We start from the raw sequence: 115,343 nt of genomic DNA, 5'->3' as shown, positions 1-115,343 counted from the left end.
TGACTCATATTATTTTCCCTTTAATTTTTTAAGATATGAAATTTAGTAAGTATTTATTGATAGGCATATTATTTGGAGTAGTGATGACAAAGTCCGAAGCGATTTCTTGGTATAGAATTCAAGAGATGTTTCGTTTTCAATCTTTTCATATGTATGGTATTATTGGAACAGCTGTTTCTATTGGTATTGTAATGATGGCTTGGATGAAACGCATTGACTTTAAATCGATTACAGGTGCATCTATAAAACAAAAAATAGCAGAACCTGGAGTGTTAAGGTATTTGTTGGGTGGAACAGTTTTCGGACTTGGTTGGGCTCTTTCAGGGGCATGCCCGGGTCCTTTATATGTATTGTTAGGAGCTAATTTTCCTGTTTTTATAATTGTGATTATAGGGGCTGTACTCGGTACTTTTACCTATGGTGTATTTAAAGATAAATTACCACATTAAAAAAAAGGATTTCCTAGAGAAATCCTTTTTTTAATTTAATTAAGAAATTAGGCTATCGACCTTATGTTTTTTCCAGTATTGCATAACAATAAAAGTGCATATTACTGAAGACGCTAAGCCTTCGATTAATATGGCAAATATCATTCTTTCCAACGTAAGATGATTTCCCCAAATTCTTGAATTTTCCATGATGTGTAATAAATCATAGTTGAGAAATGTTATATAAAATATCAATGAGAAAGCAACTGCAACAACAGCAAAAACAGCGGTAGAGAATCCAATGGATAAATTGCTTAAGTACAAATTGTTTTTGTTGAATTCAATATTTTGTTTGATGGCTGTATTGACACCCCATATTACTATCAGGAAGTTGAATAGTCGTAATTCTGTGATATTTTCTAATCCTAATAATTTCATGGCGAAAAAATAAATTACAATTCCCATGAAAATTCTAGATGCATTATTGATGATGATTTTTGTAGTATCCATTGACAATAAGTTTTAGTTAAAGAAAAAGTTGTCTTTTAAAGATACTGATTTTTATTGTCAATCAAAAATGCTTTGCGTTATAGTTGCTTGATGTAGAGTTGAATAAGTTTATTATATTCTGTGAATTTGGTCAAAGGTAAGGTTTCGTATTTGTCGTAGATATCGTGGTATGCCGAAATCCCACCTAAGGTGTAACTGTAAAAACAAGGAATGCCTTTCTCGTAGAAAAAACAATGATCGCTATTACAGGCTGTACCTCTTGGAGCTATTTTTTTTAATAACGAATTTTCTCGATTTATTTTTTGCAGTAGTTCGAATTCTTTAGTAAAAACGGTAGCGTTTACTACTTTTATTCCCTCATCTCCAGTTCCGGCTAAGTCGAAATTTAATAAAAACTTTATTTTTTCTAATGGAAGCAAGGGGTTGTCTATGTAATATTTCGATCCTAACAAGCCAATTTCTTCTGCACCGAATGCTATGAATAATAGATTGTAGTCGGGTCTGTTGCTTGGTTCAGAGAAATAAGCAGCCAAATTTAATAGTAGAGCAATACCGCTAGCATTGTCGTTCGCTCCAGGGAATAAAGTTTTAGTTCCCATTCTCCCTAAATGGTCGTAATGTGCACTGATAACAATGGTAGAGTCGCTCTTGGATTTACCTTCTAGAAAACCAATTACATTTTGTGTCTGGTAGTTTTCATGATATTCACTATCGCAATCAACTGATATTTTATTGATTTCATCAATATTGATTTTTTTCTGAATTGTAAAAGATGCTTTCGAGCTTTCAAAGAATCCAGCAGTCCATGTTAGTTTGTCGTCTGTAAAAATAACACAGCCTTTATGTTTGGGATTAGGGTTGTAGCACAAATAGTTTATAATGTTTGTGATTTTATTTTTTTCTGATTTTGACAATGTGTTAAAACCATATCTATCGATAAGAATAAATTTGTTTTCTGAATGTTTTAGTTTTTTTTGAAATATTGAATCTACTAAAAGTTCATTTTGTGTGATGCATATTGTGGAAAATATTCCTTTTACTGAAGGAGAATTAGGGTTGATTAAAAACTCTTTTCCAGGGATTAGTTGTAGTGTGTCGTTTAAGTTTAGTTTGATGTTTTTGGGTTGTGTGTTTACTGAGATTTCAAATTTTTGATAATAAGAGTTGTTAAATTTATTTAAGTCATGTTTTTTGAATTCCTTGGCAATGTATTTTGCTGCTTTTTTTTCACCGTTTTTCACGTAACCTCTACCATGCATTTTTGGTGAACTTAGTTTTTTTATAATTTTTCGAGCGTATTCTTCTTGACCTTGTGTTGAAAAAGTGATGCATACTGCGAAAAGTAGAAACAGTTGTTTTGTCATGATTACAATTTTCATCAAAAATACAATTTATAGATTGTCTATAGTTTCCGTATTTTTGAATTTTATATATTACTGTATGTTTCTAAAAAAAATAATAGATCAACAAAAAGGAAAAGACCAAACGAAAGCCAAGCCAATTAATCTAGAAGCAATGGTAAATTCGGGACGTGTTCGAATTTCTAAATCAAAAATAAGCAGGGTAGAAGATCAGTCAAAGAAAAGAAAAACCAAATAATTATTTGTTGTAGATAACAAGGTTTGTTAGGTTTTCTTTGTTTGAATTTTCAGCATATGCTTGGATGTAGTTTTCAAGGTAAAGAATACACCTTTTTTGAGGGTAAAACAAAACCTTGTTAATGTCACCTGCCCATTCATTCGCGTAAACAACAGTTTTACCGTCAACCAATCTGTAATATTTTTGAATGTTTTTTGGCAAGTTATTTTTAAGTTCTTCGTCGTTAATTTCTATATAGTAATAGTCTAGTTTAGAAGTGAAAAAGCTAAAGGATAATAGATGATCCCAATAGCCAAATAAATTACTGAAAGGTAGAAGTATGGTGAACAGTACTACAATGCTTTTTTTGTAATTGAAATTTTTAAAAAATACATCTATTGCATTTTTTGTTGGGTAGGTCCAAAAGAGTATCAAAACACTTAAGATATTTTGAATGTTCCATGGTACTACATTGTATCCGTATCCTAGGTAGAATAGCATAACGACTATGATACTGTGCATACTAATAATCCCGAAAATAGCGATTTTTCTAGTTTTATCGATAAAAAGAGCTATGCCTAAAAGTGCTTCAATAAAAGGTACGGCATAAGTAAATGATTGTAATAATATTCTTGGGACAAAAGAAAAGTGTTTTAATAAAGCACCCATCCATTGCACGTAAAATATTTCATTAATTTTCTGAACGCCACTCCAGAAATAAGTAGCAAAGAATAGCAGTGATACTGCAAAAATAATGGTTCTTTCTCTTCCTTGTTTCGGGAAAATATTGATGAATAATATGGTTAAGATACTTTGATAAAAATACGGCTGCAATCTGTTTTGATCGATACTGCATAGGTATAGATAAATGACAGAAATTAAAATTCCTATTTTTTTATTTTGCAGAAATAACTGAGATATTAATAGTCCAAAAAACACAACACAAATAATAATATCTGTTGGGCTTTCGGGTATTGGTATAGATTCAAAAAGTGGAATCACTGGAAAATCTTTCGTATTCAGCCAAACTTCAGGTGCGTAAACCCCCATAACGAGTAAACCTAAAATCGCTAGGTTTTGAATCCATTTTATTTTTTGTGAATCTGTCAGGTTTAATATGTTCATTTCTTATGGTTTGTGGCTTCTTTAAAGATAGGGATTCTTTTATGGTAACTTAGATAATTCTAAAAGTGATAAAGCTTGGCAAATTCTACTTTCTAAATTATCATTACCGTAAAAATCAGATTTGATATAGTAGTAAGTGTTGCTTGTGTTTGGGATGTAGATTTCAATAGAATTGATCGGAAGAAAGTCGTCGTTTTTTTTACTAAATAATACATGTCCGGTTTTGCCTTGGAATACGATTTTTTCAGAAACTTCAAGACGAACATCTGTGTTGTTTTTGTATTCTAATATTTTTTTCTCAATAAATGGTTGATTCAATTCTGTTGGAGTTGCAGAATAAAATCCAAAATCCATGATGTATGCATCGCTTAGTTGTTTAGTGGTGTCAGCGAAATATAAACGGGATTCGAACTCATTGACGAAAAACTCTTTTTTAAAGTGGTTTGGTATTGGAACTTCAAAATACCCTCTCGGTTCTTTTGAGGTGTTAAGATTTTCAAAGGCTTGTTCTGAGCAGTTCAGATCTAAAACTGATTGAATATTTGGTTCTGAGCAATTTATGAGTAGAACACAGGTTGTTAATGCGACAGCCAAATGGATTTTGTTCAAGAACTTTTTCATTAAATTATTGGACTTGTTTGATGTTTCAAATCAAAAATTAATTACATTTATCAAAACTACAAAAATCAAATTAAATTCTATGAAAGCATTAGTGATATCAGGTGGTGGGAGTAAAGGTGCTTTTGCTGGTGGTGTAGCTGAGTATTTGATTAAAAAACAAATGAAATCTTATGATTTGTTTATTGGTACTTCTACAGGTAGTTTGTTGATTTCTCATTTGGCATTAGGTAAAACTGCTGAATTAAAAGAATTGTATACGAGTGTCAATAACAGAAGTATATTTGATAACAATCCTTTTTATATCAAACGCGTTCATGGAGAAAAAGTAATTACCATCAATCATATGCACGTGTTGTGGAATTTAATAAGACGTAAAAAAACTTTTGGTGAGAGTAATAATTTAAGAAAATTGATTCGTAAAAATTTTACAGAATCATATTACAATGAGTTACGTGAATACAATAAAGAAGTAGTTGTTACGGTTTCAAACCTTACAGAGAGTAGTATCGAGTACAAGTCTATTTACGATTATCCTTACGAAGATTTCTGCGATTGGATCTGGGCTTCTTGCAATTATGTACCTTTTATGAGTTTGTTTGAAAAAAACAATTGTCAATATGCAGATGGGGGGTTTGGTAGTCTGGTGCCTATACGTGAAGCAATCAATAAAGGAGCCAAAGAAATTGATGTGATTATTCTCGATACAGAAGTGAAGTATTATATGAATCTTCCTATTAAAAATCCATTTTCATTGATTTCCTCATTGTTCGAATTTATGTTGACCAATGTCGAGAAACATAATGTTACCATCGGTAAATTGGCAGCTCGTCATAACGATGTAAAACTTAATTTGTATTACACGCCGACTGTTTTAACGGTAAATTCTTTGATTTTTGATAAAAAGAAAATGGCTTCTTGGTGGAAAGAAGGTTATGATTATGCAGAAACTGTATATAATAATCAAATGAATCATATAAAATACGACAAGTAGCAGTTGTTGAAATGTTTGGCTTTTAACAGATTATTATAGGTGTCGTAAAGAACTATCATTATTTTTGCTTCAAAGATTATTTTGATGAAGTTAAATCACCTCGTTTTTTCTGTACTTTTTTTAAGTTTTTTTCTTTCGTATGGTCAAACACCTGATAAAAAAGTAAGTTTTATTAATGCAAGTCAATATGAAAAAGATTTCGAGTTGGTGCATACCAAGTTGGAAGTGAGTTTTGATATACCAAATGAATTGTTGTTTGGTAAGGAATGGCTTCAGTTGCATCCTTATTATTACGACACCGACAATTTAGTGTTAGATGCAAAAGGGATGACGCTGAAAACCGTAACCTTAGAGGGGAGACCCTTGGATTTTCAGTACGATGGAGAGAAGATAGATATTTCATTAGGGAAAAATTTCTCCAAAGCAGATACGTTGAATATTTTTATTGAATATACGGCAGATCCATCAAAAGTAAAACAAACAGGTAGTAAAGCAATTACAAGTGCTCGAGGATTGTATTTTATTGATCCTAAAGGGTTGAATGATGCTATGCCGACACAGATATGGACACAAGGCGAAACCGAATCTAGTAGTTGTTGGTTTCCTACCATCGATAGTCCAGGTCAAAAAACAACCCAAGAATTAGCGATTCGAGTTCCAGAAAAATATTTGACACTTTCAAATGGTGAGCTTCAAAAACAAACAAGTCATGAAAATGGTGATCGTACCGATTATTGGGTTATGAATCAGAAACATGCGCCTTATTTGTTTTTTATGGGGATAGGTGAATTTGCTTTGGTAAAAGATGAATGGAGAGGCAAAGAAGTGAATTACTATGTCGAAAAAGAATATGAAGATATAGCGAAAACTGTTTTTGGAAAAACACCAAAAATGATGGACTTCTTTTCAGAGATAACTGGGATTGATTTTGTGTGGGATAAATACAGTCAAATGGTGTTGCGTCAGTTTGTGAGTGGTGCTATGGAGAATACAACAGCCGTATCTCATGCAGATATGGCGTATCAAGACAAAGGAGATTTAATTGATGGAAACAAATGGGAGCCCGTTATCGCACATGAATTGTTTCATCATTGGTTTGGGGATTTAGTTACTACAGAAAATTGGAGTAATATCAGTTTAAACGAGTCTTTTGCGAATTACAGTGAGTATTTGTGGTTGCTGCACGAGTATGGGTATGAAAGAGCTGAAGAGCATAGAATTCAATCCGTTGAAGCATACATGCAAGGTGGCAATGAAATGAAAAAATTAGTGCGTTTTGATTATGAAAATAAAGAAGATGTATTTGATTTAGTGAGTTACAATAAAGGTGGTGCCGTACTGCATATGCTGAAAAATTATCTTGGAGAGAAAGCTTTTTATGATGGTATTCATTTGTATTTGACGGAAAATATGTACGGAACTGCAGAAGTTCCTCAGCTTAGAATGGCTTTCGAACGTGTTTCCGGAAAAGATTTAAACTGGTTTTTCGATCAGTGGTATTATGGAGGCGGACATCCTGTGATTTATGTAAACAATGATTACAACGTACTAGAAAAAACAGTAACAGTAACACTGAGACAAAGGTCTTCTAATTTTTATTTTCCTGTGGTGATTGATATTTATGAAAAAGGAAAGAAAAAGAGGCTTGAGTTTTTTGTAGATGACTCAGAAAAGTCATTTACGTTTACCTATGAGAAACAGCCAGATTGGATTCATGTGGATGCAAATCATGTTTTGTTGGCAGATATCACTGTAAATTACACGTTAAGAGATTATAAGTTTCAATTAGAAAACGCCCCTCATTTTGCTGATCGATTGAAGGCTTTAGAGGAGTTGTCAAAACATCAATCTGATAAAAAGATTTTTGAAATGATTGTGGATGCGTTTTATGATAAAAATTATCAAGTGAGCGCTATGGCGCTTGATAAGATTGATTTGAGTGGGAAATACGCAAAAAGCAAGGTGATTAAAAAAATAGAAAGCATTGCAAAGAATGCAGAAAATAACACAGTGAAAGCTAAGGCTATTAAAACGCTTGGTAAGCTAGTGTATTTCGATTATCAACGTTTGTTTGAGCAATCTTTTAACAGTCCTTCAAATCAAGTAAAAGGTGCGGCTTTAGAGGCGTTGTATTATTTAGATGAGCAAGCTGCTATTTCTAGAGCAAAGAAATTACCAAATAGTGTTAAGAAGACTATAGCATATCCTTTGGCAAAAATGTATGTAAAAGCAAAGGATGAAGATGAAATTGAGTTTGTTTCTAGTTATATCGTACAGGGTATGTACTTAGCAAAGGAGCAAGAAACAAAAGATTTGTTTAAAGGTGGTTTTCAGTGGGTTTCAAGCTCAAATAACATCAAAGCAATCAAGAATATAACTGATGATATAGTTGCAAAAGGGAAACAATACAAGCAGTATAATTTTGATAAGGAGGCAATAAAATTATTAAGAAGTATGGTTTCTGCACAAGATGCAAAACGCAATTCAAATAAAAGAGAGATTGTTTATATTATAAATGAAGCGCTAGAAGAGTTGATTCAGTAATTACTGATAGAAAATTCATTATCTAGTTCTCTGTCTTTTCTTTTTTTGTTGTGTTCTTTTTGTAGGTGGTTGAATAGAATTAAGCTCGTTTGATTAGTTCGATAGGTTGCTGTATTCGTTGTACGACCCATCTTTGTAAAATATTACAATTCTTTCAATTTCTTTTTTTTCAATATTCCCGTGATTGACAGATTTCTCTATTCTATCCGTTGGTTGGGTTTCGTTAGTTTTTATTTGCGGATTGAAATCGAGTTTAAGATTTTCTTTTTCGTTTTTCTCGGATGCAATTGGTTTTGTGTGTAGGGGAGTGTTAGATTTTGGAAAAGTACCAATACCTTTTAATAACCAATAGAGGTCTACTTCAGAATATGTTTCAGTAGTTTTTAATACAAAATCTAAGCTTGGTTTGTTTCTTCCAGATAAGATATGCGAGATGCTAGATCGAGGTACATCTATAGTTTCTGCGAAGGAAGAGGCAGAAATATTGTAATAATCCATTACTTTTTTTAGTCTATTGGAGAAACTTGAAATGTTTAGCATTGTAAATTTATTGTTGTTTACAAATGTATAAAACCACCATGACTTCTCCAATCTTTCAGTGGTATATTTAGTTTTTAATATCAACCACTACTTTAATTGATAGCTGTATGTTGCTGATTCACAAAGCAATGAAAGTTCTAAAGTCACACGTTTGTTTTTGGGTTATAGCAAATGCTGAGAAGTGCTAATATCTGAAATTACTCAAGATGCAATCTGTATACAGTTGTAAACAAAAACGAAATTTCAATTTGTTACAAATGTAAACAGGTGTTTATTTACATTTGTAACATGAAAATAATTGACATAGATAAAATTGAAAGTTGGTATGCTGCCAATTTTGAAAATAGATTGAAAGGCAGGAGAATTGTATTTGAAGATATAGAGCCTTTGTTAAAATCAATTCCTGCAAATTTTGAAAAAGAGATCGCAGGTGTATCAGAAGAGGGAATTTCAATATATAAACTAAAAATAGGAAACGGAGCCAAAAAAGTGATGATTTGGTCTCAAATGCACGGGAACGAAAGCACCGGAACAAAAGCAGTTTTTGATTTATTTAAATTTTTGATAGAATCAGAGGGATTAGATGATGTAAAAAATTCAATCTTAAACAACTGTACTTTATTATTTGTACCGATGTTGAATCCAGATGGTTCACATAGGTTTACCAGAGTAAATAGCAATGAGGTAGATTTAAATCGAGATGCTGTCGATCGTACAGCCAAAGAAAGTATCTTGTTACGTTCTTTATTAGATGATTTCAATCCTCATTTTTGTTTTAATTTACATGATCAAAGAACCATATTTAATGTTGAAGGCACGAAAAACCCAGCGACAATTTCTTTTTTAGCACCTTCTGAAGATGTAGAGCGAAATTTGACAAAAGGTAGAATTGAAACCATGAGCGCTATTGTGGCGATGAATTCTCTTGTGTCTCAGATAATCCCTGATCATATTGGTAGGTATACAGATGAGTTTTATCCTACAGCTACAGGAGATAATTTCCAAAAGTTGGGGCACAATACTATTTTGATAGAAGCAGGGCATTATTACGATGATTACGAGCGTGATACTGTACGAAAATTCAATTTTTATGCGCTTTTACAAGGTTTGTTGTATATCGCAACCGAAGATGATTATTCAAAAGATTACAAGCCTTATTTTGATATTCCTAATAATGACAAAAAGTGTTATGATATTATTTACAGAAATGTAAAGAGTAAAGGGGGAGTTGCAGATGTAGCATTTCAATATGACTATGTAGTGAAAGACAATTCTCTTGTTTTTGTAGAGGAAGAAGCTGCTCGAGGAGATTTAAAAGCGTATTATGGTCATAAAGAATACGACATGCAAAATAAAGAACTGAAAAAATAGCAATCGATTAGTGATTTCGTAACGAGATTGTGTTTTTAATAAAAATATTTTATTATTTTTGCCGAATAGCCATTTATTACAAAATTTAAGTCATGAAGAAATATAATTTAGACGAAGTAGATCACCAGATTCTTGATATGTTAATTGAAAATGCAAGAACACCTTTTACAGATATCGCTAAAAAGTTATTGGTTTCTGCAGGTACAATTCACGTACGTGTGAAAAAGATGGAAGAAGAAGGGATTATTAAAGGATCTACTCTTACTTTGAATTATGAAAAAATGGGGTATGCATTCATAGCTCATATTGGGATTTACCTGGAAAGAACTTCAATGACCAAAGAAGTGATAGAAGATTTGAGAAAAATTTCAAATGTTACAGTGGCTTATGTTACTGCGGGTAAATTTAATATCTTCTGTAAAATAAGAGCAAGAGATACTGAAGATGCTAAAAATATCATTTTCCAAATAGATGATATTCCAGGTGTAAATAGAACAGAAACAATGATTTCTTTAGAAGAAAGTATCAATGATAAAAAACGTATGATGCATGCTATTTTTAGAGATTATTAAAAAATAGATTTTCAAAAATTTACAAGCGATTATCTGTGAATAGATAGGCGCTTTTTTTGTGTCTTATAATTGCTTAAAACTATAAGTAATTACTTTTCTAATGCACAAAATAGTTTATATCTTTACCGCTTTAAGATCTATTCATAAAAGATGAGTTTATATAAGAATAACGCGCTTAGGATTTACAATTCACTAAGCAAAGAAAAAGAAGTTTTTAACCCGATAAATGAAGGTGCTGTTGGTATGTATGTTTGTGGACCTACGGTCTATAGTAATGTACATTTGGGGAACGTAAGAACATTTATGTCTTTTGATTTAGTTTTTCGCTATTTAAAACATTTAGGTTACAAAGTTCGTTATGTTAGAAATATTACCGATGCAGGGCATTTAGAAAATGATGCTGATGTAGGTGAAGATCGAATTGCTAAGAAAGCTAGAATCGAGCAGATTGAACCCATGGAGGTAGTGCAGCGATATACGGTAGATTTTCATAATATTTTGCAACAATTCAATAATTTACCTCCAAGTATTGAACCGACAGCAACTGGACATATTGTTGAACAAATAGAAATTATCAAACAGATTATTGCTAAAGGAATTGCGTACGAAGTAAAGGGATCTGTTTATTTTGACGTTCTAAAATACAATGAAACCGAAAAATATGGTATTCTTTCAGGTAGAAATATTGAAGACTCTATTCATAATACAAGAACTTTAGACGGACAATCCGAGAAAAAGAATCCTCAAGATTTTGCTTTGTGGAAAAAAGCGAGTCCAGAACATATCATGCGTTGGCCTTCTCCTTGGAGTGATGGTTTTCCTGGATGGCATCTTGAATGTACAGCGATGAGTACAAAATATTTAGGAGAAACTTTTGATATTCATGGAGGAGGAATGGATTTAAAATTCCCACATCATGAATGCGAAATAGCACAGGCTAAATGTTCAAATAATCAAGCTCCAGTGAATTATTGGATGCATGCGAATATGTTGACACTAAACGGTCAGAAAATGGCTAAGTCTACTGGAAATAACATTTTGCCTGGAGAAATTTTTTCAGGAGACAATACGATACTGAGCAAGCCTTTTAGTCCAAGTGTAACACGTTTTTTTATGTTGCAAGCACATTATAGAAGTATTTTAGATTTTTCTAGTGCAGCGATTGAAGCTTCAGAAAAAGGGTATAATAAGTTAATGCAGGGTATTGGTGCTCTTGATAGTATCAAATCTAGTGCAACTACAAGTTTCGAACTAAATACATGGATTGACGCTTGTTATGCGGCTATGAATGATGATTTTAATAGCCCTATTTTGATAGCAAATCTATTTGAAGGTGTAAAGTATGTACATTTACTAAATGATGGTAAAGAGACGATTTCTAGTGATGATTTAATAAAATTGTCAGACACCTTAAAAGCTTTTGTTTTTGATGTATTAGGTTTGATTGATGAGGCTTCAGAGGATAATTCTGAAAAATTAAACGGAACAATTGAATTGCTTATTCAGTTAAGAAAAGAAGCACGTGATAATAAAAATTGGGCGTTGTCAGATCAAATAAGAGATGAATTATTGGCGTTAGGAATCCAATTGAAAGATGGAAAAGAAGGAACCACTTTTAGCGTAGTTTGATTTCTTTAAAAAAAATAGTACGATTTCCCTTCATAGCTTTGGTAAGAATTTATCAAGTGATGATTTCTCCCTATACACCAGCCACTTGTAGGTATTCACCAACTTGTTCTCATTACGCAATTGAAGCATTAGAGAAACATGGCGTGGTTTCAGGCGGATGGATGGCATTGAAGAGAATATTTAGCTGTCATCCATGGGGTGGAAGTGGGTATGATCCAGTACCAGAAAAAACAGAAACTAAAACTAAAACAAAAATTTAATGAATTTTACAGCAATTACTTGGGATCCTTCTTTAGGAATCGAATTAGGATTTTTTACGATTCGATATTACAGCTTGATGTTCGTATTGGCATTTGGTGTAGGGTTGGCTTTGATGAAAAGAATTTATATCAAAGATGGTATTGAATTAGATAAGTTAGATAAGCTGTTCATGTATACAATTATAGCTACGATTTTAGGAGCTAGATTGGGGCATGTGTTTTTCTACGACTGGCCATATTTTAAAGATCATTTAGGAGAAATTTTGTTACCGGTAAAATTCAATCCGTTTCGATTTACAGGTTTTGCTGGTTTGGCCAGTCATGGTGCGGCAATCGGAATTATCACTGCGTTGTATTTTTACAGTAAAAACATTCTTAAAAAACCATTGTTGTTTGTTTTAGATAGAGTTGGGATTGTGGTAGCCTTGGCAGGTTTTTTTATTCGAATAGGAAACTTGATGAATTCTGAAATTATTGGAAAACCAACGGGTTCTGATTATGGTATTGTTTTTGCAAAATTAGGAGAAGACTTTCCTAGGCATCCAACACAATTATACGAAGCTTTCGGTTACTTAATTATATTTGTTTGCCTGTGGTTTTTGTATTGGAAAACCAACAAAAAAGAACAATTGGGGTATTTATTTGGTTTTTTCTTTGCAACCTTATGGTCAGTTAGATTTATCATAGAATTCTGGAAAGAAGCACAGATTGAAACTAGAGGAGATTGGGACTTAAATACCGGACAACTTCTAAGTATTCCATTGATTGCTATTGGTTGCTATTTTATGTTTCGAAAGAAAAATTAACGTTGTTATTTTTTAGTGGCTCTTAGCAAACGATCGTTGATTGATTTTCCCAATCCATAATCTGGGAATTTCTCAGCAATAATAATGTCTAAATCTAAAGTGTCTAGCTTGTGTAAAGTAGCATAAAGTTTAGCTGTAGCTTCTTTTAAATTTCCACTGATGGAAAGTGTTTCTATGTGCTTTATATTGTTAGCTTCAATATTTTGATTGAATAATAATACACCCACTTTTTTATTAGGAAATTGTGACGCAAAGGATGCTACATCGTTAACTAAATATGTTGTAGTGTCTGGTGCATAATGGCGAGAGAGCATTCCTGGTGCATCTGGAGCTGCCTCCTTGTTGTTTTTGATTGCTATGTCACCAACAACAGCTTCGATTTCTTCTACTGAAATAGAGCCCAAACGATAGAGTACCGGAGTTTCGTTTTCAAAACCGATAATCGTAGATTCAATACCGTTTTGACAGGCACCACCTTCGAGTACCATCTGAAGTCCTTCTTTGAAGTAATTTGCAACATGCGTCGAAGTAGTTGGACTGATAGAACCAAATGGGTTAGCACTAGGTGCGGCTAAAGGAAAATCAAGATTTCTCAAAAGCTCAAGCGTGACGGTGTGATTCGGGATTCTGACACCTACAGTATCTTTACCTGCGGTAACTAAATCTGGAACGTCACTCTTTTTAGGAAGTACCATTGTCAAAGAGCCCGGCCAAAATTTCTCTGCTAATAATTTTGCTTTATTTGGTATATAGCTTACAAATTTATCAAGTTCTTCTATCGAATGTGTATGCACGATAAGAGGATTGAAAAGTGGTCTTTGTTTGAGTGCAAATATTTTTTTGATTCCTGATTCGCTAAAGATATTAGCAGCCAATCCATAAACGGTTTCTGTAGGAATTGCTACAAGTTCGTTGTTGGCTAAAATTTCTGCAGCTTTTTGAATGTCGTTAGATACCAGAGTCATTGCGTTTGTAAAAATATCGTGCAAATTTACGTTTTTATTGTAAAAGGTACATCCTCTAACTATAAAACATAAAAAAAGCCTAAACATATTGGTTTAGGCTTTCGTTTTATTCTGTGCTAATTATGCAAATTGACATAAGATACCACCCATGATGGCTAGTGAAACGATCCAATAACCGCCATTGATCATTACATATTTGAAAGATCTTTTTTCAAACATTGCATTGGTTCCAAAAATAGGGAGTACCAATAACAAACCAATCATTGTTCCGTGCAGAGTTCCATGTTTAAAAGTTCTAAAATTATTACCATACTTTTCCATAAAATCAGCAGCATACAAATTCAATTCAGATCCTTCAACGGTAAGTGTTGGTTCGTTCATCAAAATAGAAAAGAAACCAAATTGATGTATCACAAAAGTACCAAGAATAAAAGCCAACAAAAAACTCAATAAATAACACCACAAGAAAACAATAGGGTTAGGTTTGTCCATTGTTTCTAGCGTAAAGTTGCATTCTTTCATCCAGGCAGCACCAAATATTTTAGGATTGTACCAAATAAATCCCATAATCAACGGTACAATAGCAGTTATAGCAATAATTGAAAAATTAAATTCCATAATAATTATTTTTAGGTTAGGTTGTTTAAAGATATCAATAATTAAATAAACGGTGTAGTTGCTACAAAAAAAGAGGAAGTACCTAAAGTACTTCCTCTTACATGTTCCGTATTATAAATTTTATTTGTTTCTAAATACAAATTGACCATCAAATGCATCTAAGAGAATTTTTTGTTCAGGTTGTACTTTTCCAGCCAATAGTTCTTTTGACAATGCGTTCAGTACTTCTTTCTGAATTACTCTTTTCACGGGTCTTGCTCCAAATTGCGGGTCGTAACCTTTTTCTGCCAAAGCACCGATAGCATCTTCAGTTGTCGTTAATTCGATTTGTTTCTCACGAAGCATTTTTGAAAGCTTTTTGAGGTGAATTTTCACAATGTCCTTTATTTCGTTTTTGTTAAGTGGTGTGAACATTATGATTTCGTCAATTCGATTTAAAAATTCTGGACGAACACTCTGTTTTAGTACGCTCATTACATCTAGTTTAGCCTTTTCTGCGATCATAATTCTATCGGTGTCTTTTGCATTTTCAAAATGCTCTTGAATACTGTCGGCACCCATATTTGAGGTCATGATAATAATGGTGTTTTTAAAATCTGCTATTCTCCCTTTGTTATCCGTCAATCTACCTTCGTCTAATACTTGTAACAGTATGTTAAAAGTATCTGGGTGGGCTTTTTCTATTTCGTCTAGCAATACTACTGAATAGGGTCTTCGTCTTACAGCTTCTGTTAAATGACCTCCTTCATCATATCCTACATAGCCCGGTGGGGCTCCAACCAATCTACTTACCGAATGCCTTTCTTGGTATTCGCTCATATCAATACGAGTCATGGCATTCTCATCATTAAACAGGTAAGAAGCTAGTGCTTTGGCCAATTCGGTTTTACCAACTCCAGTAGTTCCGAGGAATAGAAATGAGCCTAAGGGCTTTTTCTCATCTTGTAAACCAGCTCTAGAACGCCTAACCGCGTCTGAAACTGCTTCAATAGCTTCTTCTTGACCAACTACTTGATTGTGTAAAACTGTTTCTAGTTGCAACAGTTTTTCACGTTCACTCTGTAGCATTTTTTGCACAGGAATACCTGTCCATTTTGCTACAACTTCAGCAATATCATCAGCTGTAACTTCTTCTTTGATCAACGAATTTTCTTGATTGTTAACTTCTAATTGCAAACGATCCAATGCTTCTTGCGCGTCTTTTATTTTTCCATAACGCAATTCGGCTACAAGTCCATAATTTCCATCTCGCTCAGCTTTGTCGGCCTCTTGCTTGAAAGATTCAACGTCTTCTTTTATTTTTTGAACTTTGTCAACCAAATCTTTTTCGCTTTTCCATTTACTAAAAATGTCATCACGACTGTCTTTGACGTTGGCCAATTCTTTTTTTAAGACTGTTAATTTAGCTTTGTCGTTTTCTCGCTTGATAGCTTCTAATTCTATCTCTAACTGCATGATTTTCCTGTCTAAAACATCTAGCTCTTCAGGTTTAGAATTGATTTCCATTCTCATTTTTGATGCTGATTCATCCATTAAATCGATGGCTTTATCTGGTAAAAATCTATTTGTAATGTAACGTTGAGACAATTCTACTGCTGCGATCACGGCTTCGTCCTTGATTCTCACCTTGTGATGAACTTCGTATTTTTCTTTGATACCTCTTAATATTGAAATAGCACTTTCTGTATCTGGTTCATCAACAATCACTTTTTGGAAACGACGTTCTAAGGCCTTGTCTTTTTCGAAATACTTTTGATATTCATCAAGGGTAGTAGCTCCAATTGCTCGAAGCTCACCTCTTGCTAATGCTGGTTTTAGAATGTTTGCGGCATCCATAGCACCTTCACCACCTCCAGCACCAACCAAAGTATGTATTTCGTCAATAAACAATACAATGTTGCCATCAGAATTGATGACTTCCTTTACAACAGATTTCAAACGTTCTTCAAACTCTCCTTTGTATTTAGCTCCAGCAATAAGGGCACCCATATCTAAAGAGAAAATTTGTTTGTCTTTCAAGTTTTCTGGTACATCACCTTGAATAATACGATGCGCCAAACCTTCTGCAATAGCAGTTTTACCAACACCTGGCTCTCCAACAAGCATAGGGTTGTTTTTCGTTCTACGCGATAAAATTTGTAAAATTCTTCTAATCTCTTCATCTCGTCCAATTACCGGATCTAACTTTCCGTCATTGGCAAGTTGATTCAGGTTTTTTGCATATTTATTCAACGAGTTATAAGTGTCTTCAGCGCTTTGAGAGGTAACATTTTCTCCTTGTCTTATTTCATCGATAGCGGACTGTAGGCCTTTTTCAGTTACCCCTTGATCTTTTAATTGCTGTGCAATGGTGTCTTTACTTTTAAAAATACCTAACAGCAAATGTTCGATTGATACATACTCATCATTCATTTTTTTTGCAATATTACTTGCATCAATAAATAATGTGTTTGAATTTTTTGAAAGACTTAACGACGCACCTGAAACCTTAGGATAACTTTTGATTGTGTTTTCTATAACTTGTGTAAAAACTGGAATGTTTATCTCTAGTTTCTTTAAAATAAAAGGTGTAACATTTTTATCAACTTCTAAAATAGCTTTCATGACATGAGCAATTTCAATTTGTTGTTGCCCAAGTTCTTGAGTAAGTTGTTGTGCTTTTTGCACAACTTCTTGTGATTTTATTGTGTAATTATTAAAATTCATAACTCCAATTTTTAAAATTCATGTGTGTTAGGTCAAAAAACATTCCCAAATATATTTCTAATAAAATCAGGCCAAAATGTCGTGAAACCTTGTGTTTATTGAGACAAATTGTCTTGAAGTTCTTCAATAATCCGTCAATTTTTCAGTAAAAAATAAAAATGGTAGTGTTGAAAGGATGTCTTATTTTTGACGTCTATCAAGAAAAAACACAAACATGGGAATATTAAGCGGGGTTTTCGGTTCAAAATCTGAAAACAAAGAAATACCAAAAATAAATTGGATTCAATTAACTAATGAAGGTCAATTAGAGGATTTAAAGAAAACAAGTGTGTTGTTCAAACATAGTACACGTTGTGGCATTAGTAGTTCGGTTATCAAACGATTCGAAAAGCAGCACGGATCAGCAGAAACGAATGTTGATTTTTATTATTTAGATTTATTGAATTTTAGAAATATTTCTCAAGCGATTGCGGAAAAGTTTCAAGTAATTCATGAGTCCCCTCAAGCTGTTGTAATTAAGAATAATGAATTGGTTGCACACGCATCACATTATGATATTTTGGAATTAAATTTAGTTGCTTTAGATTAGTTTCTCTCATTGCAATAAAATTCTTTTTTTTACGTTACTTATATCGACTTGTTTTAACAAACAAGTCGATATTTTTTTGTAAGTATTGTTTTTATGTTACGACATAGATGATAATTGCATTCTTTTTAATAATTAGTAACTTTAAAATCCCTAAGTAATGAAGCTAAAAAATGACACTTCAAGTATGCAAATTGTTAAAACAGTGATTTTTGTAAATACATTATTAGCTGTATTAATTTATTTGACTGCGATTGTTTGATTCATGTAAATTCAAATGAGTGAGAAAAAGACATCACGGGTAGGTTTTCAATTTTCTTCTTTTAAAGAGGAGAAGAAGAGTATTTTTGATCGTTTGTTTGATATTTTCAAAGAATTAATTACGCACACTTCGGGTGATTTTGATGAGGCTATAGATTGGTTAAGAACGTTAGATATTGAATACAAGCTTACGGATGAAACATACACCATTGACGACTTCATCGATGAATTGAAAGAGAAAGGTTATATAAAAGATGAAATAGATCCAAACGGCAAGGGTGGAACTAAAATTACTGCAAAAACAGAACGAGCCATTCGAAAAGGAGCATTACTTCAGATATTCGGAAAATTAAAAAAGAATGGTTTAGGAAATCATAAAATTAGCACGGTAGGTATTGGTGATGAGCAAACTGGAGATTATAGGGACTTTCAGTTTGGAGACTCGATAGATAGATTGTCTATCACAGAAAGTTTAAAAAATGCGCAAGTAAATCATGGACTTGGTAATTTTAAACTTACCGAAAAAGATTTGGTAGTTAAAGATACACATCACAAGTCTCAAATGAGTACAGTACTAATGATCGATATTAGTCATAGTATGATTTTATATGGAGAAGACAGGATTACACCTGCAAAAAAAGTAGCGATGGCTTTATCTGAATTGATAACCACTCGTTACCCAAAAGATACTTTAGATATTCTTGTTTTTGGAAATGATGCCTGGACAATCAAAGTCAAAGATTTACCTTATTTACAAGTAGGACCATACCATACAAACACAGTTGCAGGGCTAGAGTTAGCCATGGATATATTAAGAAGAAAGAAAAATACTAACAAGCATATTTTTATGATTACTGATGGGAAGCCTAGTTGTTTGAAATTACCTGATGGCAGGTATTACAAAAACAGCAATGGTTTGGATCCTCATATTACAGAGAAATGTTACAATATGGCTGCTTATGCACGAAAATTGCATATTCCAATTACAACTTTTATGATTGCACGCGATCCGTATTTACAGAATTTTGTAGATAAATTTACAGAATCGAATAAAGGGAAGGCATTCTATACTGGTTTAAAGGGACTAGGGGAGATGATATTTCACGATTATGAAAACAACAGAAAAAAACGCATGAGATAATGATAGATACATCAATAAAAACTTTAGGTGAGTTAAAAAAGATAGGGTATACATCAAAAAGTATAAAAACAGAACTAAGGAACAATTTAATACAGAATATAAAAAACAACAAGTCGTCTTTTGAAGGAGTTTATGGGTATGAAAACTCGGTAATTCCTCAATTAGAACGTGCTATTTTATCTCAGCATAACATCAATTTATTAGGTTTGCGAGGGCAAGCAAAGACAAGATTAGCTCGTTTGATGGTGCAACTTTTAGATGAGTACATACCTGTTATCAAAGGTTCTGAAATCAATGATGACCCATTGAACCCTATCAGTGTATTTGGTAAAGAAACACTGAAAAATCATGGAGATGAAACTCCAATTGAATGGCTACATAGAGATGCTAGGTTTTTTGAGAAGTTAGCAACGCCAGATGTAACGATTTCTGATTTGATTGGTGATATTGATCCGATAAAAGCTGCCACGATGAAGTTGAGTTATTCTGATGAACGTGTGTTGCATTTTGGAATGATTCCAAGAGCCAATAGGTGTATTTTTGTTATCAATGAATTGCCAGATTTACAGGCTAGAATTCAAGTAGCACTCTTTAATATATTAGAAGAAGGAGATATACAAATTCGAGGCTTTCAATTGAGGATGCCTATCGACTTGCAATTTATTTTTACTGCAAATCCTGAAGACTATACCAACAGAGGTAGCATAGTTACACCTTTGAAAGATCGTATAGGTTCACAGATATTGACACATTACCCAACTGATTTAAGAATAGCGAAAGCGATTACTGCTCAAGAGGCGAAATTACAAGAGGATAGAATTTGTGAAGTTCATATTCCAGAATTAGCAAAAGACCTGGTGGAACAAATAGGATTCGAAGCAAGAAACAGTGAATATGTAGATGCAAAAAGCGGAGTGAGTGCGAGAATGAGTATTACGGCTTTTGAAAATCTAATCAGTTCAGCTGAATATAGAGCAATAGGTTCAAATGATAAAGCAACTGCTATTCGGTTTTCTGACGTGTTAAGTATGATTCCGTCGATTATTGGTAAAATAGAATTGGTATACGAGGGAGAGCAAGAAGGTGCTGCATTCGTCGCAGAAAAACTAATTGGTGCAGCTGTTAAAACTTTATTCCTGGAAAAATTCCCTAAAATATCGAAACTGAAAAAAGAAAATCAGAAAGATGATTATGATGCATTGTTGGATTGGTTTTTTAAAGAGACTACTTTTGAGATTTACGACAATTGTTCTGAGGTTGAATATACATCTGCACTTGAAGATATAGCACCATTAAATAGTTTAATTGATACATATGCCAAAGAAACTCCGAGTAAAGATCGATATTTTTTGAAAGAATTGGTCTTATGGGCTCTTGTCGAGTTTGAAAAACTCAATAAATCTAGAGTGGAAGAAGGCTATTCTTTTAGAGATCAATACGGTTCTTTGTTTTCTGATTTCTAATGCGAGAATTACTTGCTGAAATAAAGAAATGTAAAGCATGTGAGTCAAAATTATCTCATGGATGTAACCCTGTATTGAAAGCTGATATAAATTCTAAGATTGTAATCATTGGTCAAGCTCCAGGGATTATCGTCCATAAAACTGGTATTCCTTGGAACGATAAAAGTGGTGATACTTTGAGAAAATGGATGGGTATCGATACAACTGTTTTTTATGATGAAAAACTAATTTCGATTATTCCAATGGGGTTTTGTTACCCGGGTAAAGGTAAAACAGGTGATTTACCTCCGAGAAAAGAATGCGCGCCATTGTGGCATTCAAAGTTATTGACATCGCTAAATAATGTAGAATTGATTTTACTTGTGGGTGCTTATGCTCAAGCTCATTATTTACAAAACGATTCGCTTAAAAATGTAACAAATAGAGTTATGAACTTTGAATCGTATTTGCCAAAGTATTTTGTGTTACCACATCCTTCGCCAAGAAATAATATTTGGATGAAAAAAAATCCTTGGTTTCACAGAGAAGTAGTACCACAATTAAGGTTTCAGGTGAGAAGTATTTTAAAACTATTAAAATAACAATGCTAAAGTTTGTCTTGAAAAGATTTTAAAATGCGTGTTCCTTTTTTTATTTTGATAAAATTGTAAATTGCCAATCTAAAAAAAGAAAACTACATGTTAGAGAAAAACAATAAGAGGTTAGTTAATGCTTGGGCATCTTTTGACTGGGCGAATTCAGTTTACAATTTAATTATTACCACTGCTATATTTCCTGTTTATTATTTAGGCACCACTGAAGAATACTTTGGAGGAGAAGTAGTTCGTTTTTTTAATTTCGAAATTTCGAATTCAGTCTTGTATTCATATGCTATTTCGTTTTCCTTTTTAGTGATCGTTTTTTTATCACCTGTATTATCTGGTATTGCTGATTATTCAGGAAGAAAAAAGAGGTTCATGCAGATTTTTACTTATTTGGGGTCTTTCGCTTGTATGGGGTTGTATTTCTTTACAGGTGAAAATATTGAATACGGAATTATTTGTGCTGTTTTAGGGAGTATAGGTTTTGCAGGCTCTTTGGTTTTTTATAATAGTTTTCTTCCCGAAGTAGCAACAAAAGATCAAATGGATAAAGTAAGTGCAAGAGGTTTTGCGATGGGCTATATTGGTTCTGTTATTTTGTTGATTGTGAATTTGGTGTTGTTTCAGAAATATGAAGTTTTTGGTTTTGAAAATGGTGTTGCAGCAACGCGATTTGGATTTGTTTTGGTTGGAGTATGGTGGTTGAGCTTTGCTCAAATAGCATTTTATTATTTGAAGGATCAAAGTTCTAAAAGTGATATTTCAAATGAAGTTTTAAGTAAAGGACTAGATCAAATAAAAAAAGTTTTCGAAAAGGTAAAGTCTTCTGAAGGTTTGAATTATTATTTATTGTCTTTTTTTATTTTTAGTATGGGGGTGCAGACCGTAATGTTATTAGCTCCATTGTTTGCTAATAAAGAGATAGGTATGGCGTCAGATGAAATGATTTTGGTGGTTTTAATTATTCAAATCATTGCTATTTTAGGAAGTTTCTTTTTTGCGTGGTTGTCTAAAAGAAAAGGCAACGGAACAGCGATTACTGTAGCATTAATTATTTGGGCTTTGATTTGTGTTGGTGGTTATTTTTTACAACATAAAATAACATTTTACATTATGGCTATGTTTTTGGGTTTTGTGATGGGAGGAATACAATCTATCTCACGATCGACTTATTCGAAATTAATACCGAAAAGTACAGAAAACAATGCGTCTTTTTTTAGTTTTTACGACATTACAGAAAAATTAGGAATTGTTATTGGTACCTTTGTATATGGCTTTATTGATCAGCTTACTGGTAACATGCGAATGAGTATGTTGTTTATGGGAGTGTTTTTTGTAGTCGGTATTATCGTGCTGAATAAAGCAAAATTAAATAAGATACTTCAAGAATAATATTTTAAAAAATGAATTTTTCAAGATTACATCCGTTTCGTTTCGAGATATTTTTTTTTAGTCAATTTTTGATTCTATTTGGGTCGATCTTTGTTACAGAAGGTTTGTTTGAATCCATATTGTTGCCGTTGGCTTTTATCATTAATATTTCTGCTGGGTTGATTTTGATGTCTAAGCAAAGGGTGAAGTTTATTGGTTTTCTCGGAGTTATACTAATCAGTGTTCTCTTGTTCTTGTACAAGATTTTTTCAGGGAAATATGATGATGAAATTACCTTCATTAGAATGGTAATTAATTTTGTTTTTTATGTGTTTGTTACTTACGAAATCGTAAAACAAGTTTGGGATTCTGAACGAATTAGCGCAAATATCATATTTGGACTGGTAAGTGGATATGTTTCTATTGGTTTGATAGGATATTTTTTATGCATGACTATTGAATTGGTATCACCTGGTTCTTTTCAATCATCACAATCTGATTTTTTCATACGTGAAAATTTCAACGACACCTTTATGTATTTTAGTTATATAACGTTATTGTCTATTGGGTATGGAGATATTAGTCCAGTCACAGCATTAGCACAAAAAGTAGTTGTGTTGGTTGGTCTAATAGGTCAAATGTATAATGTTATTATAACGGCAATTATCGTAGGTAAATATTTGAATCAAATATCAAACAAAAAAAAGTAGACCGTTTGTTTAAATAAATCACAAATTATAGTTGAGTATTGGGCTTGTATTTACATTTTGAGTATATTGCTCTTGATTAAAAAAGTAAACTAAATAAATCTAAATAATTCATATGAGAAAAATAGGTAAAGTAATGACAGTGTTGGTACTTCTTGTGTCATTTGCAAGTTGTTCAACGGTAAAAGTTACCGATGCATGGAAAGACGCTAGGGTACAAGATATAGATGGAGGAAAGGTAATTGTGGTTTTTAAATCTAAAGACGAAGTTGCAAGACAACGTTTTGAAAAAGATATTGCAACTCAGATAAAATCAAGAGGACCAGAATTTGAGGTTTTACCTAGTTATGTGAATTTTCCGGATGCAGATCCTGATGAGAAACACACTCCAGAAGAGGTAGAAGCGATTAGAACGAAATTAAAAGAATTGAACGTAACGATTGCTGTAATTACAACGGTGAAATCGGTTAAAGAATCAGTAGTGACAAATGTTACTGAAGATCCAGGTGCTTACCCATATTACGGATATGGAGGATATGGTGGTTATGGGTATTATTCAGGACGTTATAGAACTGGATACTATCATAGTATGAACATGGCTTATGTTTCTCCTAGAAATTCAACAGCGATTACTTCTACAGAAAAAGAGTTTGTGGTAGAAACTTTGTTGTATGATTTAACTTTACCAGAGTCAGAACAATTATTATCAGTTGTTACTTCTTTAGTTGACAATCCTAAGAGTATTGTTACAACTTCAGATGATTTTGCAAAAGCAGTTGTAAAACAATTGTTTAAAAAATAAAACATATTCTAAAAACATAAAAAAGTCTGCTTAAATTTTAAGCAGACTTTTTTGTATTTCTATAGTATAATATTAGATGTTTTCAATACTTTAGTATGAACATAACGAACACAATTTTATGAAAAAACTAGTCTATCTTTTTTTGTTTCTATCAATATCTATTTCTGCACAAAGTTTGTCAAAATTATATGACAAAGTAAGTAGTTCAGTAGTATATATCAATATAGAAAGCTATGATTATTCGCAAGTATTATTTAGCAACCAAGTAAACAAAGAAGAGTCTTTGGGCTCGGGAGTGTTGATTGGAGAAGATGGTTTGATATGGACCGCAGCCCATGTAATTCAAGCTGCAGAAGAAATAACTGTTGAGTTTACCGATGGAGATGTTTATAAGGCAGAAGTTATATCTTCAGATACAAATGCGGATGTAGCTTTGATAAAAGTCTCTGAAAATTTTCAGTTGAAGCAAAAACAAATTGCCAAAATAGGTGATTCAGATAAGACGAATATCGGAGATGATATATTTATCATAGGTGCACCTCATGGTTTTAAACAATCGTTATCAAGAGGTATTGTAAGCGGAAGATTTGTGCCTGAAAATTTAAGTCATCGATTCGAAAAAGTAGAATTTATTCAAACTGATGCCAGTATCAATCCAGGAAATTCTGGTGGACCAATGTTCAATATGAAAGGAGAAATTGTAGGTATTGCCAGTAGAATTTATACTACGTCGGGAGGTTTTGATGGGATCGGTTTTGCTGTAGCTTCTAATGTGGCAAAAAAAGTACTAAACTCGAAAGCCAATTGGTCTGGAATTGAGTCTTTGGTACTTTCACCTGAATTGTGTGCCTTATTAAACGTTCCACAATCAGGAGCGATATTAATTACCAAAGTTTCAACAAAAGGAAGAGCTGGTAAACTAGGCCTTATAGGAGGGTTTATACCTGTGAATATTGCAGGACAAGATTTGTTGTTAGGAGGAGATATTATTTTAGAAATCGGTAGTGTAAAAATAATCGATGAGAGTTCTTTGGATTTAATTCAAGAGAAATTGCAAAATATACCAACCGGCACAAAAGTTAGTATTGTTGTTTTGAGACATGGAGAAGTGATTTCTACAACATATGATAAATAGTTCAAGTAATAAATTGATTAGTACACACTTTAATTTATACGTTTCGGTGTAAATATATTCAACTCGAGAAAATATGGGGGTATTTTTGAGTTACAACACAAAACATACAATATGAAACCCTCAGAAACTGTAAGCAAAAAAGAAGTCTTAAAAACATTAATTATCGTTAATGCATCGTTATTATCATTATTTGCACTAGCAATTTTGATGTAAGAACTATGACTTATTTTGTAGCTTTGGTAAATAAAATACTTTTAAAGCCTGTAAAATTGAGTTATAGTAAAGTCAAACAATCTGAAATCTTTTTGATATCATTATTGATAAGCTTGTTGCAAAATTCAACAAGAATATTGGAGTATGCTGGGTTGATTTCTTTTAGAATTGCACCCGATGCCCAGGCATCTTCGTTTGTCGATGTAAGTTTTAGAACTTCCTTTTTGTTTTTATTCTCATGGTTGGTTTTACAATTCAATACTAATTTTGATGGGTATTTTAAGAAATATGGGAAACTTGTATTCATTGCGGTTTCTGTATTTGTCAATGGATTTATTCTATTGGTATTTACACGTTTCTATTATGATCTCTATGATAATATCACCGGACAAGATCTTTACGTAAGAGATCAAAGATTATTGCTGTTTATCTTGGTCATATTAATGTTCGGATTGATTGTACTTGCAAAAAACCTACGATATAAGATAAGACGTCAAGCAGATCTTGAAGAAAAGGAACGTCTTGTGAAGCAAAATTTACAAAATGAATTATCTGCATTAAAAAATCAAATCAATCCTCATTTTTTATTCAATTCCTTAAACTCTTTGAATTCTTTAATTAGGGATAATAAAGAAGCTACAAACTTTGTGAATCAGTTGTCTTTTATGTATCGCTATATCTTACAAAGTGGTCAACGAGATTTGGTGTCTGTGCAAGAAGAATTAAAATTTATAGAAAGTTATATTTTCTTGATTAAAACTAGGTACAGAGATAAGTTTTCAATAGAAATAAATGTTGCACCAGAGTATTTGTCTCTTCAAATGCCGGTTCTAGCCTTGCAGTTATTGGTAGAAAATGCTGTGAAACACAATGAAATTTCGAATAGAAACCCATTGAATGTAAAAATATACACCACAAATGGTAATTTAGTTGTTGAAAATAAAATAAAACCAAGGTCAACATTTGTAGACAGTACAGGTCAAGGCTTGGCTAACATCAACAAAAGATACCAATTACTGAAAGAAAAAAGTATTCAAATATCAAATGAAAACAATATCTTTAGGGTGAAATTGCCAATAAAATAACCAGTATGAAAGTTGTAATTGTAGAAGATGAAATCGCGGCAAGCGATAACTTAAGTCATATATTAAAGTCTATTAGACCTGAAATAGAAATTTTAACTGTAATTGATTCTGTAGCTGACGCAGTAGATTATTTCTCAGAAAAGAATGAAGCATCCTTAGTTTTTATGGATATTCATTTAGCAGATGGTATTTCTTTTGAAATATTTGAAAAAACAACAATTGAAGTTCCTATAATATTTACTACAGCGTATGATCAATATGCGATTCAAGCTTTTAAAGTAAATAGTTTAGATTATATTCTCAAACCTGTTTCTGAAGAGGACATTGAATTGGCTTTGACAAAATTCGAAAAAACGTCTTTTAAAAATGATTCTATTGAAGATCAACTCAAGGGGGTGTTGTCAATTATTCAAAACTCAAATACTCAATATAAATTGAGTTATTTGATTCAAAAAAGAGATGAGTTAATTCCAATAAAGGTTTCTGATATTGCTTATTTCTTTATAGATACAGGTGTTGTGAAAGCTGTTACATTTGAAAAGCAATCTTATACTTTAAATAAAAAGTTAGAGACGATAGAGCTTGAATTAGACCCATCAAACTTTTCGAGAGTAAACAGGCAATATATTTTAAACAAACAAGCGATCGATAAATTAAAATTCCATTTTAATGGAAAGTTGATTGTCGATGTGCATCCACCTGCTGAAGAAAGAATTATTGTGAGTAAATTAAAAGCCAGCGAAATCAAAGCTTGGTTAAATTCATAATTTTTTTGGTATCTTAAGGTCTCATTGTGTAGAATATTATCATGGGTAGGGGAGATAGAAGATCATTTATTAAGAAATCGATTTTAGGAGCAAGTGGAGTTTTTCTAGCTCCAAATATTATCAGTTGTGATACTGATGTATTGCAAGAGTTGCCTACAACTAATTTTTTAGAAGAAAATTCAACAAACTTCAATTTAGGCATTGCTAGTTTCGACCCAACCGATACACAAGTAATTATTTGGACACGGTACCTGGGAACTATCGCAACAGTACATTTAGAATGGCAAATTGCGACGGATTTATCATTTGGAAATATAGTTAGATACGGTCGTGTGTCGACTGACGCTTCTCGAGATTATACAATGTCAATTGAAGTACAAGACTTACAAGAAAATCAAAATTATTTCTATAGGTTTATTGAATTAGTCAGTAGAGAAGTTTCAGAGATAGGAGAGACAAAGACATTCTCTAAAACTACAATAAGTGAGTTGAAAATAGGAGTTACTTCTTGTTCTAATTACGAAATAGGCTATTTTAACGTGTATAAAAGCATGGCTGAATCTGATATAGATTTGGTACTACATTTAGGTGATTATCTTTACGAGCAAAGCGCTTCTAGTTTTGGAGCTACTGAAGAAACCATTGCCTTAGGGAGAACGCATTTGCCTTCAAATGAGTTATTGATAGTTGAAGATTATAGAACTAGGTATAGGCAATATCGGTCTGATGAAGATCTAAAAAAATTACACCAACTCAAACCATTTATTTGTGTTTGGGATGATCATGAAATTGCCAATGACGCATACAAAGAGGGTGCAAGTTCACATCAAGAAAACGAAGGTGATTTCTTATCGAGAAAACAACAAGCACTGCAGGCATATAGTGAATACCTGCCTTTTAAATCGACTGATGAAAGCGTGATTTATAGAAGTTTTGTCTTTGGCGATTTGTTACAATTAACATTGCTAGATACTCGATTGGGAGGTAGAGACAAACAGCTATCTTATGGAAATTATTCAACAAATGGTGTTATCAATCAACAAGCTTTTCAATCGGATTGGCTAGATACATCAAGAACGATTTTGGGTACAACTCAAAAAAACTGGTTTCTTAATGAAGTAGCGAATTCAAATACAGAATGGCTGTTAGTAGGGCAACAAGTATTGATGGGGAAAATGTATTATCCTGTTGAGCTAGTTCAGAAATTAACAGAGTTAAGTGTCGAATATTCAGGTAATGGTCAAGTTTCTGAAGCATCACAAGTAAGTTTACAAAATCAGTTGATTGAATTAGTAACTATAAAGGAGAGAATGGAATTGAATGACCCTACGTTGTCAGAAGAGGATAAACTGAGAGTATCCAATGTATTACCATTTAATTTGGATTCTTGGGACGGTTACCCGATAGAGAGAGAAGTTGTTTTACAAGCGCTTGAAAGTAAAAAATCTATTGTAGTAGCTGGTGATTCACATAATGCTTGGTTTAATGAAATAATCAAAGAAAACGGAACGATTAAGGTACCGGAGTTTGCAACAGCTTCTGTTACCTCTCCAGGTTTTGAAAATTTGGTATCAAGTGTTGAACAAAGAGTTGGTTTTCAAACCGCCATCGTAAAGTTAGTAGATCAACTTTCTTATTTCAATAGTTCACAAAGGGGCTATGTTCAACTAACTATTCAGAAAGGTCAAGCTGTATCAGAATGGATACAATTAGATACTGTTTTGGATAAAACCTTTGTGACTTCTGTTGATCACACAGTTGCTGTGTAAACAAATATTTTGATTCGTTTTACTTAATAAATAACCAGGCTGTTAAATAATTTTGCTTTCGTTTTCAGGTAGTTATTGATCAATTGCACGTATTTTAATTCTGCCTCGATTTGTTTTGATTCTCGTATGTTTACGTAAAAAATAGAGCTCTCTCCCAAATTAAATTTACGCTGTTCAGCTTTTGATAAATTCCCATAATCTCTAACTAAAATCTTTGATAAATCTATTTGAGTTTCATAGGAGTCTAACTCTTGAAGCAATCCATTTATTTTATTAGAGATTGAGATTTCTTGTGTAGATCTCTCGTAATTTATCGCTTCAATCTTAAGTTTTGATAGTTTTAGGTCTGATCTTTCTTTTCGAATGAAGATAGGTACACTAACCTTAAACCCAGCTTTGTAATTATCCAATCCAAAAACATTTTCATTCCCTAAAGAACCTGATAAAAAATTGTATTCACCTTCTATTGTAGGTAAGAGTTTGTTGAAGTTTAATTTTCGATCTATTTCAAGAATTTCACTTTTATAGGTCAATGCTTTTAGTTTCGGGTGTTCATTTATATCAAACTCTTCCGTTTCAATTTTTGTAGTATTCAAAGCACTATCTACACTTTCAATAGTGAGTGTGTCAGGTGTGATATTTGTATTCAATTCAACCGGGACATTGTTTTCTAACCATAAAAAATTTGCCAAATCTAGTGAAGATTTAATGTACTTTATATTAGCTTTTTCAAGATTTAGCTTGCGGTTTCCAATGGCAATATTTGCTTCTAAAGTATCCACAGCAGCCATTTCTCCTGAATAAAAACTTTTTTTGATAGCTACAAATCTTCTTTCTGCATTGTTTAGAAATGATTCATGAATTCTTTTTTCATTGAAATAACGTAGCCATTCGAAATAGGTGTTGGCAGCATCGTATAATATTTTGTTTACCAATATCTTTCGTTCCTCTAGCGCTTGTTTTTGGTAATTTTTTGCCTGTTTTACTGCAGCCATTCGTTCGTTCATCAACATATTACCACCAATAGAAGCGGTAACTCCTAATCCATAAAGGCCATCGGTTGGAGTAGTACTCTCAGGATTTAAATAGACACCATCATTATTTTCGTAATTTGCTTTTACACCAATTCCATACCATACAGGTACCTTGAATGTGGCATTCAGTTTATCGTAGTAATCCGTGCTTTTAAATTGTTTTGTAGCATAATCTACTTCTAATTTTGGATCAAATGCACCTCTTGATTTGAGTCGTTTGATATCACTTTCAGAAACTATTAAATTCGCTTGTTTTACGATAGGATGGAAGGTTTTAACATAGCTTAAAAACTCAGATAAAGTCATAAACCCATCCTCTAGACTTGAAAGTTTTAGTTTCGCTACCGAATCCAATTCTGTTGTATTTGGTGCAATAGAAACAATACTATCTCCTTTTATAGGATTCTCAGAAATAGAGTCGTTTTCAACTTGTGATTGAAGTGATAATGTACTGAATAAAAGAAATACAAAGAAATATCTCATTTGTTATTTTTTAGATTTTTCATTTCCTTTTAGTGTGTTTTCCGGTTGATAGTAATTAGGTGGGAAGCTATTTATTTGTCTCCACAATTCATACCAAATCGGAACATCTTCTAACAACGCAAATGTTCTTGCACCAGAGCCTATTCTAATAGCATCTGGCCAAGGGTGATCCTTGTCATCAGGAGCCAATAGTACTCTGTATTTTCCATTAGGACTAATGAAGTTTTGTATCGCTACAATTTTTCCACCATAAGTTCCGTAAGATTGATTTGGCCATCCACTAAAAACAATTGCAGGCCACCCTTCAAATTGAACTCTCACTTTTTCACCTACATGCAATAGCGGTAAATCATTTGGTTTTACAAAGGTTTCCACTGCTAATTCGTAATGAGATGGCATGATGCCTAATAGTTCTTGACCTTCTTTAAAAGTTTCTCCAATACCTCCAATAATAGCTTTGTTTATGTAACCATTTTGAGGACTCGTGATGTATAATAGATCATTTCGCTTTTGATAATTGGTGAAACTATTTTCCAGCTTCGAAACTTGCACTTGTGTATCGTAATGGCTCGATTTAGCAGTGTATAAATCACTCTGAGCTTTCGATATTTTATCTACATAAGAAGTTTCAATTTGTGATATATCAACTTGTGCATTGATAATATTATTCAAACTAGTTAATAATTTGTTTTCTTGCGCTATCAACTTTGCATTAGACTCTTGTAGTTTTAAATTCTTTTCTTCTACATCTTTAATTGCTTTCAAACCATCTTCTGCTAAAACTACAGTTCTATCGTATTGACGTTTCGCAATTTCTGCATTTATTTTTGCAGCTTCAAAATCGATACTGTCGCTTTTTGCTTTTAAATAGGCTTGAAGCAATTTGTTTTTTGTTTGCTTTAACTTTAGCTTTTGTTCTTGTTTTAATGCTACAATCTGTCTGTTTAATGCATCAATCTTTGATTGGTATGCATCTACAGAGGAAGATTTTGCATTTATCTGATCTCCAGTTCTTTCAATTAGTCTGTCGTCAAAATAATCAATTTTTATTTCAGAAATCCTTAAGATTGTATCTCCTTTTTCTACATAATCCCCTTCTTGTACGAACCACTCTTCAACACGACCTGGAATCTGCGATTGTATGGTTTGTGGGCGCTGATTTGGACGTAGTGTAGTTACAATACCATTACTCTTAATGTTTTGTGTCCAAGGCATAAATAAGGTAATAAGCCCTGTAAAAGCAAAAACCATTAGAAAGCGATTGAAATGCTTGTAGTGCTTTTTGAAATAAGCAAATTGCCCAGATTTATAAGATAATAAATCTACCTTCGTATGTACTTTATTGTTAGAGATATTCAGCATTTGTTATTTTTTTATTTTACCTTCTTCAATCGTAATAACTTCATCAATATAATTCTCCCATAATGGATTGCTACTAACGACAATCAAAGTCCAAGGTTGAGATGGAGACGATAAGTATTCTACGATAGACTTTGTTTCTTCTTTGTTAAATCTATCTAAAGGATCTTCTAATATCAACACCTTCGGTTGTTTAGCTATCGCTCTAGCTAAAATTATTTTTTTAGCAATTGTGTATGATATTTGCTTTCCATCGGGCTGCAAGAAAGTTTGCAAACCGTTAGGTAATTCTTTTACGTAATGAGACAATCCTACCGCTTCAATCAGTTCAAAAACACTTTCATCCGTTACATCTGGCATACCAAACGTAATATTTTCTTTTAATGTTCCTTCAAAAGGTGTTTCTTCAGATAATGAAAGTCCTAATTGCGCTCTAAAATGATTGAGTTGCAAACTTTGAGCGGATACATTGTTTATGTACATACTCCCGCCAGTAGGCTCAATAACCCCTGAAATAAGTCGTAACAAACTAGATTTACCTGAGCCACTTTCTCCTTTAATTAAGATTCTTTTCTTAAAAGGAATACTGAGATTGATATTTTGAAGTATTGGCTTTTTTCGATTTGATACTTGATACGTAACTTCTTCTAGATCGATACGAAAATCATTGTTAAACAAAGGTTTTTCTCCAGTTTGAGATTCTAAGTTTTTATCGACAACTTGTCCAAGCTTTTCGATAGATGTCAATACATCATAAAAAGATTCTAATCCTAAAATTAATTTTTCAACTGAACCAATTACCAATAAAATAATAATTTCAGCTGCTACGAATTGACCAATGTTCATTTCTTGGTTTAACACCAAGGCACCACCAATAACCAATAAACTTGCAGTGATAAGCATTTTAAAACTAATCATCTGCATGTATTGAAGTACCAATACTTTAAAGTGTTTCTCTCTTGATTTCAAATACTTTACAACTAATTCGTCATTTTTTTGCAAGGCAATGTTCGAGTCACCAGACAATTTAAAACTTACAATAGTTCTGGCAATTTCTTGAATCCAATGTGCTACTTTGTATTTGTTTTTAGATTCTTCTAAGCTAGTCTCCAAACCTCTCTTTGCAGTGTATTTAAATACTATATAAACTAGTATCAAGAGTAAAAGTCCGAATAATATGAAGAATGCATGGTAAAAAGACAATAATATTAGTGCAAATAATATTTGTAAGAGCGCCGTAGGTACATCAATTAATATTTTAGACAAACCTTTTTGTATGGTAAGCGTATCAAAAAATCTATTTGCCAATTCTGGCGGATAATAATTACGCAGCTCTTCCATTTTTATTTTTGGAAACCTATAACTTAATTCAAAAGCTGCTTTGGTAAAAACCCTTTGTTGAATCGTTTCAATAATTCTTAACTGCATTAACTGAAGTCCACCATTAAATAATACGCCAATGGTTACTAATATTACCAATACCACCCAAGATGTAGATATTTGCGCACCTTGAATTAAATTTATAATCGCTTGTATACCCAAAGGAAGCGAAAGAGATACCAATCCTGAAAATATTGCATAGTAAAAAATCTGGAAGATTTCTTTTTTCTCCAATTTCAGTAATCCGATGAAACGTTGCCAAGGAGTTAAGTTTATTTTAGCCATAAAGGTGTTGTTTTTGTATGCATATTATACAGTTGACAAAGATAATAGTATTACTAGCGAGAAGACGTTAATTACTGTTAAATATATTTAATGGTTCCATAAAGAAAATTTATATAAAACTTTAAAAATCAAATCAATCATTAATGTTTCATACTGTTAATAGTTTTTTTATAATTTTTTATGGTAAAGATATTAAACTTCGAAATAAAAAGAATTTTCAAACTGTAATAATATGGATTGATCGCAAAAGCATTTTTGAAGAGACTTTTTACATTATGATATCTCTAGGAGGAAGTTTTTTTTATCTTCGTTGTATGAAACGATATTTGACGCTGTTTATAGGTTTTTTTTTACTTTTAATCTTTGAGGAAATAAACGCCCAAGAAAACAATTATTGGTCTATACATCAGGGAGCGAAAGCTGCTTTAAATGGAAGTGCTGTATTAGCAAAAAACGAGAATTATTCAGCTTCATACTATAATCCGGGAATATTGCCGTTTATCAAAGATAATAGTGTGTCTCTTAGTGTGGTGACATATTTTGCAAACACAATTAATTTAGAAAATGGAGCAGGAGAAAACATGCCACTAAAACAGACGTATTTAGAGGCGGTTCCACAAAATCTGTTCGGAATTATTCAAGTTTCAAAAGATCAAAAGTGGGTTTTTTCTTATGCGATTTTAAATACGCTCTATTCAAATATTTCTCTCAATACGAAAACTGAAAAGAAAGGAGATTATTCACTTGTAAATCCTGGAGATGAATATTATTTAGGAAGTTATAATTATAGCAATCGAATGCGAGAAGATTGGTATGGTTTTGCTGCGGGATATAAAGTGAATTCTCGATTTGGAATTGGGTTAGGTCTGTATGGAGTCATTAAAAATATTAGATTGAATCAAACGATGAATGCCAATGTAATTGATTACAACAGAAACAATCAAATTTCAAATACTTTGGCATCTTCATATAGTAATGAAACTTTGAATTATTTTAGTTTTGGCTTATTGACAAAAGTAGGATTCAATTATAACTTAGAAAAACTAAAGTTTGGTTTTACAATTACAACACCGTTGTTAAATACAAATTTCTTTGGACAAGCATGGATCAATCGTTCTTTATTATACAACGGATTAGATGCTACAAATAACGACGTAAATCAGTTAAGTTTTCAAGAAAAGATTAATACCATAAATAAAAAACCTTGGGTTTTTGATTTTGGAGCAACCTATACTTTTTCTAAAACAGAGTTATCAGTTAGACTTGCTCATTATACTGCGATTGATAAGTACAACTTATTAAATGCTGCTGACTTTGACACTTCAAGTGTTTTTGATCAGATCGAAGCTTTTGGAGTTCCCCAATTGGCTAATAAATCAGTAACCAATATAGGTCTAGGTGTTATTCAAAATATAACTAAAAAAACAGATTTGTACCTTGGTTTCAATACAGATTACAACAATTTCGACGCTACTAATTTTGATAGGTATAAAGACTTTGTTCCAACAATAAGTAACTGGGATTTTTATCATTACGCAGCAGGTTTAAGTCACAAACTTACTTTTTTTGAATTGTCATACGGATTGTCTTTCATGCATAGTAATACACTTAATGAACAACAATTGGTTAATTTGTCACAACCTACAGAAGAATACTATCTATTTGGTGAACCAACATACACTATGAATTCAAAGGTAGCTCGATTTAATTTACATGTTGGTTTTACCTATTATTTTTAACAAAAAAAAGGGCCTGCAAAACAACCTTGCAAGCCCTAATTAAGATTAGGGGTAATCTATATTTTTTTAATCATTTTTTTATACTATCCCAAGCTGACTCATAGGTGTTTTCTAATAGTTCTTTTGTAAGCAAATGCGCATTTCTAGCGTGCATTACCATTAAAAATGAGAGTGGGGTAATGGTGTAGGCATATAGCAAATAGTCTGAAATAGGTTTTATGATGTTTTGTTCTTTTCCTCTAGACCATAAATCAAGCAATGGCGAGAGGTGAATAATTCCTTCTTGTCTTACCTCTTCATCGATAATTGGTGTGTTATCACATTGCGCTAAAAATATCGTTTCAGGAATCTCATTGAGTTTGAACTCTGCAATACGAAACCAAACGTTTTTAAATTCTTCTTCAACACTATTTTTAGTGTTGTAATTTGCAAAGGCGTAACTAGTAAACTTTCTTTTAGCTTCTAAATACACCTTATTTAATAAATCTTGTTTGTTATCAAAATATAAGTAGATAGTACCTGGAGATACACCCGCTAATTTTGCAAGTTTGGATATTGGAGTGCCATGAAAGCCATTGCAGTTTACCAAATCAATGGTGGCTTTGACAATAGCCTCTTTTTTTAGTTTACTTTTCTCTGATAATCCCATCGATCGCAAAAGTAATAAAAAAAATGAATATTCATTCATTTTGTAGTTTTGATAATTTTCATCAACTTCAAAAATGTAACTTTTTAGATGTGAAAAGAATAAATAGTGCTATGAATGGACAAAATTAAGGTGTGTAAGAATAAGTTTCGGTATTAATTTTGATGCTTAAAACTTAAATCAGATTATATACTATTATGAAATTTATAACACAAAAAATTTTCTTATTGTTAATTACAATTTGCTCCTTACAAATGTTTGCACAAACAAATGGAACAAGACCCAATATTATCGTTATTCTAGCAGATGATTTAGGGTATGGAGATGTTGGTTTTAATAGAGAAAGTGATTTTCCAGTTGATAGAGGGGTAATTCCAACTCCTGAAATAGATAAATTAGCAAATAGCGGAATTGTTTGTAAAAATGCCCATGTTGCACATCCTTTTTGTGGACCAAGTAGAGCTGCGTTGTTAACCGGGATGTTGCCACATAGGATTGGTGCTCAATACAATTTGCCGAATGATATCACTACACCTCTCGGAATTCCAGTGAATGAAACTTATTTCACTACGGTATTACAAGATTCTGATTACAACACAGCAGCTTTCGGAAAATGGCATTTAGGATTCACAGAAGGTTCTTACCAACCTCTAGACAGAGGATTTGATTACTTTTTCGGATTCTTAGGGGGTGGTAAAAATTATTTTGAATCTATCTATGAAGATGCTTTTTACAATCGTCTTGGTGGAGACAATCCAGTTACAAATGAATACCAAGATCCTATTTGGAGAGACAGAGGTTATGTAGACAGAAATGAATTTAGTAATTCTGGTGAAGACGATTATTTAACCGATGTTATAACAGACGATGCCATATCTTATATTCAAAGTATCGCCAATTCTTCAGATCCGTATTTTATGTACCTGTCTTATAATGCACCACATACACCTTTACAGGTTCCTGCTGCAGAAGAAGCACAGTTTAAATTAGACAATCCTAATTTTGAATCTTTAATTAGCAATAGTCCTTATATAACTGAATCAACACCGGTAGAAAAATTGACAGACCCTCAAGAAAAACAGGATTTGATTGATAAATTTGTTGCTGCTAGAATCACGTATGCTACAATGGTTTCAAATATGGACACCAATATTGGTAGGTTGGTTACTGAGTTGAAAAAAGACATGACAAAATTCAACAACACGGTGATTATATTTTTAAGTGATAACGGGGGGTATACACACAGTAAAGGTGCTGTTAATTACCCATTAGATGCAGGTAAAGGTAGTGTAAGAGAAGGTGGACATAAAGTACCAATGTTTGTTTCTTGGCCAAATAAAATCTCGCCTGCTACTTACGATCATCAAGTAAGTTCTTTGGATATTTACCCAACTTTGATTGGTTTGGCTGGAGAATCTGTTCCTGAAGGAAAAATAATTGACGGTGTTGACTTTATGGATGATATGATAGCGGGTGACAATCCTAGACCTGATGAAGGTTTGTTGATAATGAGACCTCAGAACGGTTTTCATAATGGAGCCTTTGCATATGAAAATTATAAAGTCGTAAAAACGGCCAATGGTGGACAATGGAGTTTGTATGACATTTCTACAGATCCAGGTGAAACAACTAATATTAGAAATCAAGCTGGAGGAGAAGAAATAGTTCAAGATATTTTAGACAAAGCCATCGATTTAGTAAAAGACTTTAAAGATGTAAAACCAGCATGGTACGATAACACACATTATGATAGTGATAATGATGGTATTGGTGATACACATGTTCACGATCCTTTATGGAAAGACGGAACACTTCCTGGCTATGATAGATTGTTTGAAAGTCCGTTGTTGAAACTGGAAGGTGAATTGAGTGTCGTTACTATCAGTGCAAATACAGATGCCATAGAAGGACAGAAAAACGGAGTGTTTACAGTGAGTCTACCAGAAGGTGTTATGGCGACAGAAGACGTTGATGTAAATTATTCAATTGCAGGTGAAGCAACGAATGGAACTGATTATTCAATGATTTCTGGAATGGTGACCATTGCAAATGGAACGAATTCTAGTCAAATACTAATTACAGCATCAGAAGATGGACTTGACGAAGTTAGTGAAACCGTTGAATTGACGTTGACTTCAGTTTCTACAGGGAGTGTAAATACGACACCAGCCCAAATTACAATCTTTGATGTAATAGAACCTACAGTGTTGACTGCTGGGGATATTGCAATTACCGGATGGAAGTCGGATGATGGAAAAGTAGCATTTATAGTTTTAAAAGACATTAGTGCCACTACAAAAATTTCTATTTCTAATAGAACCTGGAGCAATTCAGCAAATGGATTTACTGGAGACTACAGTGTTGATGATATTTGGACCTGGTCTCCTGGAATAGCTTTGAATGAAGGTGATCAGTTTATACTTGATTCTGATGGTTTGGTGAAAAAAGTAGCAAACAACTCTCAAGAAACTATAGGAACTACTTCTCATGATTATACTGGAAAAGTTGCTGAAGATAGTGATGGTGACTTTGATGTGTCTACCAATGGTGAAGGTATCTTGTTTTTTCAGGCTGATCCTTTTGTGCTGCCAACTGATCCGAATGCCGCTTCATGGATTACAGGAATAAATACCGCACTAGGTTGGGGGAATGGTGGTGGAAATTCAGCATGCCAGCTTCCGACAGCTTTGACAAATGGAGTGAATGCTAATCATGTTGGTGAAAAACACAATTATGGAGTTTATACGGGAGCATTGTCTGGTACAACTTCAGAATTAAGAGCGAGTATCAACAACAGTAATAATTGGTTGTTTTCTGAGGATACAGAATACAATTTATGGAGATATGATGAAACAGTTAACGGAGTGTCTGGAAATATTGGATCTGAAGGACTTTTGAGTGCGAATTCAGAGTTTAGTGAGAAGCTACAAGTATACCCAAACCCTTCAAATGGATACTTTTATTTTACCGTAAACGAACACATCCATGCAATGCAAGTTGAAATTTTATCTGCGAACGGTCAACTAGTCAAAAAGTTACAGATAGATACAAATTCTCCTAGACTAGATGCTTCTAGTTTAGCGTCAGGAATGTATATATTAAAAATACAAGCAGATGCTTATACAGTGTACAAAAAGGTAATTAAGATCTAAGTTTCATTGAACTAATAAAAAAAGCCACCTTGTTAGGTGGCTTTTTTTTATGAAATAGGTTCTATTTCTTTCCCTAGGTAAACAATGCTTGTTCCTTTCTTTATGTTTTCAAGGCGCGTTCTATTAACATAAGTAATAATGTCTAAATGATTGTCTGGGTACTTGACAAATAAAGGAATCATATCTTCATCTGTTTCTGTCAAACGAATAAGTTTGATGTATTCTTCCTTTGTATTAAACGCAATTTCGTTGATTTTCGGATACTTTCGTGCAACTTCTGAAACTGATACAAAATCGTTTTTATGATGTAATAGATTAGAGGTGCGACTGTTTTCAACAACTTCATCATGTGTTCTTATTCTAAAAACACCGTTTTCTCCAAATTGTTTTTTAAAACGTTGGATGGAATACTTATTTATTTCCGCATTTCCTGTCAAAGCAATTAAAAATCCAATATTGCTTAACTCAATATCATCAACCAAATCATCAGAATAAATATCCGCTAAATTTGCATCTAAACCTAGATTTCTAGCTTTGTCGATATTACCTTGATTCGAATCTATTAAGACTATTTGTTTGCCATTCTGATTTAAATAATCAGCAATTAATCTTGAGAATTTTGAAGCTCCGATAATTAAAATCCCCTCAGAGTCTTGTACGAAAACTCCTGTTAAACGAGCAAATGCACGCGCTGTTGTTGCGTTGAATAATACGGTCCCGAGTACTACAACAAACACAAGAGGAGTGATGTATTCAGCTCCTTCAACACCGTTTTTTACCAATTTCAATCCGAACAATGAAGCGATACCAGCCGCTACAATTCCACGTGGTCCAACCCAACTAATAAAAAGTTTTTCGTTGAATTTTAAAGTCGATTGAGTCGAAGATAAAAACACCCCTAAAGGACGAACAATAAAAACGATGATCGCAAGCAAAGTAAGGGTTTGCCAGTTGTAAATTAACATTAAGTCGCTCCAGTTTACATTTGCAGCCAATAAAATAAATAAGATAGATATTAAAAGTACACTGATCGACTCTTTAAAATCTAAAATATCATCTAAGTACGGTAAGTTAGAATTTCCTAAAACCATTCCCATTACCACTACTGAAAGTAAACCAGATTCATGTGAAAAAGCATCTGATAATACAAAAATACCAAGTACTGAAGCGAGTACAAATACGTTTAATAGATAGTGAGGAATCAATTTTCTACGAATTGCAAAACTCAGTGCATGTGCAAACGTAAAGCCAAAGGTAGAGCCGAAAAGTACAATTTTACCAAACTCTAAAAACGCTGTTTTAGTATAAGTCGTTCCAGTACCCACATTGATAAACTCAAACACCAATACGGCAACCAATGCACCAATAGGGTCAATTAAAATTCCTTCCCATTTTAAAACAGCAGACACATCTTTTTTAAGCGGTATATTCCTTAAAATTGGTGTTATTACCGTTGGACCCGTTACGATTATCAAGGCAGAAAACAAGAATGAAACTTGCCATGTCAAACCAAAAATAAAATGTACAGCCAAACCTGCTCCCCAAAATGTTACCGCAGAACCTATTGTAATCAGTTTTGTGATAACTGGACCAACATTTCTTACTTCATTTAATTTTAGGGTCAAACCACCTTCAAATAAAATGATACTGATCGCCAAGGAAACAAAATAATACAGACTTTCTCCGGGAAATAATCCTTTTTCACCATTCCATATAGGTTGAATCCATTTTGTACCATCACTACTCAACCATTCAGCTGCTATTGGCCCTACAAACAAACCAATTATTATAAGAGGTAAAATCGCCGGAAGTTTAAATTTCCAGGCCGACCATTGTGCTAATATTCCAAGGATAATAATTCCTGATAATTCAACCATATTGTTGTTTGATTAGGATTAGGTGTTTGAAACAAAGATAACAATCCTTTTTATATGATAGTATTACTATTAATTTTTGTAAAATCAATTCGTTTCCCAGAAGTTGCAGTGCTCTTTGTGAAAAAATTGAGTTTAAATTTTGCAAAAAACTATTTTCTAAGCTTTGATTCAGTTCGTATCTTTCGAATAAATTGCAACCCAATGTAAATGGTTCCTAAATTACTCAGTTTAAAAAACATTAGTTTTATTGTGTTGGTTGTTTTGTTGATAGTTTCTCTATTCAATATACCAGCTATAAAAATTGATGCGGATATATCACAATTTTTTCATGAAGATGATAAAGATTTTGAATTCTATCAAGAGCTTAAAACTGAATTTGCCAATCAAGAAGATATATTAGTGTTAGGGATCCAAACGGAAGGTCCTAGTTTGGAGAATGATTCATTCATACAATTGCACAACATTTCTCAAAATATAAAAGAATTGTCATCTATTGAAATGGTGAGTAGTGTACTTACTGTTTCTTATCCTCTTAAAACGAGTTTTGGGGTGATACCCACACCATATGTCTCAAAAAGCAATAAAGAACAGTATCAATGCAATTCTAAAAAAATTCGTCGTGATCCTTTGATGCGCAGTTTTGTTGCAGAGGACGCATTATTTATTTGGATTGAAATTGCTCCAGATTTAGACCCCTTTGCATTAGAAAAGTTACTATCCGACATCAACAAGGTTCGTGAACAATCGCATCTAAAAACTTTTCTTTGGGGAAGAGAAGTAGTAGATGTTACCTTTAAAAATATCTTAGTACAAGAAATAGGAAAATTTTTATTTTGGGTGATTTTATTTCTATGCATCAGCCTACTTTTCATCTTTAAAAGACCCGTAGCTATCGTATTTCCTATAGTATTAGTGATTGTGGTAGTTGTTTTGTTTTTAGGTGGAATGGCAGCCTTAAATCGTCCTTTAACTACCATGTCTAATCTTTTACCAACCATAATTCTTATAGTGGCAGTGTCAGATGTTATACATTTATGTATCAAGTTTGATTCAGAATCTCAAAAAGGGCTTCCTATAAAAAAAGCAATTCAACATACCTTGTCTGAAATAGGATTTACAACTTTCATCACTTCTTTCACAACGGCAGTTGGTTTTATGGTTTTGTATTTTTCTCCTATCAAAGCCATTCGTCATTTCGGAATAGAATCTGCGTTTTTAGTTGTACTAACCTTTATACTAACTTTGATATTTCTACCGATATATTTTAGCAAAATTAGAGATATTCATTTATTTCAGATTAGGGGAAATTTTACAAGTCTAGCGACAAAATTAAATAACTGGTTGTATGTAGTCTACAAAAAAGAACGTCAAGTTATGATGGTTTTTGGGGTGCTTATTTTTATAAGTCTTTTTGGAATTCAGTTTATCAGTACGAATCGTAGTCATTATTCCATTCCAGAAAATACAGACCTACATAATAGTTATCAGTTCTTTGAAACTAAATTTGGAGGCTCAAGAACCTTTGAATTAATTCTAAGTAACACAGAAAATAAAAGTTTATTGGACAGTACTTTGTTTGTACAAGTATTAAAAGTTGAAAAATACTTATCCTCAAAAAAGGAATTGAACGAATTGAAATCTCCGATAGATTATTACAGACTTCTGCAAAACACAAGTTCCACATTAAACCTACAGTCTTTGAAAAAGAATGACAAGCAATTGGCTTTGTTTATGAGCAAAGATTATTTGGCGAATGTCAATAGAACTCGATTTAAATTTAGTGCGCAAATGAAGGATTTAGGTTCTGAAAAAGTGGCTGAATTAGAAAAAGAAATATTAAAAAATGTTTCAGGAATTCTTGCTACATACCCAATAAAACCTCAGTTATCAGGGATTGATTTGTTGATAGGCATCTCTCAAGAGAAAAGTATTAAAAACACTTTTATAGGTTTGTTGATTGCCATTATTATCGTTTCCATAACACTTAGTTTAGTCTTTAAAAATATGGCTTTAGGTTTTTTGGCAATTGTACTAAATATGATTCCCTTGGTAATAACAGCCGGAATAATGGGCTATTTTGGTGTTGAATTGCGTGCTGAAATTGCACTAATTTTCACCGTAGGATTTGTGATCGCTGTAGATGATACGATCCATTTATTAAGTAAACTTCAATGGGAACGAAAAAAAGGAAACACCATAGAAGAGTCTATTCACATAGCTGTAACTCAGTGCGGGAAAGCCATTTTAGCAACGAGTATTATTCTAATGGGGGGCTTTTTTATTTTAATGCAATCTATTTCTTTAGAAATATACACCCTAGGTGTTTTAGTAGGCCTGATCGTATTGATAACTTTAGCTGTAGATCTCATTTTAGCCCCAATAATAATACTTAAATTTTGCAAAAAATATTTGTAAATAAAGTTTAGCAATTTTTATGATTTGTAATTTAAAAAGAAACCAAGCATGCTAGCAAGATGAAGATTAATATTTTAATCAGGTACATAAACGTTTTCATGTTTTCTAAAAAAAAATAGAAAAATATGAGAGATATTCTATTTTTGTAAAACACGAGTCATAAATTTCAAAACCATTGTTACCAAACCGCACTAAGATTTCTGAAAATCCAGCTTTAGATACAGATTATTTTATTTACTGTTTAGAAGCGGTACATGATATAACATCGAATCGGTTGACAGAGACACAAAAAAAAATGGAACAACTGACCATGGATTATGGGGTTGCCAGTATCTACAATACATGTGACACAATAGAAGGTCTTGAAACCTGCTTAAATACTTTAGTTCTAGAAGATCATAATTTTATTGACTATGAGGTTATTTATTTGGTGATCAAAGGGGTATCAAATTCTATATGTATCAACAATTACTATTACAGTTTACAGGAAATTGCAGAAATTTTTGAAGGTAGGTTGAGTGGGAAAATCTTACATTTTTCAAATGCAAAAATATTGGAACTTGAAGAGGAAGAAGCACAATATTTTTTGGATATAACTGGTGCCAAAGCAATTTCTGGTTATGGAAAACAGTTAGGTAATATACCAAGTTCAAACTTAGATATGGCTTTTTTTAATTTGTTCAAAGAAGACGAAAATATGCTAGAAGTGGTTGAAGAACTGCATCAAAGACATTTCAAAATGTGTAAACTTTTAGATTTTAGAATGTATTATTAATACATATACTTTTAAACTGCATATCTTGGCATAGTTATTTTCTATAGATTTGATGCAAGTAACTGGAAGTTTCCATAACTTTAGTTCAGAAATATATATAATTCTATGAATGTTGTAAAAACTCCGAAAGGACCATCTACCGGTGCAAAACCTATAAACGGATTTCAAATTATTTCGATAAGAGAATTTAATGACAATGTCAATATTTCAGATACAATAAAGTATGCACCTCATCAGCTTTATTTTGATTTGATTATTGTATACACCAAAGGCAAAGGCAAGCACAATGTAGATTTTGTTGATTATGATTATGAGCCAGGTACCATATTTATTATCAAGAAAAATCAGTGCCATCATTGGTATCCAAATGCTGAAAAAAATGGATTCTTATTGTTTTTTACAGAAGGTTTTGAAAAAAGCTTGTTGTATGATTTTACTAGTGTTATCTTTTCTAATAAAAATTTAGTACTCCCAAATCCAGTAATTTATCTTTTAGGAACCCAGAAACATCAAAATTATATTAAACATTTGCAATTGATTTCAGAGGAAATGAAAGAGCCTGAAAACAAAGTGTTGCCGTTTTTGTTGTCTGGTTTTATAAAGAAACTAGAGGCAGAATATATTGATAAACATCCCTCTTTAAATCACAATCAAGAATTAGTGCTTTTTCAAGAATTTCAAGAGGTTTTGAATCAAGGGATAAAAAACTCAAGAAATGGAAATTATTTTGCTTCAAAATTGAATACTACATTCCATAATCTTAATCGTATTTGTAAAATATTTACAGCTAGTACTTTGAAACATTATATTGATAATTTTATCATAACTAAGGCCAAGACAAAGATAAACAACACCGAAAAAAACATCTCTGACATTGCTTATGAGCTTGGTTTTCAAGAGGTGGGTAATTTTAGTAAGTTTTTTAAAAAGCACACGGGACAAACTCCAAACTCTTATAGAAGTAAGCAGTAAACAAATAAAATTTACCTTAAATAGTACAGCTTTTACCTTTTTTACATTTTGATTCTTTCTATTTTTAATTTTAAAAAACTGAATGAAAAATTGGTACTGTTTATTTCTGCTGCTATTTCTTTTAATGCCTCTTGATATATCAGCTCAAGATTCTGCTGAAGAAAGTGGGAATTGGGACAATGTAATGTATGTGGGTAACAAAGTTACTTGGGGAAAGAAAAAATGGATGAATTCGGTCGAATGGCAAGTTCGATTGAATAATGATTTTAAAAGCCTTCTGCAATGGCAGTTGGAATATGTAGGTTCGTATTTGATGTCAGAACATGTAGAAATTGTACCTGACTTTAGATATACCGTTAAACAAAATCGCTACGAATTTCGCCCTGGACTTGGTGTGGTTTTGAAACATAGAACGAGTAGAGGACAATTTACGCATCAAATAAAAGGACAAATAGATTTTAAGAGTTCTGGACCAACGACACAGGTTGTTCGATACTTTCCGTCGTACAATCATTTGATCAACAAACATTGGATTGGTTCATTGCTTTTAGGTAGCTACTATAAGTTTACTCCAGAGAAAAATGGTCTTGAGGTATTGATGGCTGGGGTAAATGCAGCCTATATTGTAAATAAGCAACACACCGTAAACTTGGGGTATTTGTATGCAACACAACTTAATTTTGTAACCAATCAACGCTCAAATTTTGGGATTATAGTAGCACGTCTGATCATCAATATCAAAAAAGACTACGACTATTTACCAGCAAAATACTTTAACTTTTAATTATAGAATTGTAATCAAAAACCACAACTATGAAATGTTTTTATTCCTTTTTAGTAGCTTCTCTTCTAATGACTACTGCAAGTGCTCAAACACTTTTTACGAACGTAAAAATTTTCGACGGACAAAACAATCAATTAACAGAAGGCAATGATGTATTGGTTGTTAAAAATTTAATTTCAAAAATAGGAACAGACCTTAGCACACCAGAAGGCACCAAAGTAATCGATGGAAAAGGGATGACATTAATGCCTGGACTTATTGATAGCCATACGCATTTAAACACCTACAAAACATGTTCTCTACACGAATTGGAAGGAACTACATGGGAAGAAATTGGTGCTCGTGCTGCCGCTTTTGCACAAGAAATGTTAGCCATGGGATTTACTACTATTCGAGATATGGGAGGTGCACATGTTGGTTTAAAGAATGTGATTGATGAAGGCTTATTGCCAGGGCCAAGAATCTATTCAGCAGGTGCATGGATATCTCAAACTTCAGGTCATGGAGATTTAGGGATGTTGACCCAGCGTAAGGGGGAAAGTAATTTAGAGCGTTTAGAAATGACGAGAATTGTCAACGGTAGAGCAGAAGTTCTAGAAGGGGTTAGACGTAATTATGCTCTGGGTGCACATTACACCAAAATTATGGTGAGCGGTGGAGTTACTTCTTTAAAGGATCCAATTCATGCGTCTCAATTTACCGATGATGAGATAAGTGCAGCTGTAGAAACAGCAGAAGACTGGGGTTCGTATGTTGCTGTTCATGTGTTTCAGAACCCTGACTTAAAAAGATCGTTAGAATTAGGCGTAAAAGTAATAGACCATGGACTTAATATTTCTGAAAAAAACATGAAATTAATGGTGAAAAAAGGAGCCTTTTTCTCTCCAAATCTTACCGGAATGGCTCCTGAAGCATTGTTGCATCCAGCACATCAAGATCCAGAGTTTCCTTCTACCAAAAAATTTATGACGCTTAGAGAACAAAGTAAAAATCTAACTGCTTATATCAAAAAGTACAAACCTAAAATGGTCTTTAATTCAGATTATGTTTTACTTACAGGTGTCCCTTATCGTCAATGTATGGATTTTACGAAATTCCATATGGCGCGTGAGTTCGGAAATTTTTGGGCATTGCAAACCATGACTGTAAATGGCGGAGAATTAGCGAAACTAACAGGTCCAGAAAACCCATATCCTGATGGGGATTTAGGAGTGATTATAGAAGGTGCTTATGCAGATATTTTATTGGTTAACGGAAATCCTTTAGAAGATATTATGGTAATTGGAGCAAATGACAAATGGTTTGACGCTGAACCAAGAGAACAAGATGTAGCATCAATCAAATTCATTATGAAAGATGGTAAAGTTTACAAGAATACATTAGACTAACCAAACCATTAAATTATCAAAATCAAAAATTATGAAAAAATTACTATTACTAATGATTTCTGTATTTCTAATAATAGAAAGTGTTTTTGCGCAAAAGTCACCTAAAAAACTTGTGTTATTTACCAATGTAATGGTGTTCGATGGAATTTCTAATGAATTGTTAAAAAGAGATGTTCTGATAGAAAACAATATGATATCACAAGTATCGGAAGAACCTTTGGCAATTATTGCTTCTGAAAATGCCACGATTATAGATGGTAAAGGAATGACGTTAATGCCTGGTTTAATTGATAGTCATGTACATATGAATATGTATAAAACTTGTACACTACACGAATTAGAAGGAACTACGTGGGAAGAAATTGGTGCGAGAGCAGCTGCATTTGCTCAGGAAATGTTGGCGATGGGATTTACGACGATAAGAGACATGGGAGGAGCACACGTTGGACTAAAAAATGTGATTGATGAAGGTACGCTTCCTGGGCCAAGAATTTATGCTGCTGGAGGGTTGATTGGACAGACTGCTGGTCATGGTGATTTTGGAATGCTAACCCAACGCAAAGGAGAAAGTAATATGGAGCGTTTAGAAATGACTAGAGTTGTAGATGGTAGAGCTGAAGTAATGGAGGCAGTTAGAAGAAATTATGCTTTAGGAGCACATTATACCAAAGTAATGGTAAGTGGTGGGGTAACATCCTTAAAAGATCCTATTTATGCATCTCAATTTAGTGATGACGAGATAAGTGCTGCGGTAGAAACAGCAGAAGACTGGGGTTCGTATGTCGCTGTTCATGTACATCAAGATAAAGATTTAGGTAGAGCTCTAGATTTAGGAGCAAAAGTTATCGATCATGGTTTGACGATTTCAGAGAAAAACATGAAAAAATTGGTTAAGAAAAACGCAATTTTATCACCAAACTTAACAGCTTTAGCGCCTGAAGCAATGGAGCACCCGGCACATCAAGACCCTAATTTCCCACCAACCAAAAAGTTTATGCATTTACGAGAAGAAAGTGCAGAGTTCTCTAAGTTGGTAAAAAAGTACAAACCTAAAATTGTATTGAATTCAGATTACGTACTTCTCACAGGTGTACCTTATAGACAATGTATGGATTTTACGAAATTCCATATGGCAAGAGAGTTCGGTAATTTTTGGGCTTTGCAGGCTATGACTATCAATGGCGGAGAATTGGCAAAATTAACAGGTCCGGAAAACCCATATCCTGATGGGGATTTGGGAGTGATTAAAGAAGGAGCTTATGCAGATATTTTACTTGTAAACGGAAATCCACTAGAAGATATTAAAGTGATTGGAGCAAATGACAAATGGTTCGATGCTGCACCAAGAGAGCAAGATGTAGCATCTATCAAATTAATTATGAAAAATGGTATAGTGTACAAAAACACTTTAAGTAAATAATTATGAAAAAAATAGTTTTATTATTTTTCATAATGTTTGTTTGCCTATCAACGAAAGCACAGGAAAAGCGAACGTTTATGTTTGTTGGAGAACCTAATGCTGCTGCATGGAAACTAATGATGGACAACCCAATAGATCATAAAGAGGCAGTCTCTGCTGCCTTTGAAAAATTAGGAGGGAAGGTACTCAGCTATTATTTTGGTTTGGGTGACGGTAAAAATTATATTGTTTGTGAATTACCTAATGATAATGAATTGATTCAAGCAGTCTATTTAATGCGACTACCTACAGGACTTTTAAAGGACTATAAAATTGTTGAATTGATGTCCAGCAAAGACATGAGTAAAGCACTAGTAAAAAGCAAAGAATTGATTGAGTTAGAAAACAAAACCAATGGTGTTACATCAAATAAATAATTATTGGAATAATCTTGTTTGGAGCATTAGTTTGGTATTGTTACTGTTGTGCATACCAACCATTTCTTGGTCTCAATCTGATAGTAGTGAAACTCAAAAAAACAATGGGAAATCAGGTTATGCCAATCAACTAGAGCAAGGTATTGGGTCATTGACAGCTTTTTTAGCTATTACCGATGATGAGGAAGAAACATTTTTACGAATTTCCGTTCTAGATAGTATTACACAACCATGGTTTCAATGGAAAAAAAGTGTAAATGATAAAATAGGTTTACAAGTGAGTACAAGTTATACCACTACCAATCAGTTTGGAGAGAATTCTCCTTATAAGAGAAGTGAGTTTACTGGAAGTGGTATTTTTAAAATTTATTCAAGATGGACCTTGGTCAACAGGAATTCATTAAACAACGGTACTTTCGTGGTTAATGTGGATCATAGACACAAGTACACACAAATAGCGCCTTCAAACTTGGGTTTTGAATTAGGATATAATGGAATTCCTGCACTTTTGTTTTCTGATGCTCGATTTTTATTGCTAGAAATGACTTGGCAACAGAAATTTAACAAGGGGAGAACAGGAGTTATTATCGGAAGGTATGATCCCAATGATTACTTAGATGTATTAGGGTATGTAAATCCATTTACTACCTTTCAAAATTTATCCATTTTGGTAAATCCTTCAATTGCATTAGCAGATACAAGTACAGGTATTGGTATCGGTCATTACATCAAGAATCAATTTTTAATTCAAGCTACGGTAAATGATGCCAACAGCACCGCTAATGATTTCGAATTTTTTAAAAATTTTAATGAGTTGTATACATCCATAGAATTCTCATGGACACCTTCAAGACAAGAACGTTTTTATAAGAATTTTCATGTGATGGCGTGGCATTCTGATGAAAGGGTTGCGGCAGGTGTTGAAGAGGGTCGGGGTATTGTGATTGGTACAAACTGGACATTCCACGAAACTTTTATGCCGTTTTTTAAAGCGGGTTGGTCAGAAGGAAGTGCGCCTATTTATTCTGAGTCCTATACCGGTGGATTTATCATTAAACCCAACGTAAACAAAGATTTAATCGGTTTCGGTTTAAATTGGGGTAAAACGCAAAACGATATAGGTCAATTATCTACTGAAATTTTCTATAGATTTCAGTTTTCTCAAAACTTTGCAATTACACCGAGTTTTCAATACTTTTCTAATCCAGCTTTAGACCCTGCAATTGAAAGTGCTTATGTTTTTGGTTTACGTGGTAGAGTAGCATTATAGAGATTACCAACAGAAGAAAATTTGAACAAAGACGATAAAACAAAATGGTGGGTTGAATTAAATGATTTAAGAAATATTGTATCCCATGTTTCGAGTGATCAAATATCTGAAGCTGATTTTGACTATGTTAAAAAAACACACGATTTCTTTTAACATAATTGTTATCGATATAGACACTTAAAGGCACTATATCTACCATTTATGAGTAAATAGCCTGAAATACGGCTATACAGAAATTACTACGTATTTGTACTATAATGTTCTGCGTTATGTAACTTGAGCTTTGGCTAAAAGCGAAAGTTGTTACTTCAGTTTCTTGAAAAATTTGTTCTCAAAAGTTTCTTCTACAATGTTAATGGAACACTTTTTATACGACGACATAGGAGGGAAGCATAATGTGTGTGGAATGGTGAAATTAAAGTTTGAATTTTATATATTTGAGTTAAATTAAAGCAGATATAAATTACTATTTATTATCCTTTAAACTATATTTTTTGACTATGGATAATTGAATAATTACGCTGAGTTAATGCTGTTAATAAATTAAGGTTAACTTAAAAATATATTATAAAAATGAGAAATTATTACACTTTTGCAATATTGCCACTATTACTTGTTCAAACTTTTTCTGTCAACGCTCAAGAGTTAAATAAAAAGGCAAAGAAAAAAATAGTTTAACAAGGTAACTTAGTGTCATACTTGATATAAATAATCAAAAGTAAATATGAGAAATTTAATGATTCTTATTGCAACAACTATGTTGGTGTTATCATGTAAAAATTCAAACAAGAAAAAAGAGGAAGATTCATCTCATTATTCAAGTGAAAATGCGGTTTATATTCCGAATGTTTTTCCTGAGGAAGGACTTACAGATCCACATGTTTTAATTGATAACAATCGACTGTATTTATTCTGTGGACATGATGAAAGCTGGAATACGGAAGAAGACTGGAGAATGAACCGATGGGAAATACGTTCATCTGATAATTTAATTGATTGGCGTAAAGAAGGGGAGATTTTACCAACGCAAACTTATATAGGCGATAAGCCAAATTGTTGGGCGGGGGATATTACCAAAAGGGATAATAAGTATTATTGGTATTTCTCAAATAGAAATCACAGTACAGGAGTAATGGTAGCTGATTCTCCGGTAGGTCCTTGGTCTGACCCACTTGGCAAACCACTATTACCAGCTGGAATAGTAGGTAAGACACATCCGTACGATCCTGCCATTTTTGAAGAAAATGGAAAGTATACAATTTTCTTTGGTGCAGGTAAATATTATGCAGCTACACTTGCGGAAAATATGATTTCACTAGATTCCGATCCAAAGCTTATTAAAGTGCTTGGAAAGAATGGCAAAGAAATGGGCACTCAGGATAAATCAACAGTATTTAAACGAAACAATATATATTATTTAGTTTGGGGACCTAAGTATGCAATGTCTAAGAATTTGTATGGGCCTTATGAGTTTCAGGGGGCATTCTTAAAAGGAGGGCATAATGATGTGTTTCAATGGAAGGGGCAATGGTATGCTTTTATAGAAAATAAAGATATAAGTTTATTTTATAGAGGTGTTTCTTTGAAGTCTATTCATTTTAATGAAGATGGAACAATAAGGATACCTAAAGATGATAAGGGGTATCCTTCTAAAGGTAGACAATGGGATTTTAAACATTCTACAATGGGGTGGCGTTCTAAACAAGGGACTACTTTGAAATGGGACAAATCTGGATGTATAAAAGGGGATATTAAAGGAGAAGCTATTATTGAAGGCGCTGTATGGACAAGTGCAAACTTGAGTCAAGCAGATAGTATCATTGTGAAATTTAAAAACTTAAGTAGTGCTACCAAAGGTAGAATCAGTATAGCCTCTCATACTTTAGGTAATCGCTTCTGGAAACACCCAGAAATAGATTGGGATAAGGAATTAAAAATAGAATTTGATATTAAACCAAATAATTCGGAGCTGCAAGTGTTGAGATTTAAAATTTCTGATTTTGGAAAAGTGGAAGAATCCCTAAAACGACTTCGAATTGATCCAGCTTTAGGAGTAACTTCAGGAAAATGGGAAGTACATTATATTAGTGTAGAATAACTAAAAGCTTTTGAAATTGATAAAAAAAAGTAAGTTTTCACCTATTAGTACATTTTATCTATAATACAGAACAAGGACAAAAACATTTCTTTATTTCTTTACGTATAGTGCAACATAAAAATTAATATATTTTGAAAAACAATTTAAGTATTTAAGTAAAAATGTTTTTTAAACACTGCGAAGCAAACCGCTTATTAGTTTAATGACCCAAGTTCTGATGTTTCTTATGAAAATGAATGCTTCTTGGATATTTTACATAATACTACATTATAGCTTACGAATATGCTTAATCACCTCTCTTTACCAATTATGTATATTTGTACTATAATTTACATTATGTTAAATAGAATTATTCAGAATCCACTCCATTCACAATTACACGAATTTATCGCTGTTTTAATTTATTCGTTTCTCTATGTAAAAACAAATAAGTTACTGTGGTAGCTCCAATGTCTGCAATCGGAAATGCATACCAGGCTCCATACAGTCCAAAATATTTAGGCAATATCAATATCAACGGAATTAAAAAGAATCCCTGTTTGGATAAAGTCAATAACAAAGCTGGAATTGCTTTTCCTATGGATTGAAAATATGCACTTCCAATCATATTGATTGCAATCAATGGTGTCGCTAAAAAAATCAAACGCAATGCTGGTATGGTTTGTTCTATCAATTCCATATCATTTGTAAATGCTTCGACGATATATTCGGTGAATCCCATGATCAATGTGAAAATCACAAAAGCAATTATCGTTGCACTTTTCATAGATAATTTGATCAAATCTTGCACACGCGTATATAATTTCGCACCATAATTATAGCCTAAAATTGGTACAGTTCCTTGTGTAATCCCTAAGACTGGAAAATTTGCGAACATGAGCATTCTGCTAGCGATACCATAAGCAGACAACGCCATTTCTCCACCATAGATAAATAATGTATTGTTCAATACAACAGACAGCAAACTAATAGCACCTTGCCTAGCCAATGTAACTGAACCTATGGCACCAATTTCTTTTATGATTGGAAAATTCGGACGAATGCATCTAAGGTTGATTTTTATTTGAGATTTTCCCCAAATAAAAAACCATAATGTAAACGAAGCACAAATAATATAAGAAATACTAGTTGCCCATGCTGCACCTTCAATACCCATATCAAAAACAATGATAAAAATCGGATCTAATACAATGTTTGTAATTGCTGGTAATAACAAGGTATACATAGCAATTTTAGGATATCCTTCTGCTCTAATTACATTATTACTCATCATCGCCCATGCCAAAAATGGCACTCCAATAAGGGTGATTCCAAAATAAGCTTTCGCAGGTTCCAAAATTTCACCTTTACCACCAAAAGCATTTAATATACTATCTTGATAAACGTAGCCTAACAACACAAACAGTAATGCTAACATAAGCGTTAGCATAATTTGGTTTCCGAATACTGCAAAAGCCTTTTTATCATTTTTCTCGCCAAAAGCTCTGGAGATTATTGAAGCGCCACCAACGCCAATTGCCATTCCAATACTCGAAATTAAAAACGTAATCGGCATAACCACAGTGATGGCTCCAATACCATAGGCACCCACCCACCGACCTACAAAAATAGTATCAACGATACCATATACAGACATTACCAAAATACCTATAGAAGCAGGAATTGACTGTGCTTTGAGTAGTTTTGATAAGGGCTCTGTTCCAAAAGAATCTTTATTCATAGATAGCTCATTTGTAGCACAAGATACTAGTATAAATAAAGAAATCTACTATAAAACTATTGAATTGATTTATAGAGGTATTTAGTTTATTGAGAGTTTTTGACCTACTCTAAGAATTGTTTTCGGCGTAATATTATTCATTTTGCAGAGATTACTTACCGAAACTTGATATTTGTGTGAAATTGAAGATAAGGTATCACCTCTTTTTACTTTATGAGATACCGTTAATGGAGCTGTTTCTTGAAGTTCTTTCAATGCCTCTTCATAAGTTGTGCATAGATGCATTGCTGCGGTTTGTTTTGAACTTTGTGTGTAGGCTTGTGACCATTTTTTATTCACCCATAAATTGGGTGCTTTGATTTTGTTCTCGCTTCCAAAATCAAAAAAATATTCTGGGTTCAAACAAGCACCTTGATAACGAACTTCGAGATGCAAATGACTACCAGTAACATGTCCTGATACTCCACCTTTTCCGATCACTTGTCCTTTTTTTACTAAATCATTTACCTCAACCAATTGTTTAGATAAATGAGCGTAAACAGTCTCTAATCCATTACGATGTCTAATTACAACTACATTACCATGTCCATAGTGCCATTTTACATAACGAACTTTTCCATCGAGCATGGCAACCACTTTGTCTCCTGTAAATAAATCAATATCAATTCCTTTGTGTGCAACTCCCCTACGCCAACCGAAGTGTGAGGTTACAACTTTTTTTCTAAGAATCGGAGAAGCATAAACGGTGTCTTTAAATGTTATTTCAATAGGATAATGTACCTGTATATCTTGGTAAGGGTTGAATTGTGTCGTAATCCAATTGTCTTGCAACCAGTTTTTCTTTATATAACTTTTTTTAGGTAAAAAACGAACTTCATCAGACTGGATTTCTTCTATTTGATGTTCTAATATATATTGATTTATACTCGCAAGTTGTGTGATTTTATAAAAATCAGCCTCGTTGTTCTGAGCATTGCAATTCAAGCAACCTATTAAAACAGGAATGGTAAATAAAATGGTACGCATCGTTTGGGGTAGTTAATGAAATAATACTAAAAGCAAACGGATACTTTTGGAAGCTATTGTGTAAGGTTGGTCTATTTTATTCTGTTTCTTCTTTAAAAAAACGTTTCAATCCTATTCTGCTTAAGATCTTTTTTTCCATAGCCCAGAAAAATTTGAATTGACCAAAGCACCATCCTACTAAAGGCAATGTCGTTTGGTAAACAGCAAACACCAACAAAATACGAACGGGCCAAAACAACCAAGTAGCAGTAGTTTCATAATCTAAACCTATAGCAACAGTAAGCGGTCTAGCAATATATGCAGCGAAAGAGCCGTTGATAGAAAAAACAACAAAGATCAATACAATATCTAAGTTTGATTTAATTCCCCAGCGTTGTTTTAATTTTTCCATTCGGTTCATTTTGGCTGCAAAAATAAACTTTTATATGAATTCAGCATAGTATTTTGAAAAAACTCCGCTCGATCACTGAATGAAGAATAATTTTTATGAAAGATTGCAAAGAGCCTTGAACTAAAATCAATTTAAAATTAGCTTTTGGCTGTCATACAAAGCACCATTAACGAGTATATTTATAAAATAATAGCCCTTTGGAACGGCTGAATAATCCATATAAATAGGATTCTGCTCAATAGCTTTAAACATTTTACTTCTAATCGTTTTTCCGGAAGCATCAACCAACGAAAATTCAATATTTTCACCAAAATAAGCTGACGTATCAATTTGCACAGTACCTTTCGATGGGTTCGGATATACAAATATCTGATTGTCATAGCCTGTATTGATGGTACCTTCACAAGTTTTACATGAGGTAAGTTCTAGGATGTCATTAGGTTTGATACCTACTTCAAATTGTTTTAAAGAAGTTGTATAGGCCAAACTTTTATTGATATACACTCTATAAGGAGCAGTACCCTTTTCTATTTGATATGAAACACTATTTTTTTCTTTTTTTATTGCTGCTTTTAATAACTCAGATTTTTCTAACTGTACTTTATAACAGTTTTTCTCGTCTTGTCCATTTACCGAAACACATAGATCGTACGTATCTGCACTTAAATTATCTATGATAATTTCTTTATTAAAATCGTATTGGGTATTGTTCAATATTACACTACATGCAACATCAATCTTAGAACGAATACTTATTTTCGCATTTGCTTCTCCAGGACATGTTTCACCGAAGGTTTGAATTGTAAAATTCGTATTCCCATTGATTAGCGGACAGCCATATTCATTTACCAAAACTCCTTTTTTAGTGTTGGGGCAATTGTCGTACCCATCAAATACACCATCTCCATCACTATCTGTTGTAGAGATTTCTTGTTCATCAAGTCCAGCACGAATAACAACGGCTCCTACTCCACCTTCTTTGCCATCTGGAAACAGAACTTCAACTGTGTTGTTTTCTTTCAACATATCTCCTGGAACCTTGATAATTTTTGTGGTAGCATAATCGTCATCTCCTCCCATTCTATCAGCACTATCTTCAATTAAGACTTCAAGCGTTTTGTTGTTTAATTTGATAACAACCTCTTTCGAAAGATTGATATCTCGATCTATTCCGATTCTCAATATTCCGTATTTGGCTTTCTTGTACTCAGGTATGTTCACGGTAAATGATTTACTACCAGTGAATTTCGCCGCAGTTTCATTGCTGTAATATATATGTTGATTTATTTCTTTTTGTTTGTGGATTGTATTGATATAATTCACAAACACAACGGTTGAACCTTGTGGACTGATAGTAACTTCATCTAAAGTAGAAAAAGTAGTTTCGGTAAATTCAGGTCTAAAGTCTACTTTTCTTTTCAATTCTTTTACCTTATAACTAGTAATTGAGTTTTTGTCGATTGGATCAATATTTAAATGAATAGTTCCTTCAACATCACTTTGGTTGTGGAGTAAAATTATCAATTGATTGTCGTTTACAAAAGCCTGTTGTTGAATATCAGAATCTTTAGAAAATGATTCAATTCTTCGCCCCTTTACATCTTCAAATAATTTAAAGAAATGAATCAGTTTTGATTCTGCATAATTAGGACTGTTTTTATCGAAGTTTTCTTTTACCAACAAGCTAGAATAGTAATAAGGATCCCAATTAGAAGACTCGATTAAAATAAATGGCACTGCTTTTTTTACGATATGCGGATGCTCCATAAAAGTCATCGTATTTGAAATTGCACTATTTACCATGATAAAATTAGAAATGCTTCTTTTCTCCATTTCATGTTCGAATCCTTCTCCAGGAAAATAGGTGTCCGCTAAATAATCTAAAGCCAAGTTTCTATTGTCAGTATCAGAGAGATATCCACCATGTTCTGATGCCACATAACTAAATTCTTTTCCATATTTATTGTAAGTATATGAAGCCAAAGCATCAAAAACACTCTCGAGTGGCAACCCAGAAGTAACACTTCCTACAAAATCTTTTTTCGCTACATCCCACTTCATGTAATCATAGGTGTGAAATGAATAAAAATCAAGTTCAAAGTTTGTTTTATCGATAAACTTTACAATCTGATTGATGTTGTTAAAGTCGTTTTTGTAAAAATATGAGACAGAATAGCAAGGACCACCTATTTGAGTAGGAACATTCATAGCGTCAACTTTTTTCTTTGTTTCTGTATGAAAAGCATGAAAACGATCATCATCCCAAAATCTCCAGTGGGGTTCGTTTACCAACTCGAAATACGCTGGCCTTTGAAAGTCGGTGTATTTGTACTTTAAAAAATTAGCAACCAACTCAGAGGCTGCATCGTTGTTTGTAGGGAAATTTTGTCCATGTACATCTTCTTTGGTATACGACTCCATAAACTCTGGGTAAGCAGAATGGCGATCATGCAATGCTAAATCTTGATTTGCTCCAAGAAGTGTTTTTAATGTATTCAAACCACCATCATTCGGATTACTTTGAGATTTAAGATATTCGATATCGGCATATCCAGGTCTATTGCTATCTTCTCTTAATGCATTTCCCCATCTTGTTTCGCTATATATCATACCCAATGCGCGACCCATTCCCATTTCTAAATCTTTATAATAGTGGTCGATTCGATCAGACTTTACACGCCTAGTTATTTCTTGCGAAGATGTTGCTAGGTTGATATATTTCTTTCTCTCAAAATTTAAATGCCCTTTAATCGAGGTATCAATTGTTGGTGATACATGCAATTCAATTTTTTGTTGTGCTTTTAGGTTTGTTGATAAAACGATAAACGCAATAGCGGATAGTATCCATTTGATTCTTCTAGAAGTTTTTAACATATGTAGCTTGTTGTTAGGTAGATGTGTTTGTTTTGGATAAAGATATTTTATCGGATTTACATATGTAACTCAATACACCTTATCTAACCTAGATAAAACCATATGTTATATAATTTGGAAGTGAACGGTTAAATTCTAAAGAGAAACGCCTAACAAAGCTTAAATAAATTTCATAAAAAAAGGTCTGAAAAAATTCAGACCTTTGAAACTTTGGGTGGAAGACGGGACTCGAACCCGCGACACTCGGTACCACAAACCGATACTCTAACCAACTGAGCTACAACCACCATGTTTAACGCTTGCAAATTTACATTTTTTTTCGAATTTCAAAACTTTTTAATGATATTTTACTCGGTGTATTTCTCTAAGTTTTACGCATAAAAAAAGGTCTGAAAAAATTCAGACCTTTGAAACTTTGGGTGGAAGACGGGACTCGAACCCGCGACACTCGGTACCACAAACCGATACTCTAACCAACTGAGCTACAACCACCATGTTTAACGGCTGCAAATTTACACTATTTCAACAATTGTGCAAACATTTTTTTTAAATTAAATCATCTAATTTATCAACTGCAACATAACGTTCTGATACAAAACCTTCTGCGGAAACAACTCCGATTAACCTACCAAGATCATTGGCTCTATAAAGCACACTATCTATGAAGTTTTTACTGGTTATAGGTGATTCTGGCTCGTTGCTATTCGGATCATAGAACTGTGAAGCATATGCTTTTACCGCTGCTGCTTTTACATCCATAAAACCTGAAACATCTACTACAAAATCAGGCTTCATATTTTTCCACTGGATATAATGATATACTTGCTTTGGTCGCCAAGCTTCTTGTTCTTCTCCATTTAGCAACGTTGGAATTTTTCTTAAACCCGATAAAAAACAAGCATCAGAAGCCAATTTACTACCCTTCGGATGATCGATATGTCTATCGTCAACGGCATTACACAACACAACATCTGGCTGGTATTTGCGTATAATTTTTATGATTTCTAATTGATGTTTTTTGTCGTTTGTAAAAAATCCATCGGCAAAGGCTAAATTCTCACGAACTGAAACCCCAAGAATTTTTGCAGCATCAGCTGCTTCTGAGTCTCTAATTTCTGCAGAACCTCTTGTACCAAGTTCACCTCGGGTAAGATCTAAGATTCCAATTTTTTTACCATTTGCAATTTCTTTTGCTAAAGTCGCTCCACATCCTAATTCTACATCATCCGGATGTGCACCTATAGCGAGTATATCTAATTTCATATTTTTATTTTTCTATCCAAGCAATCACTTCTGGATCTGTTGGTTTTGTTTTAGGAGAAATAACTTTTTCTAACTCCCCTGCTCTATTGATTAAATATTTTTGAAAATTCCATTTTACCGAAGAATCTTCAAGTCCATTTTTTTCTTTCTCTGTTAAAAACTTGTAGACGTCATGTTTTTTACTTCCTTTCACTTTTATTTTTTCCATCATCGGAAAAGTTACGCCATAATTCACTTTACAAAAACTTGCAATCTCTTCAGAGGTACCTGGTTCTTGCCATAAAAAATCATTAGAAGGAAAACCAACTACCACAAATCCTTTGTCTTGGTATTTTGTATAAATCTCTTGAAGTTGTTCGTATTGTGGAGTTAATCCGCATTTAGAAGCTGTGTTCACAATCATTACTTTTTTACCTTTTAGTGTAGAGAAATCAAAAACTTCACCTTGTAAGGTTTTTACTTTGAATTGATATATTGTTTTGTCTTTAGTTGCTGGTTTGTTATTGATAAACGAAACGGTAAGTAAAAACAAACAAGCAAGCGAGATTTTTTGAAACATATTCAAGTTTTTAATTTATATCAAAAATACAAATTCCTTTCTGAAAATAAGATTCGTTCGTATCTTCGCTTTTATGATGCAAGTGGTACTTTTAGGTAGTGGAAATCTAGCGACACATTTAGCGACGGTTTTTTCAGTTAATGAATCTATAGATTTGGTTCAGATATATAGTAGATCAATTGAAAATGCTTTACATTTAGAAAACCTTGCGCCTATAACGAATACTATTGATAACTTAATTGAAGCCGATGTTTTTGTCATTGCAGTTTCAGATAGCGCAATTCAAGAAGTTTCACAGAAGTTGTCTGCAAAAAATGGACTTGTAGTACACACTTCAGGAGCTACCTGTATGGAGGTAATAAATAACGACAATTGTGGCGTATTCTATCCTTTGCAATCTTTTACAGCCGGAAAAGATCTTACATTCGAAAACATCCCTATTTGTATAGAAGCAAAACAAAAAAAGTCATTTCTATTATTAGAATCTCTTGCTAAAAGTATTTCTAAAAAGGTATACGCTATGAATTCTGAACAACGAAAACAACTGCATATTGCAGCTGTTTTTGTCAATAATTTTGTCAATTACATGTACCAGATTGGAGAAGAAATTTGCGATGCTAACAATGTGCCTTTTGAAGTATTACTACCGATTATTAAAGAAACTGCCTTTAAAGTGAGTGAATTAACTCCAAAGCAATCTCAGACGGGACCTGCAAAAAGGAAGGATAAAAAAACGTTAGCTTTGCACGAGAAAGAATTGAATGAATCACAACGAAAAATATACAGAATCCTGAGTGAGGGAATATCAAATAATTATTAAATGGAAGTAAGTTATAAAGAATTAATGCCGCAGATAGATACATTTATTTTTGATGTAGATGGAGTCTTGACAAATGGTATAGTTACAGTTTTTCCGAATGGAGAATTGGTAAGGCAAATGAATATCAAAGATGGATATGCACTAAAATCTGCTGTTGATGCAGGATATAAGGTTTGTATTATCTCAGGAGGCTCTAGTCAGAGTGTAAGAACTCGTTTAGAAGGATTAGGTGTGACTGATATTTATTTGGGAGTACATGATAAAATTGAAGTTTACAATCAGCTTTTAGACAAATATAATCTATTGCCTGAAAATGTATTGTACATGGGAGATGATGTTCCTGATTTTCCGGTAATGGAAAAAGTTGGTTTTGCTTGTGCGCCAAGTGACGCCGCAACAGAAATAAAAAACATCTCTAAGTACATTTCACCAAGAAAAGGTGGTGAAGGTTGTGCTCGTGATGTCATTGAACAAATTATGCGTGTACAAGGCAAATGGAAAGGAAAGTTTTATGCCAAATACGATTAACTAGTCAGTGTTAATTTGATAAAAAAAATCCCTTTTCATGCGTTGAAAAGGGATTTTTAATTTTATTGACTGGTAAACTACGCCAATACTACTTGTACTTTATCTGCAGCTTCTTGAAATTCAGTAGCAGAAATGATTTCCATTCCGCTATTGTCGATCAATTCTTTTGCTTCTTTAGCGTTTGTACCTTGCAAACGGCAAATGATTGGCACGTTGATTTTATCACCCATATTTTTATAAGCATCAACAACACCTTGTGCAACACGATCACAACGAACAATACCTCCGAAGATATTTACCAAGATTGCTTTTACGTTTTGATCTTTTAAGATGATTCCGAATGCTGTTTCAACACGAGCAGCATCTGCAGTACCACCAACATCTAAGAAGTTTGCTGGCTCACCACCTGCTTGCTTAATTAAGTCCATCGTACCCATTGCCAAACCAGCTCCGTTTACCATACAGCCAACATTTCCATCTAAATCAACATAGTTCAATCCTGCAGCCTTTGCTTCCACCTCGATAGGATTCTCTTCACGAATATCTCTCATCTCAGCATAGTCCTTATGACGATACAATGCATTTTCATCTAAAGTTACTTTAGCATCAACGGCAAGAATTTTATTGTCAGATGTTTTCAATACTGGATTGATTTCAAACATTGCAGAATCAGAAGAAACATAGGCTTTATACAAAGAAGAAATAAATTTTGTCATTTCTTTAAATGCATTACCGCTTAATCCTAAGTTGAAAGCAATTTTTCTTGCTTGAAAAGGTAAAATCCCAGTACCTGGATCTATTTCTTCAGTAAATATCAAATGAGGAGTTTCTTCAGCAACTGTTTCAATATCCATTCCACCTTCTGTAGAATACATAACCATATTGCGTCCAGTAGCTCTGTTTAATAAAACAGAAATATAAAATTCTTCTGTTTCTACTTCTCCAGGGTAATACACATCTTCAGCGATTAATACTTGATTTACAAGTTTCCCTTCTGCAGACGTTTGTGGTGTTACCAACATCATTCCTAAAATCTCGTCAGAAATACGTTTTACTTCATCTAAGTTTTTGGCTAGTTTTACACCACCACCTTTACCACGTCCACCTGCGTGTACTTGTGCTTTTACTACATACCAGCTAGTTCCCGTTTGATCCGTTAATTCTTTAGCTGCCTCAACTGCTTGTTCGGGTGTACTTGCAACGATACCACGTTGAATTCTAACTCCAAAACTGTTTAATATTTCTTTACCTTGATATTCGTGTAAGTTCATTTATTGTGATCTTTATATTTAGTTTTTGAGCGCCAAAAATACTAATAAAAGTAAATAAATACTTGAAATATTTTTCAATCTTTAAATGTATAATTGACATATAAAAAAACTGCTTTCAACCTAAGCTAAAAGCAGTTTTGTATAGTTATTGCATTTCTTTTATGCTAGTACTTCTTGTACCTTATCTGCAGCTTCTTGAAATTCAGTAGCAGAAATGATTTCCATTCCACTATTATCGATCAATTCTTTTGCTTCTTTAGCGTTTGTACCTTGCAAACGGCAAATGATTGGCACATTGATTTTATCACCCATATTTTTATAAGCATCAACAACACCTTGTGCAACACGGTCACAACGAACGATACCTCCAAAGATATTCACCAAAATTGCTTTTACGTTTGAATCTTTTAAGATAATTCCGAATGCCGTTTCAACACGTGCAGCATCTGCAGTACCTCCAACATCTAAGAAGTTTGCTGGCTCACCACCTGCTTGCTTGATTAAGTCCATCGTTCCCATTGCCAAACCAGCTCCGTTTACCATACACCCAACATTTCCATCTAAATCAACATAGTTCAATCCTGCAGCTTTCGCTTCAACCTCGATAGGGTTTTCTTCACGGATATCTCTTAATTCTATGTAATCCTTATGACGGAACAAGGCATTTTCATCTAAAGTTACTTTAGAATCAACAGCCAAAATTTGATCATCAGCAGTTTTAAACACCGGGTTGATTTCAAACAAAGATGAATCAGAACCTACATAAGCATTGTACAAAGCAGTAACAAACTTTGTCATGTCTTTGAATGCCGCACCAGACAATCCTAAGTTAAAAGCAACTTTACGTGCTTGAAATGGCAATACTCCTGTTGCAGGGTCTATCTCTTCTGTAAATATCAAATGAGGAGTTTCTTCAGCAACCGTTTCAATATCCATTCCACCTTCTGTAGAATACATGATCATATTTCTACCTGTTCCTCTGTTTAATAAAACTGACATGTAGTATTCTTCTGGTTTAGAAGGTCCATCATAATACACATTTTCAGAAATCAATACACTATGTACTTCTTTCCCTTCTGCAGAAGTTTGAGGAGTTACCAACATCATACCTAAAATTTGTTCAGCGTATGTTTTTACCTCTTCAATAGATTTAGCGATTTTCACACCACCACCTTTACCACGACCACCAGCGTGAATTTGAGCTTTTACTGCAAATACAGTACAGCCTTTTTCTTTATTAATTTTTTTAGCAGCTTCTAAAGCTTCTTCTGGAGTGTTCGCAACAATCTCTAAAGGTACTTTTACTCCAAAACCTTTTAATATTTCTTTCGCTTGATATTCGTGTAAATTCATCTGTTTAGTTTTAAATACGTTAACAAATGTAGGAATCTTACGAGTAAATACCATGTTTTTTTAAAGCCTTTGGTAGTTTATTATCCATTCCAAAATTTTTACTACCCAAAATTAAGAAGAAAGCTAAAAAAGGGATTTGATTTTGCTGCATTTTTAATATTTTCGTGCTCTTAAGACGACCAAAATGATCAAAGCGACGAATATACACAAGTATTATGGCAATTTAGAAGTTCTAAAAGGTGTAAATCTACAAATTAACAAAGGTGAGGTAATTGCGATAACGGGTCCTTCAGGAACAGGTAAAACTACGTTGCTACAGATATTAGGAACTCTAGACAAACCCACAAAAGATCTTAACTATTTATTAGAGATAAATGGTGAAAGTTTGCCTGAAATGTCTGATACTAGTCTTTCAAAATTTAGAAATGAGAATATTGGTTTTATTTTTCAATTCCATCAATTACTACCTGAATTCACAGCATTAGAAAACGTTTGTATACCTGCTTTTATAGGAGGTAAAAACAAAAAGGAAACCGAAATTAAAGCGAAAGAGCTCTTGAATTATCTCGGTTTAGAAGATCGTATTGAGCACAAACCCAACGAACTTTCTGGAGGAGAGCAACAACGTGTCGCTATCGCTAGGGCTTTGATCAATGATCCTGCAGTGATATTTGCTGATGAACCTAGTGGTAATTTGGATTCGAAGTCTGCAGAAAACCTACATCATTTGTTTTTGAAACTAAGAAACGAAATGGGGCAAACTTTTGTGATAGTAACACATAACAAAGAATTGGCTCAAATGGCCGATCGCGTTTTAGAAATGAAAGACGGAGTTATTTTACAAGAAATTAAAAATGCTGAAAAATAAACTATGAAACTAGGTGTTATCAGTGCCATGCCTGAAGAAGTGCAATCGCTGTTAGATGTATTGCAAGATGTGCGTATCACAGAAAAAGGAATGCGCTCGTATTATCAAGGTAATATTGGGAATCATGAATTAGTGATCGTGTTTTCACGTTGGGGAAAGGTTGCGGCGGCAGTTACCACCACACAATTGTTGAATGATTTTTCTGTTGATGAAATTATTTTTACGGGAGTTGCGGGTTCATTAGATTCTCAATTACAAGTTGGAGATGTTGTTATTGGAACCAATTTATACCAACATGATATGGATACCCGTCCATTGTTTGGTGCGTTTGAAATACCATTACTTGGTAAAACTTATTTTGAAGCAAAAAAGAACCAATCACTAGAAAAAGCTGTTGAAGATTTCAGTAAGAGGATCAAAGAAGAGATTGATTCTAGAAAGCTTGAGCAATTCGCTATTCACAACATATCAATCAACAAAGGAGCCATTTTAAGCGGAGATCAATTTATTAGCTCTAAAGCAAAGGTAGCAACCTTAAAAGAAGCGATTCCAGATGCGCTTTGTGTAGAGATGGAAGGTGCAGCAGTAGCACAAGTATGTTTTGAATATGAAAAACCTTTTTCGATTGTTAGAATCATTTCTGACAATGCCAATAACGATGCACCTATTGATTTTCCTGAGTTTACAAAATCTGTAGCTTGCAAATATGCAAAAGGAATTATTTTGAATTATTTAAAAAACTTCGATTAATATGGGATTTAAAGGAGTTGTTTTTGACTTAGATGGTACATTGGTAAATTCGATTGAAGACATTTCGGATTCTATGAATCTTGTTTTGAGAGATGCAGGATTTGAAGAATACAATTACAAAACTTACGAAACTTTTATTGGAAATGGAATAAGAAGTCTTGTAATAAAAGCATTACCGGATTCTGTAACATCTGAAAGTGAAATTGATTTGTATTTCAATAAAATGTTAACAGTATATGCTGAAAATTGCACTAATAAAACGGCACCATATGATGGGATTTTAGAGCTCTTAGAAAAATTAGTTGAAAAAGGAATAGTATTGAGCGTTTTGTCTAATAAAGCAGATGCTTTAACCAAAATGGCCGTAAAGAAAAAGTTGCCAAATATCTTTTCTCCTGTAATTGGTTTAACGACAGAAGCTTTGAAAAAACCGAACCCTAACACCTTACTAGAAATTTGTAAAACCATTGGATTAAACAAAGACGAAGTATTGTTTGTTGGTGACACTTCTGTTGATATTCAAACTGCAAAAAATGCAGGAATGAAGGTAGCCGCAGTTACTTGGGGATTCCGCTCAAAAGAAGACTTACTGAAAGAATCACCTGATTTCTTAGTTGATACTCCTGACGCGTTGATGGATCTACTTTAAATATCGACATGCTCAGTCACCAATCGCATCCCAAAATATTTGTACCCTGAGCTTGTCGAAAGGTATCTACTACGTAGTGTTAATCTGGGACTTCGACAAGCTCAGTCTCCTTCATGACTTGTTCATTTGATTAATGCTATCAATAGTACTCTAAGTTTGTCGAAGGGTATCTAATATGCAATGTTAATCTGAGACTTCGACAAGCTCAGTCTCCATCAATTTAAAACTTCTAAAGTACCCTGAGCTTGTCGAAGGGTAATTTCAATTTCTTTTTGTACATTATAATGGCTATGAAAGGATATATGTACATATTATTGTGCTCAAACGGTAGTTATTATACTGGAAGCACTAGAAATCTTGATAAAAGATTAATGGAGCATGATAATGGAAATGGAGCAAATCACACAAAGAAATTCCCTCCTGTAAAACTATTGTATTACGAAGAGTATGATAGAATTGATATTGCTTTTTATGGAGAAAAACAAATTCAGAAATGGAGTCGGAAAAAGAAAGAAGCATTAATTAAAGGTGACCTTGAAGAGCTAATAGAATATTCTAAATGTTATTCAACGAAATGAGAATCTGAGACTTCGACAGGCTCAGCCTCCATTATTTTAGATTTATTCGTACCCTGAGCCGGTCGAAGGGTAACTGTTAGTTGTTGTTTATATCGAGACTTCGTCAGGCTCAGTCTCCGAGCGCAACCCTAAATATTCGTACCCTGAGCCGGTCGAAGGGTAACTGTTAGTTGTTGTTTATATCGAGACTTCGACAGGCTCAGTCTCCAAGCGCAACCCTAAATATTTGTACCCTGAGCTTGTCGAAGGGTACTTGACGTAAAATTCTATCATTCGTAAATTGTAAATAACTTGTGAAAAACTTCGCTGAAACCTTTCATTGAAAATGATATATTCGCTTTTGTCAATTTAATACTTGTATCACACTCGAATTTCAAGATAATCAATGAATAACATAAAAAACTGGATTCACTATTACAGAAATAGTTTGTTCGATAGCGAAAATTTAGCTGTGGACATTTCTAGAATTAAAAATCTATTTCATCAAAACAATTGTGATTTAAGTTTAGGTTCGATTACTTCAAAAAACGCGAAAACCTTATTAGATTCTGAAGAAAGACGAATCAATCGCTTGAGAGGTATCAACAAAAAAGACAGTCCGAGTTGGCAAGAAATTAACGATACAGAAATTATAATTGCACCTTTTGAGTTGGTACTTCAGAGTAGTTCTAAAAAGGAAGCGATACATCCATTTTGGATAAAAGCTCGTATCAACAGATCTGGTCAATTGTCTGCTCCAAAAGATTTATTTCCAATAGTTGTTAGAAATTATATCGACCCAATTGCTGATGTAGGTAACGATTTTATATTCTCTACTATGGACTTGATTGAAGGAGCTAGAGAGATAGAAATTCCGTATCCACTAGAAGATGCTGAAGAAATTACTTGGAGCGCTTACTGGGATTATTTGAATGAATTATTCAACAAAATAGCTTTCAGTAACATTGATTTTTACCGAGCAGATGGATTTCGAACAGATTTTAAAGTAACTTATTTTGCAAAAAGTTCTAAAATTGCCACAGCCAAAAGCATTTTATTTCTTTATGAAAACATATTAAATGAAACCGAAGAATTCCCTTTGATTTCTAAATTGGTGACTCCTATTGATCGAGATAGAAAGGAACCAATTGCCGATGATGGTTTTTTACAATACAATCATTTACACTTGGGACAAATGACGGATAAATTTCCTTTGTCTATCAGTCAACGAAAAACATTGCTCTCGTACTTAACAGCAGAAACTAATTCAATTACAGCAGTTAACGGACCTCCTGGAACAGGAAAAACAACTCTTTTACAAAGTTTGGTTGCGACTGAAGTAGTTCGTGCTGCGATAAAAGGTGAAGAAGCTCCGGTTATCTTGGCTTGCTCTACAAACAACCAAGCTGTGACAAATATTATTGATAGTTTTATAAATGCAGACAGTTCGGTAGCTGGATTGTCTGAAAGATGGATTCCTCAATTTCACGGTTATGCAACGTATTTACCGTCAGGATCTAAGAGTGAAAAAGCCTTAAAAAACATCAACTACCTTAAAGGGAACTTATTTGGATATCAAGGTACATTGTGTGATTTAGAAAATGAAACTTATGTATACGATGCAGAAACCTATTTTTTTGATAAGTACCACGAATATTTTGGGTTTCATGCGGATTCTTTAGAGGATGCATGCTTGCATTTACAAGAAGAAATCTCGGTTGTTGAAGATAATTTGATCAATGGTGTTTCTATTTCAAGAGATTTTATAAAAGCGATTGACACGATCAATCAAATGACAAATAATCCAGCTGATTATCTATCGAAAGAGAAGTTAAATGTTGTAAAGGTTCAGCAATGGAGAAAAGCTGCTACAGCCATCAAATCTGCTATTGATACGGATCTTTTTCAAGCGGAGTTTCAGAAGTTGTTTACTATAGAAAGTGATGGTAAATCACCCTTTTTTGCATCCAAAGAAATTCTTGAAAATACAGACAGCACTAAATCATTTATAAAAAACACAATCAATCTATTCAATACAGTTTTGAACTCGTATTCGAGACTAAAAGAATGGAAACAGTTGAACAACATCAAAGGTTTTCCGTTGGTTTCTGAAGAAGAAATGTGGAACCATGAATATGAAAAATTAGATAGTGATGATAAATCACATCGCTTTTTTTATGATGAAATTGATGTTAGTCTTCGTCATAAAGCATTTTTATTAGCGATTCATTATTGGGAAGCGCGTTGGATTTTGGCGACTCTTGATGCTATTGAGCACGAAACAGAGAAAGGAACAGGAGAAAAAGCAATACAAGATAAATGGAAACGAAGAGCGATGCTTACCCCCTGTTTTGTGGCGACTTTTTACATGGCTCCTACTCATTTTGTTTACAGTCAATTTCAAGGAGAAAACGAAGATGGGAATCCTCTTTTCGAATACTTACCCTTGTATAATTTTCTAGATTTATTAATTATTGATGAGGCAGGTCAGGTTACTCCAGAAGTAAGTATTCCAGTATTCTCGTTGGCCAAGAAGGCTATTGTAGTGGGTGATTTAAAACAAATTGAACCTATTTGGATGATTCCGTCTAGAATCGACTCTGGAAATTTAATGGATCAGAATATCACTGACAACGCTAGCGATGCTAACTTTTTACACAATTTAGGTTTTTTAGCATCTAGTGGAAGTATTATGAAAATGGCTCAGAATGCTTGTGAATTTGAAACCCCACTTATCACTGATAAAGAAAAAGGATTGTTATTGCTAGAACATCGAAGATGTAATGATGAGATTATTGGTTTTTGTAATGAACTTGCCTATGGCGGAATTTTAAAACCTATGAAAGGAAAAGCGAAAGCCGATCAATTATTTCCTTCTATGATGGCCTATCATATTGAGGGTAAAAGCGACCGAAAATTCAGTAGTCGTTTTAATATTACAGAAGTAAATGCTATAGTATCGTGGCTAAATCAACACAAAGAAGCGATTGCACATGCTTATGATACTGATACTGTTGAGTCTGTATTAGGAATCATAACTCCGTTTACAAGCCAAAAAAGTGAATTGTCACGAGCCTTGACTGAGGCCGGATATAATGTAAGTAAAATGAAATTAGGAACGGTTCATGCCTTGCAAGGTGCCGAACGAAATATTGTATTATTTAGTTCGGTATATACAACGACAGATGAGGGTACATTGTTTTTTGACAGGGACAACAAACCTAATATGTTAAACGTAGCGGTTTCTAGAGCTAGAGATAGTTTTATTTTGTTTGGTGATACTCGTGTTTTTGATGAGAATAACAGCACACCTTCTGGTATCTTAAAAAAGCACTTACAAGTCCATGATTTAGCCCATTAAGAGATTCATTTATTTTGTTCATGGTGTTTTATTTAGTATATTAATAACGCTATGAAAAACTTGAACGACACACCTTTACTCACCCTCAAAAAAGTAGTTCACCGAGAGCATGCAGTGCTTTTGGTTGAATTCAAATACAATTTCAAACTCAAAGAATTGATCAAAAGCATCGAAGGCTTTCGATTTAGTTACACCCTAAAAGGATGGGTAGCTCTGTTTACTATTGAGAGGTTAGCATTAGTAATAGATAAAACTAAAGACTTGGTACTTCTCGTTGAAGACAGTTCGTTGCAAACAGATGTATCCATCTTAAAACGGAATAAAATTTCTGCTGAAAACAATTATCAAATCATTCTTGGTTTTAAAAAATATTTAATTGGTAAGCGCTATAGCGAAAGTACAGTTTCTGTGTATACACAATTTGTTAAAGATTTTATCAATTATCAAAAAAACAAACGTATTGAAGATTTGGTAAATCGAGATGTTGAGTTGTTTTTGGAAGATGTTTTTATCAAAAAAAACATGTCTATCAGTACGCAACGACAGTTTATCAGTGCGATGAAACATTTTGTAGTGTATTATCCACAATGCTCTATTGATTCGATGGAATTAGTTCGTCCCAAAAAAGATCGTTATTTGCCCACCGTTTTATCTCAGGAAGAAGTGATTGACTTGATTCGTTCTTGTAAAAATTTAAAACATCGAGCGATTATTACGTTGTTGTATTCATCTGGTTTAAGAATTGGAGAATTGTTGTCATTAAAACTTTCGGATATCAATATTGATCGCAAACAGATTTATATTAAAAACGGAAAAGGAAGAAAAGATAGGTATGTTCAATTGGCAAAAAGTTTTTTGCCTTTGCTAAGAAACTATGTGATGACATATCGTCCATCAGTATATTTTGTGGAGGGACAAAACGGAAAACAATACACGGCTAGCAGCGTGCGAAAATTTCTACACAGAGCCGTTAAAGAAGCTGAAATCGAAAAGAAAGTAACACCGCACACTTTAAGGCATAGTTATGCTACACACATGCTTGAAAACGGAATTGGTTTGCGACATATACAATCATTATTAGGACATGCAAAACCAGAGACCACGATGATATATACACATGTTGCAAAGAAAGATTTATTAGAAATTGAGAGTCCGTTAGACAATCTTATTTTATCTTTGAGAAAAACGGATAAAGATGACCCAAAACTCCTCTTATCCCAAAATAACTATAAAAAAAGAGGACTTTAGTTCTTGATATAACCAGTTGTAACCAATTCTCAAAAAATTGCAAGAATTAATAGAATCATATAAGCGAGGTCAAGAAAGACTAAAGAAATACAATAGTAAAGAATTCATATACAAAAATGGATTGAATATGATTTGGCAGTCTTTTGAATCAGAAGCTTGGTATGAATCTTTGATTGAAAATAATATCGAAAAAAGTAAAGAAGCATTCTCTAACTGTGCAAAAATAGATTTAGAAGAATGTTCCTTTAATAAGGATATATTTAACTATAAACGTAACAGTCCTTTATATGCAATTTTATCAGATAACTTAGAAGTTGTAAATTCTTTTAATAAAATAGATTACACCATAACAAGCGGTCCTAAAAAATATAAAACATATAAAGAATTAGTAAAAATTGGTAAGAGTCATATTTATATCGATACAATAATTAAATCGATGAATAAAGATTATCAAGCTCTCGATGAGAACCTAAAAATAATGGACAATATTTTTCTCAAAATGAAAAAAAATGTTGCCTTAAAAATCGACTATAATTTTTTTAAAGGAATTCTTGAGAAGAATAAGGACTTAGTATTTGAATCTATAAATGCTTTAGCAACAAAAGAACATAAGAAAAGAAATCGGGACTCGGCTTTTTATAAAGATTTGATATCTCAGCCAGCAATGGGATATGCCAAAATAGCTTGGATAAATGGATATCAACTTGAGTTTGATTCTACCTTGATTCATAATGAATTATTACCATTCAAGCCAAATAAGAATTATACAGATAGAGTTTTGATTCTAAAGGAAAATATGACCTTAGAATCTACAAATCCAGATTTTAACGGAATAAAATTAAGTGAAGAAGAATTTAAAACAAGATATCCGAAAAAGAAAAACTGGTTACAACAATGGATATAATTAATACGGGCTTTGTGTGTATACTCCAAAGTTTAGTGTATTTTTATGAAGTCCGCCAAATCTTTTTGATTTGGTTTTAAAAATGAAAAAATAAAACAAAATAAAAAGTTTTGGCTAAGTAATTAATCGGAAAATAATCGCTTATTTATTCCCGTACTAATCATAGCCGGAGCCGTTGGGCACAATTATGAAACACCACAGTATAGATGAAAATGATTTTAGTCCTGATGAGTTCTGGAAAAATTTCCGATTAGGCACTGAACTGACAATATCAGGAAACTTCATATATAATGGATTACATTGTTTTGAATTAATGTCACACTTCTATTATGACGATGAATCCTTTGAATTCTTATATAATATTTCTGTCGGAATTGAGCGACTTCAGAAAATCACACTTATTTTACTCGAACATAATCTTGAAATTGATCAGGAGGAGTTTGAAAAAAGTTTGATTACTCACAACCATATAGATATTCATAATAGGATAGAAAAACATATAAATATGAATCTAGGGAAAGTACACCTTGAATTTTTGAATATTCTCTCAAGATTTTATAAAACTTCCAGATATGAAAAATTTAGTCTGAAAAGCGTATACAAATCAGATACAAGTAAGTCCGAATTAATAAACTTTATCAATAAAAATCTAAATATAAAAATATCAACTGATTTTTTCTCATGTACAGAAAACGATGAACGAATTAAAAAATTCATAGGAAAAACAATAGGAAAAATATCAACTAAATATTATAATCAAATTATTGAATCTTGTAGGAAACTTAATATTTACACTTATGAAGTTTCAACTGAATCAAAAGCATTTAAAATTTTTTTAAGCAAAGAATTTGATTTTATAAATGAAAAGATAATTCAACGAGAGATTATTAAATTTTTACTTCAAGCAGAACAAAATGATTTAAATAGGTATTTAGAAAATGAACCTTCTCTAGAATTGGAATATTTTAGACCAAATACTTATATAAATTATTTAATGGATTATCATAAAAAAACAAACTTTCGAGGGGAGATTAGTGAACTATATACAGAGATAGATAATATAAAAAAAAGATTTAATCATCTAGAGTTAATAGGCCATATCGATATAGATTTTAATAGTGAAAAATAACTATGCCCAACACCGCATATAAAAAATTGCTACACTCCCCTTCTGTTGAAAAATTCATTACTTTTATAAAAAAACAAAATAGCATGAAAAATCGCGTTTCAGAAAACGCAACTTTTCATATACAAAACCGTTGTGTGTAAGCAGAAAAAAAATCAAAATTATAATTTACAAGAATCCTGATGTTTAAGAAATTTTATTTAATAACCTTATTAATTTTATTGTGTTCATCTATTAGCGGTTGCTTAAATCAAAAACCAAGTGACTCTAAATTAATTGGAATATTTGAATCTATTACCAAATGTAAGTTTCCTAAGTCAGGAGGAATAATTGAAAAGAATAATCTGACTGGTCTAAATGATGGATGGGAAGCCGCAATTATAAAGGTTAAAGATACTGTCGAATTTGAAAAAATTTTAGAGAATATCAATAAGGATAAAATAATGACTAAAAGATCAATTGGTAAATATGGATTTGGATTTTCATCGAAATTAGCAAATGGAAAAACTAATTCATTAGATTCTGTATATTACACAAAAGAACTATTTATTTTAGGAATCATAAAGTCTGAAAATATTATTGTTATTGAGAAAGAATGGTAAAAAAAGCCTACACACAACACCGGCTATAATAAATTACTTTAATCCTATATGCGTTCAAAATTATTTTTCTAAATTACGCTCCTATAAAAGCTATGAAACTCTAGGTACGCAGTTTTAAAACACTCAATATGTTTTGGTTCAGCTCGTTTGAGGTCCGATTTCGCCAAAACAGGTCGTTTTAAAACCGCCAATCGCAACTTATCATAGCCAAAACCGTTGCCAAAAATTTTATGAATTACAGTAGAAAAAAAATAACTAAGGCAGGAAATATTTTAATGACCTCTAAATCAAATTCTGATATAGAAGAGTCTTTAGACATAATAAACGAATGGAGAACTAGTCATCTGTACCCATTAAAAGTTATGAAAAATGGTTTGCTAAGATTATTAAAGAAAAACAAAATTTCACCAATTCTAGTATCTCAAAGATTAAAACGTTTAACATCTATCGAATATAAATTAGATTTAAATGAAAAAATGGGACTTGGAGGAATGCAAGATATTGGAGGATACAGAGCTGTTCTTAAGGACCGCAAAGATTTAATTCAGTTGAAAAATATTTTGGAGTTTCAAAAAACTAATCATAAGCTTGAGAAGGTTGTAGATTATGTGGACAAACCAAAACCATCAGGTTATAGAAGCATTCATTTTATTTATAGATATTCTTCAGTAGTTGAACAATACAATGATTTAAAACTTGAATTGCAAATCAGAACAAAACTTCAACATAATTGGGCAACAGCAGTAGAAACAGCAGGAATAATAACTAAAACTTCCCTGAAATCTAGCCAAGGACCAGATGAATGGTTAGAGTTCTTCAAAATTGTAAGTTCATTATTTGCTATAAAAGAGAAAATGCCAAAAATGGAAGTCCATAAAGATAAATCCATGCAAGAATTAATGATCGACTGCTATACATTCTGTAATAAATATAGTATAATAACAACATTAAAAGCCCTTAGAGTCTCTACTAAAAGAATTGAAACAGATAAATTCCCAGGAGATTACTATTTAATAAACATTGACTTTAAAGAAAAATCTGTCAATTTAAGAATCTTTAATAAAAATCAATTTGAATTAGCAACATCTGAATATTTAGAAATTGAAAAAAATATAGAAGAAGATAAAAACGCAGTTGTACTAGTTTCTGCAACTTCTATAAAAGCATTAAAAAAGGCATACCCTAGTTATTTCTTAGATACATCTGAATTTATTCTAGCTTTGGAAAGTATCAACAAGAATTGTATAGATAGAGGATATATATAAAACATTAGGCAACACCGTATAAGATTAATGTGGGTTTTTATGGTTTTCCCAAAGTTTTGGTTTATTTCTAAAGTCCGCTTAAACTTATTTATCTATTTTTAGGTCGACAAGAATAAAAACACAAAATAAGTATAAGCTCAGTGGCTCGGCTGACAAAATAAAGTTTGTCTTCCTCCCACACTAATCTTATACAAAAACGTTGGCAATTATTTAAAAAAAGCACTATGAAAAATTATTTATTACCATTATTTATTTTATTTATTACAACAATAGCTTGTGAACAAGATTCTATTGATATAACTGATTCTTTTAAAAGTGAGAATGGATTAACGTATAACGAAAGTCTTGATAATTGGAATAATTTAAAATCAGTACATGGAAATTCCTACTCATATCAAGTTCCTAATTATTCTTGGACAGGTAATTCTTCAACAACGACTATTACTGTTCAAAATGGAATAGTAATAGCTAGAGAATATGAATCCTTAAAGCCAAATGAGCCAGGACTCCAACCTGAATTTATTGAAAGTATAACATATCAAGAAAACAAATCTGAACTTGGAACGCATGAATTTGGAGCTGATATAAAAACAATTGATGATTATTACAACGATTGTTCTACAAAGTATTTAACTGTAGACCAAGAAACGAATATGCTGACATTATCAACTGATCAAACTGGTATGATAACATCTTGTGGTTATACTCCTGAGAATTGTGCAGATGATTGTTACAGAGGAATAACTATTAAAAACTTTGAATGGACAAAACAATAGCCAACACCGTATATAAAAAATTGCTACACTCCTACTAACTTGAAAATTTCACTATTTTTAAATAAACAAAATATTATGAAAAATCTCGTTTCAAAAAACGCAACTTTTCATATACAAAAACGTTGTGCGTAATTTGAGAAATGAACTCTAAAACAAAAATAAAGTACGGAATTGGAATTCTCATTCTTGAAATTATTCTTCTTGGATTATGGATTTATACAATGAAACCTGACCCAAGTATTTCTATTGGAATAATATTAATTGTGCCAATTCTTTTCGGATTAAACTTGATAATCGGACTTATCCTCTATTTTTTTAAAAAACCATTTTCCAAAATATTTTTAGCTAACTCTATTATTTGTCCACTTATCTTTTACGCTTTTTGGAGTTTGTGGTTTATGAATTATCACGAAAGAAATAATACGGAATTTAAATTCTCATTAAACGAAATTGTTTACGAATTGAGCATCGGAAAAAATAATGAATACTTTTATCTGTGTGACGAAAATAACGATGGAAGAGTTTATGTTGGCAAATACGAAAAAAAAGGAGATAGTCTAATATTAAATGATACTGAAGCCAGAATGTATATTATCGACAATAAACTTTTTGAATTTCCAGAAAAAAGAACTGGAATTGAATTAATTAAAACGGAATAAAAACTACGCACAACACCGTATAAAATTAATGTGGGTTTTTATGGTTTAGCCCAAAGTTTTGGTTTATTTATAAAGTCCGCTTAAACCTATTTATCTATTTTTAGGTCGACAAGATAAAAACATAAAATAAGTATAAGCTCAGTGGTTCGGCTGACAATTATTCGATTGTCTACCTCCCACACTAACCTTATACAAAAACGTTAGGCAACATAAGATGACAACCAAAATCTGTACATTAATAATCATACTGATATCAATAATTGGATGTTCAGAATCTATTGAAAAATCAAAAACGAAAAATGATTTATTAAAGAATAATTTAATTGGAAAAATTAAATCTATAAAAACTGAATTATTTGAATATTCTCTGAAAAATGACTCTTTAATAATTGGAGAAAAAATTAATTCTTATTCATTTGACAGAAATGAAATTTTAGAATTCAACAAGTTAGGTTTTTTGACTTCCAATATTGAGTTTTACTCCAATAATGCAGTATCATACGAAAGAAAATACTCATATGATTATAAAAACAGATTACAAGAAATCTCTGAGGTTGATCATTATGGAAAAAAATCGAAAATTTTTAATAGATATTATTATAATGAAAATGATAGTTTGACCAAAGTCGAATATCAAAAGGATGATTTCGAGAGAATAATATTACTTGAAAGAAATAAAAATAATCAATGTATTAAAAGAACTGACTATGTAAAAGACACTATTCAAATGACTTTTACATTTCAATATGATAATAACGAAAATATCATTATGGAAAACAGTTATTTAAAAAATGACATCATATCAAAATTAATCTTTAGAAGGTATGAAAATAACCTAGTCCAGTTTGAAGAGATTACACAATTCAATAAATATGACACTATAAAAGAGCGAAATTTCTTTGAGTACGATAAAGAAAATAGAATTTCTAAAGCAAAAAGTAATTACATAAATGAAAATGATTATACACTAACAATCAACTCTTATCACAGTAACTCAAAACTTAAGGAACAGACTTGGAAACCGATTGGAGCAAATAAGTATTATATTTCGACACAAAAATGGAATAAAAATGGAAATTTAATTGAATATTCCAGAGAAGATAATGAAACTGGAGAAAAAAATATTTGGAATTATAAGTACAAATACGATAAAGTTGGAAATTGGATTTCAAAAGAAAGCTTCAAGGAAAACAAACCTTTAAATATTTTAAAAAGAAAAATAACATATTTCGAATTATAACGTTGCCTAACACCGTATAAAATTAATGTGGGTTTTTATGGTTTTCTTAAAGTTTTGGTTTATTTATAAAGTCCGCTTAAACTTATTTATCTATTTTTAGGTCGACAAGATAAAAACTATAAAATAAGTATAAGCTCAGTGGCTCGGCTGACAAAATAAAGTTTGTCTACCTCCCACACTAATCTTATACAAAAACGTTGGGCATAATTTGAACGAAATGAAAAAAATATTGATATTTTTATTAATAGGAATTTCTAATATTACAATTTCACAAACGATTACAGAAATTGATTCTGTTTCTAATGTAATGTGTGATTTCCTGAAAAATTTAGAAATCAAAAATGATACGCTAAAAATAAACTCATTATACGAAAATCAACTTTATCCTTATTTAGGAAAATTTGAGCAATCTAAAACTCAAAAAATTGGACAACAAGTTTATTATAGACTTCAAAGAAACTGTATAGAATTTCGAAATTTATTGGACAGATTGGAACCACCAAAAGAAGACACTAGGAGAATCTCGGAAAAACCAAAACCCGATATAACAAAAAAACAACTCAGGAAATTTAAAAATCAAGAGGAATTTTATTATTTCGAAGTTAATGGAGATACAACAAGAGTCACAATGAAAAAAGGGAAATGGACAGATTCATTTTCTAATAAAACAACTTCAAATCTGACTTATAATTGGGTTAACAAAACAGAATTCGAATTAGTCTTTTTGGAAAGTAATAATGAATCACGATCAAATTTTAGTGTGAAAGGAGATAAATTTATTTATCAAGTTTTATCGAAAGAAGATGGCTATTATCAAATGACTGTAAATATTCCTGGACAAGAAACTTTCGAAAAATTTAAAATGTATTACGAATAAAAACTACGCCCAACACCGTATATAAAAAATTGCTGCACTCCTTCTCTGTTGAAAAATTCAGTACTTTTATAACAAATAAAATACTATGAAAATTCGCGTTCAAAAAAACGCAACTTTTCATATACAAAAACGTTGTAAACAATTAAACATATTGTAAAATCCTGAAATAGGTTGACTAAAAATTAAACATGAAAATTGTTGAATTATATTTTATTTTATTTTCAAAATTACATGTAAGATTCTCACGAAATAAGGACGACCATTTTTATTTACCACTACTGATTATCAGTTTTATTTTTTCTTTTAATCTATTCATTATTTCAAGATTGTTTATAGCTCTAAGTCCCTTTTATCATGTAGGCTTAACCTTTCTGGTATATTTTTTTTTAATACTTCTATTTGGTTCAAAACGGAAAAATGAAAAAGCATATGTTCGGAATTATGACTTGAAAAAGAAAACAATAATATTATTGATTGCATTATTAATAATCGATATTTTAAGTCTTGCTAAAACAATAAATTACATGCGAGAACAAAATAGATTAACCAAGGCTGAAAAAATATATGAAAAGAAATTAGATTTTAATTTAAACGAAGAATAATCTGAACATAAGCGATAAAACTGCATACAACACCGGCTATAATAAATTGCTTCGCTCCTGCTAGCATTCAAAATTATTTTTCTAAATTACGGTCTTATAAAAGCTATGAAACTAAAGGTACGCAGTTTTAAAACACTCATCATGTTTTGGCTCAAGTACTGGTCGGTTCGGTTCGCCAAAACGGGTCGTTTTAAAACCGCCAAACGCAACTTATCATAGCCAAAAACGTTGTAAAACATTGCAAAAAAATGGAAAAAATACTAATTACCGGAAATGGATTTGACCTAAGTTACGGCTTACCCACTCTATACTCTGACTTTATTAAAATTTTAAATAATTTAACTAATAATTCAGAAATTACTATTGAATCAATTTATTCCAATGTAAGTAGCAGCGAATTTATTTTGAGTAACTATAACAATGTTAAATTTGACTTTGATGAGATTGAACGATTTAAAGACGAATTTACTTCTAACAAATGGTATGCGTTCTTCAAAGAAGAATTAGAAATAGATACGTGGATTGATTTTGAAAATCGAATAGAATTAGTGGTAAAAAAAGTATTAAAAGGATATGAATTAATTGAACAAAATCTTTTTGGTAGTCGCACTATTTATGAACAGGAAGGCGAATTCAGCCAAGATGTTATAAATAATGATCGAGAACTTGTTTATATCTTAGATAAATTCGGAATTTTTAAATCCGATGTGTCTGGTCAATATCTTGAATTTAACAAAAAATATCTCAAAATAAGATTGGAGTGCATTACAGGCGTGAATATTAATAATATTGCATATTCATTAGAAACTGAATTAGAAGATTTTAAAGTAATCTTTGAAAAATACTTTACTCTTTTTGTTTACCCATTTTATGAAACAATTAAATCAACGGAGAATAATATCTTATTTAATAATATAAATAAGCATTATACATTCAACTATACTTCAACTTTTGAGCAAATATTTGGTTTAAACGTTAGCACACATTTACATGGAGAAATAAACAACCCTGAAAATCAAATAGTTCTTGGAGTCAATAATATTAATGTAGAGATTTCAAATGGGAATCCTTTTATTAAATTCACAAAGGGTTTCCAAAAAATTCATGGAGCAATAAAATTTTCATTCATCAAGGATTTAGATAAGGGAAAATCAAATAATGATAAAAGCTTTTTCTTTATGGGACATTCACTTGATACTTCTGATCAAAAATATATCGATGAAATTTTTGATTATGTAAGTTTTTATAAAGATTCAAAAATAGCAATTATATACCATAACAATGATAGTCGAGCTTCACTGATAAGTAACTTACTGAAGATTAGAAATGAAGCGAATATAAACAGTTTACTAAAAAACAATCAGCTTAAATTTCACACAACTAAGTCTAAAGAACTGAATGAATTGTTGAGTGAACATCTAATAACATTGGAAGATATCCTATAAACGTTTTACAACACCGTATAAAATTAATGTGGGTTTTTATGGTTTTCCCGAAGTTTTGGTTTATTTATAAAGTCCGCTTAAACTTATTTAGCTATTTTTAGGTCGACAAGTTAAAAACACAAAATAAGTATAAGCTCAGTGGCTCGGCGGACAAAATAAAATTTGTCTACCTCCCACACTAATCTTATACAAAAACGTTGGCACCAATTCGAGAAAAAATTCAAAAATGAGAAGAATATTAGGAACTTTAATTGCGATTTTAATTTCGCAAATCGGATTTAGTCAAGATTATCAATCTGAATTCCAAAAATATTGTCAAACTAATGACACAGTCAATCAATTAAAAGTTTTAACCAAATGGAAATCTGAAAGACCAAAAGACGCTGAACTTTATACAAGTTATTTTAATTATCATTTTATGAAATCTAGGAAAGAAATCCTTACTACGTCAACAAATGAGACAAAAGGAGAAGGATTAGTTCTTAAAGACAGTTTAAATCAAACAGCGGGATTCTTAAGAAGCGAAATTCATTATAACCAAACGGAATTGGAAAAAGGATTAAACATAATTGACAAAGGAATTGAACTTTATCCTAACAGACTCGACATGAGATTTGGAAAAATATATGCTTTAGGAGAAATCTCTAATTGGAAAAGCTTCACTTCTGAAATAATTAAAACAATTAAGTATTCCATCGTCAATAACAACACCTGGACATGGACGAACAACGAAAAAAAAGAGATCACAAAAGAGGAGTTTCTTTTAGACATACAAACTTATCAATTACAAATATATAATACAGAAGACGATAACCTACTTATTTACATGCGGGAAATCGCTAATGAAATTTTAAATCATTACCCAAATCATATTGAGAGTTTATCAAATATTTCAATTACATATATACTAACTGGAGAATTTGACAAAGCCATAAGTACATTGTTAAGAGCTGAAAGAATAAACCCGAAAGATTTTATAGTCCTAACAAATATTGCACACGGATATAAACTTAAAGGCAATAAAGAAAAAGCAATTGAATATTATGAAAAGACAATCAAATATGGTGATGATAGTGCAATAAAATTCTCAAAACAACAAATACAACAACTGAAAGAACAATAACTGGTGCCAACACCGTATATAAAAAATTGCTGTAATTCTACTCTTTTGAAAAATTCATTACTTTTATAAAAAACTAAATACTATGAAAATTCGCGTTTCATAAAACGCAACTTTTCATATACAAAAACGTTGGCAATAATTAAAAAAATGAAAAAGACAACATTCCTATTATTATTAATATTAAGTTTTGTAAGTAATTCACAAACTATCGAAAACGTAATCCTTGAGAGTAGAACAAAGCTATTTAACGAAAACAAAGTCAAAGCTGATAGTGGTGATGCTAAAGCTCAGTATGACTTGGGACAAATGTATCATTATGGTGTAGGAACAAAAATAGATAAAATAAAAGCATTTGATTATTATGAAAAAAGTTCAAATCAAGGAAATTTAGAAGGTAAATACGCATTGGCAACTTCGTATTACTCTGGAGATGGAGTAAAAAAAGACAAGAAAAAAGCAATTGAGTTATTCACTGAATGTTCAGAAAAAGGAGATTATAACTCTAAATTTAACTTAGCCAATATGTATTTCTACGGAGAAAGTACAGAAGTTAACCAAGAAAAAGCATTTGAGCTTTACCTAGAATGCGCTAAGAATGGAGATACTAATTCTCAAATAATAGTAGGAATGATTTATTACAACGGATTTGGTATTGAAAAAAATAAAGAAAAAGCAAAAGTCTGGTTAAATAAAGCAAAGGACGAAGGAAACAAAATGGCGACACAACTTATCAAAGAAATTGATGAAAAAGAAGTCAAATAACTATAGCCAACACCGTATAAAATTAATGTGGGTTTTTATGTCTTAGCCCAAAGTTTTGGTTTATTTATAAAGTCCGCTTAAACTTATTTATCTATTTTTAGGTCGACAAGAATAAAAACATAAAATAAGTATAAGCTCAGTGGCTCGGCTGACAAAATAAAGTTTGTCTACCTCCCACACTAATCTTATACAAAAACGTTCTACGCAATTAGAAAAATAAACCTGTGAATTTTAAACTAACAATCATATCACTTTTAATTTGTGCCAATTTAATAGGACAAAATAATTTAAAAAAAGTAGACTTGAATGAAAATTTCACTTTTCAAAAATATTCACAAGAGGAATTGAACGAATATTATTTTGGACTTAAGCGAATTAAAAATTCTAAAGTAAAATATCATTTTCGCTTTGTGCAATACGGTCAAATAGTTGATTTAGAAAGTAATAATGGAATTGAATTTTCAGGAAAATTAATTAATGAAATAACAGAAAGTAAACCAATCAAAACTGACTATGGAAATGATAGTGAACCAACTAATTATGTATTTCAATTAGTCGAACTAGAAAAAGAAAAATCAACTAAAATTGGCCAGTTAATTTTAAAAGAAGAATTATATCAAATCCCAACAGACACATTGATTAATAATTGGAATTTTAATTGGCTACATTGTGGTAGTATAGAATTTAATTACAAAACAGAGAATAATTTAAATACTGCAATATATACTTGTCCTTGGAATCAAAATGACACTATAAACGAAGTAAAACCCATTAAGACTATTTTAAGTCAAATGAACGAAGTTCTTCTACTGAAAGAAAAATATTCAGAATTCACGAGTAGATTAGAAAAAGGGAAATTCTATTCCAAAGATGGATATATGCAAATGTATATAATGACAGAAAAAGAATGTCAAGGTTGGAGAAAAGGAAAACCAATTAGAGATTATAAAAAATCAATAAAGGATACTATAGATAATTATCTTGAACAAAAACTTAATGAATTAATCCCAAACTCTACTGAATTGAATTGTTATGATAATTACAATTTAACCTTTTCAAAAAAAGGAAAACTGAAAAGTATGAAAGTCGACATGGGGTTTTGGGAAAGACTTTCTGACAAAGACTATAAAAAATGCAAACGAATTTTAAAAAAGGCTTTTAGAGAGATAAAACTCGATTTTATTGACCCAAAATATGAATTTACTCGCGAATTAAGTTTCGGACAAAAAGGAATTTATATTTACGACAATATGGTATACTGAATAAAAAACTGCGTAGAACACCGTATAAAATTAATGTGGGTTTTTATGGTTTAGCCAAAAGTTTTAGTTTATTTATAAAGTCCGCTTAAACTTATTTATCTATTTTTAGGTTGAAAAAGATAAAAACACAAAATAAGTATAAGCTCAGTGGCTCGGCTGACAAAATAAAGTTTGTCTACCTCCCACACTAATCTTATACAAAACCGTTGTAAATAATTATGAAAAAAAATATTCTCGTTTATTTATTGTTATGTTTTTGTTCAGTATATGGACAAGAAATACAATTTGTAAATGCTCCAAATGGATTAATTATTAGAGAAAATTCAAATATAAATTCAGCTCGAATTGGTAAACTAAATTTCGGAGAAAGAGTTTATATACTTCAGAAAACTAATATTAAATTTGAATTCGAAGATAATGGGACAACCATTACTGGATTCTGGAACAAAATCAAAGATTTTAACGGAATACAAAAAGGGTTTGTATTTAGCGGATTTTTAACACCAAATGTACCGAATTTAGGAGACACAGCTGAGAAATACTATTTAACAACGATTCCTCAATCCGTGCGCGATAAATACTGGAAAAACATGTCAACTTCAAACAATAATGAAATTTTAACTTTTCACCTTAGAAATAATAAACACGAGAATTTACATGAATTTTCTATTTCGAATTTAGAATTTTATGAGAATTCATCTGTATCTGTAAGCACTGTGAATAACCTTGAAAATGTATTAAAAGTTATCATAGTGGAGGTTAATTATGACTCATGTTGCTCGAATCATTATTCAACATACTTGCTATTAAATAATAAAGAAAACCTCATTGAAATTCCTCAAATTAAGAATATGCATTGTGATGGTCCTGAACCGTATAAAACTTATATATTTCCTGAGGAAGAAAATGGAGAAGAGAATAAAATATTGTTAGCGAAAATAACCCCAAAGACAAAAAAAGAGGAAGGAAAAACAGAGATTCTGAAGAAATATACTTGGAATGGAGTTACACTTTCTGAGAATTAACTATTTACAACACCGTATAAAATTAATGTGGGTTTTATGGTTTAGCCCAAAGTTTTGGTTTATTTATAAAGTCCGCTTAAACTTATTTATCTATTTTTAGCTCGACAAGATAAAAACATAAAATAAGTATAAGCTCAGTGGCTCGGCTGACAATAAAAAGATTGTCTCCCTCCCACACTAACTTTATACAAAAACGTTGTAGTTAATTAAAAAAAACATTAAGTAGATTTGAATGAATGAAAATTATATCTAGCTCTTTTTTATTAATTCTGCTAATATTGAGTTGTCAAAACAAGACTTTGCCTACGACCAAAACATTTGCTTTTTACCACAAAAGTAAAATAGAATATTTTACTGATTCTACTGTAATCTATCTTAATAATCCTGTTAATTGTCCTTTAAGGTATTTTTTAAAATCTAACAATCAGTCTATTAAAAAACTTTTAAATCAATATGACACGATTACTTTGAAACCTTTAAGTGATAGTATAATTGTAATACGCCATAAAAACTTCATTTTAAAAGAGAAAATTATATTAAAAAACAAGTATGGAAACCCTAGAATACCAATTAACAAGTATCCAATATCACTTCCATTTAAAACCAATACAAAATATAAAGTTATCCAAGGTTATAATGGTATCTATTCACATAACCACATTGGGTCTTTATATGCAATTGATTTTAACTTAAGAATAGGCGACACAATCTGTGCTTCAGACAATGGATATGTCGTTGGTGTAATAGATTGCTATTCTGAAAACGGTGATAGAGAATGGACTGACTATGCCAATTATATAACAATCTATCATCCGAAAAGTAATCTATTTACTCAATATGTGCATTTGGATAAAAACGGAAGCCTAGTAAAACAAGGAGACACCATTAAAACAGGGCAGCCTATTGCAATTTCTGGATATACTGGATTTACTAATCATCCTCATTTGCACTTCAATGTAAAATGTGCTACAGACTCGAATTGGATATCTCAAAAAGTTAATTTCATTGAAGGATATAAAGGAATTGATTTAAAAAAGAATACAATTGTAAAAAAATAACTAACTACAACACCGGCTATAATAAATTGCTACATCACTATTAGCTTCAAAATTTTATTTCTAAATTGCAATCAAACAAAGCTATGAAACTCGCGTAAAACAATTTTAAAACACTCGGGCAGTTTTGGCTCAGCTTGTTTGCGGCTCGATTTCGCCAAAACAGGTCGTTTTAAAATCGCCAAGCGCAACTTATCATAGCCAACACCGTTAGGCATAATTAATTTAAAAAAATGACTAAATATTCTTGGAAAATAAACAGTCAAAATGGCTTAAGTAAGTTTTTAATTTTAGATAAATACTCTATTTGGATTTCAACTATTAATGAAAAAGAAATTTCAATAGAGAAAGCAATAGAAGATAAAAAACTATTTGGAAAAACTAAATTTTACAAATTCTATGAACTAGAAAACATTATTTTTGATGAGGATAATCAGAATATTATTCTTAATTATCTATCAGACGAAGATGGAAAAAGCAAACCATCAGTAGAGATTAAATTAAATACATCTGTTTACCTAGATTTTAAAAACATCATCTTAAAATTAAAAAATACTCCCCTGAAAAACATGACATTTTTCGATAGAGAAAAATCTGTAATTTTTGCTTTAGGAGTAACAGTTATAATAGGAATAGTTTTGTTATACACAATCGGACTATCAAGACAAACTATTGGAATTTTAATTGGTACGACAGTTACAGAAATAGCAATTTTAAAAGGTTTTAATAATGCTCCAAAAAACGGAAAAATATTGAAACTAAATTAAAACTATGCCTAACACCGTATATAAAAAATTGCTACACTCCTATTCTGTTGAAAAATTCGTTACTTTTATAAAAAACAAAATAGCTTGAAAAATCGCGTTTCAAAAAACGCAACTTTTCATATACAAAAACGTTACCAAAAATTGACATAATGAAAATCCTATTAAAAAACACTATTGCATTAATTCTCCCATTAATAATATTAACTTCTTGCTCAGAGCAGAAAACTAGTTATCATTATTTTTTTAGTCAAAATCTAAATGGGAAAGTAAAAAACATTAAACAATCTATCTATAATGTGGAAGAACGTTTTGGGGAAATTGTGATAAACAAACCTAAATCAGGTGGACTAACTGAATATTCCGATTTCTGGATGGTGGACAGTAAAGCATGGTTTGATTTAACTTTCGATAAAAACAACAACTTGTTAAAAGAAAAACTATTTTATAGCAGTTACGATTTCAAAACCCCTTCAGAAACAATTATTTACAAAAACAATATTGGAATAATATATGACGAGAAAGGATTGGAAACGGGAGATAAAATTCATGTCAAAACTAAACCTAACTTAACAATTTGTGAAACAAATTGGACAGACAAAGACGATAAAATTACTTATCGAGATCATTTTATCTACGATAAAAACCTATTAACTGAATATTTAGAGTTTAGCGTAGAAGATGGTAATGAAGAAATAGCTTCAAAACGTTCATTTGTGTACAAAGACAACTTATTAATTCAAGAAATATTTTATGATTCTAAGGGACTAGAAAAGTTAAAAATTGAACATGAATATAATGATAACCGGATTAGAAAAAACTCATTAATTTCAGTTCCAAATAAATCAATTAAGAAAATTGAATATGACTATAAATTTGACAGCAATAATAATTGGATAACCGAAGTCACAAAAATTAATGATAAACCTATATATATTGTTAAACGTGAAATTGAATACTACAAATAAACCTTTTGGTAACACCGTATAAAATTAATGTGGGTTTTTAGGGTTTTCTCAAAGTTTCTGGTCTCTTTATAAACTCTCTTACACATATTTGATTATTTTTAGGTCGACAAGATAAAAACATAAAATAAGTATAAGCTTAGTGTCAGGCTGACAAAATAAAGTTTGTCTACCTCCCACACTAACTTTATACAAAAACGTTGGCAGTAATTAACTCACTTAAGAAATATGATATTTTAGTTATTAATTTATCCACTTGGATTGTTTAATAATATTTCAAAATCATAAAAATTCTAATTTTCAACTTTAATAACCACAGTTAAAAATTTAGAATTATGAATTTGATAAAAACACCAAACTTAGTTTTCAAAAAAATCAGTTGTAAATATTGTAAAATTATAATTTTTCCAATATTAATTCTTTCAGGCATATATTTATCAAGCTGCGAAAAAGATGAATATAAACCAGAGAACAATGATGAGTATTATATTAAATATATCGTCGAAAGTAATACAATGTATAACTTATATCGAAACGTTAAAATTAAATCTGAAAATAATTCATTTAAGAATTATACATATAAGAATTCAAAATGGGAAATAACAATTGGCCCTGTAGAAAAAGGGTTTCAAGCGTCATTAACCGCAAAATATGACACATCACAAAATCTTGCAAGAACGTATATCAACACAGAAATACAAGTAAGTAAAAATAATAGCCCTTTTGTTTTGAAAACTGGGGATTACAATACAAAAGTTAGAATGTCATCTTCCACAAATTATACTATCAAATAATGAAAATAAGATTAAGAATTCGCTCGTTTACAATTTGAGTGTTTAAAAGTGTAAGAAACAATAGTAATCTTGAATACATTCGGAAATGGCAAGAATATTTGGAACAATAGAATCATTAAAGTCTTTAAAACTTGAATTAAAAGATAAGGGAGTCTCAAGGTTTAATTCTGTAAAAGATTTAAAGAGTTTTTTATCTAATTATAACTCTGAAAAACTGGAAATCATTAATCAGATTACAAATAATTTAGAAAGGGAATATTTTGAAACATGTATTAATCTTGAACAAAGTAAAAAAACAAAACATGACATAATCAAAGCCGAAAGACTTTTAATTGCAAAAACTCTCAGTAAATTAAATATTAAGATTTTTGAATTGGAGATGAATAAAAGTGATAACTTTTTTCTCAGAATATTCTTTACAATGAGAACTTATTATTTAAAAAATAAGTATAACCAATATGAAAAAAATCAAATTTCTAATCTAGAAAATTTAACGAAGGAAATATCTGAAATAATAAATAAAGATGAGTTTTTTATAAAAAAATATAAAACCGAGAAACAAAAAATTATTGAAAAAAGAGCAAGTAAGAAGATTGCAGAATTAGAACATATTTATAATGTTATTCAAAATTCAAGGAATTTAATAGCTGGAGCAATTGGTGAAAATATGGTTGTTAATGAAATCAACAAATTATCGGATGACTATGTTTTAATTAATGACTTCAATTTAAATTTTTCTTCACCAATATTCTTTAAAAAGTATAATCAAAGAATTTATTCAATTCAAATTGATCACTTATTGATTTCTAAAGCAGGAATCTTCATAATTGAAACAAAAAACTGGAGTAAAAAATCCGTAGACTCTTTAAGTTTAAGATCACCTATTGAACAAATTGAAAGGTCCAATTTTGCATTATATGTTTACTTATCTAATAATATAACTCTTAGAGATCATCATTGGGGAGAACAACAAATACCTATTCGAAACTTGATTGTAATGGTTAACAACAAGCCAAAGGAAAAATTCAAATTTGTAAACATCAAGTTAATAAATGAACTTAATAATTATATAAAATATTTCGAACCTGTTCTAACTAACAATCAATTTGAAACAACAATAAATAAATTGGTTTAAACGAAACTACTGCCAACACCGTATATAAAAAATTGCTACACTTCTACTCTCTTGAAAAATTCATTACTTTTATAACAAATAAAAATTGCATGAAAACTCGCGTTCCAAAAAACGCAACTTTTCATATACAAAAACGTTGTACACAAGCACCCTAATGTAAAATCCTGAAATAGGTTGACTAAAAATTAAACACTTTTAGTTAAACTATGGAGACAAACAAAAAACCACCATGCCGAAAAAAGAACTACAATAAAGTAGGTTTCGAACTCAAACTTTTCATCATTGATCAAATTCATAATGGTAGAATTTCTATCAATTATGCAGCTAAGAAATATGATATTTCTAGACCAACTATTCAGTACTGGATTAAAAAATATAGTACTTTAGAGCAAAAGAAATTAGGCATGAGTAAACAAGATGAAATTAAAAAACTCAAAGAAAAAATAGAGGAATTGGAATTTGTAAAAGACTTTCAGCAAGACGTAATTGCAGACATGGAACTTATTACAGGAGTCGATATGTCAAAAAAGTCATTGCCCAAAACATTAGCAGACGAGATTCAGAAAAAGAAGCAAAACCGTTTAAAAGAAAATGGTTAATACAATGTTTTGGGATTAGTAAACAAGCCTTCTATAAACGCTTGAAATCTCATCAAATAAAGCAAAACAACGAGCTTATTTTAATTCAAATGGTTAAGCAATGCCGTAACAAGATCGGACAGCGATTAGGTGCTAAAAAACTGTATCATGAACTAAAATCAGATATCAAAAAACAAGGTATCAAAATGGGAAGAGATAAATTCTATACTTTCCTTAAAGTCAATAGACTACTGGTACCTAGAACAAAAAAATTCCATATAACAACCAACTCTAATCATCACTTTTACAAGTATAAAAACCTGATAACAAATAAAATTCCAACCAGAGCAGAACAACTTTGGGTAACAGATATTACCTATATCAAAACGCAAAAAGGACATAGTTATTTAGCTTTGGTAACTGATGCATATTCTAGGCAGATAATGGGCTATAAATTAGATTCACATATGAAAACATCACTTTGTTTGGAGGCACTATCTATGGCTCTTAAAAATCGTAAATACCCAGGTGAAAAATTGATTCATCATTCCGATAGAGGAATACAATATTGCAATCCAACCTATACCCTATTTGCAGAATCAAACGGATTAACCATGAGTATGACAGAGAAATATGACCCGTATGAAAATGCAATTGCTGAGAGAATTAATAGAACTTTAAAATATGAATACGGGTTAAAACTTACAATTAAAAACACTAAATTAGCACAGAAGATTACAAAAAGAGCTATTAATATTTACAATAATATTCGACCACATTTAAGTCTAGATTTAAAAACTCCAAAACAGGTACATCTAAATCAAAATATTGACTACAAATCGTATCGAAAAAACAAAAACAAACTCGAATTATTAAACCTTTAAAACTCAAAAAAAGGTCAACCTATTTCAGGACAATACAAAATGAAACACAAAAAATTTTTTTATGGAATAATGATATTGTTTTCAATGTCGACTAATTCACAAACTAATCTTGAGAAGATATTTTGTGAAATACCAATTAAAACAATTGATAGTTTTGGTTATTCAGCTAGGAAAAAATTAATTGAATTACATAAAATAAATAAGGGATCAATTTATAAATTTGAAAAATCCTCAAAATTTTATGAAACCTTAACGGAACTAACACAAACAAAACATAACAAAGGGTTTCAAATAAGAACATCTCTTGGATTTGCCGATTATTACCCTAAAAATGGATACCTACACCTAATCGAGTCTAGTTATGATAGTCAATCGATGAATATTGTACAAATATGTTTTTGGAATAAAACAAATAATGAAAAACTTGTTGTCATTAAGGAACTACATGGGATGGGGTTTGATTATGAAGATCAAGTATTAACTTTTTATATTTATGACAATAACGAATTTAAATCCATTAAAAATTCAGATGTCTTAGAAGAGATACAAATATCAGACGTCTTAGATCTGGATAGAATAAAATTAGACAATGTTGATATTTTAGAATTCAAAAAACTATTCCCTGATATTTTACAATTAGATTATGAATTACCGATCGAAGGAAAAGACATAATTTTCAGCATAATGATTGAAGAGTATTCGCATGAAAATGCTGAAAAAATCAATAATAAACTTAAAACTTACCTTTACGATAGTTTCGTATATAAATATATTGATGGAAAATTTATAATCGAAAGATACTAAACCCAACACCGTATATAAAAAATTGCTACGCTCCTATTCTGTTGAAAAATTCAGTACTTTTATAACAAACAAAATATCATGAAAAATCGCGTTTTAAAAAACGCAACTTTTCATATACAAAAACGTTATGCTACATTATGAAAACTGACCCAAATTTGAGAAAATATCAATTATCTTTTTGTACAGTGTGTACAAATAAAGAAATAAACTTCAAGGAAGGAACAATATGTAGTTTAACAAAACAAAAAGCTGATTTCATAAAAGAATGTGAGAATTATTCTGAAAACGAAAAACTAACACAAGAAAGAATTGAAAAGGTAAAACAAAAAATTTACGAAAAGTATCCTAAGCAAAACTTAGCGAATAAAATTTTCTCGTCTCAATTCTATAAATCGAGTAGTGAAATAAAAGCTAAAAGAGTTGAAAAAACCAATATAAAAAATACGAAGTACGACTCAACACATTTTAAGGTTCTGTTTTTTATAATGCTTATCTTTTTCTTTTACCTAGTTGTTACAAAATTTGACAAACTTTTGGAAATTGAAAATAACCAAAATGAAATATATAATTTTGGGTTTCATTTAATCTTTATTGGAATTTTATACTATGCTGGTTTTATAAAGAAATACAAAAAAGACACAATAAAAATAGATGACTTCGGAATACATTTTAGACAATCAGAATACGGAATAAAGTATGAAAATAAAACTGTGAAATGGAATGAGATTCTGGAATATGGAATTCTGACAATACCACATAAAAATTTGTACAGCTATAATATAATTTTAGGAACAAAAACTCTCGAAATACTGAAAATGGATGTTACGAGTATGGAAATAACCCCAGAGGAATATATTGGAATTATAAATGAAAAATTAAAAAACGTAGCATAACAATGGCTATAAGTAATTGCTACTACTCGCTTACTTTGGAAATTCCGCAGGAATTTCCAACTTGGTGTGTACTTGCAAAGTTTCGTGCCAAACCACGCAACTACTCATAGCCGAGACCGTTGTAAGTAATTAACATCAAAACAAAAATTGGATAACTTAATCAATAAAATAAAGAGTCATATAGACCTTAGCTCAAAAGCAGAAGAATATGTAGTTTCTATTGCAAAAGAATTGATGGTTTCTAAAGGTGATGTCCTGATTCGTCAAGGACAAGTTGTGAAGAACACTTATTTTGTCAAGGACGGTTGTTTAAGAGCTTACTGCATTGATAAAAACGGGAAAGAACACACTCTACAATTTGCTATCAAAAATTGGTGGATTAGTGATTTTATTGCAATCTATAATAATGAGTTATCTACATTAACTATAGAATGTATCGCTGATTCCAAGATAATCGGATTTAATGCTAAACTACTAGATGGAATATATTCGAAATTCCCTGAATTTGAAGCTTTTCAAAGGAAAAACTTAGAGAGACATGTAGTTAGTTTGCATAAAAGGATTTTAAACCAATTGCAACTAACCGCTCAAGAGCGATATGAATTATTTCTGAATCAATATCCCGATATTGAGCAATACGCTCCTAATTATCACATAGCATCTTATTTGGGAATTACACAACAAAGCTTAAGTCGTATAAGAGTAGAAAACTCAAAAAAATAGTTTTCTTACCATAGGGTTATTTTTTCTTCAAAACAATCCTCTAGTTTTGTTCTAAATTTAAAAAACAAAATCATGATAAAAAATACACTAATAGGATTAGCAAGTGTTATTGCACTTGTATTTATTGTTATCTATTTTATGGCTCAACCTACCCTTGAAGAGGATGGCTCGTATAGCCCTTCAAGTTTAGCGCTAACCTTAGGTACTGTTTCAAAAACAGATTTTGAGAATATAAAGTACGTAAAATACCAAGGAGATAAATCGAAGATTTTAGTGATTTTCACTGAACAAAAAAACTTGGAAATGAAAAATGGTAAATTTTTTTCTACAGGAAATCACCCAATAGAAGCACTTGTACCAATGTTACATCTTAAAAATGCGGGGTTTGATTTTGAAATAGTTACCCCTACTGGTAAACCTGTTGTATTTGAAATGTGGGCTTTTCCTGAAGAAGACGCAAATGTAAAAGCAATTTTTGACCAGTACAAATCGAGTTTTGAGCAACCTAAAAAGTTAGCTGATTTTATTACGAATTCATTTGTAAATGACAGTTCTTATGCTGCTGTATTTATACCTGGAGGACATGGAGCAATGATTGGAATTCCTGAAGATAAAAACGTTGGAAAGGTCCTAAATTGGGCATATCAAAGTGATATATTTACAATTACACTTTGTCATGGTCCAGGTGCATTATTATCCACCACACTTGATAATCAAAAATTTCTTTACGAAGGATACAAGATGGCTGTATTTCCGGACGACGTAGATGAAATGACACCAATGATTGGGTATTTACCAGGGCACATGAAAAGCGGCGTGAGCAAAAGATTGAAAAACTTAGGTGCCACTATAATTAATACAGAATCTGATAAAACAGTTTGTGTTGACAGAAAACTAATCACCGGTGCAAGCCCTTTAGCATCTAATGAACTTGGTAAACTTGCAGCCAATACACTATTGAAAGAATTGAAGTAAAAACTACTTACAATAATATAAGAGCAATAGCGGTTTGGGTCAATACTCAAACCGTTTTTGCATTAAACTGTACATTGTTACTCAAATATATAGCACACTTAATCACCTACTTATCGTACAAATCCCGTTGTAAGTAATAAAAATAACTTTGAGTTTTTACATCCACATAAAATACTTTAACCTTTCTTAAAGGCTAATTAAACTTGAAAAATTAATAAGTCGTAAGTTCAGAAAACAACAAATCTGAATAGAGAAAAGATAATCTTTTAGATGTTTCATTACATACTTTAAAATCAAAAAGAAGAAGAAATTACACTTGTGGATGAAAAATAATTATATTCAACTATTCGGAAACAGCTAAAAAAGAAACTACTTACAACACCGTATATAAAAAATTACTACACTCCTACTTCAATTGAAAAATTCGTTACTTTTATAAAAAACAAATTAACTTGAAAAATAGCGTTTCAAAAAACGCAACTTTTCATATACAAAAACGTTGTAGTGCATTTCTCACTCGAACTCAAAAAATGAAGACAATAATAAACTTATTTATAATTTTGTCACTTTTTTCTTGCAAGAAAAGATTTAAACCAGTCACATATGAAAATGAGTATTTTGAATTGACCGAATTAAATTCTAAAGACACATTATTCAGAATTTCAAAAAGTGAATTTTACGAAATGGGTGATGATTTTGCATTTATTAATCGAAAAGGTGACACAATAATTTCATCTGATGATATTTATTACTCTTTCCAAGATACAATTATAACTTTTGGTATTGTAATAAAAAAAGAACCTCAAAGCTTAATTGGAATAAACAGAAAGGGAGAAACACTTTTTGAAGTTTATCCATACGATAATGGTCCTGACGAATTTCATGATGGTTTATTAAGAATTATGAAAAACGGAAAAATTGGTTTTGCAAATGAAAAAGGAGAAATAATAATTAAACCTCAGTTTGAGTGTGCCTCAATTTTTGAGAATGCAATTGCAACAGTATCGAACGATTGCTATTTGTATTATGATCAAGATGGTCATTTACGTTCTGAAAGTGAAAGTTGGTTCAAAATAGATAAAACAGGAAAAAGAATTAAATAAAAACGACACTACAACACCGGCTATAAAAAATTGCTTCTCTCCTACAAGCTTCAAATTTTTATTCCTAAATTGACATTTCAAAATACTATGAAAGTCCTCGACTGACAATTTTAAAACACTCAAATGTATTTTGGCTCAGTTCGTTTGAGGCTCGGTTCGCCAAAATGTCAGTTTTAAAATCGCCAATCGCAACTTATCATAGCAACACCGTTGTAGCTAATTACTAAAAAATGTCGAAAAAAGAAAAAAAATGGAATAACCTCAATTTTAAGGAAAAGCGAAAAGTCTATTTAAAAGGCACATTAATTTTTCTGTTTTTTGTTGGTTTTACGTTTATAATGACTCCATCTCCGAGTCTCGATGACTTAGTAAAAACTAATTTAACTCTCAAAAAAGACCCAAAATTTAAAAAGAAAAGAGCAAGTGGGACAAGTTATTGGTTGGAGCTATATACAGACAAAGGAAAATACGAAATTGACGGTATTGATTATAAATACTTAAAACATAAAGTTTTCAAAAAACATATGAAAAAAGGTGTGATTTTTGAAGCTGGTATAAAGGGAGAAAATATCTACTTTTTAAAATATAAAGATTTTGAATTTTTAAGGTTTTGGGAAGCCAAAGTCCATAAAATGAAAAACAGAACTTTTGCAAGAATTGTGTTCGGAGCTGGATTTATTGCATGCTTAATATCTTATCTTTTCAAAAAAGAAATTAAATATAACAACGACGGAACTGAAACCGTTATAGATTTTGGACCAATCATATTATTAATTATAATTCTTTCAGTTATCATTGGGTTATTGACAATTGGAGGATCTGATTTCATATCTGGACAAGAATTTATGTATCAATAAAACTCTTTATAAAAAACTAGCTACAACACCGTATATAAAAAATTGCTACGCTTCTACTTCAATTGAAAAATTCAGTACTTTTATAAAAAATAAAATACTATGAAAATTCGCGTTTAAAAAAACGCACTTTTCATATACAAAAACGTTGTAACTAATTGTGACCCGTCCTGAAATAAGGCTACATAATTCAACACAATTATGTATAAAAACGACAGAGTAACCAGACGTTACAGTGAGCCTTTCAAATTAAAAATTTTATCGGAACTTACCACAGGTAAACACAATAAGTATCAACTAGGTAAATTATATGGAATTGCTCCTACTACCATTAATGAATGGATCAAGAAATATGACCGTAAAGACCTTATGAACACAAGAGTTTTGGTAGAAACTAATGATGAAATATCACGTATTAAAGCGCTACAAAAAGAGATTGAACAACTTAAAAAACTGCTTCTAAAAAAAGACTTAGATCAAATGGTAGAGGAATCTTACCTTGAAGTTGCTGCTCAAAAACTTGGCTATAAAAATGTTTTAGAACTTAAAAAAAAACTAAATATTTAGCTTTAGAAAAAGCAGTAGGTAAAAACAAAGGATTTGCATCTATTTCGAATATTTGTGAGTGTTTTAATCTCAAAAGAGACGCTTATTATAAATACAAAAACAGAGCTGATAAACGTATTTATATAGAGCAAAAAATCATTCATATTGTTCAGAAAAGACGCAAATCCTTACCGAGAGAAGGTGTCAGAAAATTGATCAGATCCCTAGACCAGGAGTTTGAAAAACAAAACCTAAAAGTAGGTAGAGACACTTTGTTTAAAGTTCTTAGAAAGAACAACATGCTTACACTAAGAAAGAAATATACCTGTAGAACTACTAATTCGTATCACAGGTTTTATAAGTATAATAATATGATTAAAGACATGAAAATCACGAAACCAAATCAAGTTTGGGCTTCTGATATAACATACATCAAAACTTTAAATGGATTCTGTTACCTAGCACTCATAACAGACATGTATTCAAGAAAAATTGTAGGATATGACCTAAGTGATAGTTTAGAACTTAAAGGCTGTGTAAGAGCTCTAAACAAAGCAGTATATCAAGCTAAAAACATTAAAGATCTAATTCATCATTCTGACAGAGGTATTCAATATTGCAGCAATGTTTACACGCAAATTCTTAAAAGGAAAAATATAAATATTAGTATGACAGAAGAAAATCATTGCTACGAAAACGCACTAGCTGAAAGAGTTAACGGAATTTTGAAAGATGAATTTTTTCTAGATCAGACGTTTATGAATACAGCACACGCCAAAAGAGCTACAAAAAATGCAATTAAATTATATAACGAAATAAGATTACACTTATCTTTAGACTTTAAAACACCAAATATGGTATATAAATTATCAGCTTAATTATTAATTTTAACTGTAGCCATATTTCGGGACGAGACATAAGGAAAATTATAAAATTTCAAAACTATGGCTGGCTTAATTCTATCAATAATTTTATTTATAATATTTACAATACTTGGTGTTTTCCATTTATATTGGCTTTTTGGTGGGGTTTGGGGAATAAAAAAAGTAATACCAATCAGAAATAAAGAATTAAATACGATTTCAATTCCTAAAACGGCAACATTGCTAGTATCTTTTATATTATTTTCATTTGGACTTATATATTTTATAAAATCTGGAATTTTTTATATAATAGCACCTAATTGGATAACAAATTATGCTTATTGGATAATTCCATTTATTTTTATTTTACGTGCAATTGGAGAATTTAATTATGTTGGTTTTTTCAAAAAAATAAAAAATACAGAATTCTCAAAGGCGGACTCAAAGATATTCTCTCCACTATGTTTATTAATTGGGATAATCGGAATAGTAATTCAACTAACCACATAAAAACATTGGGTAACACCTGCTATAATAAATTGCTCCACTCCTACTAGCTTTTAAAATTATATTTCTAAATTGCAAATCAAAATTTTATACTCACATTAAGCTATTTTAAACTAAAATGAAAAATATATTATTCATTATAAATGCAACACTCCTTTTAGTATTAATTTCATGTAAAAAATCAGAAAAGAATCCAATTACAAAAAAAAATCAAGAACCAAATATTGAATTTATTAATCAAATCGAAAAAAAAGTGATTATTTCACTCAAACCTGAGGTAAAATTCAGCTATGATTCTATAAAGCAGGGGGTGTTGCAACATCTAGACAGAAATTATACCTATGACTATATCCCAAAAGAACTAATTAACTCAATTCTTTATCAAGGAATTCATAGACCTGCAAAAGGAACCTCTGTTAATATTGAGCTTTTAGAACCTGCTACAATCTATTTTTTTTTCCATAGTATTGTGGATGGTGGTTATACCGAAATATTTAAAAACTTAAATGGTTGGGAACAATGTTATGATACTCCAAAATATGATATTCATAATGGAAACCACGGATTGACAATGACGATGTATAAAAAAATCGCTGAGAAAGGAGTATATCAAATACAGCCTACAATAAAGGACAAAGCTTGCTTTAATATTGCAATAAAATTTGATTAACCACCATAACTAAAACAACATCAAAAAAATAAGCGATGATATTGCTCTATAGAAAGCAAAAAATAATAATACGGATTGAACTAAATCAATTAAACTGTGTACATTTATATCTGCAACTACTCTTATCGCAACCATTGATCGAGATTCATAAAAAATAGTTAGATTAAATATAAAATATGCTTTTTAACTCAATCGATTTTGCAATATTTATACCAGTAGTATTTATACTATATTGGTTTGTAACCAATAAAAACTTAAAGTTACAAAACATTCTAATCGTTTTTGCTAGTTATATATTTTATGGCTGGTGGGATTGGCGTTTTTTATCCTTAATCCTTTTCAGTACTATAATTGATTATTTTATAGGAATAAATTTAGAAAAACAACAAAACATTTTTAAAAGAAAAACACTGCTATGGACAAGTATTCTTTTGAATCTTGGTTTTCTTGGTTTCTTTAAATATTATAATTTTTTTCTAGATAATTTTATTTCTGCCTTTTCATTTTTTGGAACCAACTTAAATGCAAACTCTTTAAATATTGTATTGCCAGTTGGTATTAGCTTTTATACATTTCAAACATTAAGCTATTCAATAGACATTTATAAACGAAAAATTAAACCCACGAAAGATTTTGTAGCTTTTACTGCTTTTGTAAGTTTTTTTCCTCAATTGGTCGCTGGTCCTATTGAACGCGCTTCTAATTTACTTCCTCAATTTTATACAAAAAGACATTTTGATTATTCTAAATCTGTTGACGGAATGCGACAAATACTATGGGGATTATTCAAAAAAATAGTAATTGCTGATAATTGTGCACGATATGCCAATCTAATTTTTAATAATTCTTCAGAGTACTCAGGAAGCACTCTTCTACTTGGAGCTATATTTTTCACATTTCAAATTTATGGTGACTTTTCTGGCTATTCTGATATTGCTATCGGAGTCTCAAGACTATTTGGCTTCAATCTAAAGCAAAATTTTGCATTCCCTTATTTTTCAAGAGATATTGCAGAATTTTGGAGACGATGGCACATTTCACTTTCCACTTGGTTTAGAGATTATCTATATATACCTTTGGGAGGTAGCAAAGGAAGTACTTGGAATAAAATTAAAAACGTATTTATTATATTTTTAATTAGTGGGTTTTGGCATGGAGCTAATTGGACTTTCGTAATTTGGGGGGCTATAAACGCAGTTTACTTTTTACCACTTTTGCTGATGAATAAAAATCGTAAAAATTTAGATGTTGTAGCTCAAGGTAAATTACTACCCTCGACCAAGGAGTTTTTATTAATATTTACAACATTTGGACTTACCGTTTTTGCTTGGATATTTTTCAGAGCTGAGAACATAAGCCACGCATTATATTATATTTCACACATATTTACAACCTCATTGTTTAGCATTCCCGTTATAAGACCTACTGAAACCATAATTTTAATTGCTCTATTTATTTTTGTAGAATGGCTGGCAAGAAATAACGAACATACACTTTTTAAACTTCCCAAAAATAAAAGTATTCGTTGGTTAACATACTTAATGATTGTTCTAATTATTTTTTTCTATGGAAGTTTTTCTGAAGAAATTGAATTTATTTACTTCCAGTTCTAAAAATATGATAAAGTTTATTAAACAAGTTCTATTATTTACTTTAATTATTATTATTATTAATATGATACTAAATCATTATGGTAATAAAATCTATTTAAAATCATATGCTAAGTATTCATTGAATTATAATTCTTACATTCTTGCAGACTCACATGGATTAGGTTTAGGAAACAATTTTGAAAAACACGGTGTTTATAATTTTTATGGGGCAAGCGATTCATATTTCGACATGAAAAAAAAGCTTAACTTTTTAATTAAAAACACAACAGTAGATACTATATATATATCGGTAGATGACCATACACTTAGTAAATATCGTGAAAAAAAAAACAATCTAGATCGATCAGTTATTTATTCAACACCTCAAGATTATGAAAGCTATTTCCAATACTTAAAAGATAAATTAATATTTAATATTGTTTTTTTACAACCAAAAAAACGAACACTTCTGAAAAAATATTTTTACAGTACGTTAAAGAATAGCAACATAAAACATAACTCTAATACTAGCTGGAGTAATAAATCCTTAGTAGAAAAACTAGAGAGTTCAAATGGGAGATTCAAAGGACAATTTAACTCGCCTACCGGATCGAAAAACCTTAAGAAAACCCTCTTTGAAATAATTGATATTTGTAGAATCAATAATATCGAATTAATAGGTATAAAATTTCCTTTATCAAAAACGTATCTTGAAATACTCGGTGATAAGTCATACGGAGCTTCTGACGTTTTTATATTAAAAAATCTTAAAATTATAGATGCAAAAAATAGATTTATTAATAATGACAATTTTTTTCTTGATCAAGATCATGTAAATGAAAAAGGAGGTTTAGAATTAATTAACTTTATTAGAAAATCAACATTAAATATTTCTATAGACACAACAACAATTAAAAAACAGAAGAAATAACAACCTTTTAAAAGGTTTAATTATCTAAAAATTAAAATTAACTATAAATGTGTGGAAAATAGTATCATAAATAATGATTGATTAACATTCAATAGCTCACCAAAAAATCATTGTGGGTTTTTATGGTTTTCCTATAAAGTTTTGGTTTATTTATAAAGTCCATTTAAACTTATTTGTCTATTTTTTAGTCGACAAGATAAAAACGTAAAAAAAGTATAAGCTTTTAGCTCCGCTGATAATATAATCATTGTCTACCTCCCACACTAATCTTATACAAACACCTGGCGGTACATTTCTTAAGTCGTGAATCTACATTATTTACTTCTAAAAAACATAAATTAACTTTTCTACTGAATTTAGTTGTCAAGTATATTATATTTGCAACAACACAAGTATTAAATATATAAAAGGATCAACCTTAGAAATATGCAAAAAAACATAAAACTTGAAGAACCAAATAATAATATTGGCTATTTACTTTGGCAAACAACAATGCTATGGCAAAGACAAATGAATAATGCATTAAGTAATCTAGACCTTACACATACTCAATTTGTAATCCTAGCATCATTAGGATGGTTATTAAAAAAATCTAATAGTGTTACTCAAAAAGAGATTGCCGAATTTAGTAAAACAGATAGAATGATGGTTTCAAAAATACTTCGAACGCTTCAAAAGAATGAGTTAATTGATAGAAAAGAACACGAAACTGATACAAGAGCGAAATGTGTCTTTTTAACAAAAAAAGGTGAGACAACTTTGCTAGAAGCATTTAAAGTAAAAATTCATGCGAATAATGAATTTTTCAAAAAACTACCTAACCAAGAACGATTTATGAATGACCTAAAACATATTTTATCATGACAACAAAAAGAACAATAAACATACTTTTAGCAACAGTATTGATATTTTTATTTGCCTGTAAAGGCACAATAGATAAAAAACAAGAATTGAGTTTTGAAGATAAAGTCAATGATTATATTCAAAAATTCCCTTATCAGGACACCTACAATTATATGGTTTCCTATACTGGGGCTGATCCTAGTAAGTTAAACAAACTTACTGAAACTATACCAATATTAACAAAAGCAGGAGAAGATAAAATTGTTCGTATGAATAATGATACTTATTATACTGGAGGATTTGTTTATTTAATAAATGGATCAGTAAAAATAAGTGCCACATATAGCGATCCAAAACGTTTTTACTCTTTTCAATTGATTGATGATAAAAATTGTAATTTTCTTAATATCATAAACCCAGAGGGAGATTATTATTTATACTATGACATCAAACCTAAAGGAATTAAAGAAGAACAACTCATTAAGTCACCCTCTTTAATTGCTGGTGTAATAACAAGGGTTGAGGTTAAAAATAAATACAATGCTAAAGATGTTCAAACCGCGCAAAAAGTTTTTAACGGAGTAAATATTTCAGGACCTGAAATAAAAGAATTTCCTAAACTTGATTTATTAAGCAGTTTTGAAGATGCTGTAGCGAAGAGAGCAAATCAATTAATGGATTCTGTTTTTGCAAATGTTCCTTTTAAAGAGTTAGTTGCTTCGCCTGACCAAGTTCCTAACGAAGTATCATTTTTAAAATTGGCAGCAGGAACAAAAGGTGGTTGGGGAGGTCCTCTGGCTACACATAGTTCCTACCAGATGATGTTTTTTGATGATATAGGCAATGTACTTGATGGCAGTAAAGGGACTTATACCCTTACAACGGAAGAACCGAAAGTAGATGCCTTTTGGTCTGTTACGGTATATGATACAGAGCGTGGTGGGTTCTTTCATCCTAACAAATACGACCTTTACCATATCAATAACACTACTGCTATACGGAATGAAGACGGGACCATCACCTTCAATTTTAAATCTAATTGTGAAGAAGGGGACACTAATTGCTTAGAAGTTCCTGAAGGCAAATTTGATTTAGCAGTACGTTATTATTTACCTCATGAGAGCCTAATCTCCGGTGAATGGACAATGCCTCTTCCTAAATTACAAATCAAATAAATTCTACATCCATAAAAATAAACACTATGAAACTAAAATATTTCTATTCAACCATCAGTTTGTGTGTTCTTTTCCAATTTTCTTTTGCTCAAAAGAATACCAATGTCAAATACGGAGCTGATGTTCCAAAATCTTTGTTAACTCCAGATAAAGTTGAAACAAATTTATTAGGGACATTGGAATTTATAGATGGTTTACCTAATGAAACCACCGTAAATAAAACATACGATTTTTTAACTGTCTCCAGGGGAGTTCAAAGTTTCTTAAACGGTATGCCCGCTGCATCAATATATGCTATGTTGGAGGGCTTGAAAGATTCAGGAGTCAACCCTGGAGATATAGCAACTTTTGAAAATTTAATGGATGCACGAACGTTATTTTTAACTGCAAATTCCAGTACACCCTATATTCTTGGTGAAATAGATTTAAAAAATGGACCTATTGTTGTTGAAATTGCTCAACCTGTTTTAGGATTCGTAAATGATGCATTTTTCCACCATGTTACTGATTTAGGTATTACCGGAAAAGATAGAGGTGCTGGTGGTAAATATTTGTTTATAGGACCTGATTACAAAGGTGCAATTCCAGATGATTATATTGTCGCACGTTCAAAAACCTACAGACACTGGTTGCTTTTACGATTGGTTTCTAAACCAGAAGAAGCTAAAGAGGCAATGAAAAAATTTAAAGAAACATTTAACTGCTATCCGTTATTAAAAGCAGAAAACAAGCCAAAACAAAAATTTATCGATTTGTCAGGTCAACAAATAAACACCATTCATGCTAATAATTTTGAGTTTTACAATGAACTTAATGCTGTAATTCAATACGAGCCAGCTAATGCATTTAATGAAGAGTTAGTGGGTGTTTTTGCTTCTATTGGCATTAAAAAAGGAAAAACATTTGCGCCAGATCAACATACAAAATTATTATTAGAAGAAGCTGTAGCAATCGGGAATGCTTCTGCTAGGTCTTTATGCTATAGACCAAGAAACAAATCTGCTTATTTTTATAAAGATAGACAGTGGTATTCATCCTTTGCAGGTGGGGTACATGACTTCATAAATAATGGAGAAATGGTATTGGATGATCGAATTATGTTTCATTATATGGCAACAGGAATTACACCAGCAATGGCCGCACCAGTAGTTGGTACCGGTTCTGTTTACGCTTTTACAGCACACGATTCCAAAGCAAACTATTTAGATGGTGGTAAAACATATAAAGTTACCCTACCTGCTCCTATTCCAGCGAAAGACTTTTGGTCATTTATTGTTTATTCTAATCAGCATCGTTCTATGTTAGAAACAGATCAAAAACTGGCAGGTATAGATAATTTGAATCCAGATGTTAAAGCGAATAAAGATGGTTCTTATACAATTTGGTTTGGTCCAAAACCACCAAAAGATCATAAAAATAATTGGGTTCAAACTATGCCAGGCAAAGGATACAGTGTTTTATTAAGACTTTATGGCCCGCTAGAACAATGGTTTGATAAAAGTTGGAAACCTGGAGATTTTGAACTAGTAAAGTAATTCATGTATGAAAATTTCATCCTATTTCTTTTACAACACTAAAGTAATATCAAAATAATCATAACTGTGTTTAATATATCAAGCATTGAAAAGTATTTGTGTTTTTCACAATAATACATGACGCATTAAAACATTTTTCATATAATTGTTTAAATGATTTTTTTTCTTCAATAAAAAAGACTGATATGAAAAAATCTCTTTTACTACTAATTTTTATCTTTTACGGTATACATGTTTCTGCTCAATTCAATGAAGGTTCACAATCTTCCACCGAAAGCTTAAAAAACGACCCAGCGTATATTAAATATTATCAAAGGAAGTATATCGAAAAAATATCAGAACTAAAACATGAATTTAACGGACACAACACAGAAGTTTATTCTGCCAAGGTTTTTCTTGATCGAAATACAAAATATTTTTTCTTTAAAATCAAATACAAAAAGAATGTAGTGAAACATAATGATAAAAAGTATTACAACGTATTGTTTGAAGCAGAAATTCAATTTAAAAATGTTTACTCTGTGAGTGAGAGTGAAAACAATATTCTTTTTTCAATTGAGTTTTTTAGTTAGAGCAAAACCAGAAAATGAATATTGGTCTGAGTTTGTTAAAAATAATGGTTCGTTTAGCATTGTCGTGAAAGATCGAGAAAATAGAAAAGAAGCATTAGAGGCCTTTCAGTTTTTGGTACAGTATCCACATTTAGACAAATAAAATCAACTATTAAAGTGTGGAAAAAACATTATAAATATTGACTAATTAACGGTGGTCAATACCAGCTATAAAAAAATACTGTACTCCTTCTCTGTTGAAAAATTCGTTACTTTTATAAAAATAAAATACTATGAAAATCCATGATTCTCTGAACCCAATCTAACCTATATCCAAAATCGCCACCAACAATTGTCTATGAAATCTACAATACTGCTTTTTATCTCGTTTTTATCTTTATATTCTTGTTCTACCAAAACATTGAATTTTGTAATAAAAACTAAACCAGAAAGTACATATCACAAAAATTTAAATATAAAAATTAGTTCTACTATTAGATTGGCAGATAACGACAAGTTAGAAGATCAAAATATTCAAAAGCCAGTGGAACTAATAATTAAGAAATCAAGCTCTAAAACAATAGAAACAGCCAAAAATAAGCATGGTGACATACCTGCAACAATTTCATATTCGGATATAAAAACTTCCACCAAATTAAACGGAATTAAAACTGATGATAAAGTTGAAAAGCGACGAAAAAAGATGTTTGGAAAATATATCAATGGTATAAATTTAGAAATAGACTCAATCCAAGGAGACAACAGTTCTAAAGCTGATCTATTGTTAGCAAACACTATAATCGATAGTATAGAACAAAGAATGAAATTCCCTCAAAAAAAAATAAAAATAGGTGATAGTTTCAAGCATAACATCCCATTAGTTATACCCTTATTCGGAAAACAAACTATTTATATGAGAATAAATCGTACCTATACATTGAAAGAAGTTAATAAAAACATTGCATTATTTAATGTCAAACAAGATATAGAACTTGATAAAAATATTGATCAAAAGAACATCTATGCAAAAGGTATTGGAAATGGTACTATCACTTATAACAAAAAGGAAAAATACTTGACAAAATATACTTATCGAAATAATATTGGAATATCGATTACTGGTAAAGATTCTAAAAAAATTAATATTAACTATAAAAGTGTGGAAAATAGTATCATAAATATTGATTAGTTAACAGTCACTAGCTTTCTAAAAAATTTATGTGAGTTTTTATGGTTTAACTAAAATTTTTAATTAATTTATAAATTCTATTTAATATTTATCTATTTTTCGTTGGACAAGAAAAAAACATAAAATAAATATAAACTCATTGGCTCGGTAGATAATTCACGAATTGTTAAACTCCCACACTAATCTTATTCAAACACGTTGTGCATAATTAGACGGAAAATATGGCAGAAAAATTTAATACTAGCAATCTTTCTAAACAAGAATTAGCCTCTCAATTAAGAAAACCAAAAGGGAATGATGGAAAAGAAGTTGGAAAACAGATGAATAAAGGAAATAAACTCATCTGTCTAAATTCTTATCAGGTTCTTAACCCTCGAAAAAACAGCTTAATCTTGGAAATTGGAATGGGAAATGGTCTATTTATTAAAGAATTACTTAATAAAACAAGTAATCTAAAATACATAGGGTTAGATTTTTCTCAAACCATGATCGATGAAGCTATTGAATTAAATCAAAACTTTATTGATGCTAAAAAGGTTTCTTTTATACATGGTTCTATAGAATCTCTACCTTTTGAAGATAATAGCATTGATTACATTACCACAACAAATACGGTATATTTTTGGCCAAATTTATATGAAAACGCAAAGGAAATATATAGAGTATTAAAACCTAATGGTAAAATATTGATTGGATACCGATCAAAGGAATTAATGGATCAAATCGAACTTGCAAATTTTGGTTTTAACAAATACAAAAAAAACGAGATAGAAACGCTATTAAAAAACACTGGATTTAAAAAAATAGAAACTGAAATAATATCTGAACCAGATCTTGAATTCGATGGAAAACCAATGAAAATGCATGGATTTTATAGCACAGGAATAAAATAAGAATGTACAACACCGTTTTAATAAGAAAGTAAACAGTTAATTTTTAGTTGGCTGTTTTTTAATTAACAAAACAAATATTTTATAGATTAATCTTAAACGTTTATTTTGGCTAATTGACCTTCTAAAAAAAAGTGAAATAAAACAGATGCATAATCACTAAATATGAACAACAAAAACATATCATTTTTAGGAATAATTGGAGTTGTTCTTTTTCTAACAAGTTCCATTTTAGGCGGATTTTTAATTGATGATTATAATATTATTAGTCAATATATCAGTGAATCTTATGCTATAGACACCGAATACGGAAAATACTTAAGAACATTCGGATACATCCCTAGTGGTATTCTAATTAGTACATTCTGTTTTCTCGCTGTGAGCTATTTTCATCCATCTAGTCAACTCAAATTAGGGTTTTATGGTATCGGAATCTTTTACGGACTGGCAACTGTAGTTGTTGCAATATTTCCCTGTGATAGCGGTTGTAATAAAGAACTACTGAATCCTAGCACTTCTCAACTAATTCACAATTTTGTAGGTTTGCTCACTTATTTATTCGTTCCTTTTTTTATAATATTAATCGGCTTTCAAATAAAAAACACAAACAATACTAATTTCTCGTTGCAGTCAAAAGTTTTAGGCGCAATCAATGTATTATTCGTGTATCTATTATTTTCTAATTCAACTTCAATTTACGTTGGGTTGTATCAAAGAATGGTTGAGTTGGTGTTTGTTTTATGGATCATCTTATGTGCCATCGCAATAAAAAACAAAAAGTAAATAAACATTGTTATCGAATCTTGATCATAATTTTTAGTCACTTATAAAAAAAAATCCGTTTGCATAAAATGTACTTTACAAACAATAAGAAAAGTAAAAGTTTTATATTTGATTTGATTCAATCTATAAGAATATAGTAAACCCTAGCATAGAGGTTTCTTTAAACAAATGACTTATAGAAACTGATAAAAACGAATAAATATTAAAACAAAAATTGCTCAAAGCTAACTAAATTAAGATGCTTCAATTTGAATATTTCATACTTATTATCACTTACACGACCTTAACAATTTCTTTGTTTTTACAGATCTTATGCTATCAAAAGAAAATTGAAAAATTGGAAACTATTGGCTTTACCGTCGCATTATTACTGCTTTTAATTTCAATGAGTATTTCCCCTTTATTTCCAGAAGAAAATACCACCATCATTTCCACTTTGTTCTGCATGATATTAGTGGCAATGACCACATTTTTAGATACTTTAAGTCAACAAAGTCATTCAATCCCATTAAAAGTAAAAAAAATTCATATCGGAATTTCAATTTTATTAACCTCTGCTCTGGTAGCCTCAAAATATTTAGATTATATGATTTTTGCACAATGGGCTGTCGTGGTCTTTTTAATATTTTCAGTCGCAGTATCCATGCTGATCACAAGACAAACAAAACCCATTCAACAATTTATTCATTTAGAAAAATCAAACAAGATTTTTGCATTAACATTTTTTATTCTCACGCCTATATACCTGATTTTTCATTATGCTTTTGAAAAGGAATATCAACAATTTCAAATAGGATTCTTGCTATACATAGCTTTCATTGCATTGGCTGTGCGTAAAATTTATGATGATTTACAAAGACTATCATTAATTAAAAAAACTATTACACCTAACGAACAGCAATTTAAAAACTTTACACTGACAAAAAGAGAACAAGAAATTGCCACACTTCTTTACGAAGGGCTGACCTACCAAAAAATTGCCGATCAATTATTCATTTCTTTACCAACAGTAAAAACCCATGCAAGCAATATATACAAGAAGTTCGGAGTAAAAACTCGTAGTGAATTAGCAAACCAACTTAGGTAACAAATAAACACCTATACATCTCATTACCAGTGCTCATACTTTTGTATGAAATTGATAGTTAAGAGACAATTCCTACTATAGTCTGATTGTGAACCATTCCTTTAGTCAATACTTTTGTTTGAAAAAATCAAATGAAGTACGGATTATTTCTTACGGTATGCATTGCATTTTATAGCATTCCATCAAATTCACAAAATTCAGAATTTCAAAAAGCTTTAGATACTTATTCTGGAAAAGATTCAATTGTAAGCAATAGTACTCAATTTTTTATCGCATACGATCTCGGGGAAGCCATCTTTAACGAATTCAAATCTTTAGGAGGTGAAGTTGGTGTAAGATTTGGAAACAACCACTTATTAAGACTTGCTTACACCCATCTCTACTTATCGGAAAAGCACCTATCTTCCAACTTTGCAAAAGCTGTGGATGGCAACAATGTAAAAGGGAAACAAGTTGGTTTTGAAGTCTTTTACGACTTTCCTATAGTCGTAAAAGGTCTATACATCGCCACTTCTATTGGGTACTATGATAACAAATACACACACACCATCACGAATGAGACACTCGACCAGTCTTCATTTACTCTAGGAAGTGCTATCAGCTTTACTGAAACAGACATCTTCAAAGTAAAAAATTTGTACTACAGACTTTCTATTCCATTTCGATTCAACCTAACCCCTATAAATGAAACTCAACTAGGTGAAACTACAATCCATAGCAATCAATTCGATAACAGCATTTGGTTTTTCGTTGGCTTTCAATTTAAATAATATGGTTAAAAAAACAACAATGCTTGCAATATGTTGCTTCTGTTTTATCAGATCAACTGCACAAGACAATACTACTCAAAATCAAAGATTAGATTTTGCTCAAATGTATCTAGAAACTGGAGGGTGTTTCTTTCCAGGATTTACTGGGAAACAGCTTATACATAATCAAATAACCCCCATAGATTATACTGCTACATTAAACCCTTACATCACCTGGGGTGGATTTCATTTTTGGGGACATTCAGAGTTTTATGTATCCTTCCCTTTAGGCCAAATAAATCTTGATGGTAATGCAGCTGAACATAAATTACAAAACTCCGTAGCAACCGGAGCGCGAATATATCCATGGGCTATAAAGAAAGGGAAATTACGGCCTTATATTGGATTCAATTGGGGAACACTAACATTTCAACAAATCTCACAAAACACAGAAAAATCTACTGAAATATCTAAGGACTTCATGCTAAACTTTGATACAGGGATTATGTACAGCTTTAAATCATTGGCATTTAGGTTAGCAGTCAATTATTTCCCCAATAACGAATGGCAATATCCTATTAGTAAGACTGAAACTACACAATTTACAACACCACCTAATACCATACAGCTGGGACTACTCTACTCCTTTGATCTTACAAAAAACAATACTCAGGCAAATATTGATAAATGGAATGACTATCCAAGTTTATCAAAACTCTCTTATGATTCTGAAACATTTGGAGATTTCTTTATTGGTGCTGGTCCTTCTCAATCTTTTTCTCTTAATAATTCTGAATATAACACCGAAAAACTCCCTTATTTACAACAAAGATTGAGTTCCTCAACTTATTTTGACCTTGCATTAGGGTATCACTTCAATAGAGCCAATTTATTTTTGGCCTTAGCATTTCGAAACCCAACATACATAACAGAAGGATTTGACACCAAGCAAACCATCAATAAAACTTCATTGGCATTTGAAGTAAATAAATTTTTAACAGACTATTCTGGATTTGCACCCTATATCGGTTTGAATATCGCCTATGATGTTATAGAATATCATGAAGAAGTAGCGCTATCTAATCGCAAAATAAATTTTTCATCAATTGAACCTGGTTTAACTTTCGGCTGGGATATTGTACCAGGAAAAACCAATGAGGCTCTTATTTTAAGAACAAATTTAAGATGGTATCCTTGTTCCAGTTTTACCATAGATGGACTATCTTTTAATTTTAATCAGCTCGAATACAACTTAATTCAATTGGTCTTTTATCCTCAAAGACTACATGAATAAAAATGCAAGTCATAGCTTAGTTGAGCAACTTTTATTTGACTCTTTAAATTAACTCGCAAGAATTCGCATTAAGTCAGAGGTAAAACCAATGTATGCATACGTAATAAACAAAAGACAATATGAAGATGGAGATCACCAAGGTGAATGGAGAACATACTATGAAAACGGACAATTAACAATCATTGGTAAATGGAACTATGGAAAACGTGATGGTGAATGGAAAAAATACCACGAAAACGGGAAATTAGAATCTATTGGTAAATACAAAAACGGAAAAACTGTAGGTGAATGGAAATTGTATGATAAAAATGGAAAACTAATTGAAACTAAAGAATTTGAAATACCTGAAGAGAAGCATTCTTTCTATGGTTTTTAGTACTTGACAAAATCATGTTTTTATTTTATCAAGTCACAATTTGTATTGGTGATATTCATAAAATTTAAATACCCTCTCTAGAAAAAACAAATAATCAAATTCAATAATTACTTCGAATATTTATCCGCTACAACAACACCCCAATCAGCGATGATTTGAATTAATGGTAGTAAGGTTTTACCAAACTCGGTTAAAGAATATTCCACTTTCAAAGGCGGTTTCGCGGTAAAAACTTTTCGTTCTATCAAACCGTCTTCTTCTAAGGCTTTCAGCTGCAGACTCAACGTTCTTTCTGTAACTGTAGGCATAGATTTCCTCAACTCATTATACCTGAGTGTTTCATTCATCAAGTGGTAAAGAATAACGGTTTTCCATTTTCCACCAATAATACCCATCGTTAAACTTGCACAACAGGGATATGTATTTCCTCTGAATGTATACTTTTTTTCTTCTGTTGTTTTCATAAAATTTATACTATCCTTTTTGACCGTTATTGCAAATATACAATACTATACTTAATTTTGTTACTATAATTTTTATAGTAATAAGAAAATAGCGTAAAATGAAAACAATATTAATTACAGGAAGTACAGATGGAATTGGAAAACTTACAGCTATTAAACTTGCTTATGATGGCCATCAAATAATTTTACACGGAAGAAATCCTGGAAAATTAAAAAAGACTCTGGAAGAAATAAAAGTAGCTACAAAGAATAATAATATTTATAGCGTAACTGCAGATTTAGCCGATACTTTGAGTATTCACAAAATGATATCAAAAATATCAAAAGAGTATTCTTGCATTGATGTATTGATCAATAATGCAGGTGTTTTTAAAAGTTCGATAGCAAAAAACAATAAGAATTTAGACTTAAGATTTGCAGTAAATTTTATAGCTCCTTATCTACTTACCAATGGATTATTGTCATTGCTAAATAATAGTAGTGCTCCAAGAATTATCAATTTAAGCTCTGCCGCGCAAGCAACAGTTGCCATAGAAGCCCTGAAAGGAAATACACCAATTTCAAGTAACGAAGCCTATGCACAAAGTAAATTAGCCCTGACAATGTGGAGTTTTGATTTTGCAAAAAAACATCAAAAAACAATCACTATAGCTGTAAACCCGGGTTCTTTATTAAACACCAATATGGCAATAGAAGCATATGGGAAATATTGGTCATCTGCTGACAAAGGAGCGCATATTCTATATGAACTAGCAACATTAGCAAAGCATGAATCAGCAAATGGAAAATATTTTGATAATGACAAAGGAGACTTTGCCAAAGCACATATAGATGCATATAATCAAGAAAAAATTGAGCAATTGATTTTAGAAACAAACAAAATTTTAAAAAGATGAAAAATAAAATAAATGCACTTATACAGGCAAGCGATTTAAGCATACCTACTCGAGAAGCTTCATTAAAACGTGAACCTTCTGTAGCTGCTTTTTGGAACAACAATAGAACTCTTCTTGAAAATGCTTGGGCAGAATGGGAGATCGAAAATAAAAACAACTTATTAGTTCCAGACGAAACGTTATTGGATCCAAGGTTGAGAAAAGCAGTAAAAGAAGCTTGGGAAAATCCAGAGAAAGAAACTAAAGTTGCTGATTTATGGGAAGAAATAATTCCAGGTGTATATACTGCTCAATTTTTTGACATAGACCGTTTGGCAGAATTTCGGACCTATTTAGAAGCTGTGGCAAATGCCCCAATTCCAAAACGTGCTCCCTATGGTATTCAATTAAACCGTTATGGAATCATGCTCGACCCACGTTCAGCGGGACATCTTGCTGCACCGAATTTTCAGGCCTTTTATAAAGATCTTATGGATCGTTTCATGAGACCAATTGCTCGTTTGCTAATTGGAACTTATGGCTACGACACCCAAACGTTTGGTTTTTCTATTCAGTACAATCCTGATAAGGATAAGGATTTACATGCGCATACAGATGCTTCTGCTGCCACCTTAAATATTAACATAAATCTACCAGATGAAGATTTTACAGGTTCTGAAGTTGATTTTCATGACAGGACAACAGGTAAAGTGGTACAAGCTATATTTGAACCAGGAAAAGCAATCATTCACAGTGGAGCTGTGCCACATGCAACACACCCAATCATAAGCGGTCAACGTAATAATTTAGTTGTTTGGCTCTACGGTGATCGCATGCAAATACCAAGAGGAAATGCAAGTAGCTACGGCAGTGAGATCAACGCAAGCACTAATTCAAAAATGAGACAAAATGTTTCAGCTAACGAGCGTTGGAAGATTCCATCCGAACCTAAAGATAATATCGCACCCTTTTAACATTTTTTTGCTGAAAATGTAACTCATAGCAGTTTAGAAGCAAACTTGATATTTGCTTCTGAAGTGTTATATTTGCTTAGGTTGATCAAAAATAAATATATTATTATGACGAAACAAGATGAGAGAATAGCAAAAATGACTTTCGCATCTATCTACCCACACTATGTCACGAAAATTGAAAAAAAGGGAAGAACGAAGAAAGAGTTGCATGAAGTAATAGAATGGTTAACTGGTTATAATGAAGATAAACTTCATGAACGAATAGAAACTAACGAAACATTTGAATCGTTTTTCTCTGGTGCAACTATGAATAAAAATGCCCATCAAATCACTGGAAAAATTTGCGGTTATAAAGTCGAGGAAATTCAAAACTCTTTG

General features: G+C 31.6%; 110 protein-coding genes, 2 tRNA genes and 1 pseudogene (2 of these 113 cut by a window edge). 89 read left to right on the top strand and 24 right to left on the bottom strand.

The genetic code is table 11. The features are described from left to right. A protein-coding gene (locus tag F6P99_RS06890; RefSeq protein WP_152286722.1) for a YeeE/YedE family protein crosses the window boundary here: on the top strand, positions 1-32 show its final stretch. It extends 535 nt beyond the left edge of the window; 32 of the gene's 567 nt are visible here — the last part of the coding sequence; the start codon falls outside the window, past its left edge; it ends in the stop codon at positions 30-32. A 3-nt stretch (positions 33-35) separates the two neighbouring features. After that, the gene (locus tag F6P99_RS06885; protein ID WP_152286721.1) at positions 36-449 is read left to right on the top strand and encodes a DUF6691 family protein; all 414 of its coding nucleotides are present in this window, start codon (positions 36-38) and stop codon (positions 447-449) included. Positions 450-488: 39 nt separating this feature from the next. Here F6P99_RS06885 and F6P99_RS06880 read toward each other — a convergent pair whose 3' ends face one another. Both F6P99_RS06880 and F6P99_RS06875 read right to left on the bottom strand, forming a co-directional pair. Next, entirely contained in the window at positions 489-938 is a 450-nt protein-coding gene (locus F6P99_RS06880; RefSeq protein WP_152286720.1) for a hypothetical protein, read from the bottom strand. 77 nt (positions 939-1,015) lie between these two features. Continuing rightward, positions 1,016-2,317 (bottom strand): M28 family metallopeptidase, encoded by a 1,302-nt coding sequence (locus F6P99_RS06875; RefSeq protein WP_152286719.1) that lies wholly within the window; start codon positions 2,315-2,317, stop codon positions 1,016-1,018. Positions 2,318-2,378: 61 nt separating this feature from the next. Here F6P99_RS06875 and F6P99_RS13395 point away from each other — a divergent pair, with 61 nt between their 5' ends. Beyond that, positions 2,379-2,537 carry a hypothetical protein gene (locus tag F6P99_RS13395; RefSeq protein WP_193316018.1) on the top strand — a complete coding sequence of 53 codons (159 nt, stop codon included), beginning with the start codon at positions 2,379-2,381 and terminating at the stop codon, positions 2,535-2,537. Here the strand turns inward: F6P99_RS13395 and F6P99_RS06870 are convergent, their stop codons facing one another. After that, positions 2,538-3,641, bottom strand: coding sequence for a MauE/DoxX family redox-associated membrane protein (locus tag F6P99_RS06870; protein WP_152286718.1), 1,104 nt, complete (start codon positions 3,639-3,641; stop codon positions 2,538-2,540). 39 nt (positions 3,642-3,680) lie between these two features. After that, a complete protein-coding gene (locus F6P99_RS06865) occupies positions 3,681-4,262 on the bottom strand; it encodes a hypothetical protein (RefSeq protein ID WP_152286717.1) in 582 nt (193 codons plus the stop codon). Between the two features lie 79 nt (positions 4,263-4,341). On the opposite strand from F6P99_RS06865, the gene F6P99_RS06860 reads away from it, so the two are divergent. Together F6P99_RS06860 and F6P99_RS06855 are read left to right on the top strand one after the other, a co-directional pair. Continuing rightward, positions 4,342-5,253, top strand: a complete 912-nt coding sequence (locus F6P99_RS06860) for a patatin-like phospholipase family protein (protein ID WP_152286716.1) — start codon at positions 4,342-4,344, stop codon at positions 5,251-5,253. Positions 5,254-5,337: 84 nt separating this feature from the next. Continuing rightward, entirely contained in the window at positions 5,338-7,797 is a 2,460-nt protein-coding gene (locus F6P99_RS06855) for a M1 family metallopeptidase (protein WP_152286715.1), read from the top strand. Between the two features lie 93 nt (positions 7,798-7,890). On the opposite strand, the gene F6P99_RS06850 is transcribed toward F6P99_RS06855, so the two are convergent. Beyond that, positions 7,891-8,295, bottom strand: a complete 405-nt coding sequence (locus F6P99_RS06850; protein WP_226913033.1) for a helix-turn-helix domain-containing protein — start codon at positions 8,293-8,295, stop codon at positions 7,891-7,893. 330 nt (positions 8,296-8,625) lie between these two features. Here F6P99_RS06850 and F6P99_RS06845 point away from each other — a divergent pair, with 330 nt between their 5' ends. The 5 genes from F6P99_RS06845 (at position 8,626) to F6P99_RS06825 (ending at position 12,975) form a co-directional block, all read left to right on the top strand. Further along, on the top strand, positions 8,626-9,708 hold the full coding sequence (locus tag F6P99_RS06845; RefSeq protein ID WP_152286713.1) for a M14 family zinc carboxypeptidase: 1,083 nt from the start codon (positions 8,626-8,628) through the stop codon (positions 9,706-9,708). 92 nt (positions 9,709-9,800) lie between these two features. Then, positions 9,801-10,280, top strand: coding sequence for an Lrp/AsnC family transcriptional regulator (locus F6P99_RS06840; protein WP_152286712.1), 480 nt, complete (start codon positions 9,801-9,803; stop codon positions 10,278-10,280). 150 nt (positions 10,281-10,430) lie between these two features. Beyond that, a complete protein-coding gene (cysS, locus tag F6P99_RS06835) occupies positions 10,431-11,909 on the top strand; it encodes a cysteine--tRNA ligase (protein WP_152286711.1) in 1,479 nt (492 codons plus the stop codon). Then, positions 11,909-12,169 carry a membrane protein insertion efficiency factor YidD gene (gene yidD, locus F6P99_RS06830; RefSeq protein ID WP_152286759.1) on the top strand — a complete coding sequence of 87 codons (261 nt, stop codon included), beginning with the start codon at positions 11,909-11,911 and terminating at the stop codon, positions 12,167-12,169. Before cysS ends, yidD begins: the two co-directional genes overlap by 1 nt. Continuing rightward, the gene (locus tag F6P99_RS06825) at positions 12,169-12,975 is read left to right on the top strand and encodes a prolipoprotein diacylglyceryl transferase (RefSeq protein WP_152286710.1); all 807 of its coding nucleotides are present in this window, start codon (positions 12,169-12,171) and stop codon (positions 12,973-12,975) included. Before yidD ends, F6P99_RS06825 begins: the two co-directional genes overlap by 1 nt. A 5-nt stretch (positions 12,976-12,980) precedes the next feature. Here the strand turns inward: F6P99_RS06825 and F6P99_RS06820 are convergent, their stop codons facing one another. From F6P99_RS06820 to clpB, 3 genes are all read right to left on the bottom strand, one after another. Continuing rightward, positions 12,981-13,940, bottom strand: a complete 960-nt coding sequence (locus F6P99_RS06820) for an L-threonylcarbamoyladenylate synthase (RefSeq protein ID WP_152286758.1) — start codon at positions 13,938-13,940, stop codon at positions 12,981-12,983. Between the two features lie 120 nt (positions 13,941-14,060). Further along, on the bottom strand, positions 14,061-14,558 hold the full coding sequence (locus F6P99_RS06815; RefSeq protein ID WP_152286709.1) for a DUF1761 domain-containing protein: 498 nt from the start codon (positions 14,556-14,558) through the stop codon (positions 14,061-14,063). Positions 14,559-14,678: 120 nt separating this feature from the next. Further along, on the bottom strand, positions 14,679-17,264 hold the full coding sequence (gene clpB, locus F6P99_RS06810) for an ATP-dependent chaperone ClpB (protein ID WP_152286708.1): 2,586 nt from the start codon (positions 17,262-17,264) through the stop codon (positions 14,679-14,681). A gap of 214 nt (positions 17,265-17,478) precedes the next feature. Between clpB and ytxJ the strand changes: the two genes are divergently transcribed. The 11 genes from ytxJ to F6P99_RS06755 all read left to right on the top strand — a co-directional run bounded on the left by ytxJ (position 17,479) and on the right by F6P99_RS06755 (position 29,145). Next, a complete protein-coding gene (gene ytxJ, locus F6P99_RS06805; protein WP_152286707.1) occupies positions 17,479-17,853 on the top strand; it encodes a bacillithiol system redox-active protein YtxJ in 375 nt (124 codons plus the stop codon). Positions 17,854-18,127: 274 nt separating this feature from the next. Next, positions 18,128-19,252, top strand: coding sequence for a vWA domain-containing protein (locus tag F6P99_RS06800; protein ID WP_152286706.1), 1,125 nt, complete (start codon positions 18,128-18,130; stop codon positions 19,250-19,252). Further along, positions 19,252-20,715, top strand: a complete 1,464-nt coding sequence (locus tag F6P99_RS06795) for an AAA family ATPase (RefSeq protein ID WP_152286705.1) — start codon at positions 19,252-19,254, stop codon at positions 20,713-20,715. The genes F6P99_RS06800 and F6P99_RS06795 overlap by 1 nt, the downstream gene beginning before the upstream one ends. Beyond that, positions 20,715-21,296, top strand: coding sequence for a uracil-DNA glycosylase family protein (locus F6P99_RS06790; RefSeq protein ID WP_152286704.1), 582 nt, complete (start codon positions 20,715-20,717; stop codon positions 21,294-21,296). Before F6P99_RS06795 ends, F6P99_RS06790 begins: the two co-directional genes overlap by 1 nt. 96 nt (positions 21,297-21,392) lie before the next feature. Continuing rightward, positions 21,393-22,688, top strand: a complete 1,296-nt coding sequence (locus F6P99_RS06785) for an MFS transporter (protein ID WP_152286703.1) — start codon at positions 21,393-21,395, stop codon at positions 22,686-22,688. An 11-nt stretch (positions 22,689-22,699) separates the two neighbouring features. Beyond that, positions 22,700-23,377 (top strand): ion channel, encoded by a 678-nt coding sequence (locus tag F6P99_RS06780; RefSeq protein ID WP_152286702.1) that lies wholly within the window; start codon positions 22,700-22,702, stop codon positions 23,375-23,377. A gap of 112 nt (positions 23,378-23,489) precedes the next feature. After that, positions 23,490-24,176, top strand: a complete 687-nt coding sequence (locus tag F6P99_RS06775; RefSeq protein ID WP_152286701.1) for a hypothetical protein — start codon at positions 23,490-23,492, stop codon at positions 24,174-24,176. Positions 24,177-24,294: 118 nt separating this feature from the next. Then, positions 24,295-25,311 (top strand): S1C family serine protease, encoded by a 1,017-nt coding sequence (locus F6P99_RS06770; RefSeq protein ID WP_152286700.1) that lies wholly within the window; start codon positions 24,295-24,297, stop codon positions 25,309-25,311. Between the two features lie 218 nt (positions 25,312-25,529). Next, on the top strand, positions 25,530-26,609 hold the full coding sequence (locus tag F6P99_RS06765; RefSeq protein ID WP_152286699.1) for a sensor histidine kinase: 1,080 nt from the start codon (positions 25,530-25,532) through the stop codon (positions 26,607-26,609). A 5-nt stretch (positions 26,610-26,614) separates the two neighbouring features. After that, on the top strand, positions 26,615-27,376 hold the full coding sequence (locus F6P99_RS06760; RefSeq protein WP_152286698.1) for a LytR/AlgR family response regulator transcription factor: 762 nt from the start codon (positions 26,615-26,617) through the stop codon (positions 27,374-27,376). Positions 27,377-27,417: 41 nt separating this feature from the next. After that, entirely contained in the window at positions 27,418-29,145 is a 1,728-nt protein-coding gene (locus F6P99_RS06755) for an alkaline phosphatase D family protein (RefSeq protein ID WP_152286697.1), read from the top strand. A gap of 23 nt (positions 29,146-29,168) precedes the next feature. On the opposite strand, the gene F6P99_RS06750 is transcribed toward F6P99_RS06755, so the two are convergent. Genes F6P99_RS06750 through F6P99_RS06740 form a run of 3 tightly spaced genes read right to left on the bottom strand, consistent with a single transcriptional unit; the run spans position 29,169 to position 33,686 of the window. After that, the gene (locus F6P99_RS06750) at positions 29,169-30,662 is read right to left on the bottom strand and encodes a TolC family protein (RefSeq protein WP_226913032.1); all 1,494 of its coding nucleotides are present in this window, start codon (positions 30,660-30,662) and stop codon (positions 29,169-29,171) included. A gap of 3 nt (positions 30,663-30,665) precedes the next feature. Then, positions 30,666-32,024, bottom strand: coding sequence for an HlyD family secretion protein (locus F6P99_RS06745; RefSeq protein WP_152286696.1), 1,359 nt, complete (start codon positions 32,022-32,024; stop codon positions 30,666-30,668). A 3-nt stretch (positions 32,025-32,027) separates the two neighbouring features. Then, the gene (locus F6P99_RS06740; protein WP_152286695.1) at positions 32,028-33,686 is read right to left on the bottom strand and encodes a peptidase domain-containing ABC transporter; all 1,659 of its coding nucleotides are present in this window, start codon (positions 33,684-33,686) and stop codon (positions 32,028-32,030) included. Positions 33,687-34,000: 314 nt separating this feature from the next. Here F6P99_RS06740 and F6P99_RS06735 point away from each other — a divergent pair, with 314 nt between their 5' ends. After that, complete coding sequence (locus tag F6P99_RS06735; RefSeq protein ID WP_152286694.1) at positions 34,001-35,425, top strand: hypothetical protein; 1,425 nt, start codon at positions 34,001-34,003, stop codon at positions 35,423-35,425. Between the two features lie 70 nt (positions 35,426-35,495). Here F6P99_RS06735 and F6P99_RS06730 read toward each other — a convergent pair whose 3' ends face one another. Beyond that, positions 35,496-36,113 carry a TetR/AcrR family transcriptional regulator gene (locus F6P99_RS06730; protein WP_317162572.1) on the bottom strand — a complete coding sequence of 206 codons (618 nt, stop codon included), beginning with the start codon at positions 36,111-36,113 and terminating at the stop codon, positions 35,496-35,498. 212 nt (positions 36,114-36,325) lie between these two features. Here F6P99_RS06730 and F6P99_RS06725 point away from each other — a divergent pair, with 212 nt between their 5' ends. After that, on the top strand, positions 36,326-39,223 hold the full coding sequence (locus F6P99_RS06725) for a sulfatase-like hydrolase/transferase (RefSeq protein WP_193316017.1): 2,898 nt from the start codon (positions 36,326-36,328) through the stop codon (positions 39,221-39,223). A gap of 47 nt (positions 39,224-39,270) precedes the next feature. Here F6P99_RS06725 and F6P99_RS06720 read toward each other — a convergent pair whose 3' ends face one another. Next, on the bottom strand, positions 39,271-41,100 hold the full coding sequence (locus F6P99_RS06720) for a cation:proton antiporter (protein ID WP_152286692.1): 1,830 nt from the start codon (positions 41,098-41,100) through the stop codon (positions 39,271-39,273). 207 nt (positions 41,101-41,307) lie between these two features. Here F6P99_RS06720 and F6P99_RS06715 point away from each other — a divergent pair, with 207 nt between their 5' ends. From F6P99_RS06715 to F6P99_RS06675, 10 genes are all read left to right on the top strand, one after another. Continuing rightward, complete coding sequence (locus tag F6P99_RS06715; RefSeq protein ID WP_152286691.1) at positions 41,308-43,515, top strand: efflux RND transporter permease subunit; 2,208 nt, start codon at positions 41,308-41,310, stop codon at positions 43,513-43,515. A 175-nt stretch (positions 43,516-43,690) separates the two neighbouring features. Further along, positions 43,691-44,290, top strand: coding sequence for a DUF6642 family protein (locus F6P99_RS06710; protein WP_152286690.1), 600 nt, complete (start codon positions 43,691-43,693; stop codon positions 44,288-44,290). 105 nt (positions 44,291-44,395) lie between these two features. Next, on the top strand, positions 44,396-45,262 hold the full coding sequence (locus F6P99_RS06705; protein WP_152286689.1) for an AraC family transcriptional regulator: 867 nt from the start codon (positions 44,396-44,398) through the stop codon (positions 45,260-45,262). 82 nt (positions 45,263-45,344) lie between these two features. Then, positions 45,345-46,046 (top strand): DUF2490 domain-containing protein, encoded by a 702-nt coding sequence (locus tag F6P99_RS06700; protein WP_152286688.1) that lies wholly within the window; start codon positions 45,345-45,347, stop codon positions 46,044-46,046. A gap of 29 nt (positions 46,047-46,075) precedes the next feature. Further along, the gene (locus F6P99_RS06695) at positions 46,076-47,434 is read left to right on the top strand and encodes a metal-dependent hydrolase family protein (protein WP_152286687.1); all 1,359 of its coding nucleotides are present in this window, start codon (positions 46,076-46,078) and stop codon (positions 47,432-47,434) included. 31 nt (positions 47,435-47,465) lie between these two features. Beyond that, positions 47,466-48,854 carry a metal-dependent hydrolase family protein gene (locus F6P99_RS06690; RefSeq protein ID WP_152286686.1) on the top strand — a complete coding sequence of 463 codons (1,389 nt, stop codon included), beginning with the start codon at positions 47,466-47,468 and terminating at the stop codon, positions 48,852-48,854. A 77-nt stretch (positions 48,855-48,931) separates the two neighbouring features. Continuing rightward, a complete protein-coding gene (locus F6P99_RS06685) occupies positions 48,932-49,270 on the top strand; it encodes a GYD domain-containing protein (protein WP_193316016.1) in 339 nt (112 codons plus the stop codon). Further along, positions 49,248-50,540 carry a carbohydrate porin gene (locus tag F6P99_RS06680; protein WP_152286684.1) on the top strand — a complete coding sequence of 431 codons (1,293 nt, stop codon included), beginning with the start codon at positions 49,248-49,250 and terminating at the stop codon, positions 50,538-50,540. Before F6P99_RS06685 ends, F6P99_RS06680 begins: the two co-directional genes overlap by 23 nt. 21 nt (positions 50,541-50,561) lie before the next feature. Continuing rightward, positions 50,562-50,693, top strand: a complete 132-nt coding sequence (locus F6P99_RS13500) for a hypothetical protein (RefSeq protein WP_262884979.1) — start codon at positions 50,562-50,564, stop codon at positions 50,691-50,693. A gap of 571 nt (positions 50,694-51,264) precedes the next feature. After that, a complete protein-coding gene (locus F6P99_RS06675) occupies positions 51,265-52,638 on the top strand; it encodes a family 43 glycosylhydrolase (RefSeq protein WP_152286683.1) in 1,374 nt (457 codons plus the stop codon). Between the two features lie 385 nt (positions 52,639-53,023). On the opposite strand, the gene F6P99_RS06670 is transcribed toward F6P99_RS06675, so the two are convergent. The 8 genes from F6P99_RS06670 to F6P99_RS06635 all read right to left on the bottom strand — a co-directional run bounded on the left by F6P99_RS06670 (position 53,024) and on the right by F6P99_RS06635 (position 60,471). Beyond that, the gene (locus tag F6P99_RS06670; protein WP_152286682.1) at positions 53,024-54,358 is read right to left on the bottom strand and encodes an MATE family efflux transporter; all 1,335 of its coding nucleotides are present in this window, start codon (positions 54,356-54,358) and stop codon (positions 53,024-53,026) included. Between the two features lie 81 nt (positions 54,359-54,439). Beyond that, a complete protein-coding gene (locus F6P99_RS06665; RefSeq protein ID WP_152286681.1) occupies positions 54,440-55,384 on the bottom strand; it encodes a peptidoglycan DD-metalloendopeptidase family protein in 945 nt (314 codons plus the stop codon). A gap of 76 nt (positions 55,385-55,460) precedes the next feature. Beyond that, entirely contained in the window at positions 55,461-55,775 is a 315-nt protein-coding gene (locus F6P99_RS06660; RefSeq protein WP_152286680.1) for a DUF6787 family protein, read from the bottom strand. A gap of 126 nt (positions 55,776-55,901) precedes the next feature. Further along, positions 55,902-58,649, bottom strand: a complete 2,748-nt coding sequence (locus F6P99_RS06655; RefSeq protein ID WP_152286679.1) for a T9SS type A sorting domain-containing protein — start codon at positions 58,647-58,649, stop codon at positions 55,902-55,904. 212 nt (positions 58,650-58,861) lie between these two features. Then, a tRNA-His gene (locus F6P99_RS06650) sits at positions 58,862-58,937 on the bottom strand. A 129-nt stretch (positions 58,938-59,066) separates the two neighbouring features. After that, positions 59,067-59,142, bottom strand: a tRNA-His gene (locus tag F6P99_RS06645). A gap of 53 nt (positions 59,143-59,195) precedes the next feature. Beyond that, positions 59,196-59,912 (bottom strand): bacillithiol biosynthesis deacetylase BshB1, encoded by a 717-nt coding sequence (gene bshB1 / locus F6P99_RS06640; RefSeq protein ID WP_152286678.1) that lies wholly within the window; start codon positions 59,910-59,912, stop codon positions 59,196-59,198. 4 nt (positions 59,913-59,916) lie between these two features. Further along, positions 59,917-60,471: a glutathione peroxidase gene (locus F6P99_RS06635; RefSeq protein WP_152286677.1), complete on the bottom strand. Its 555-nt coding sequence runs from the start codon at positions 60,469-60,471 to the stop codon at positions 59,917-59,919. Positions 60,472-60,544: 73 nt separating this feature from the next. Between F6P99_RS06635 and F6P99_RS06630 the strand changes: the two genes are divergently transcribed. Together F6P99_RS06630 and F6P99_RS06625 are read left to right on the top strand one after the other, a co-directional pair. After that, positions 60,545-61,291: a Rossmann-like and DUF2520 domain-containing protein gene (locus tag F6P99_RS06630; protein ID WP_152286676.1), complete on the top strand. Its 747-nt coding sequence runs from the start codon at positions 60,545-60,547 to the stop codon at positions 61,289-61,291. Then, the gene (locus F6P99_RS06625) at positions 61,292-61,819 is read left to right on the top strand and encodes a KdsC family phosphatase (protein ID WP_152286675.1); all 528 of its coding nucleotides are present in this window, start codon (positions 61,292-61,294) and stop codon (positions 61,817-61,819) included. A gap of 77 nt (positions 61,820-61,896) precedes the next feature. Here the strand turns inward: F6P99_RS06625 and sucC (F6P99_RS06620) are convergent, their stop codons facing one another. Continuing rightward, a complete protein-coding gene (gene sucC, locus F6P99_RS06620) occupies positions 61,897-63,090 on the bottom strand; it encodes an ADP-forming succinate--CoA ligase subunit beta (RefSeq protein ID WP_152286674.1) in 1,194 nt (397 codons plus the stop codon). 159 nt (positions 63,091-63,249) lie between these two features. Beyond that, complete coding sequence (gene sucC / locus F6P99_RS06615) at positions 63,250-64,443, bottom strand: ADP-forming succinate--CoA ligase subunit beta (protein ID WP_152286673.1); 1,194 nt, start codon at positions 64,441-64,443, stop codon at positions 63,250-63,252. A gap of 184 nt (positions 64,444-64,627) precedes the next feature. On the opposite strand from sucC (F6P99_RS06615), the gene F6P99_RS06610 reads away from it, so the two are divergent. From F6P99_RS06610 to F6P99_RS06365, 51 genes and pseudogenes are all read left to right on the top strand, one after another. Then, the gene (locus tag F6P99_RS06610; RefSeq protein ID WP_152286672.1) at positions 64,628-65,311 is read left to right on the top strand and encodes an ABC transporter ATP-binding protein; all 684 of its coding nucleotides are present in this window, start codon (positions 64,628-64,630) and stop codon (positions 65,309-65,311) included. A gap of 3 nt (positions 65,312-65,314) precedes the next feature. After that, positions 65,315-66,061, top strand: a complete 747-nt coding sequence (locus tag F6P99_RS06605; RefSeq protein ID WP_152286671.1) for a 5'-methylthioadenosine/adenosylhomocysteine nucleosidase — start codon at positions 65,315-65,317, stop codon at positions 66,059-66,061. Between the two features lies 1 nt (position 66,062). Then, positions 66,063-66,710 (top strand): HAD family hydrolase, encoded by a 648-nt coding sequence (locus F6P99_RS06600; RefSeq protein WP_152286670.1) that lies wholly within the window; start codon positions 66,063-66,065, stop codon positions 66,708-66,710. A gap of 290 nt (positions 66,711-67,000) precedes the next feature. Next, positions 67,001-67,288 carry a GIY-YIG nuclease family protein gene (locus F6P99_RS06595; RefSeq protein ID WP_152286669.1) on the top strand — a complete coding sequence of 96 codons (288 nt, stop codon included), beginning with the start codon at positions 67,001-67,003 and terminating at the stop codon, positions 67,286-67,288. Between the two features lie 385 nt (positions 67,289-67,673). Next, the gene (locus F6P99_RS06590; protein WP_152286668.1) at positions 67,674-70,628 is read left to right on the top strand and encodes a DEAD/DEAH box helicase; all 2,955 of its coding nucleotides are present in this window, start codon (positions 67,674-67,676) and stop codon (positions 70,626-70,628) included. Between the two features lie 51 nt (positions 70,629-70,679). Then, a complete protein-coding gene (gene xerA, locus F6P99_RS06585; RefSeq protein ID WP_152286667.1) occupies positions 70,680-71,876 on the top strand; it encodes a site-specific tyrosine recombinase/integron integrase in 1,197 nt (398 codons plus the stop codon). Positions 71,877-71,913: 37 nt separating this feature from the next. Further along, on the top strand, positions 71,914-72,780 hold the full coding sequence (locus tag F6P99_RS06580; RefSeq protein WP_152286666.1) for a hypothetical protein: 867 nt from the start codon (positions 71,914-71,916) through the stop codon (positions 72,778-72,780). A 187-nt stretch (positions 72,781-72,967) separates the two neighbouring features. Then, the gene (locus tag F6P99_RS06575; RefSeq protein ID WP_152286665.1) at positions 72,968-73,909 is read left to right on the top strand and encodes a hypothetical protein; all 942 of its coding nucleotides are present in this window, start codon (positions 72,968-72,970) and stop codon (positions 73,907-73,909) included. A 179-nt stretch (positions 73,910-74,088) separates the two neighbouring features. Then, positions 74,089-74,508, top strand: a complete 420-nt coding sequence (locus tag F6P99_RS06570; RefSeq protein WP_152286664.1) for a hypothetical protein — start codon at positions 74,089-74,091, stop codon at positions 74,506-74,508. A gap of 230 nt (positions 74,509-74,738) precedes the next feature. Then, entirely contained in the window at positions 74,739-75,773 is a 1,035-nt protein-coding gene (locus tag F6P99_RS06565) for a RelA/SpoT domain-containing protein (RefSeq protein ID WP_152286663.1), read from the top strand. Between the two features lie 224 nt (positions 75,774-75,997). Continuing rightward, the gene (locus tag F6P99_RS06560) at positions 75,998-76,549 is read left to right on the top strand and encodes a hypothetical protein (RefSeq protein WP_152286662.1); all 552 of its coding nucleotides are present in this window, start codon (positions 75,998-76,000) and stop codon (positions 76,547-76,549) included. 140 nt (positions 76,550-76,689) lie between these two features. Beyond that, on the top strand, positions 76,690-77,208 hold the full coding sequence (locus tag F6P99_RS06555; protein ID WP_152286661.1) for a hypothetical protein: 519 nt from the start codon (positions 76,690-76,692) through the stop codon (positions 77,206-77,208). Between the two features lie 214 nt (positions 77,209-77,422). Continuing rightward, positions 77,423-78,448 carry a hypothetical protein gene (locus F6P99_RS06550; RefSeq protein WP_152286660.1) on the top strand — a complete coding sequence of 342 codons (1,026 nt, stop codon included), beginning with the start codon at positions 77,423-77,425 and terminating at the stop codon, positions 78,446-78,448. Between the two features lie 217 nt (positions 78,449-78,665). Next, positions 78,666-79,325 (top strand): hypothetical protein, encoded by a 660-nt coding sequence (locus F6P99_RS06545; RefSeq protein ID WP_152286659.1) that lies wholly within the window; start codon positions 78,666-78,668, stop codon positions 79,323-79,325. A 188-nt stretch (positions 79,326-79,513) separates the two neighbouring features. Beyond that, on the top strand, positions 79,514-79,927 hold the full coding sequence (locus F6P99_RS06540; RefSeq protein ID WP_152286658.1) for a hypothetical protein: 414 nt from the start codon (positions 79,514-79,516) through the stop codon (positions 79,925-79,927). A gap of 248 nt (positions 79,928-80,175) precedes the next feature. Beyond that, entirely contained in the window at positions 80,176-81,372 is a 1,197-nt protein-coding gene (locus F6P99_RS06535; protein WP_152286657.1) for an AbiH family protein, read from the top strand. 226 nt (positions 81,373-81,598) lie between these two features. Then, complete coding sequence (locus F6P99_RS06530; RefSeq protein WP_152286656.1) at positions 81,599-82,495, top strand: tetratricopeptide repeat protein; 897 nt, start codon at positions 81,599-81,601, stop codon at positions 82,493-82,495. A 147-nt stretch (positions 82,496-82,642) separates the two neighbouring features. Further along, a complete protein-coding gene (locus F6P99_RS06525) occupies positions 82,643-83,257 on the top strand; it encodes a tetratricopeptide repeat protein (protein ID WP_152286655.1) in 615 nt (204 codons plus the stop codon). 302 nt (positions 83,258-83,559) lie between these two features. After that, complete coding sequence (locus F6P99_RS06520; protein WP_152286654.1) at positions 83,560-84,519, top strand: hypothetical protein; 960 nt, start codon at positions 83,560-83,562, stop codon at positions 84,517-84,519. A gap of 218 nt (positions 84,520-84,737) precedes the next feature. Next, on the top strand, positions 84,738-85,544 hold the full coding sequence (locus tag F6P99_RS06515; RefSeq protein WP_152286653.1) for an SH3 domain-containing protein: 807 nt from the start codon (positions 84,738-84,740) through the stop codon (positions 85,542-85,544). Between the two features lie 299 nt (positions 85,545-85,843). Beyond that, complete coding sequence (locus F6P99_RS06510) at positions 85,844-86,602, top strand: M23 family metallopeptidase (RefSeq protein WP_193316015.1); 759 nt, start codon at positions 85,844-85,846, stop codon at positions 86,600-86,602. A 230-nt stretch (positions 86,603-86,832) separates the two neighbouring features. Beyond that, the gene (locus F6P99_RS06505) at positions 86,833-87,366 is read left to right on the top strand and encodes a hypothetical protein (RefSeq protein ID WP_152286651.1); all 534 of its coding nucleotides are present in this window, start codon (positions 86,833-86,835) and stop codon (positions 87,364-87,366) included. Between the two features lie 149 nt (positions 87,367-87,515). Beyond that, the gene (locus tag F6P99_RS06500) at positions 87,516-88,331 is read left to right on the top strand and encodes a hypothetical protein (RefSeq protein ID WP_152286650.1); all 816 of its coding nucleotides are present in this window, start codon (positions 87,516-87,518) and stop codon (positions 88,329-88,331) included. Positions 88,332-88,663: 332 nt separating this feature from the next. Beyond that, on the top strand, positions 88,664-89,122 hold the full coding sequence (locus F6P99_RS06495) for a hypothetical protein (RefSeq protein WP_152286649.1): 459 nt from the start codon (positions 88,664-88,666) through the stop codon (positions 89,120-89,122). Between the two features lie 85 nt (positions 89,123-89,207). Then, complete coding sequence (locus tag F6P99_RS06490; protein WP_152286648.1) at positions 89,208-90,257, top strand: nuclease-related domain-containing protein; 1,050 nt, start codon at positions 89,208-89,210, stop codon at positions 90,255-90,257. 206 nt (positions 90,258-90,463) lie between these two features. Beyond that, positions 90,464-90,856 carry a helix-turn-helix domain-containing protein gene (locus F6P99_RS06485; RefSeq protein WP_152286647.1) on the top strand — a complete coding sequence of 131 codons (393 nt, stop codon included), beginning with the start codon at positions 90,464-90,466 and terminating at the stop codon, positions 90,854-90,856. Then, positions 90,790-91,719 carry an IS3 family transposase gene (locus tag F6P99_RS06480; protein ID WP_317162573.1) on the top strand — a complete coding sequence of 310 codons (930 nt, stop codon included), beginning with the start codon at positions 90,790-90,792 and terminating at the stop codon, positions 91,717-91,719. Before F6P99_RS06485 ends, F6P99_RS06480 begins: the two co-directional genes overlap by 67 nt. Before the next feature lie 84 nt (positions 91,720-91,803). Beyond that, positions 91,804-92,523 carry a hypothetical protein gene (locus tag F6P99_RS06475; protein ID WP_152286645.1) on the top strand — a complete coding sequence of 240 codons (720 nt, stop codon included), beginning with the start codon at positions 91,804-91,806 and terminating at the stop codon, positions 92,521-92,523. Between the two features lie 137 nt (positions 92,524-92,660). Then, positions 92,661-93,416, top strand: coding sequence for a hypothetical protein (locus F6P99_RS06470; RefSeq protein ID WP_152286644.1), 756 nt, complete (start codon positions 92,661-92,663; stop codon positions 93,414-93,416). 147 nt (positions 93,417-93,563) lie between these two features. Further along, the gene (locus F6P99_RS06465; protein WP_152286643.1) at positions 93,564-94,139 is read left to right on the top strand and encodes a Crp/Fnr family transcriptional regulator; all 576 of its coding nucleotides are present in this window, start codon (positions 93,564-93,566) and stop codon (positions 94,137-94,139) included. Between the two features lie 72 nt (positions 94,140-94,211). Then, positions 94,212-95,114 carry a glyoxalase III HchA gene (gene hchA, locus F6P99_RS06460; protein WP_226913031.1) on the top strand — a complete coding sequence of 301 codons (903 nt, stop codon included), beginning with the start codon at positions 94,212-94,214 and terminating at the stop codon, positions 95,112-95,114. Between the two features lie 530 nt (positions 95,115-95,644). Further along, on the top strand, positions 95,645-96,217 hold the full coding sequence (locus tag F6P99_RS06455) for a WG repeat-containing protein (protein WP_152286642.1): 573 nt from the start codon (positions 95,645-95,647) through the stop codon (positions 96,215-96,217). A 230-nt stretch (positions 96,218-96,447) separates the two neighbouring features. Further along, positions 96,448-97,074, top strand: a complete 627-nt coding sequence (locus F6P99_RS06450) for a hypothetical protein (protein ID WP_152286641.1) — start codon at positions 96,448-96,450, stop codon at positions 97,072-97,074. 198 nt (positions 97,075-97,272) lie between these two features. Continuing rightward, positions 97,273-97,638 carry a transposase gene (locus tag F6P99_RS06445; RefSeq protein ID WP_152286640.1) on the top strand — a complete coding sequence of 122 codons (366 nt, stop codon included), beginning with the start codon at positions 97,273-97,275 and terminating at the stop codon, positions 97,636-97,638. A gap of 23 nt (positions 97,639-97,661) precedes the next feature. After that, positions 97,662-98,495, top strand: a pseudogene (locus F6P99_RS06440) (IS3 family transposase); the annotation flags it as partial. 66 nt (positions 98,496-98,561) lie between these two features. Continuing rightward, entirely contained in the window at positions 98,562-98,990 is a 429-nt protein-coding gene (locus tag F6P99_RS06435) for a DUF3995 domain-containing protein (RefSeq protein ID WP_152286638.1), read from the top strand. Positions 98,991-99,105: 115 nt separating this feature from the next. Beyond that, positions 99,106-99,657: a hypothetical protein gene (locus tag F6P99_RS06430; protein WP_152286637.1), complete on the top strand. Its 552-nt coding sequence runs from the start codon at positions 99,106-99,108 to the stop codon at positions 99,655-99,657. 176 nt (positions 99,658-99,833) lie between these two features. Then, complete coding sequence (locus F6P99_RS06425; RefSeq protein ID WP_152286636.1) at positions 99,834-101,270, top strand: MBOAT family O-acyltransferase; 1,437 nt, start codon at positions 99,834-99,836, stop codon at positions 101,268-101,270. Positions 101,271-101,274: 4 nt separating this feature from the next. Further along, complete coding sequence (locus F6P99_RS06420; RefSeq protein WP_152286635.1) at positions 101,275-102,180, top strand: hypothetical protein; 906 nt, start codon at positions 101,275-101,277, stop codon at positions 102,178-102,180. A 426-nt stretch (positions 102,181-102,606) separates the two neighbouring features. Next, entirely contained in the window at positions 102,607-103,044 is a 438-nt protein-coding gene (locus tag F6P99_RS06415) for a MarR family winged helix-turn-helix transcriptional regulator (RefSeq protein WP_152286634.1), read from the top strand. Beyond that, entirely contained in the window at positions 103,041-104,198 is a 1,158-nt protein-coding gene (locus F6P99_RS06410; protein ID WP_152286633.1) for a DUF1214 domain-containing protein, read from the top strand. The genes F6P99_RS06415 and F6P99_RS06410 overlap by 4 nt, the downstream gene beginning before the upstream one ends. 26 nt (positions 104,199-104,224) lie before the next feature. Continuing rightward, a complete protein-coding gene (locus F6P99_RS06405; RefSeq protein ID WP_152286632.1) occupies positions 104,225-105,733 on the top strand; it encodes a DUF1254 domain-containing protein in 1,509 nt (502 codons plus the stop codon). Between the two features lie 185 nt (positions 105,734-105,918). Next, positions 105,919-106,305, top strand: a complete 387-nt coding sequence (locus tag F6P99_RS06400) for a hypothetical protein (protein ID WP_152286631.1) — start codon at positions 105,919-105,921, stop codon at positions 106,303-106,305. Continuing rightward, positions 106,289-106,447 (top strand): hypothetical protein, encoded by a 159-nt coding sequence (locus tag F6P99_RS13390; protein ID WP_193316013.1) that lies wholly within the window; start codon positions 106,289-106,291, stop codon positions 106,445-106,447. The genes F6P99_RS06400 and F6P99_RS13390 overlap by 17 nt, the downstream gene beginning before the upstream one ends. Before the next feature lie 195 nt (positions 106,448-106,642). After that, positions 106,643-107,473, top strand: coding sequence for a hypothetical protein (locus tag F6P99_RS06395; protein WP_152286630.1), 831 nt, complete (start codon positions 106,643-106,645; stop codon positions 107,471-107,473). A gap of 221 nt (positions 107,474-107,694) precedes the next feature. Further along, complete coding sequence (locus F6P99_RS06390; RefSeq protein WP_152286629.1) at positions 107,695-108,366, top strand: class I SAM-dependent methyltransferase; 672 nt, start codon at positions 107,695-107,697, stop codon at positions 108,364-108,366. A gap of 162 nt (positions 108,367-108,528) precedes the next feature. Next, positions 108,529-109,146, top strand: a complete 618-nt coding sequence (locus F6P99_RS06385) for a DUF998 domain-containing protein (protein WP_152286628.1) — start codon at positions 108,529-108,531, stop codon at positions 109,144-109,146. 238 nt (positions 109,147-109,384) lie between these two features. Next, positions 109,385-110,233 (top strand): response regulator transcription factor, encoded by an 849-nt coding sequence (locus tag F6P99_RS06380; RefSeq protein WP_152286627.1) that lies wholly within the window; start codon positions 109,385-109,387, stop codon positions 110,231-110,233. Positions 110,234-110,364: 131 nt separating this feature from the next. Beyond that, positions 110,365-111,003: a hypothetical protein gene (locus F6P99_RS06375; protein ID WP_152286626.1), complete on the top strand. Its 639-nt coding sequence runs from the start codon at positions 110,365-110,367 to the stop codon at positions 111,001-111,003. Positions 111,004-111,022: 19 nt separating this feature from the next. Further along, complete coding sequence (locus F6P99_RS06370) at positions 111,023-112,276, top strand: hypothetical protein (protein WP_152286625.1); 1,254 nt, start codon at positions 111,023-111,025, stop codon at positions 112,274-112,276. Between the two features lie 88 nt (positions 112,277-112,364). Further along, positions 112,365-112,652 carry a toxin-antitoxin system YwqK family antitoxin gene (locus F6P99_RS06365; protein WP_152286754.1) on the top strand — a complete coding sequence of 96 codons (288 nt, stop codon included), beginning with the start codon at positions 112,365-112,367 and terminating at the stop codon, positions 112,650-112,652. A 107-nt stretch (positions 112,653-112,759) separates the two neighbouring features. Here the strand turns inward: F6P99_RS06365 and F6P99_RS06360 are convergent, their stop codons facing one another. Then, on the bottom strand, positions 112,760-113,116 hold the full coding sequence (locus F6P99_RS06360; protein ID WP_152286624.1) for a winged helix-turn-helix transcriptional regulator: 357 nt from the start codon (positions 113,114-113,116) through the stop codon (positions 112,760-112,762). 98 nt (positions 113,117-113,214) lie between these two features. Between F6P99_RS06360 and F6P99_RS06355 the strand changes: the two genes are divergently transcribed. From F6P99_RS06355 to F6P99_RS06345, 3 genes are all read left to right on the top strand, one after another. Then, the gene (locus F6P99_RS06355; protein ID WP_152286623.1) at positions 113,215-114,012 is read left to right on the top strand and encodes an SDR family NAD(P)-dependent oxidoreductase; all 798 of its coding nucleotides are present in this window, start codon (positions 113,215-113,217) and stop codon (positions 114,010-114,012) included. Continuing rightward, a complete protein-coding gene (locus F6P99_RS06350) occupies positions 114,009-114,965 on the top strand; it encodes a 2OG-Fe(II) oxygenase (protein WP_152286622.1) in 957 nt (318 codons plus the stop codon). Before F6P99_RS06355 ends, F6P99_RS06350 begins: the two co-directional genes overlap by 4 nt. A 105-nt stretch (positions 114,966-115,070) precedes the next feature. Further along, positions 115,071-115,343, top strand: the 5' portion of a protein-coding gene (locus F6P99_RS06345; protein ID WP_152286621.1) for a DUF2200 domain-containing protein. The gene runs 84 nt beyond the window's last position; 273 of the gene's 357 nt are visible here — the first part of the coding sequence; it begins with the start codon at positions 115,071-115,073; its stop codon lies off the right edge, out of view.

The organism is Flavicella marina, from assembly GCF_009193215.1.
GTDB classification, from domain to species: Bacteria; Bacteroidota; Bacteroidia; order Flavobacteriales; family Flavobacteriaceae; genus Flavicella; species Flavicella marina.
This window is presented reverse-complemented; position numbering and strand designations above follow the sequence as displayed.

Excerpts from the sequence above, each read along its gene's own strand:
- F6P99_RS06395 (WP_152286630.1), top strand. The coding sequence starts at position 106,643 with ATGAAATCTACAATACTGCTTTTTATCTCGTTTTTATCTTTATATTCT.
- F6P99_RS06660 (WP_152286680.1), bottom strand. The coding sequence starts at position 55,775 with ATGGAAAAATTAAAACAACGCTGGGGAATTAAATCAAACTTAGATATT.
- F6P99_RS06760 (WP_152286698.1), top strand. The coding sequence starts at position 26,615 with ATGAAAGTTGTAATTGTAGAAGATGAAATCGCGGCAAGCGATAACTTA.
- F6P99_RS06840 (WP_152286712.1), top strand. The coding sequence starts at position 9,801 with ATGAAGAAATATAATTTAGACGAAGTAGATCACCAGATTCTTGATATG.
- F6P99_RS06430 (WP_152286637.1), top strand. The coding sequence starts at position 99,106 with ATGAAAAATATATTATTCATTATAAATGCAACACTCCTTTTAGTATTA.
- F6P99_RS06635 (WP_152286677.1), bottom strand. The coding sequence starts at position 60,471 with ATGTTTCAAAAAATCTCGCTTGCTTGTTTGTTTTTACTTACCGTTTCG.
- F6P99_RS06385 (WP_152286628.1), top strand. The coding sequence starts at position 108,529 with ATGAACAACAAAAACATATCATTTTTAGGAATAATTGGAGTTGTTCTT.
- F6P99_RS06595 (WP_152286669.1), top strand. The coding sequence starts at position 67,001 with ATGAAAGGATATATGTACATATTATTGTGCTCAAACGGTAGTTATTAT.
- F6P99_RS06680 (WP_152286684.1), top strand. The coding sequence starts at position 49,248 with ATGGTGTTACATCAAATAAATAATTATTGGAATAATCTTGTTTGGAGC.
- F6P99_RS06725 (WP_193316017.1), top strand. The coding sequence starts at position 36,326 with ATGTTTGCACAAACAAATGGAACAAGACCCAATATTATCGTTATTCTA.
- F6P99_RS06675 (WP_152286683.1), top strand. The coding sequence starts at position 51,265 with ATGAGAAATTTAATGATTCTTATTGCAACAACTATGTTGGTGTTATCA.
- F6P99_RS06490 (WP_152286648.1), top strand. The coding sequence starts at position 89,208 with ATGGCAAGAATATTTGGAACAATAGAATCATTAAAGTCTTTAAAACTT.
- F6P99_RS06700 (WP_152286688.1), top strand. The coding sequence starts at position 45,345 with ATGAAAAATTGGTACTGTTTATTTCTGCTGCTATTTCTTTTAATGCCT.
- F6P99_RS06600 (WP_152286670.1), top strand. The coding sequence starts at position 66,063 with ATGGGATTTAAAGGAGTTGTTTTTGACTTAGATGGTACATTGGTAAAT.
- F6P99_RS06850 (WP_226913033.1), bottom strand. The coding sequence starts at position 8,295 with ATGGATTATTACAATATTTCTGCCTCTTCCTTCGCAGAAACTATAGAT.
- F6P99_RS06705 (WP_152286689.1), top strand. The coding sequence starts at position 44,396 with ATGAATGTTGTAAAAACTCCGAAAGGACCATCTACCGGTGCAAAACCT.
- F6P99_RS06845 (WP_152286713.1), top strand. The coding sequence starts at position 8,626 with ATGAAAATAATTGACATAGATAAAATTGAAAGTTGGTATGCTGCCAAT.
- F6P99_RS06500 (WP_152286650.1), top strand. The coding sequence starts at position 87,516 with ATGAAAATCCTATTAAAAAACACTATTGCATTAATTCTCCCATTAATA.
- ytxJ (WP_152286707.1), top strand. The coding sequence starts at position 17,479 with ATGGGAATATTAAGCGGGGTTTTCGGTTCAAAATCTGAAAACAAAGAA.
- sucC (WP_152286674.1), bottom strand. The coding sequence starts at position 63,090 with ATGAACTTACACGAATATCAAGGTAAAGAAATATTAAACAGTTTTGGA.
- F6P99_RS06605 (WP_152286671.1), top strand. The coding sequence starts at position 65,315 with ATGAAACTAGGTGTTATCAGTGCCATGCCTGAAGAAGTGCAATCGCTG.
- cysS (WP_152286711.1), top strand. The coding sequence starts at position 10,431 with ATGAGTTTATATAAGAATAACGCGCTTAGGATTTACAATTCACTAAGC.
- hchA (WP_226913031.1), top strand. The coding sequence starts at position 94,212 with ATGATAAAAAATACACTAATAGGATTAGCAAGTGTTATTGCACTTGTA.
- F6P99_RS06815 (WP_152286709.1), bottom strand. The coding sequence starts at position 14,558 with ATGGAATTTAATTTTTCAATTATTGCTATAACTGCTATTGTACCGTTG.
- F6P99_RS06545 (WP_152286659.1), top strand. The coding sequence starts at position 78,666 with ATGAAAAAAATATTGATATTTTTATTAATAGGAATTTCTAATATTACA.
- F6P99_RS06360 (WP_152286624.1), bottom strand. The coding sequence starts at position 113,116 with ATGAAAACAACAGAAGAAAAAAAGTATACATTCAGAGGAAATACATAT.
- F6P99_RS06355 (WP_152286623.1), top strand. The coding sequence starts at position 113,215 with ATGAAAACAATATTAATTACAGGAAGTACAGATGGAATTGGAAAACTT.
- F6P99_RS06365 (WP_152286754.1), top strand. The coding sequence starts at position 112,365 with ATGTATGCATACGTAATAAACAAAAGACAATATGAAGATGGAGATCAC.
- F6P99_RS06625 (WP_152286675.1), top strand. The coding sequence starts at position 61,292 with ATGGAAGTAAGTTATAAAGAATTAATGCCGCAGATAGATACATTTATT.
- F6P99_RS06550 (WP_152286660.1), top strand. The coding sequence starts at position 77,423 with ATGACAACCAAAATCTGTACATTAATAATCATACTGATATCAATAATT.
- F6P99_RS06425 (WP_152286636.1), top strand. The coding sequence starts at position 99,834 with ATGCTTTTTAACTCAATCGATTTTGCAATATTTATACCAGTAGTATTT.
- F6P99_RS06420 (WP_152286635.1), top strand. The coding sequence starts at position 101,275 with ATGATAAAGTTTATTAAACAAGTTCTATTATTTACTTTAATTATTATT.
- F6P99_RS06525 (WP_152286655.1), top strand. The coding sequence starts at position 82,643 with ATGAAAAAGACAACATTCCTATTATTATTAATATTAAGTTTTGTAAGT.
- F6P99_RS06390 (WP_152286629.1), top strand. The coding sequence starts at position 107,695 with ATGGCAGAAAAATTTAATACTAGCAATCTTTCTAAACAAGAATTAGCC.
- F6P99_RS06800 (WP_152286706.1), top strand. The coding sequence starts at position 18,128 with ATGAGTGAGAAAAAGACATCACGGGTAGGTTTTCAATTTTCTTCTTTT.
- F6P99_RS06565 (WP_152286663.1), top strand. The coding sequence starts at position 74,739 with ATGAATTACAGTAGAAAAAAAATAACTAAGGCAGGAAATATTTTAATG.
- F6P99_RS06770 (WP_152286700.1), top strand. The coding sequence starts at position 24,295 with ATGAAAAAACTAGTCTATCTTTTTTTGTTTCTATCAATATCTATTTCT.
- F6P99_RS06570 (WP_152286664.1), top strand. The coding sequence starts at position 74,089 with ATGTTTAAGAAATTTTATTTAATAACCTTATTAATTTTATTGTGTTCA.
- F6P99_RS06445 (WP_152286640.1), top strand. The coding sequence starts at position 97,273 with ATGTATAAAAACGACAGAGTAACCAGACGTTACAGTGAGCCTTTCAAA.
- F6P99_RS06870 (WP_152286718.1), bottom strand. The coding sequence starts at position 3,641 with ATGAACATATTAAACCTGACAGATTCACAAAAAATAAAATGGATTCAA.
- F6P99_RS06505 (WP_152286651.1), top strand. The coding sequence starts at position 86,833 with ATGACTAAATATTCTTGGAAAATAAACAGTCAAAATGGCTTAAGTAAG.
- clpB (WP_152286708.1), bottom strand. The coding sequence starts at position 17,264 with ATGAATTTTAATAATTACACAATAAAATCACAAGAAGTTGTGCAAAAA.
- F6P99_RS06795 (WP_152286705.1), top strand. The coding sequence starts at position 19,252 with ATGATAGATACATCAATAAAAACTTTAGGTGAGTTAAAAAAGATAGGG.
- F6P99_RS06655 (WP_152286679.1), bottom strand. The coding sequence starts at position 58,649 with ATGTTAAAAACTTCTAGAAGAATCAAATGGATACTATCCGCTATTGCG.
- F6P99_RS06435 (WP_152286638.1), top strand. The coding sequence starts at position 98,562 with ATGGCTGGCTTAATTCTATCAATAATTTTATTTATAATATTTACAATA.
- F6P99_RS06685 (WP_193316016.1), top strand. The coding sequence starts at position 48,932 with ATGTTTGTTGGAGAACCTAATGCTGCTGCATGGAAACTAATGATGGAC.
- F6P99_RS06560 (WP_152286662.1), top strand. The coding sequence starts at position 75,998 with ATGAAAAATTATTTATTACCATTATTTATTTTATTTATTACAACAATA.
- F6P99_RS06880 (WP_152286720.1), bottom strand. The coding sequence starts at position 938 with ATGGATACTACAAAAATCATCATCAATAATGCATCTAGAATTTTCATG.
- F6P99_RS06470 (WP_152286644.1), top strand. The coding sequence starts at position 92,661 with ATGAAAACTGACCCAAATTTGAGAAAATATCAATTATCTTTTTGTACA.
- F6P99_RS06405 (WP_152286632.1), top strand. The coding sequence starts at position 104,225 with ATGAAACTAAAATATTTCTATTCAACCATCAGTTTGTGTGTTCTTTTC.
- F6P99_RS06750 (WP_226913032.1), bottom strand. The coding sequence starts at position 30,662 with ATGAGATATTTCTTTGTATTTCTTTTATTCAGTACATTATCACTTCAA.
- F6P99_RS06515 (WP_152286653.1), top strand. The coding sequence starts at position 84,738 with ATGAAAAAAAATATTCTCGTTTATTTATTGTTATGTTTTTGTTCAGTA.
- F6P99_RS13395 (WP_193316018.1), top strand. The coding sequence starts at position 2,379 with ATGTTTCTAAAAAAAATAATAGATCAACAAAAAGGAAAAGACCAAACG.
- F6P99_RS06530 (WP_152286656.1), top strand. The coding sequence starts at position 81,599 with ATGAGAAGAATATTAGGAACTTTAATTGCGATTTTAATTTCGCAAATC.
- F6P99_RS06735 (WP_152286694.1), top strand. The coding sequence starts at position 34,001 with ATGAAACGATATTTGACGCTGTTTATAGGTTTTTTTTTACTTTTAATC.
- F6P99_RS06665 (WP_152286681.1), bottom strand. The coding sequence starts at position 55,384 with ATGCGTACCATTTTATTTACCATTCCTGTTTTAATAGGTTGCTTGAAT.
- F6P99_RS06825 (WP_152286710.1), top strand. The coding sequence starts at position 12,169 with ATGAATTTTACAGCAATTACTTGGGATCCTTCTTTAGGAATCGAATTA.
- F6P99_RS06370 (WP_152286625.1), top strand. The coding sequence starts at position 111,023 with ATGCTTGCAATATGTTGCTTCTGTTTTATCAGATCAACTGCACAAGAC.
- sucC (WP_152286673.1), bottom strand. The coding sequence starts at position 64,443 with ATGAATTTACACGAATATCAAGCGAAAGAAATATTAAAAGGTTTTGGA.
- F6P99_RS06485 (WP_152286647.1), top strand. The coding sequence starts at position 90,464 with ATGGAGACAAACAAAAAACCACCATGCCGAAAAAAGAACTACAATAAA.
- F6P99_RS06730 (WP_317162572.1), bottom strand. The coding sequence starts at position 36,113 with ATGAATGAATATTCATTTTTTTTATTACTTTTGCGATCGATGGGATTA.
- F6P99_RS06380 (WP_152286627.1), top strand. The coding sequence starts at position 109,385 with ATGCTTCAATTTGAATATTTCATACTTATTATCACTTACACGACCTTA.
- F6P99_RS06610 (WP_152286672.1), top strand. The coding sequence starts at position 64,628 with ATGATCAAAGCGACGAATATACACAAGTATTATGGCAATTTAGAAGTT.
- xerA (WP_152286667.1), top strand. The coding sequence starts at position 70,680 with ATGAAAAACTTGAACGACACACCTTTACTCACCCTCAAAAAAGTAGTT.
- F6P99_RS06780 (WP_152286702.1), top strand. The coding sequence starts at position 22,700 with ATGAATTTTTCAAGATTACATCCGTTTCGTTTCGAGATATTTTTTTTT.
- F6P99_RS06785 (WP_152286703.1), top strand. The coding sequence starts at position 21,393 with ATGTTAGAGAAAAACAATAAGAGGTTAGTTAATGCTTGGGCATCTTTT.
- F6P99_RS06690 (WP_152286686.1), top strand. The coding sequence starts at position 47,466 with ATGAAAAAATTACTATTACTAATGATTTCTGTATTTCTAATAATAGAA.
- F6P99_RS06475 (WP_152286645.1), top strand. The coding sequence starts at position 91,804 with ATGTCGACTAATTCACAAACTAATCTTGAGAAGATATTTTGTGAAATA.
- F6P99_RS06755 (WP_152286697.1), top strand. The coding sequence starts at position 27,418 with ATGGGTAGGGGAGATAGAAGATCATTTATTAAGAAATCGATTTTAGGA.
- F6P99_RS06740 (WP_152286695.1), bottom strand. The coding sequence starts at position 33,686 with ATGGCTAAAATAAACTTAACTCCTTGGCAACGTTTCATCGGATTACTG.
- F6P99_RS06790 (WP_152286704.1), top strand. The coding sequence starts at position 20,715 with ATGCGAGAATTACTTGCTGAAATAAAGAAATGTAAAGCATGTGAGTCA.
- F6P99_RS06495 (WP_152286649.1), top strand. The coding sequence starts at position 88,664 with ATGAATTTGATAAAAACACCAAACTTAGTTTTCAAAAAAATCAGTTGT.
- F6P99_RS06375 (WP_152286626.1), top strand. The coding sequence starts at position 110,365 with ATGAAGTACGGATTATTTCTTACGGTATGCATTGCATTTTATAGCATT.
- F6P99_RS06350 (WP_152286622.1), top strand. The coding sequence starts at position 114,009 with ATGAAAAATAAAATAAATGCACTTATACAGGCAAGCGATTTAAGCATA.
- F6P99_RS06775 (WP_152286701.1), top strand. The coding sequence starts at position 23,490 with ATGAGAAAAATAGGTAAAGTAATGACAGTGTTGGTACTTCTTGTGTCA.
- F6P99_RS06630 (WP_152286676.1), top strand. The coding sequence starts at position 60,545 with ATGATGCAAGTGGTACTTTTAGGTAGTGGAAATCTAGCGACACATTTA.
- F6P99_RS06540 (WP_152286658.1), top strand. The coding sequence starts at position 79,514 with ATGAAAATTGTTGAATTATATTTTATTTTATTTTCAAAATTACATGTA.
- F6P99_RS06400 (WP_152286631.1), top strand. The coding sequence starts at position 105,919 with ATGAAAAAATCTCTTTTACTACTAATTTTTATCTTTTACGGTATACAT.
- F6P99_RS06875 (WP_152286719.1), bottom strand. The coding sequence starts at position 2,317 with ATGAAAATTGTAATCATGACAAAACAACTGTTTCTACTTTTCGCAGTA.
- F6P99_RS06415 (WP_152286634.1), top strand. The coding sequence starts at position 102,607 with ATGCAAAAAAACATAAAACTTGAAGAACCAAATAATAATATTGGCTAT.
- F6P99_RS06555 (WP_152286661.1), top strand. The coding sequence starts at position 76,690 with ATGAACTCTAAAACAAAAATAAAGTACGGAATTGGAATTCTCATTCTT.
- F6P99_RS06885 (WP_152286721.1), top strand. The coding sequence starts at position 36 with ATGAAATTTAGTAAGTATTTATTGATAGGCATATTATTTGGAGTAGTG.
- F6P99_RS06670 (WP_152286682.1), bottom strand. The coding sequence starts at position 54,358 with ATGAATAAAGATTCTTTTGGAACAGAGCCCTTATCAAAACTACTCAAA.
- F6P99_RS06820 (WP_152286758.1), bottom strand. The coding sequence starts at position 13,940 with ATGACTCTGGTATCTAACGACATTCAAAAAGCTGCAGAAATTTTAGCC.
- F6P99_RS06695 (WP_152286687.1), top strand. The coding sequence starts at position 46,076 with ATGAAATGTTTTTATTCCTTTTTAGTAGCTTCTCTTCTAATGACTACT.
- F6P99_RS06765 (WP_152286699.1), top strand. The coding sequence starts at position 25,530 with ATGACTTATTTTGTAGCTTTGGTAAATAAAATACTTTTAAAGCCTGTA.
- F6P99_RS06590 (WP_152286668.1), top strand. The coding sequence starts at position 67,674 with ATGAATAACATAAAAAACTGGATTCACTATTACAGAAATAGTTTGTTC.
- F6P99_RS06860 (WP_152286716.1), top strand. The coding sequence starts at position 4,342 with ATGAAAGCATTAGTGATATCAGGTGGTGGGAGTAAAGGTGCTTTTGCT.
- F6P99_RS06865 (WP_152286717.1), bottom strand. The coding sequence starts at position 4,262 with ATGAAAAAGTTCTTGAACAAAATCCATTTGGCTGTCGCATTAACAACC.
- F6P99_RS06575 (WP_152286665.1), top strand. The coding sequence starts at position 72,968 with ATGAAACACCACAGTATAGATGAAAATGATTTTAGTCCTGATGAGTTC.
- F6P99_RS06410 (WP_152286633.1), top strand. The coding sequence starts at position 103,041 with ATGACAACAAAAAGAACAATAAACATACTTTTAGCAACAGTATTGATA.
- bshB1 (WP_152286678.1), bottom strand. The coding sequence starts at position 59,912 with ATGAAATTAGATATACTCGCTATAGGTGCACATCCGGATGATGTAGAA.
- F6P99_RS06450 (WP_152286641.1), top strand. The coding sequence starts at position 96,448 with ATGTCGAAAAAAGAAAAAAAATGGAATAACCTCAATTTTAAGGAAAAG.
- F6P99_RS06715 (WP_152286691.1), top strand. The coding sequence starts at position 41,308 with ATGGTTCCTAAATTACTCAGTTTAAAAAACATTAGTTTTATTGTGTTG.
- F6P99_RS06535 (WP_152286657.1), top strand. The coding sequence starts at position 80,176 with ATGGAAAAAATACTAATTACCGGAAATGGATTTGACCTAAGTTACGGC.
- F6P99_RS06855 (WP_152286715.1), top strand. The coding sequence starts at position 5,338 with ATGAAGTTAAATCACCTCGTTTTTTCTGTACTTTTTTTAAGTTTTTTT.
- F6P99_RS06720 (WP_152286692.1), bottom strand. The coding sequence starts at position 41,100 with ATGGTTGAATTATCAGGAATTATTATCCTTGGAATATTAGCACAATGG.
- F6P99_RS06745 (WP_152286696.1), bottom strand. The coding sequence starts at position 32,024 with ATGCTGAATATCTCTAACAATAAAGTACATACGAAGGTAGATTTATTA.
- F6P99_RS06455 (WP_152286642.1), top strand. The coding sequence starts at position 95,645 with ATGAAGACAATAATAAACTTATTTATAATTTTGTCACTTTTTTCTTGC.